This window comes from Pseudaquabacterium rugosum, from assembly GCF_038066575.1.
Classification (GTDB): domain Bacteria; phylum Pseudomonadota; class Gammaproteobacteria; order Burkholderiales; family Burkholderiaceae_C; genus Pseudaquabacterium; species Pseudaquabacterium rugosum.
In genome coordinates this window covers 1-114,702 of the sequence record NZ_JBBUTF010000003.1, presented here as the reverse complement: position 1 = coordinate 114,702, position 114,702 = coordinate 1, and the positions used below count along the sequence as shown (strand labels likewise).

92 protein-coding genes, 4 tRNA genes and 1 pseudogene (1 of these 97 only partly in view) are annotated in these 114,702 nt (G+C 71.4%); 48 read left to right on the top strand and 49 right to left on the bottom strand.

The window, feature by feature from the left end; genetic code table 11:
• From AACH11_RS03085 to phaR, 3 genes are all read left to right on the top strand, one after another.
• A protein-coding gene (locus AACH11_RS03085; protein WP_341372735.1) for a protein adenylyltransferase SelO crosses the window boundary here: on the top strand, positions 1-1,420 show its 3' portion. The gene continues 239 nt to the left of window position 1, outside the view; only the last 1,420 of its 1,659 coding nucleotides appear in the window; its start codon lies off the left edge, out of view; it ends in the stop codon at positions 1,418-1,420.
• 42 nt (positions 1,421-1,462) lie between these two features.
• Complete coding sequence (gene msrB / locus AACH11_RS03080) at positions 1,463-1,933, top strand: peptide-methionine (R)-S-oxide reductase MsrB (protein ID WP_341372734.1); 471 nt, start codon at positions 1,463-1,465, stop codon at positions 1,931-1,933.
• A 183-nt stretch (positions 1,934-2,116) separates the two neighbouring features.
• A complete protein-coding gene (phaR, locus tag AACH11_RS03075) occupies positions 2,117-2,794 on the top strand; it encodes a polyhydroxyalkanoate synthesis repressor PhaR (RefSeq protein ID WP_341372733.1) in 678 nt (225 codons plus the stop codon).
• Between the two features lie 165 nt (positions 2,795-2,959).
• Here phaR and AACH11_RS03070 read toward each other — a convergent pair.
• The 12 genes from AACH11_RS03070 to AACH11_RS03015 form a co-directional block, all read right to left on the bottom strand.
• Positions 2,960-3,035, bottom strand: a tRNA-Asn gene (locus AACH11_RS03070).
• Between the two features lie 105 nt (positions 3,036-3,140).
• A tRNA-Asn gene (locus AACH11_RS03065) sits at positions 3,141-3,216 on the bottom strand.
• 139 nt (positions 3,217-3,355) lie between these two features.
• Positions 3,356-4,432 carry an NAD(P)/FAD-dependent oxidoreductase gene (locus tag AACH11_RS03060; protein WP_341372732.1) on the bottom strand — a complete coding sequence of 359 codons (1,077 nt, stop codon included), beginning with the start codon at positions 4,430-4,432 and terminating at the stop codon, positions 3,356-3,358.
• 20 nt (positions 4,433-4,452) lie between these two features.
• Positions 4,453-4,776, bottom strand: a complete 324-nt coding sequence (gene fdxA / locus AACH11_RS03055; protein WP_341372731.1) for a ferredoxin FdxA — start codon at positions 4,774-4,776, stop codon at positions 4,453-4,455.
• 160 nt (positions 4,777-4,936) lie between these two features.
• Entirely contained in the window at positions 4,937-5,632 is a 696-nt protein-coding gene (locus AACH11_RS03050) for an SAM-dependent methyltransferase (protein WP_423228689.1), read from the bottom strand.
• A gap of 170 nt (positions 5,633-5,802) precedes the next feature.
• Positions 5,803-7,122: a sulfate adenylyltransferase subunit 1 gene (locus AACH11_RS03045; RefSeq protein ID WP_341372729.1), complete on the bottom strand. Its 1,320-nt coding sequence runs from the start codon at positions 7,120-7,122 to the stop codon at positions 5,803-5,805.
• A gap of 2 nt (positions 7,123-7,124) precedes the next feature.
• Positions 7,125-8,120, bottom strand: coding sequence for a sulfate adenylyltransferase subunit CysD (gene cysD, locus AACH11_RS03040; protein WP_341372728.1), 996 nt, complete (start codon positions 8,118-8,120; stop codon positions 7,125-7,127).
• Complete coding sequence (locus AACH11_RS03035) at positions 8,117-8,929, bottom strand: phosphoadenylyl-sulfate reductase (protein WP_341372727.1); 813 nt, start codon at positions 8,927-8,929, stop codon at positions 8,117-8,119. The genes cysD and AACH11_RS03035 overlap by 4 nt, the downstream gene beginning before the upstream one ends.
• 109 nt (positions 8,930-9,038) lie before the next feature.
• Positions 9,039-9,584 carry a DUF934 domain-containing protein gene (locus AACH11_RS03030; protein ID WP_341372726.1) on the bottom strand — a complete coding sequence of 182 codons (546 nt, stop codon included), beginning with the start codon at positions 9,582-9,584 and terminating at the stop codon, positions 9,039-9,041.
• Between the two features lie 36 nt (positions 9,585-9,620).
• A complete protein-coding gene (locus tag AACH11_RS03025) occupies positions 9,621-11,312 on the bottom strand; it encodes a nitrite/sulfite reductase (protein ID WP_341372725.1) in 1,692 nt (563 codons plus the stop codon).
• A gap of 184 nt (positions 11,313-11,496) precedes the next feature.
• Positions 11,497-12,471, bottom strand: coding sequence for a sulfite exporter TauE/SafE family protein (locus tag AACH11_RS03020; RefSeq protein WP_341372724.1), 975 nt, complete (start codon positions 12,469-12,471; stop codon positions 11,497-11,499).
• A 311-nt stretch (positions 12,472-12,782) separates the two neighbouring features.
• Positions 12,783-13,346 (bottom strand): phasin family protein, encoded by a 564-nt coding sequence (locus AACH11_RS03015; RefSeq protein WP_341372723.1) that lies wholly within the window; start codon positions 13,344-13,346, stop codon positions 12,783-12,785.
• Positions 13,347-13,616: 270 nt separating this feature from the next.
• Here AACH11_RS03015 and AACH11_RS03010 point away from each other — a divergent pair, with 270 nt between their 5' ends.
• The 5 genes from AACH11_RS03010 (at position 13,617) to AACH11_RS02990 (ending at position 20,232) form a co-directional block, all read left to right on the top strand.
• Positions 13,617-14,576 (top strand): histone deacetylase family protein, encoded by a 960-nt coding sequence (locus tag AACH11_RS03010; RefSeq protein ID WP_341372722.1) that lies wholly within the window; start codon positions 13,617-13,619, stop codon positions 14,574-14,576.
• 155 nt (positions 14,577-14,731) lie between these two features.
• A complete protein-coding gene (locus AACH11_RS03005) occupies positions 14,732-16,177 on the top strand; it encodes a sodium:proton antiporter (protein WP_341372721.1) in 1,446 nt (481 codons plus the stop codon).
• Between the two features lie 77 nt (positions 16,178-16,254).
• The gene (locus AACH11_RS03000) at positions 16,255-17,298 is read left to right on the top strand and encodes a 2-hydroxyacid dehydrogenase (RefSeq protein WP_341372720.1); all 1,044 of its coding nucleotides are present in this window, start codon (positions 16,255-16,257) and stop codon (positions 17,296-17,298) included.
• A 94-nt stretch (positions 17,299-17,392) separates the two neighbouring features.
• Positions 17,393-19,024 (top strand): DNA recombination protein RmuC, encoded by a 1,632-nt coding sequence (locus AACH11_RS02995; protein ID WP_341372719.1) that lies wholly within the window; start codon positions 17,393-17,395, stop codon positions 19,022-19,024.
• Positions 19,021-20,232, top strand: a complete 1,212-nt coding sequence (locus AACH11_RS02990) for an MFS transporter (RefSeq protein WP_341372718.1) — start codon at positions 19,021-19,023, stop codon at positions 20,230-20,232. The genes AACH11_RS02995 and AACH11_RS02990 overlap by 4 nt, the downstream gene beginning before the upstream one ends.
• 154 nt (positions 20,233-20,386) lie before the next feature.
• Here AACH11_RS02990 and AACH11_RS02985 read toward each other — a convergent pair whose 3' ends face one another.
• The 5 genes from AACH11_RS02985 to AACH11_RS02965 form a co-directional block, all read right to left on the bottom strand.
• Positions 20,387-20,983: a DUF4124 domain-containing protein gene (locus AACH11_RS02985; RefSeq protein WP_341372717.1), complete on the bottom strand. Its 597-nt coding sequence runs from the start codon at positions 20,981-20,983 to the stop codon at positions 20,387-20,389.
• Between the two features lie 267 nt (positions 20,984-21,250).
• Complete coding sequence (locus tag AACH11_RS02980) at positions 21,251-23,341, bottom strand: M3 family metallopeptidase (RefSeq protein ID WP_341372716.1); 2,091 nt, start codon at positions 23,339-23,341, stop codon at positions 21,251-21,253.
• 244 nt (positions 23,342-23,585) lie between these two features.
• Positions 23,586-24,446 carry a bifunctional methylenetetrahydrofolate dehydrogenase/methenyltetrahydrofolate cyclohydrolase FolD gene (gene folD / locus AACH11_RS02975; RefSeq protein WP_341372715.1) on the bottom strand — a complete coding sequence of 287 codons (861 nt, stop codon included), beginning with the start codon at positions 24,444-24,446 and terminating at the stop codon, positions 23,586-23,588.
• A gap of 169 nt (positions 24,447-24,615) precedes the next feature.
• Positions 24,616-25,251, bottom strand: coding sequence for a response regulator transcription factor (locus AACH11_RS02970; protein ID WP_341372714.1), 636 nt, complete (start codon positions 25,249-25,251; stop codon positions 24,616-24,618).
• A gap of 90 nt (positions 25,252-25,341) precedes the next feature.
• Complete coding sequence (locus tag AACH11_RS02965) at positions 25,342-27,933, bottom strand: PAS domain-containing sensor histidine kinase (protein WP_341372713.1); 2,592 nt, start codon at positions 27,931-27,933, stop codon at positions 25,342-25,344.
• 329 nt (positions 27,934-28,262) lie between these two features.
• Here AACH11_RS02965 and aceE point away from each other — a divergent pair, with 329 nt between their 5' ends.
• The 4 genes from aceE to AACH11_RS02945 all read left to right on the top strand — a co-directional run bounded on the left by aceE (position 28,263) and on the right by AACH11_RS02945 (position 37,241).
• Positions 28,263-30,971, top strand: coding sequence for a pyruvate dehydrogenase (acetyl-transferring), homodimeric type (gene aceE / locus AACH11_RS02960; RefSeq protein WP_341372712.1), 2,709 nt, complete (start codon positions 28,263-28,265; stop codon positions 30,969-30,971).
• A 21-nt stretch (positions 30,972-30,992) separates the two neighbouring features.
• Entirely contained in the window at positions 30,993-32,681 is a 1,689-nt protein-coding gene (aceF, locus tag AACH11_RS02955; protein ID WP_341372711.1) for a dihydrolipoyllysine-residue acetyltransferase, read from the top strand.
• Between the two features lie 16 nt (positions 32,682-32,697).
• A complete protein-coding gene (gene lpdA, locus AACH11_RS02950) occupies positions 32,698-34,524 on the top strand; it encodes a dihydrolipoyl dehydrogenase (RefSeq protein WP_341372710.1) in 1,827 nt (608 codons plus the stop codon).
• A 332-nt stretch (positions 34,525-34,856) separates the two neighbouring features.
• Positions 34,857-37,241: an EAL domain-containing protein gene (locus AACH11_RS02945; protein WP_341372709.1), complete on the top strand. Its 2,385-nt coding sequence runs from the start codon at positions 34,857-34,859 to the stop codon at positions 37,239-37,241.
• Positions 37,242-37,244: 3 nt separating this feature from the next.
• Here AACH11_RS02945 and AACH11_RS02940 read toward each other — a convergent pair whose 3' ends face one another.
• The 4 genes from AACH11_RS02940 to lexA all read right to left on the bottom strand — a co-directional run bounded on the left by AACH11_RS02940 (position 37,245) and on the right by lexA (position 40,286).
• Entirely contained in the window at positions 37,245-38,252 is a 1,008-nt protein-coding gene (locus AACH11_RS02940; protein ID WP_341372708.1) for a D-2-hydroxyacid dehydrogenase family protein, read from the bottom strand.
• 138 nt (positions 38,253-38,390) lie between these two features.
• Positions 38,391-38,750 carry a hypothetical protein gene (locus AACH11_RS02935; protein WP_341372707.1) on the bottom strand — a complete coding sequence of 120 codons (360 nt, stop codon included), beginning with the start codon at positions 38,748-38,750 and terminating at the stop codon, positions 38,391-38,393.
• 218 nt (positions 38,751-38,968) lie between these two features.
• Positions 38,969-39,436, bottom strand: a complete 468-nt coding sequence (locus AACH11_RS02930) for a hypothetical protein (protein ID WP_341372706.1) — start codon at positions 39,434-39,436, stop codon at positions 38,969-38,971.
• 139 nt (positions 39,437-39,575) lie between these two features.
• Positions 39,576-40,286, bottom strand: a complete 711-nt coding sequence (lexA, locus tag AACH11_RS02925; protein ID WP_341372705.1) for a transcriptional repressor LexA — start codon at positions 40,284-40,286, stop codon at positions 39,576-39,578.
• A gap of 261 nt (positions 40,287-40,547) precedes the next feature.
• Between lexA and AACH11_RS02920 the strand changes: the two genes are divergently transcribed.
• Positions 40,548-41,555: an asparaginase gene (locus AACH11_RS02920; protein WP_341372704.1), complete on the top strand. Its 1,008-nt coding sequence runs from the start codon at positions 40,548-40,550 to the stop codon at positions 41,553-41,555.
• Here the strand turns inward: AACH11_RS02920 and AACH11_RS02915 are convergent.
• Together AACH11_RS02915 and AACH11_RS02910 are read right to left on the bottom strand one after the other, a co-directional pair.
• Positions 41,536-41,970: an organic hydroperoxide resistance protein gene (locus tag AACH11_RS02915; protein ID WP_341372703.1), complete on the bottom strand. Its 435-nt coding sequence runs from the start codon at positions 41,968-41,970 to the stop codon at positions 41,536-41,538. The two genes, AACH11_RS02920 and AACH11_RS02915, sit on opposite strands and share 20 nt — an antisense overlap.
• Before the next feature lie 85 nt (positions 41,971-42,055).
• Complete coding sequence (locus AACH11_RS02910; protein WP_423228683.1) at positions 42,056-42,703, bottom strand: MarR family winged helix-turn-helix transcriptional regulator; 648 nt, start codon at positions 42,701-42,703, stop codon at positions 42,056-42,058.
• A 298-nt stretch (positions 42,704-43,001) separates the two neighbouring features.
• Between AACH11_RS02910 and AACH11_RS02905 the strand changes: the two genes are divergently transcribed.
• Positions 43,002-43,373, top strand: a complete 372-nt coding sequence (locus AACH11_RS02905; RefSeq protein WP_341372988.1) for a carboxymuconolactone decarboxylase family protein — start codon at positions 43,002-43,004, stop codon at positions 43,371-43,373.
• A 115-nt stretch (positions 43,374-43,488) separates the two neighbouring features.
• Here AACH11_RS02905 and AACH11_RS02900 read toward each other — a convergent pair whose 3' ends face one another.
• The 7 genes from AACH11_RS02900 to AACH11_RS02870 all read right to left on the bottom strand — a co-directional run bounded on the left by AACH11_RS02900 (position 43,489) and on the right by AACH11_RS02870 (position 52,267).
• Positions 43,489-45,549, bottom strand: a complete 2,061-nt coding sequence (locus AACH11_RS02900) for an ABC-F family ATP-binding cassette domain-containing protein (protein ID WP_341372702.1) — start codon at positions 45,547-45,549, stop codon at positions 43,489-43,491.
• Entirely contained in the window at positions 45,546-46,505 is a 960-nt protein-coding gene (prmB, locus tag AACH11_RS02895) for a 50S ribosomal protein L3 N(5)-glutamine methyltransferase (protein ID WP_341372701.1), read from the bottom strand. The genes AACH11_RS02900 and prmB overlap by 4 nt, the downstream gene beginning before the upstream one ends.
• A gap of 11 nt (positions 46,506-46,516) precedes the next feature.
• Positions 46,517-47,674, bottom strand: a complete 1,158-nt coding sequence (dapE, locus tag AACH11_RS02890) for a succinyl-diaminopimelate desuccinylase (protein WP_341372700.1) — start codon at positions 47,672-47,674, stop codon at positions 46,517-46,519.
• Positions 47,675-47,767: 93 nt separating this feature from the next.
• Positions 47,768-48,970 carry a PilT/PilU family type 4a pilus ATPase gene (locus tag AACH11_RS02885; RefSeq protein ID WP_341372699.1) on the bottom strand — a complete coding sequence of 401 codons (1,203 nt, stop codon included), beginning with the start codon at positions 48,968-48,970 and terminating at the stop codon, positions 47,768-47,770.
• 141 nt (positions 48,971-49,111) lie between these two features.
• Positions 49,112-49,945, bottom strand: coding sequence for a 2,3,4,5-tetrahydropyridine-2,6-dicarboxylate N-succinyltransferase (gene dapD / locus AACH11_RS02880; RefSeq protein WP_341372697.1), 834 nt, complete (start codon positions 49,943-49,945; stop codon positions 49,112-49,114).
• A 274-nt stretch (positions 49,946-50,219) separates the two neighbouring features.
• Entirely contained in the window at positions 50,220-51,458 is a 1,239-nt protein-coding gene (dapC, locus tag AACH11_RS02875) for a succinyldiaminopimelate transaminase (protein WP_341372696.1), read from the bottom strand.
• A gap of 104 nt (positions 51,459-51,562) precedes the next feature.
• On the bottom strand, positions 51,563-52,267 hold the full coding sequence (locus AACH11_RS02870; protein ID WP_423228682.1) for an arylesterase: 705 nt from the start codon (positions 52,265-52,267) through the stop codon (positions 51,563-51,565).
• Positions 52,268-52,463: 196 nt separating this feature from the next.
• Between AACH11_RS02870 and AACH11_RS02865 the strand changes: the two genes are divergently transcribed.
• On the top strand, positions 52,464-53,144 hold the full coding sequence (locus AACH11_RS02865; RefSeq protein WP_341372695.1) for an ABC transporter ATP-binding protein: 681 nt from the start codon (positions 52,464-52,466) through the stop codon (positions 53,142-53,144).
• Positions 53,145-53,266: 122 nt separating this feature from the next.
• On the opposite strand, the gene AACH11_RS02860 is transcribed toward AACH11_RS02865, so the two are convergent.
• From AACH11_RS02860 to AACH11_RS02850, 3 genes are all read right to left on the bottom strand, one after another.
• Positions 53,267-54,091: a peptidylprolyl isomerase gene (locus AACH11_RS02860; protein ID WP_341372694.1), complete on the bottom strand. Its 825-nt coding sequence runs from the start codon at positions 54,089-54,091 to the stop codon at positions 53,267-53,269.
• Positions 54,092-54,263: 172 nt separating this feature from the next.
• Positions 54,264-54,557, bottom strand: a complete 294-nt coding sequence (locus tag AACH11_RS02855; protein WP_341372693.1) for a BolA family protein — start codon at positions 54,555-54,557, stop codon at positions 54,264-54,266.
• Positions 54,558-54,614: 57 nt separating this feature from the next.
• The gene (locus AACH11_RS02850; RefSeq protein ID WP_341372692.1) at positions 54,615-55,253 is read right to left on the bottom strand and encodes a septation protein A; all 639 of its coding nucleotides are present in this window, start codon (positions 55,251-55,253) and stop codon (positions 54,615-54,617) included.
• A 145-nt stretch (positions 55,254-55,398) separates the two neighbouring features.
• On the opposite strand from AACH11_RS02850, the gene AACH11_RS02845 reads away from it, so the two are divergent.
• The 16 genes and pseudogenes from AACH11_RS02845 (at position 55,399) to AACH11_RS02770 (ending at position 72,939) form a co-directional block, all read left to right on the top strand.
• Positions 55,399-56,460 (top strand): branched-chain amino acid ABC transporter permease, encoded by a 1,062-nt coding sequence (locus tag AACH11_RS02845; RefSeq protein WP_341372691.1) that lies wholly within the window; start codon positions 55,399-55,401, stop codon positions 56,458-56,460.
• A gap of 32 nt (positions 56,461-56,492) precedes the next feature.
• The gene (locus tag AACH11_RS02840; protein WP_341372690.1) at positions 56,493-58,763 is read left to right on the top strand and encodes a branched-chain amino acid ABC transporter ATP-binding protein/permease; all 2,271 of its coding nucleotides are present in this window, start codon (positions 56,493-56,495) and stop codon (positions 58,761-58,763) included.
• Positions 58,764-58,825: 62 nt separating this feature from the next.
• Positions 58,826-59,545 (top strand): ATP-binding cassette domain-containing protein, encoded by a 720-nt coding sequence (locus AACH11_RS02835; protein WP_341372689.1) that lies wholly within the window; start codon positions 58,826-58,828, stop codon positions 59,543-59,545.
• A gap of 135 nt (positions 59,546-59,680) precedes the next feature.
• The gene (locus AACH11_RS02830) at positions 59,681-59,962 is read left to right on the top strand and encodes a hypothetical protein (protein ID WP_341372688.1); all 282 of its coding nucleotides are present in this window, start codon (positions 59,681-59,683) and stop codon (positions 59,960-59,962) included.
• Between the two features lie 185 nt (positions 59,963-60,147).
• On the top strand, positions 60,148-60,573 hold the full coding sequence (locus AACH11_RS02825; protein WP_341372687.1) for a PaaI family thioesterase: 426 nt from the start codon (positions 60,148-60,150) through the stop codon (positions 60,571-60,573).
• A gap of 81 nt (positions 60,574-60,654) precedes the next feature.
• On the top strand, positions 60,655-63,039 hold the full coding sequence (locus AACH11_RS02820) for a Tex family protein (RefSeq protein ID WP_341372686.1): 2,385 nt from the start codon (positions 60,655-60,657) through the stop codon (positions 63,037-63,039).
• Positions 63,040-63,130: 91 nt separating this feature from the next.
• Positions 63,131-64,240, top strand: coding sequence for a patatin-like phospholipase family protein (locus tag AACH11_RS02815; protein ID WP_341372685.1), 1,110 nt, complete (start codon positions 63,131-63,133; stop codon positions 64,238-64,240).
• A gap of 341 nt (positions 64,241-64,581) precedes the next feature.
• Positions 64,582-66,501 (top strand): threonine--tRNA ligase, encoded by a 1,920-nt coding sequence (gene thrS, locus AACH11_RS02810; protein ID WP_341372684.1) that lies wholly within the window; start codon positions 64,582-64,584, stop codon positions 66,499-66,501.
• 161 nt (positions 66,502-66,662) lie between these two features.
• Positions 66,663-67,187 carry a translation initiation factor IF-3 gene (gene infC, locus AACH11_RS02805; RefSeq protein WP_341372683.1) on the top strand — a complete coding sequence of 175 codons (525 nt, stop codon included), beginning with the start codon at positions 66,663-66,665 and terminating at the stop codon, positions 67,185-67,187.
• A gap of 262 nt (positions 67,188-67,449) precedes the next feature.
• Positions 67,450-67,653, top strand: a complete 204-nt coding sequence (gene rpmI, locus AACH11_RS02800) for a 50S ribosomal protein L35 (RefSeq protein WP_260787931.1) — start codon at positions 67,450-67,452, stop codon at positions 67,651-67,653.
• Between the two features lie 33 nt (positions 67,654-67,686).
• On the top strand, positions 67,687-68,043 hold the full coding sequence (gene rplT / locus AACH11_RS02795; RefSeq protein ID WP_341372682.1) for a 50S ribosomal protein L20: 357 nt from the start codon (positions 67,687-67,689) through the stop codon (positions 68,041-68,043).
• Between the two features lie 122 nt (positions 68,044-68,165).
• Positions 68,166-69,221 (top strand): phenylalanine--tRNA ligase subunit alpha, encoded by a 1,056-nt coding sequence (gene pheS, locus AACH11_RS02790; RefSeq protein ID WP_341372681.1) that lies wholly within the window; start codon positions 68,166-68,168, stop codon positions 69,219-69,221.
• Positions 69,222-69,251: 30 nt separating this feature from the next.
• Positions 69,252-71,681: a phenylalanine--tRNA ligase subunit beta gene (gene pheT, locus AACH11_RS02785; RefSeq protein WP_341372680.1), complete on the top strand. Its 2,430-nt coding sequence runs from the start codon at positions 69,252-69,254 to the stop codon at positions 71,679-71,681.
• Between the two features lie 157 nt (positions 71,682-71,838).
• A complete protein-coding gene (locus tag AACH11_RS02780; RefSeq protein ID WP_341372986.1) occupies positions 71,839-72,156 on the top strand; it encodes an integration host factor subunit alpha in 318 nt (105 codons plus the stop codon).
• Positions 72,157-72,189: 33 nt separating this feature from the next.
• A pseudogene (locus AACH11_RS02775) lies at positions 72,190-72,436 on the top strand (MerR family transcriptional regulator); the annotation flags it as partial.
• A gap of 426 nt (positions 72,437-72,862) precedes the next feature.
• A tRNA-Pro gene (locus AACH11_RS02770) sits at positions 72,863-72,939 on the top strand.
• A 161-nt stretch (positions 72,940-73,100) separates the two neighbouring features.
• Here AACH11_RS02770 and AACH11_RS02765 read toward each other — a convergent pair.
• Positions 73,101-73,191, bottom strand: a tRNA-Ser gene (locus AACH11_RS02765).
• Between the two features lie 252 nt (positions 73,192-73,443).
• Between AACH11_RS02765 and AACH11_RS02760 the strand changes: the two genes are divergently transcribed.
• Complete coding sequence (locus tag AACH11_RS02760) at positions 73,444-75,930, top strand: Orn/Lys/Arg family decarboxylase (RefSeq protein WP_341372679.1); 2,487 nt, start codon at positions 73,444-73,446, stop codon at positions 75,928-75,930.
• 106 nt (positions 75,931-76,036) lie between these two features.
• On the opposite strand, the gene fabI is transcribed toward AACH11_RS02760, so the two are convergent.
• Positions 76,037-76,825: an enoyl-ACP reductase FabI gene (gene fabI, locus AACH11_RS02755; protein WP_341372678.1), complete on the bottom strand. Its 789-nt coding sequence runs from the start codon at positions 76,823-76,825 to the stop codon at positions 76,037-76,039.
• A gap of 374 nt (positions 76,826-77,199) precedes the next feature.
• On the opposite strand from fabI, the gene rimP reads away from it, so the two are divergent.
• The 7 genes from rimP to AACH11_RS02720 all read left to right on the top strand — a co-directional run bounded on the left by rimP (position 77,200) and on the right by AACH11_RS02720 (position 87,019).
• Positions 77,200-77,817, top strand: a complete 618-nt coding sequence (gene rimP / locus AACH11_RS02750; RefSeq protein WP_341372677.1) for a ribosome maturation factor RimP — start codon at positions 77,200-77,202, stop codon at positions 77,815-77,817.
• Positions 77,817-79,307, top strand: coding sequence for a transcription termination factor NusA (gene nusA, locus AACH11_RS02745; protein ID WP_341372676.1), 1,491 nt, complete (start codon positions 77,817-77,819; stop codon positions 79,305-79,307). The genes rimP and nusA overlap by 1 nt, the downstream gene beginning before the upstream one ends.
• A 67-nt stretch (positions 79,308-79,374) precedes the next feature.
• A complete protein-coding gene (gene infB / locus AACH11_RS02740) occupies positions 79,375-82,299 on the top strand; it encodes a translation initiation factor IF-2 (protein ID WP_341372675.1) in 2,925 nt (974 codons plus the stop codon).
• 113 nt (positions 82,300-82,412) lie between these two features.
• A complete protein-coding gene (gene rbfA / locus AACH11_RS02735) occupies positions 82,413-82,778 on the top strand; it encodes a 30S ribosome-binding factor RbfA (protein WP_341372674.1) in 366 nt (121 codons plus the stop codon).
• Between the two features lie 19 nt (positions 82,779-82,797).
• Positions 82,798-83,916: a tRNA pseudouridine(55) synthase TruB gene (gene truB, locus AACH11_RS02730; RefSeq protein WP_341372673.1), complete on the top strand. Its 1,119-nt coding sequence runs from the start codon at positions 82,798-82,800 to the stop codon at positions 83,914-83,916.
• Between the two features lie 156 nt (positions 83,917-84,072).
• Complete coding sequence (typA, locus tag AACH11_RS02725) at positions 84,073-85,902, top strand: translational GTPase TypA (protein WP_341372672.1); 1,830 nt, start codon at positions 84,073-84,075, stop codon at positions 85,900-85,902.
• Between the two features lie 175 nt (positions 85,903-86,077).
• A complete protein-coding gene (locus tag AACH11_RS02720) occupies positions 86,078-87,019 on the top strand; it encodes a DMT family transporter (protein ID WP_341372671.1) in 942 nt (313 codons plus the stop codon).
• An 83-nt stretch (positions 87,020-87,102) separates the two neighbouring features.
• On the opposite strand, the gene AACH11_RS02715 is transcribed toward AACH11_RS02720, so the two are convergent.
• From AACH11_RS02715 to AACH11_RS02700, 4 genes are all read right to left on the bottom strand, one after another.
• On the bottom strand, positions 87,103-87,693 hold the full coding sequence (locus AACH11_RS02715) for a dihydrofolate reductase (RefSeq protein ID WP_341372670.1): 591 nt from the start codon (positions 87,691-87,693) through the stop codon (positions 87,103-87,105).
• Positions 87,693-88,523 carry a thymidylate synthase gene (locus tag AACH11_RS02710; protein ID WP_341372669.1) on the bottom strand — a complete coding sequence of 277 codons (831 nt, stop codon included), beginning with the start codon at positions 88,521-88,523 and terminating at the stop codon, positions 87,693-87,695. Before AACH11_RS02710 ends, AACH11_RS02715 begins: the two co-directional genes overlap by 1 nt.
• A gap of 95 nt (positions 88,524-88,618) precedes the next feature.
• Entirely contained in the window at positions 88,619-88,747 is a 129-nt protein-coding gene (locus AACH11_RS02705; protein WP_341372668.1) for a hypothetical protein, read from the bottom strand.
• Between the two features lie 65 nt (positions 88,748-88,812).
• The gene (locus tag AACH11_RS02700; protein WP_341372667.1) at positions 88,813-90,633 is read right to left on the bottom strand and encodes an ABC transporter transmembrane domain-containing protein; all 1,821 of its coding nucleotides are present in this window, start codon (positions 90,631-90,633) and stop codon (positions 88,813-88,815) included.
• 101 nt (positions 90,634-90,734) lie between these two features.
• On the opposite strand from AACH11_RS02700, the gene AACH11_RS02695 reads away from it, so the two are divergent.
• The 5 genes from AACH11_RS02695 to AACH11_RS02675 all read left to right on the top strand — a co-directional run bounded on the left by AACH11_RS02695 (position 90,735) and on the right by AACH11_RS02675 (position 97,483).
• Positions 90,735-91,322 carry a MarR family winged helix-turn-helix transcriptional regulator gene (locus AACH11_RS02695; protein WP_341372666.1) on the top strand — a complete coding sequence of 196 codons (588 nt, stop codon included), beginning with the start codon at positions 90,735-90,737 and terminating at the stop codon, positions 91,320-91,322.
• A gap of 102 nt (positions 91,323-91,424) precedes the next feature.
• Positions 91,425-93,065 carry an efflux transporter outer membrane subunit gene (locus AACH11_RS02690; protein ID WP_341372665.1) on the top strand — a complete coding sequence of 547 codons (1,641 nt, stop codon included), beginning with the start codon at positions 91,425-91,427 and terminating at the stop codon, positions 93,063-93,065.
• Positions 93,066-93,111: 46 nt separating this feature from the next.
• Complete coding sequence (locus AACH11_RS02685) at positions 93,112-94,692, top strand: HlyD family efflux transporter periplasmic adaptor subunit (RefSeq protein WP_341372664.1); 1,581 nt, start codon at positions 93,112-93,114, stop codon at positions 94,690-94,692.
• Positions 94,693-94,725: 33 nt separating this feature from the next.
• Entirely contained in the window at positions 94,726-96,345 is a 1,620-nt protein-coding gene (locus AACH11_RS02680; RefSeq protein WP_341372663.1) for a DHA2 family efflux MFS transporter permease subunit, read from the top strand.
• A gap of 130 nt (positions 96,346-96,475) precedes the next feature.
• Positions 96,476-97,483 carry a GGDEF domain-containing protein gene (locus AACH11_RS02675; RefSeq protein ID WP_341372662.1) on the top strand — a complete coding sequence of 336 codons (1,008 nt, stop codon included), beginning with the start codon at positions 96,476-96,478 and terminating at the stop codon, positions 97,481-97,483.
• A 37-nt stretch (positions 97,484-97,520) separates the two neighbouring features.
• Here AACH11_RS02675 and AACH11_RS02670 read toward each other — a convergent pair whose 3' ends face one another.
• The 7 genes from AACH11_RS02670 to mutL all read right to left on the bottom strand — a co-directional run bounded on the left by AACH11_RS02670 (position 97,521) and on the right by mutL (position 107,479).
• Positions 97,521-99,065: a lipocalin-like domain-containing protein gene (locus AACH11_RS02670; RefSeq protein ID WP_341372661.1), complete on the bottom strand. Its 1,545-nt coding sequence runs from the start codon at positions 99,063-99,065 to the stop codon at positions 97,521-97,523.
• Positions 99,065-101,881, bottom strand: coding sequence for an ABC transporter permease (locus AACH11_RS02665; RefSeq protein ID WP_341372660.1), 2,817 nt, complete (start codon positions 101,879-101,881; stop codon positions 99,065-99,067). The genes AACH11_RS02670 and AACH11_RS02665 overlap by 1 nt, the downstream gene beginning before the upstream one ends.
• A 49-nt stretch (positions 101,882-101,930) precedes the next feature.
• Complete coding sequence (locus AACH11_RS02660; RefSeq protein ID WP_341372659.1) at positions 101,931-102,656, bottom strand: oxygen-binding di-iron domain-containing protein; 726 nt, start codon at positions 102,654-102,656, stop codon at positions 101,931-101,933.
• A 121-nt stretch (positions 102,657-102,777) separates the two neighbouring features.
• Positions 102,778-103,449: an ABC transporter ATP-binding protein gene (locus AACH11_RS02655; RefSeq protein ID WP_341372658.1), complete on the bottom strand. Its 672-nt coding sequence runs from the start codon at positions 103,447-103,449 to the stop codon at positions 102,778-102,780.
• Positions 103,450-103,484: 35 nt separating this feature from the next.
• Positions 103,485-104,447 (bottom strand): tRNA (adenosine(37)-N6)-dimethylallyltransferase MiaA, encoded by a 963-nt coding sequence (gene miaA, locus AACH11_RS02650; protein ID WP_341372657.1) that lies wholly within the window; start codon positions 104,445-104,447, stop codon positions 103,485-103,487.
• 2 nt (positions 104,448-104,449) lie between these two features.
• Positions 104,450-105,217 (bottom strand): pseudouridine synthase, encoded by a 768-nt coding sequence (locus AACH11_RS02645; RefSeq protein ID WP_341372656.1) that lies wholly within the window; start codon positions 105,215-105,217, stop codon positions 104,450-104,452.
• A gap of 117 nt (positions 105,218-105,334) precedes the next feature.
• Positions 105,335-107,479: a DNA mismatch repair endonuclease MutL gene (mutL, locus tag AACH11_RS02640; protein WP_341372655.1), complete on the bottom strand. Its 2,145-nt coding sequence runs from the start codon at positions 107,477-107,479 to the stop codon at positions 105,335-105,337.
• A 45-nt stretch (positions 107,480-107,524) separates the two neighbouring features.
• On the opposite strand from mutL, the gene AACH11_RS02635 reads away from it, so the two are divergent.
• On the top strand, positions 107,525-108,172 hold the full coding sequence (locus AACH11_RS02635) for a DedA family protein (RefSeq protein WP_341372654.1): 648 nt from the start codon (positions 107,525-107,527) through the stop codon (positions 108,170-108,172).
• A 27-nt stretch (positions 108,173-108,199) separates the two neighbouring features.
• Here AACH11_RS02635 and AACH11_RS02630 read toward each other — a convergent pair whose 3' ends face one another.
• Both AACH11_RS02630 and tsaE read right to left on the bottom strand, forming a co-directional pair.
• Positions 108,200-109,657: an N-acetylmuramoyl-L-alanine amidase gene (locus tag AACH11_RS02630; RefSeq protein WP_423228681.1), complete on the bottom strand. Its 1,458-nt coding sequence runs from the start codon at positions 109,655-109,657 to the stop codon at positions 108,200-108,202.
• Positions 109,658-109,766: 109 nt separating this feature from the next.
• A complete protein-coding gene (tsaE, locus tag AACH11_RS02625) occupies positions 109,767-110,393 on the bottom strand; it encodes a tRNA (adenosine(37)-N6)-threonylcarbamoyltransferase complex ATPase subunit type 1 TsaE (protein WP_423228680.1) in 627 nt (208 codons plus the stop codon).
• Between the two features lie 22 nt (positions 110,394-110,415).
• Here tsaE and queG point away from each other — a divergent pair, with 22 nt between their 5' ends.
• From queG to AACH11_RS02610, 3 genes are all read left to right on the top strand, one after another.
• Positions 110,416-111,564 (top strand): tRNA epoxyqueuosine(34) reductase QueG, encoded by a 1,149-nt coding sequence (gene queG / locus AACH11_RS02620; RefSeq protein WP_341372653.1) that lies wholly within the window; start codon positions 110,416-110,418, stop codon positions 111,562-111,564.
• Between the two features lie 709 nt (positions 111,565-112,273).
• A complete protein-coding gene (locus AACH11_RS02615; protein WP_341372652.1) occupies positions 112,274-112,798 on the top strand; it encodes a DUF2059 domain-containing protein in 525 nt (174 codons plus the stop codon).
• A 315-nt stretch (positions 112,799-113,113) separates the two neighbouring features.
• Positions 113,114-113,839 carry an NYN domain-containing protein gene (locus AACH11_RS02610; RefSeq protein ID WP_341372651.1) on the top strand — a complete coding sequence of 242 codons (726 nt, stop codon included), beginning with the start codon at positions 113,114-113,116 and terminating at the stop codon, positions 113,837-113,839.
• Between the two features lie 641 nt (positions 113,840-114,480).
• On the opposite strand, the gene AACH11_RS02605 is transcribed toward AACH11_RS02610, so the two are convergent.
• Positions 114,481-114,702: hypothetical protein (locus AACH11_RS02605; RefSeq protein ID WP_341372650.1), on the bottom strand; the 222-nt coding region annotated here is incomplete at its 5' end.

Below are 114,702 nucleotides of genomic sequence, written 5' to 3'. Positions count from 1 at the left end.
GGCCGGTGCACGGCCGCTGGCCCAGGCCTATGCAGGCCATCAGTTCGGCGGTTTCTCGCCGCAGCTCGGGGATGGTCGCGCGCTGCTGCTGGGCGAGCGGATCGATGTCCATGGCCAGCGCCGGGATCTGGCCTTCAAGGGCTCCGGTCGCACACCGTTCTCGCGGGGCGGGGATGGCAAGGCCGCCGTCGGCCCGGTGCTGCGGGAGGTGATTTTCGGCGAGGCGCTGCATGCGCTCGGCATCCCGGCCACCCGTGTGCTGGCCGCCGTGGCCACCGGCGAGACGGTGCGCCGTGACCGCCCGTTGCCGGGCGCACTGCTCAGCCGTGTGGCGGCCAGTCATCTGCGGGTGGGCACGTTCCAGTTCTTCGCCGTGCGCGGCCAGACGGCGATGCTGCGCAAGCTGGTGCATCACGCGATCGAGTGCCACGATCCGGCGCTGCGCGGCGATGCGCGACCGGCGCTCGCCCTGTTGCGCGCGGTGCGCGACCGCCAGGCCCGCCTGCTGGCGCAATGGATGGGCGTGGGCTTCATCCACGGCGTGATGAACACCGACAACATGACGATCTCGGGCGAGACGATCGACTTCGGTCCCTGCGCCTTCATGGAGGTCCACGATCCCGATGCCGTCTTCAGCTCGATCGATCATCAAGGCCGTTATGCCTACGGCCGCCAGCCCGAGATCGCGCCGTGGAACCTGGCCCGCCTGGCCGAGGCGCTGCTGCCCTTGATCGCCGAAGAACTGGCGACGCCCACCGCTGCGGCGGCGATCGCGGCAGGCAATGCCGAGGACGCGGCCATCGCCGCCGCCACCGACATCGTCCAGGGTTGGACGGCGGTGTACGCGGCCGAATGGCTGGCCGTGCATCGTGCCAAGGCGGGTCTGATGCCGCCGAGTGTCACGGATGCCGCGGCCGAGGCGGCCGACGCTGTCGACCGTGCCTTGCTGCAGGATCTGGAGCAGCTGCTGACCCGCCACCGTGTCGATCACACGCTCGGCTGGCGCCGCCTGTCGGCGCTGCGCCGCGGTGATGCGCCAGCCTGGTGCGCGCTGTTCAGCGGGTCGGTTGATCCGTCCCGCCTCATCCCGGAGCCGCAGGCGGAGCCCGACGGCCTGCCGTCCGATGTGCGGGCCTGGCTCGTGCGCCTGCGCGTGCGTTGGGCCGATGCCGACGCCGGAACCGAGGCGACGGCCGCCGCCGCGGCCGCGATGGACCGCGTCAACCCGCTCTACATCGCCCGCCACCACCGCGTGGAGCCTGCGCTCGATGCGGCGGTGGAGCGGGCTGATCTGGCACCCTTGCTCGCCCTGTTGGCCGTGCTGCGCGATCCGTACACCGAGCGCGATGGCCTGCAGGACTGGGCCGAGCCGGCGCCGCCGCAGGCCACGGCGATGTACCGCACGTTCTGCGGCACCTGAGTCCGCCAACATCCCCTGATTCCGCCAGGAAGGAAACACACCATGGACGCGACAGGCGACCTCATCGACTGGAGCGAGGTGCTGCGCCTCGCACGTGACGGCAACCGGCCCCCCGCCCGCCGTGACGAGCGCAGCCCCGCCCAGTGGCAGCAGCAGCTCAGCCCGGCCCAGTACCAGGTGACCCGTCGCGCCGGCACCGAGCCGCCGTACAGCTCGCCGATGTGCGAGCGCTTCGAGCCCGGCCGCTACCACTGCGTGTGTTGCGGCAGCCTGCTGTTCGATGCCGACACCAAGTTCGACAGCGGCAGTGGCTGGCCGAGCTTCACCCAGCCGGCCGAGCCTGCGGCCATCGCCTACCACGCCGACCACAGCCACGGCATGGTGCGGGTGGAAACCACCTGCGCCGTCTGCGACGCGCACCTGGGCCATGTCTTTCCTGACGGTCCGCCGCCCAGTCGCCTGCGTTACTGCATCAACGCGCTGGCGCTGCGCAAGGCGCAGTCCACGGACTGAGCGACGGGCTACGGCGGCCTGCTGCGTGCTGCCTGCCTGCCGCCCTCCTGTGCGCCCCTCAGGTCGGCCGTTTCCGCCGGGCTTGACGCGGCGCAGGACGCTCCGTCGTCCGGGGGTTTGCCCGCGACCGTCGGTCCTCGGCCCGCTCCTTAGAATGGTGCTGCATTGCATCAGGAGAAGACCATGCCCAGCCGCCGTCGCGCTGCCCAGACCGATACTGCCAGCGCCAGCGCTGCCCACGACCCCGAACTCGCCGCGGCGCAGGCGCAAGCCGATGCCGAGAATGCCGAAGCGCCTGCTCCCGGCTCGCCCGCTGCCGACGAGGCGCCGGCCGGCGCGCGCGGCCGCGTGATCAAGAAGTATCCGAACCGTCGCCTCTACGACACCCGCACCAGCAGCTACATCACGCTGCAGGACGTCAAGCAGATGGTGCTCGACGGTGAGGTGTTCGAGGTGCGCGACGCCAAGACCACCGAGGACATCACCCGCAGCATCCTGCTGCAGATCATCCTCGAGGAAGAGACCGCCGGCATGCCGATGTTCAGCACCCAGATGCTGGCGCAGATCATCCGCTTCTACGGTCACGCGATGCAGGGCATGGCCGGCTCCTACCTGGAGAAGAACCTGCAGACCTTCGTCGATCTGCAGAACCGCTTCGCCGAGCAGGGCAAGGGCCTGTACGACCCCAAGGCCTACACGCCCGAGGCCTGGGCCCAGTTCATGGGAACCCAGAACCCGCTGATGCAGGGACTGATGGGCAGCTACGTCGAGCAGAGCAAGGCGCTCTTCACGCAGATGCAGGAGCAGTTCCAGAAGGGCGCGTTCTTCCCCGGCATGCCGGGTTTCGGGCCCAAGCGCTGAGGTCGTGAGGGCGGGGCGGCGGCATCGTTCGATCCGCCGCCCTGGCGCACGTCACCCGGAGATGATGTGTCCGCTGCTGCTGGCGGATGCCGTCGTCGGGCGTGCGCAAAACAAAAAGGCCTTGCATCGCTGCAAGGCCTTCGATGCCACCGCGAGGTGGCTGTTTGGCTCCCCGACCTGGGCTCGAACCAGGGACCTACGGATTAACAGTCCGGCGCTCTACCGACTGAGCTATCGGGGAAGGGATCTTGTGCAGATCTTGTATGTCGGACCGGCCATACGGTGGCGACCGGTCGTCTTGATCGCGCATCGCGCACCGTGAGGCGCTGCGTGCGTGTTCTGTTCTTGGCTCCCCGACCTGGGCTCGAACCAGGGACCTACGGATTAACAGTCCGGCGCTCTACCGACTGAGCTATCGGGGAACAGAAGCTAGCAGTATATGCTGGATTCTTCGGGGACGTCAACAGCCGCGGTGAAAAAATTCGACGGTCTGCAAACGGACGGCTTCAGGGGTTTCAGGCGCTTCAGGGATTCGGCGCGAAGCCGGTTCCGCGCCACGGCTCAGGCCTTGTCCGCCGTGACCTGCGGGCGCACGCCCAGCAGCTCGTGCAGACGCGGGCTGGTGGTCGTGTACTGCAGCAGGATGCGCTGGTCGGGCCGCAGGCGCTCGGCGATGGCGAAGGCCGCCAGCGTGGCTTCGTGGAAGCCGCACAGCAGCAGCTTGCGCTTGCCGGGGTAGGTGTTGATGTCGCCCACGGCATGGATGCCGGGATGGGCGGTCTCGTAGCGGGCGGTGTCGACCGGCAGCAGCTTGCGCTGCAGGGCCAGGCCCCAGTCGGCCAAGGGTCCCAGGCGGGGGCTCAGGCCCAGCAGCGGGATCAGGCGTTGGGCCTCCAGGCGGGTTTCCTGGTCATCGGCGTCGATCACCTGCAGGGCTTGCAGTCTGCGGCCGTCGTCGGTGGTGTGCAGGGCCAGTGGCTGGGCCGCGACGAAGTGCAGGCGGCCGGCACCGCGGGCGGCCGCGAGGCGGGCCTGCAGCGCATCGCTGGCGCGGAACTGGTCGCGCCGGTGCAGCAGGGTGACGCGGGCGCAGCGGCCGTCGTCGGCCAGGTCGCAGGCCTGGGTCAGCGCGTCGTCCTCGTCGCCCAGCACGATGACGTGCTGTCCGTCGAGGTCGTCGGGCAGGGGCTGCGGCAGGCGGCGCTGGTGCAACTGGCCAGGAGCCAGGTGCTCGATGCCGGTGAGCCTCAGTTCGCGTGGCAGGAAGGCGCCGGCGCCGGCGGCCAGCACGAGTGCACCTGCATCGAAGCGGGTGCCGGCCGACGTCTCGACATCGAAGCGGCCGTCCTCGCGGGGGCGCACCTGCGTGACCAGCTGGTCCAGGTGCAGCCCGGGCTTGAACGGTGCGCACTGGCGCAGCAGGCGCTGTGTCAGCTCCCGGCCGCTGACCTCGGCCAGGCCGGGAATGTCGTAGATCGGCTTCTCGGGATAGAGCTCGATGCACTGGCCGCCGGCTTGGGGCAGCGCATCGACGACATGGGCCTGCAGCTCCAGCAGGCCCAGCTCGAAGACCTGGAACAGGCCCACGGGGCCGGCGCCGACGATCAGGACATCGGTGGTGATCGGGGCGGGCGCCATCGCCGCGGGCTGCCGTCGGCTTACTTGATCAGCTCGGACAGCTTGCCCGTGCGGTCCTTCCACTCGGCGTGGTCGGGCAGGGGTTCCTTGCGCTTGGTGATGCTGGGCCAACCCTTGGCCAGTTCGGCGTTCAGCGCGATGTAGGCCTGCTGATCGCCGGGCACATCTTCCTCGGGCATGATCGCGTTCACCGGGCACTCGGGGATGCACACCGCGCAGTCGATGCATTCTTCGGGATCGATGGCGAGGAAGTTCGGGCCCTCGCGGAAGCAGTCGACGGGGCAGACGTCGACGCAGTCGGTGTACTTGCAGCGGATGCAGGCTTCGGTGACGACGTGGGTCATGATCGTGTGGTGTTGGGGTACTGGCAGTCTGAGGCCGACGGGCTGACCCTCTGGCGCGGTTGACCGCATCGCAAAGGGTCGGATTTTATGCGGGAGCACTGGGGCGGCTCCCGAGTCCGGTCTTGGGGCAAGGGCTTGCGCTGGCGCAAGCGCGGAAGAATCAGGCGTCCGACGGCGGATCGGTACCGTCGTCTGGCCCATCGACGGGCGCCGCGCACCGGCCGTCGGCCGCCCCGGCGCCGACCGTGACCACGGCCGGACGTCCCGCGTGCAGGCCGGCGGCGGTGGGCAGATCCGCGACCGTCAGCGTCGAGACCCGCGCATCGGGCCAGCCGGCGCGTGAGACGACGAGGGCCGGCGTGGCCGCGGGCCAGCCTGCGGCCAGCAACTGGGCGGCCAGCGCCGGCAACTGGCGCCCGGCCATGTAGAACACCTCGGTGTCGGCGCTGCGTCCGACCTGCAGGCGGCCCAACTGGGTCATGGCCGTGCTCAGGCTGACGCTGCGGCCGTGGCCGCGGCGGGTCAGCGGGCGGGCCGTCTGCGCGGCGGCCGCCTGGGCCGCGCTGATGCCGGGGATGACCTCGACCGCGTGGCCGGCGGCCTGCACCGCCTGCAGCTCTTCTTCGAGGCGGCCGAAGATCGACGGATCGCCGCCCTTGAGCCGCGCCACACGCGGGTGCAGACCGGCCTGTTCGACCAGCAGCGCATTGATCGCCGCCTGGCCGGTGGCATGGGCGAAGCCGCGTTTGCCGACGTCGATCCATTGCGCGTCCGGCGCCAGGGCACGCAGCGCGGGGTCGGTCAGCGCATCGACCAGCACGACCTGCGCACCCGCCAGGCGCTGTGCGCCGCGCATCGTGATCAGGTCGGCCTGACCGGGGCCGGCCCCGATGAAGGCCACGCGGGCCGGCCAGGCCGGCACGTCGGCACGCAGGGTGTCGACCAGCGGGGCGGTCAGCGGGTGATCCGGAGTGGCCGGAGCCGGGGGGGTGTGCGACGTCATCCTGAGGGGCTTCAGCCGGCCGGTCAGGCGGGGTCGGCCGGTGCGCGCACCAGCAGGGCGCCGCTGGTGCGGTTGCTGGCGGCATCGACCAGGATCATCGCGCCGGCCACGCGGTTGTCCGCATAGGCCTCCAGCGGCAGCGGCTGCTGCAGCTCGATGACGACCTCGCCGATGTCGTTGACCTGCAGCGATTCGGCCTCGGCCGGCACCAGGGTGTGGATGTCGAGCCGGTGGCGGATCTGCGCGATGCGGGCCTGCACCCAGCGGTGGCCGTGGCGCACCCAGTACTTGCGGCCGGGCACGGCGGGCTCGGTGTCCAGCCAGCACAGTGTGGCGCTGAAGCGCGGGTGCACGCCCAGGCTGGCCGGGCTGGCGATCCAGTCGCCGCGCGAGATGTCGAGTTGGCGGTCCAGCACGATGCCGGCGGATTCCCCGGCCTGCGCGCTGTCGACCTCGCGGCCGGCGCGCCGCAGCCCGGCGACGACCGCGCCCTGGCCGCTCGGGAACACCTGCACCGCCTGGCCGATCTGCACCGTGCCGTGGGCGATGCGGCCCCAGAACACGCGGGCCTGGTGGCCGGAGCCCTTGATGCCGGCGTCGCCGTCCTCGGCCTCGTCGCGGGTCACGTACTGCACCGGCTGCAGCAGCGCGCCGTCGGTGCGTTCCTGCGTGGTCGGCAGGTGCTCCAGCAGTTCCAGCAGCGAGGGGCCGTCGTACCAGGCGGCGTCCAGCCGGCGCGTCACGTTGTCGCCGCGCAGCGCGCTGACCGGCACCACGGCGGCCACGGCGATGCCGGCCTCCTGGGCGAACGCCCGCAGCGCCTGCTCGACGGCCGCGTAGGCGGCGCCGGCATCGTCACCGACGGCGTCGAGCTTGTTGACGGCGAAGACGATCGACGGCACGCGCAGCAGATGGGCCAGCAGCGCGTGGCGGCGGGTCTGCGGCAGCAGGGCCACCGGCGGGCGGCGCCAGTCCAGCTTGGTGATGTCGACCAGGACCACGGCGGCGTCGCTGCCGGCCGCGGCCGTCACCATGTTGCGGGTGTACTGCTCGTGGCCCGGGGCGTCGGCGATGATGAACTTGCGCCGGCGGGTGGCGAAGTAGCGGTAGGCGACGTCGATGGTGATGCCCTGCTCGCGCTCGGCCTCCAGGCCGTCGGTCAGCAGGCTGAGGTCGATCGCCTCGCCGGCGGCGCGCTGCTCCAGGTTCTCCAGCTGGTCGGCCAGGATGGCGCGGCTGTCGTAGAGCAGACGGCCGATCAGCGTGCTCTTGCCGTCGTCGACGCTGCCGGCCGTCAGGAAGCGCAGGGCGCGGTGGTCGGTGGTGGGCGCGGTGTCGCTCATGATCAGAAGTAGCCTTCCTTCTTGCGGCGTTCCATCGACGCGTCGCTGGTGCGGTCGTCCATGCGGGTGGCGCCGCGTTCGCTGACGGTCACCGTCAGCGTCTCGGCCACGATGTCGGCGGCGCTGGCGGCCGTGCTCTCGACCGGGCAGGTGCAGGTCATGTCGCCGACGGTGCGGAAGCGCACGGTGGCCGTCTCGACCGTCTCACCGGCCTCCGGTGGCGTGACGTCGGTCAGCGGCACCAGCAGGCCCTTGCGGCGGATGACCGGGCGCTCGTGGCGGTAGTACAGGCCGGGCAGCGGGATGTTCTCGCGGGCGATGTAGAGCCAGACGTCGAGTTCGGTCCAGTTGCTGATCGGGAAGGCGCGGAAGTGCTCGCCCGGGCGGATGCGGGTGTTGAACAGCGTCCACAGCTCGGGCCGCTGCTCCTTGGGCTGCCATTGGCCGAAGCTGTCGCGGTGGCTGAAGATGCGCTCCTTGGCGCGCGCCTTCTCCTCGTCGCGGCGGGCGCCACCGATCAGGCAGTCGAAGCGGTTCGCCTCGATGGTCTCCAGCAGCGTGACCGTCTGGTGGCCGTTGCGCGATTCCAGCGGATGGGCCAGGCGCACCGTGCCCTGGCGGATCGAGTCCTCCAGATGGCCGATCACCAGGCGCTCACCGATCTCCTCGACGCGCTGGTCGCGGAAGGCGATGACCTCGGGGAAGTTGTGGCCGGTGTCCACGTGCACCAGCGGGAAGGGCAGCTTGCCGGAGAACCGGGGCCGTTCACCGCGGGCGTTCAGCTGGCGCTTGAAGGCCTTCTCGGCCAGATGCAGCACGACGCAGCTGTCCTTGCCGCTGGAAAACAGCAGGCCCGGCCGCTCGAAGGAGGCCGCGACCTCGCGCAGGATGAAGATCGCCTCTTCCTCCAGCCAGTCGAGGTGGCGGTGGTCCAGCTCGGGCAGCAGGCGGTCGAGGTCGACCGGCGTGCTGACGGTCGGGCTGAGGTGCTGGCTCACGGACGGCCTCCGATCGGCGAGACGGCGCCGGCCGGCGGCAGCATCGAGACCTCGCCCGCGGCCTGGCTGTCGTCCGCTTCGTCGTCGGCCTTCACGTGCAGGCCGCATTCCTTGGCGCCGTCCTGCTCCCACCACCAGCGGCCCGAGCGGAAGTCCTCGCCGACGGCGATCGCCCGCGTGCACGGCGCGCAGCCGATCGAGGGCATGAACTGGTCGTGCAGCGGGTTGTAGGGCACCTGGTGGCGCTGGACGTAGGTCCAGACGTCGGCCCAGCTCCAGTCGGCCAGCGGGTTGAGCTTCTCGCGGCGGCTGCCGTCGGCCAGGGTCTCGGGCTCGACGAAGGGCACCTCACCCCGGGCGTTGCTCTGCTCGCGGCGCAGACCGGTCACCCAGGCGGTGCGGCCGGCCAGCATGCGGCCCAGCGGCTCCATCTTGCGCACGCCGCAGCAGGCCTTGCGCAGCTCCAGGCTGCGGTACATCGCGTCGGCGCCGTTGGCCTGCACGAAGGCCACCACCTGCTCCTGCACCGGGCGGAACACCTCGACCGGCAGGCCGTAGTGGGCGGTGATGCGGCCGATCAGCGCGACCGTCTCGTCGTGCAGTGCACCGGTCTCCAGCGTGGCCAGCGGGATGGCCAGGCCGTGGCGCGCGATCAGGTCGGTGATGACCATGTCCTCGACGCCCAGGCTGGTCGATTGCAGCGCGGTGCCGGGATGGCGGGCGGCGCCTTCGCGCAGCACGTTCAGGGCGTTGGCCACCCGGTCGTCGAAACCGGGGGTGGCACGGGCGTAGAGGTCGATCGCGCTCATGGGTGGGCTCCTCAGCGGATAACGGTGGAATTCAGGTGTCTCTGGCGGCGACGGACCGGGCCCGCCACCGCGCGCGGCACCCGGTGCGGTGCCGCGCGCGGTGCTGGCCTCAGATGCCCTGGCCGGCGGCCGCGTCGGCCGCGGCCTGGCGCTGGGCGGTCAGCTCGGCACCCAGATCGCGCGAGAAGGCGGGCCTGGGCTGGTTCACGTCGCCCTGGTAGTGGCCGGGGAAGAAGCCCAGCGCCCGCTCGGCGCTCTCGCGCTTCTGGTCGTGGCGCAGCACGACGGCGTCGAAGCCGGTGCGCTGCAGCAGCGGCATCATGTCGACCAGCACGTCGCCGGTGGCGCGGATCTCGCCGGCAAAGCGCCAGCGGGCGCGCAGCAGCCGGGCCTGGCTGTAGGCGCGGCCGTCGACCCACTTCGGGAACTGCAGCACCAGCAGCGACAGGCGCGGCAGATCGGCGGCCAGCGTCTCGATGTCGGTCGTGTTGGGCACGATCACGCCGACGGCCATGCCGGCCGGCCAGGTCTCGCGCACGGCGTGCCACTGCTCCAGCGTCAGCAGCAGGTGGGCGGCGGCCTGCGGATGCGGCTGCGGGCCGTCCTCGCCGAGTGCGGTGTGCCAGGCGTCGTGATGGGTGTCGATGAACTTCATGGGGTGTTCCTCGGGTCCGTTCGGTCCGGTGCCGCCTCAGTGGCGGGCGGTGGTCTGGCGCTGGGCGTCGGCGGCGGCCTTGAAGGGCGCGAGGCCCAGGCGCTTGACGCAGTCGATGAAGCGCTCGGCGCCGCTGTCGCGCTGGGCCCGGTAGGTGTCGATGATGGCTTCGACCGCGTCACCGACCTCGTCGGCCGCGAACGACGGGCCGATCACCTTGCCCGGAACGGCGTCGCCGCTCTGGGCCGAGCCGTCGGAGCCGCCGAGGGTGATCTGGTACCACTCGCTGCCGTCCTTGTCGACGCCGAGGATGCCGATGTGGCCGCTGTGGTGGTGGCCGCAGCTGTTGATGCAGCCGCTGATGTGCAGATCGATGTCGCCGATGTCGAAGGCCTCGTCGATCTCGGCGAAGCGCTCGGTCAGGTCGGCGGCGATCGGGATCGAGCGGGCGTTGGCCAGCGCGCAGAAGTCGCCGCCCGGGCAGTTGATCATGTCGGTGATCAGGCCGATGTTGGGCGTGGCGAAACCGCCGGCCTTGGCGGCTTCGTGGAGCGCCGGCAGGTCGGCCTGCTTCACGTAGGGCAGCACCAGGTTCTGGTCGTGGCTGACGCGCAGTTCGCCGCAGCTGAACTGCTCGGACAGCGCGGCCGCGCCGTCCATCTGCTCGGCGGTGACGTCGCCCGGCGCCTGGCCGGCGCGCTTGAGGCTGAGCTGGACGCCGACGTAACCGGGCACCTGATGCGCCATCACGTTGCGCTGCAGCCAGCGCTGGTAGGCGGGCGAGGCGTCGGCCGGCGCGGCCACGGCGGCGCAGGGCTGCACCGCGGCCGGGCGGGCGAAGCAGGCGGCGATGCGGTCGAATTCGGCCTGCGGGATCAGTTGCAGGCCGGCGCCGACGTCTTCCTTCAGGATGCGCTGGAACTCGGCCTCGACCTGGTCGAAGTACTTCTGGCCCTCGGCCTTGACCAGGATCTTGATGCGCGCCTTGTAGGCGTTGTCCCGGCGGCCGTAGCGGTTGTAGACCCGCACGATGGCTTCCAGGAAGCACAGGATCTGGTCCCAGGGCAGGAACTCGCGGATCACCGAGCCGGTGATCGGCGTGCGGCCCATGCCGCCGCCGACCAGCACCTTGAAGCCGACCTCGCCGGCCGCGTTCTTCAGCAGCTGCAGGCCGACGTCATGCCAGGCGATGGCCGCGCGGTCCTCGACGGCGCCGGAGACGGCGATCTTGAACTTGCGTGGCAGGAAGGCGAACTCGGGGTGCAGCGTGCTCCACTGGCGCATCACCTCGCAGTAGGGGCGCGGGTCGACGATCTCGTCGGCGGCCACGCCGGCCATTGCATCGGTGGTGATGTTGCGGATGCAGTTGCCGCTGGTCTGGATGCCGTGCATGTCGACCTCGGCCAGCAGGTCCATGGCGTCGGCGGCCTTGGGCAGCGGGATCCAGTTGTACTGCAGGTTCTGGCGCGTGGTGAAGTGGCCCCAGCCCTGGTCCAGCTCGCGGGCGATCTTCGCCAGCTGGCGCAGCTGGAAGGCGCCGAGCGCGCCGTAGGGCACGGCCACGCGCAGCATCGGGGCATGGCGCTGGATGTACCAGCCGTTCTGCAGGCGCAGCGGACGGAACTCCTCGTCGCCGAGCTCCCCGCTGAGGTTGCGCTGCAGCTGGTCGCGGAACTGGGCGGCGCGGGCGCGCACGAACTGGCGGTCGAAGTCGGTGTACTGGTACATACGCGGAGGCGAGGTTCGGTGGCGGGCTCGCGACCGGTCGCCTGAAGGGTCAGGCGGGCCGGTCAGCGGTCGCTGGCGTCGCGGGCCGCGACGGGCGCGGCCGTCGGCGGATCACAAGGGGCGAAATTATCGGCCATGCGCGGGCGCCGGCCTGGGGGGATGAGCGTGCGGACGTGCAGGTGTCTCAGGCCAGCGCGCGCCACAGGTTCCAGCAGCTGATGCCGGTGATCACCGTGCCGACCAGCACCAGCAGCACGCGGGTGTGCAGATGGCGGGTCAGCAGGGCGGCCAGCGGGGCGGCGAACAGCCCGCCGACGACCAGTCCGGCGACGGTGGGCCAGGGCGTCTCCTCGACCAGCAGCGTGAACACGCCGGCCGAGACGAAGGTCAGGAAGAACTCGGCCAGGTTGACCGAGCCGATGGTCGTGCGCGGGTCATGGCCGGTGCCCACCAGGGTGGTGGTCACGACCGGGCCCCAGCCGCCGCCGCCCACCGCGTCGACGAAGCCGCCGAACAGGCCGAGCTTGGCCACGTGGCGCGGCTCGCCGCGGTGCGGGCGGATCTTGCGGAAGACCTTGCTGATCACGTAGAGGCCCATCAGCGCCAGATAGGCCGAGATCCAGGGCTTGATCAGCGCCGCGTCGACCCAGGAGACGACCATCGCGCCGGTGATGGCGCCGGCCATGCCCGGCAGCAGCAGGCGCAGGAAGATCTGGCGGTTGACGTTGCCCAGCTTGATGTGGGAGATGCCCGAGACGCCGGTGGTGAAGACCTCGGCGATGTGCACGCTGGCCGAGGCCACGGCCGGGCTGGAGCCGGTGGCCAGCAGGAAGCTGGTGCTGGTGATGCCGTAGGCCATGCCGAGCGCGCCGTCGACGGTCTGGGCCAGCAGGCCGACGGCCACGGCCGACCAGAACACCCGGCTGTCCAGCGTCTCGCGGATCAGCGTCCAGCCGCTGGCACCGTCATCGCGGTTGAACAGCTGCAGGCCCAGCGTCAGGACGGCGCCGGCCACCAGCACCACCACCGCCCACATCGCGACGCGCAGCACCGGGTGGCGGGCGGCCTCGATCAGCTCATGTTCGACCGGCGGCAGACCGAGGCTGGCGTGCTCGGCATTGACGGCCGTGGGGGTGTGGTCGAGGTCGCGGATCTTCACGGCAGGGCTTCTTCGGGTCAGGCGCGCTGGACGGCGTCCGGCGCAGGCGCGACTGTAGTCAGCTCTTCTTAGACTTGGAACGAATCATTCATTGGATATCAATTCCATATGGTTATGAAAAGGACTGATCCCGCGAATGGCCGCCGGAAAAAAGAAAAAGCCCGATGGCGGAACCATCGGGCTCAAGGTACCCAGAGGGCGGTACCGAGGAGACAACCTGACACACACGACCGTCGCCGCCCGCGGGCCGGCACCGGTCAGGGTGATGGAGCGGGTGCGGTCCCCGGAGGTTCCGCGCCCGCGCCGGCCGATCAGGCCGCGCGCTTGGTCGCGGTCTTGCTGGCGGCCTGGCTGGCCTTGACCGCGGTGGTGGTCACGGCGTTGAAGTTGGCCTCGGCGATCTCGGCGGCCTGCTTGGCGGCCTTGTTGACGCTCTCGTAGGCGTTGTTGGCGGCGGTGATGGCCGACTTGACCAGGGTGACCGCGTTCTCGGTGCCGGCCGGGGCGTTCTTCAGCGCGCCGTCGACGGCCGAGACGAAGCTCTTCTGCAGCTCGGTCAGCTGGGCTTCGGCGGTCTTGGTGAATTCAGCGGACGTGGTCGAGGCGATGTCGTAGACATGGCGGCTGTAGGCGGCGGCCTTCTCGGCCGACGGCTGCAGCAGGCTGGCCTGGAGGGCCATCAGCTCTTGCGCATCCTTGACGGCCAGCATGGCCTTGGCGTTCTCGGCGCTCTCGCTGAGGGCGGCCTTGGCGACCTGCATGTTCAGCTCGACCAGCTTCTCCACGCCTTCGAAGGCCTTGCCGGTCAGGCCGACGAGGGTCTCGAGGTTGGCCTTGGCTGCAGCGCTCAGTTGCTCGGGGGTCAGATAGGACATGCTTTGCTCCTTGAATCAGTGGGGGGACCGGTGGGGTGCAAGGCGGCTCCGAGGGGACTGCTCCTGATCTTTCGACCAGCTCGTGCTGCACTGCAACATGGTCCCCAGTATACGGCCGCCGCGGCAGCTTGCAAGTGTTTTTGTTGCGCTGCAACAAAGACGTGTTGCCGGCCTGCCGCACCGATCGGGTGCCACACGCTGGCGCGCGCCCGTGCCGCGGTCCGGCACACCACGGCGACCGCCAGCATGGGCCCGCACAATGTCCGTGCGATGAAGATCTACAGCAACAGCCGCTGGTCGCTGGACCTGCCGGCCGGCCACCGCTTCCCGATGCCCAAGTACGAGCGCCTGCGCGAGCGGGTCGAGGCGCGGTGGCCGCAGTGGCCGGTCATCGAGGCGCCGCCGGCCAGCGACGGCGAGCTGGCCCTGGTCCACACGCCGGCCTACATCGCCCGCGTGCGCGACGGCACGCTGAGCGCGGCCGAGCAGCGCGAGATCGGCTTTCCCTGGAGCCCGCGCATGGTCGAGCGCAGCCGCCGCTCGGTGGGCGCGACCATCGCCGCCGCGCGGGCGGCGCTGGCCGAGGGCGTGGCCGTGCACCTGGCCGGCGGCACCCACCATGCCTCGGCCGACAAGGGCTCCGGCTACTGCGTCTTCAACGACTGTGCGGTGGCGGCGCGCCTGATGCAGGCCGAGCACGCGCGGCGCCGGCGCGATGCGCTGCGCATCTGGGTGATCGACCTCGACGTGCACCAGGGCAACGGCACGGCCGAGATCTTCCAGGGCGATCCGACGGTGCACACGCTGTCCCTGCACGGCGCGCGCAACTTCCCGTTCCGCAAGGTGGCCGGCGATGTGGACGTGGACCTGCCCGACGGCACCGGCGACGCCGACTACCTGGCCGCGCTCGATGCTGCGCTGCTGCAGTCCTGGGCGGCGCAGGCGCAGCAGGGGGCGCCCGGGCTGGCCTTCTACCTCGCCGGCGCCGATCCGCACGAGGGCGATCGCCTGGGCCGACTGAAGCTCAGCGCCGAGGGTCTGGCCGAGCGCGATCGCCGGGTGTTCGCCGCGCTGCAGGCCTGGCGGGTGCCGGTGGCCGTGACCATGGCCGGTGGCTACGGCCACGACATCGATGTCACCGTCGAGCTGCAGGTGGGCACCGTCGGCCTGGCGCTGACGGCCTGGTGGGGCGGGTCCGACCGGGCCGCGCACGTGCAGACCGGCCCCTAGAATCCGCCGCCGCCCGGGGATGCCACGCCGGCCGGCCGCGCCCGCGCGGCGCCGCTCCGGTCCTGCCCGGTCCTGTCCCGGGGTCGGGGTGCACCGGTCGCCGATGTGGGCGTCCCGCACGCCTTTCCGTGGTCCGCCTCCCGCCGTCGTCCGCCATGCCCCTGTCCGCCTCTTCCTCCGCCCGCCCGGGCCGCCGGCTGCGCCCGGCCCACCTGTGTGCCGTGCTCGGCCTGCTGCCGGTCTGGGCGCGGGCCGCCGAGATCGACGGCGCCGCCCTCGGCGTGGCCTGGGCCGTGCCCTTCATCGGCATGCTGCTGTCGATCGCGCTGATGCCCTTGCTGCTGCCCAAGGTCTGGCACCACCACTACGGCAAGATCGCCGCCGGCTGGGCGGCGGCCTTCGTGCTGCCGTATCTGCTGCAGGCCGGGCCCGCGTCCACCGCCGGCGTGCTCTGGCACATGGTGCTGGGCGAGTACCTGCCCTTCATCGTGCTGCTGACGGCGCTGTTCACCGTCTCCGGCGGCATCCTGCTGCGCGGCAATCTGCACGGCAGCCCGGGGCTGAACACCGGCATCCTGGCGCTCGGCGCCGTGCTGGCCAGCCTGATGGGCACCACCGGCGCGTCGATGCTGCTGATCCGCCCGCTGCTGCGGGCCAACGACGACCGGCGCCACACCACCCATGTCTGGGTCTTCTTCATCTTCATCGTCAGCAACATCGGCGGCTCGCTGACGCCGCTGGGTGATCCGCCGCTGTTCCTGGGCTTCCTGCAGGGCGTGCACTTCGGCTGGACCTTCAGCCACCTGCTGCCCGAGACCGGCTTCATGCTGGTCGTGCTGCTGGCGCTGTTCTGGCTGATCGACCGCCACTGGTACGCGAAGGAAGGTGTGCTGCCGGTCGATCCGACCCCGGACAGCCCGCAGGGCCTGTCGATCGAGGGCCGGCTGAACTTCCTGCTGCTCGGCGCCATCGTCGGCCTGGTGCTGATGTCGGGCACCTGGAAGCCGGGCATCGAGGTGACGCTGGGCGGCGTCGCGGTGGCGCTGCCCAGCCTGCTGCGCGATGCCGGACTGGTGGCCGTGACCCTCGCCTCGCTGGTGCTGACGTCGCGTGCCGTGCGCGAGGACAACCAGTTCGGCTGGGCGCCGATGCAGGAGGTGGCCAAGCTGTTCGTCGGCATCTTCGTGACCATGCTGCCGGTGCTGGCCATGCTCAAGGCGGGCGAGGCCGGGGCCTTCGGTGCGGTGGTGCGTGCCGTCACCGGGCCCGACGGCCAGCCGCTGCCCTGGGCCTATTTCTGGGCGTCGGGCCTGCTGTCGTCCTTCCTCGACAACGCGCCGACCTACCTGGTGTTCTTCAACCTGGCCGGTGGCGATCCGGTGCAGCTGATGGGCCCGCTGGCCTCGACGCTGGCGGCGATCTCGGCCGGCTCGGTCTTCATGGGCGCCAACAGCTACATCGGCAACGCCCCCAACTTCATGGTCAAGGCCATCGTCGAGGACCGCGGTCAGACCATGCCCAGCTTCTTCGGCTACATGGCCTGGTCCTTCGGCATCCTGGTGCCGCTGTTCGCGCTCGTGACCTGGATCTGGATGCGCTGAGGCGCACCGCCGGACCCGGACCCGGACCCGGATCCGGGTCTGCCCCTGATCGTTCCCGTCATTCCGAGGAGCTTCCGATGACCGTCGCCCCCGCGGCCTGTACCACCCGCAGCCAGCGTCCCCGCATCTTCGTCGGCGTGCCGATCTTCGCCGAGGTGCTGCAGGCGCTGGCGGCGGACTTCGAGGTCGTCGCGCCCTGCGGCACCGACACGCCGGCCGACTGGAGCGGCCCGGCGCTGGCCGCCGCGATGGCCGGCTGCGACGGCGCCTTCGTCGCCGGCACGGTGCCGGTCGATGCCGCGCTGATCGCCGCCTGCCCGACGCTGCGCGCCGTCTGCACGATGGCGGTGGGCTACAACAACATCGACGTGGCGGCCTGCACGGCCGCCGGCGTGCTGGTCAGCAACGCGCCCGACGTGCTGACCGAGACCACCGCCGACTTCGGCTTCGCGCTGATGATGGCCGCCGCGCGCCGCATCGCCGAGGGCGAGCACTACCTGCGCGCCGGCCGCTGGAAGCACTGGCGCTACGACCTGCTGGCCGGTGCCGACGTGCACGGCGCCACGCTCGGCATCCTGGGCATGGGCCGCATCGGCCAGGCGATCGCCCGGCGCGGGGCGGCCGGCTTCGGCATGCCGGTGGTCTATCACAACCGCAGCCGCCTGCCCGAGGCCACCGAGGCCGCGCTCGGTGCGCGCTGGGTCGACAAGGACACGCTGCTGCGCACGGCCGACCACCTGGTCATCGTCGTGCCCTACAGCGCGTCCAGCCATCACCTGATCGGCGCGGCCGAGCTGGCCTGCATGAAGCCCACCGCTACGCTGACCAATGTCGCGCGCGGCGGCGTGGTCGACGATGCGGCGCTGGCCGATGCACTGGCACGCGGCGTGATCGCCTCGGCCGGGCTCGACGTGTTCGAGGGCGAGCCGGCCGTCCATCCGGCGCTGCTGCAGGTGCCCAATGTCGTGCTGACGCCGCACATCGCCAGCGCCAGCCTGCGCACGCGGCGCGCGATGGCCGATCTGGCCGTGCGCAACCTGCGCGCGGTCTTCGGCCTCGGCGAGGAGGCCGGCCGGCCTCCGACGGCCCTCAATCCCGAGGTGCTGGCGCGCGTCGGCTGAGGGCGTCCGCGGCCCCGGGGCTGCGGACGCGGACGTCCGGGCGTATCGGCCCACGGCCGTGCGGCACCGGCGTGGCCCGCGTGACAATGCGCCGATGCCCGACTCCGTCCTCTCGACGCTGGCGGTGGCACTGCTGATCGGCGTGCTGCTGCTGCTGGCGCTCCTCATCTTTCTCGTCTGGCGGCTGGCGGAGCGTCCGGCCGCCGGCATCGATGCCGCCGCGCTGCAGGCGCTCGCCGCCGCCCAGCGCCAGGAGCTGGTGCGGCTGCAGCAGGCGCAGACCCAGGCCCAGGCCGAGGCCGAACGCGCCACGCGCCAGGAGCTGCAGGCCACGCTCGGCCTGTTCCAGCGCGCGCTGCAGGCCCAGTACGGCGACCAGGCGCGCACGCTCAACGACCAGATCGACAGCCTGCGCACCCAGCAGGCGCTGCTGCAGCAGCAGCTCGACCACGGCCAGCAGCAGGCCCTGGCCCAGCAGCTGCAGCAGTCGCGCGAGGCTCGCGAGGCGCAGGACGGCGCCAGCCGCCTGCTGGCCCAGGCCCAGGCCGAGGCCCTGCAGCGCTTCGGCCAGCTGCTGGGCAGCCAGTTGCAGGCGCTCAGCGAGGGCCAGGCCCAGCGCGCGACCGAGCTGCGCACCGAGCTGCAGACCCAGCTGGGCCAGATCCGCGGCGGCCTGGCCAGCGCGCTCGACGGCCTGCGCCAGGACAACACGCGCCAGCTCGAGCAGATGCGCGCGACGGTCGACGAGAAGCTGCAGGCCACGCTGGAGGCGCGGCTGGGCGAGAGCTTCCGTCAGGTCGCCGAGCGGCTGGAGCAGGTGCACCGCGGGCTCGGCGAGATGCAGCTGCTGGCGCGCGACGTCGGCGCGCTGCAGCGCGTGCTCAGCAACGTCAAGACGCGCGGCGTCTTCGGCGAGGTGCAGCTGGCCGCCCTGCTGGAGCAGGTGCTGACGCCGCAGCAGTACGGCGTCAATGTCGAGACCGTGCCGGGCAGCGGCGCGCGGGTCGAGTTCGCGATCCGGCTGCCGGGGCGCGGCGGTGCCGAGGCCGCGGGGGCCGGTGCCGCGGCCGGAGCGCCGGCCGCCGACGGCGCGCTGTGGCTGCCGATCGACGCCAAGTTCCCGCGCGAGGACCACGAGCGCCTGCTCGATGCCCGCGAGCGCGGCGACACGCCGGCCATCGAGGTCGCCGCCCGCGCGCTGGAGCAGCGCCTGCGCCAGGAGGCGCGGCGCATCCGCGACAAGTATCTGGCGGCGCCCTGGACCACCGACTTCGCCATCCTCTTCCTGCCGACCGAGGGCCTGTATGCCGAGGCGCTGCAGCGCCCGGGCCTGGGCGAGGCCCTGCAGCGCGAGCACCGTGTGCTGCTGGCCGGCCCGACCACGCTGCTGGCCCTGCTCAACAGCCTGCAGATGGGCTTTCGCACGCTGGCGCTCGAGCAGCGCAGCGCCGAGGTCTGGGAGGTGCTGGGCGCCGTCAAGACCGAGTTCGCCAAGTTCGGCGACGTGCTGGCGCGCACCCGCCGCAAGCTGGAGGAGGCGGGCAACAGCATCGGCGCGGCCGAGGTGCGCACGCGGGCGATGGCGCGCCGGCTGCGGGCGGTCGAGGCGCTACCGGAGGCGCGCGTGGCCCAGTTGCTGCCCCCTGACGAGGCCGCGGCCGACGCGCTGCCGGCCCCGGCCGGGCCGCTGTCGGCGGGGACCGACGGATCGGGTGCCGGCGCGTGAGGTCGCCCGGCCATGCCGGCCCGGCCCTGGGCGCGGTCGTCGTCTGGATGATCGCGGCCCAGGTCGCGCTGCATGCGCAGATGGCCGGCGTGCGCCTGCTGCTGCCGCTGCAGGTGCTCGACGACGGGGGCGGCGCGCTGGGGGCCGGTCTGCTGCAGGGCTTGTTCGCGGTGCTGCCGGTGCTGCTGGCCCTGCCGGCCGGGCGCCTGGCCGATCGCCACGGCTACCACCGGCCGCAGCGGGCGGCGATCGCGTGCGCGCTGCTGGGCTCGGCCTGCGCCTGGGCGGCCACCGTCTGGGCCGAGGCGCGCGCCCCGCTGCAGGCGCTGGCCGCGCTGGCCAGCGGTGCCGGCGCCAACATCGGCCTGATCGCGCTGATGCGCAGCGCCGGCCGCCTGAGCGACGATCCGGCGCGCCGGCTGCGCCTGTTCGGCTGGGTCGGCGTGGCGCCGGCGCTGGCCAATGTGCTGGGACCGGTCGGCATCGGTCAGCTGATCGACCATGCCGGCTGGGCCTGGGCCGCGGCCAGCACGCTGGCGCTGCCGGTGCTGGCCGCGCTGGTGGTGACCCGGGTGCCGCCCGAGCCGCGGCCGGCGCCGCCCGCCTGTCCGGCCGCGCGAGATCCGGCCGGCGGCCGTTTCGCGCTGCTGCGCCGGCCCGGCATGCCGGCCTTGCTGGCGGTCAACGCGCTGCTGTCGGCGACCTGGGACGTCCACACTTTCGCCGTGCCGCTGCTCGGCCATGCGCGGGGGCTGTCGGCCGGCACCATCGGCCTGGTGCTGGGCTGCTTCACCGCGACGGTGACGCTGGTGCGGCCGGTCGCGCCGCTGCTGGCCGACCATGTGCGGCCGCTGACGGTGCTGCGCACGGCGATGGTGGCCGCCGGTGGCGTGTGCCTGGTCTATCCGTGGAGCCAGGGCGCGCTGTCGATGGCGGCCTGCGCGATGGCGCTCGGGCTGGCCCTGGGCGCGGTGCAGCCGATGGTGATGGCCACGCTGCACCAGCTGACGCCGGCCGCGCGCCATGGCGAGGCGATCGCGCTGCGCTCGATGACGATCAATGCCTCGGCCGCCGTGCTGCCCTTGATCTTCGGCCTGGCCGGGGCCGGCTTCGGCGTCGGCATGCTGTTCTCGATCATGGGGCTGGCGGTGGGGGCGGGCAGCCAGATCGTGCCGCGGCTGGTGCGGGTGCTGGCGGCGCGGTCCTGAGGCGCGGTCCTGCCGAGGCGCTCTGCACGGACGTGGCGCGGGCGCGCGGTGCCGGGCGTGACAGCGAGCGGGGTGCGGTGTCGGGGTGCGCCTCGGGTGCCGTCGTGGGGGCCGTCGTGGAGCTTGCCGCTGACGCTCCGGCGCCGGCCGCCGCTCAGCGCAGCAGCGGGCCCAGCGTGGATTCGGGCAGATCGACGCGGCTGGGGGGCCGCGCGGCGGGCGGCGCCTCGGTGTCCGGCGCCAGGCCGCTGGACAGGGGCAGGGGGCTGGCCGGCGTCCAGCGCGCGCTCAGCCGCGACTGCCGCGGGTAGCCGGCCTGGTCCAGCAGCCGCTGCCAGTCCTCGGCCAGCCAGCCCAGCTGCCACAGCTGGCCGACCCGCAGCACCGGCAGGTCGGTGGCCGCGGTCAGCTGCTCCAGGCGCTGCACGTCCTCCTGGTAGAGCACCAGGCGCTCGGCATAGGGAATGCCGCGGGCCTGCAGCAGCCGGCGACCGGCGTCGCAGGGCTGGCAGTCGGGGGCGGTGATCAGCAGGACCGGATGGCTGAGCGCCAGCGGCTGAAGCTCGGCGGGCAGCGCCTGGCGGTCGTGGATCTCGACCCGATCGCGGCGGGTCTGGCCGGGCCTGGGCTGGGCGCCCAGCGGCGGCAGATCGCCATAGCTGATGCGCCCGTTCTCGTCGACCTGCTTGTACTGCGCGTCGGCCGGCAGCGCCGTGCCGGCCAGCGCGAGGGTGCACAGCAGCGCGGCCACCGATGTCCGGCGGGACGGCCGGACCTGGGCGGCCGGACGCGTCGACGGGGCAGGGGGGGCGCACCGGCCCGTCAGGCCGTGCCGCGGACAGGGTGGACGGGGCGGGCGCAGCGGAGGGCGGGGCAGACAGCGGTGGGCGTGGAACACGGGGCAGCTCGGCACGGGCGCGCGGATGACGCCTGCACTCTAGCGCCTGCCGTGCAGGGGCGCCGCGGGCCGCCGCGGGCCGCGTGAGCCTTTGCTCACGGAGCGGACCGCCCCCCGGTCTCAGCCGGCCATGCCCTGGTGGCGCAGCAGCGCGTCGATGCGGGGCTCGCGGCCGCGGAAGGCCTTGAAGTTGTCCAGCGCCGGGCGGCTGGCGCCGGCCTCCAGGATCTCGCGCCGGAAGCGTTCGCCGACGGCCGGGTTGAACACGCCTTCCTCCTCGAAGGCGGCATAGGCGTCGGCCGACAGCACCTCGGCCCACTTGTAGCTGTAGTAGCCGGCCGAGTAGCCGCCGGCGAAGATGTGGCCGAAGCTGTGGGCGAAGCGGTTGTAGGCCGGCGGGCGCACGACGGAGACCTCGGCACGCACCTCGTCCATCACCGCCAGGATGCGACCGGCGGCGTCGGCCTCGCTGTGGATGCGCATGTCGAACAGCGCGAACTCGATCTGGCGCAGCGTCTGCAGCCCGCTCTGGAAGTTCTTGGCCGCCAGCATGCGCTCGTAGAGGGCGCGCGGCAGCGGCTCACCGGTGTCGACATGGGCGGTCATGCGCGACAGCACCTCCCACTCCCAGCAGAAGTTCTCCATGAACTGGCTGGGCAGCTCGACCGCGTCCCATTCCACGCCCGAGATGCCGGCCACCGACAGCTCGTCGACCTGGGTCAGCATGTGGTGCAGACCGTGGCCGAACTCGTGGAACATCGTGATCACGTCGTCATGGCTGAGCAGCGGCGGCTTGCCGTCGCCCGGGCCCGCGAAGTTGCACACCAGATGGGCGACCGGCGTCTGCAGCGTGCCGTCCGGGCGACGCCAGCGGCCGACCACGTCGGCCATCCAGGCACCCGAGCGCTTGCCCGGCCGTGCCGCCAGATCGAGGTAGAAGCGGCCGACCAACTGCGGCGCGCCGTCGCCCTGGGTGCCCGGGGCGGCATCGCGCTCGATGCGCCACAGTTGCACCGACTCGTGCCAGACCGAGGCGCCGGTTTCCTGGCGGATGCGCACGCCGAACAGCGTCTCGACGATGCCGAACAGCCCCTGCAGCACGCGCGGCTGGGTGAAGTACTGGCGCACCTCCTGCTCGCTGAACGCGTAGCGCGCCTCCTTGAGCTTCTCCGACACCCAGGCCTGGTCCCAGGACTGCAGGTCGTCCAGGCCCAGCGTGCGGGCGTGGGCCTTGAGCTCGTCCAGATCGCGCTCGGCGTGCGGGCGGGCGCGGGTGGCCAGGTCCCGCAGGAAACCCGTCACCTGCGCGGGCGAGTCGGCCATCTTGGGCAGCAGCGACAGCGTCGCGTAGTCGCCCAGGCCCAGCAGCACGGCCTCCTCGGTGCGCAGGGCCAGCAGTTCGCCCATCAGCGCGCTGTTGTCGCGTTCGGCGGGGCCGAACTCGCTGGCGCGGGTGACGTAGGCGCGGTAGAGCTCCTCGCGCAGCGCACGGTCGTCGGCGTACTGCATGACCGGCAGATAGACCGGCATGTGCAGGGTCAGCTTGTGGCCGGCCTTGCCCTCGGCCTCGGCGGCGGCGCGGGTGGACTGGCGCACGTCATCGGGGACGCCGGCCAGCCGCTCGCCTTCGACGTACAGCGCATAGCCATCGGTGGCGTCCAGCACGTGCTCGGAGAACTGCTGGGCCAGCTCGGCGTGGCGCTCCTGGATCTGCGCGAAGCGGGTCTTGGCCTCGCCCTGCAGTTCGGCGCCGGACAGGCGGAAGTCGCGCAGCGCCAGCGTCAGGGCCTGGCGGCGCGGCGCGGCGAGCGCGGCCGCGGAGGGCGTGGCCGCCAGCGCCTTGTAGCGGGCGTACAGGCGCTCGTCGGCGCCCAGCCGGGTGTGGAACTCGGTGATGCGGCCGAGGTTGGCGTTGTAGGCATCGCGCAGCTCGGGCGTGTTGGCGACGGCGTTGAGGTGACCGACGGCGTTCCAGGCGCGGTTCAGCCGCTCCAGCGGCACGTCGAGCACGGCCGACAGCCGCTCGTAGTCGGCCTGCGCATCGTCGCTGGCCGCTGCGGCACCGGCGCCGACGGCCTGCTCGAGCGCGGCCTCGGCGGCCGGCAGCAGCACGTCGAGAGCCGGGCCCACGTGCTCGGGCCGGATGGCGGCGAAGTCCGGCAGGTCGGTCGGCGAGGCGGTGCTGTCGAGCAGGGGGTTGGCGGTGCGCATGGGCGAGGAGGGCTCCCGGGTTGAGGTGACGGCGCGCGAATCGCGCCCGACGCTGCAGTGTGCGTCAGGCGCCATCGGTGCGCATCATCGTGCCGAGGATGCGCGCGGCGCGTTCAGGGGATATCGGGCGGTTTCCGCGGTCTGCAAGAGCCGCCGGAGTCGACCGCCGCACGCCATGCCCGAGCCGTCGGGCCCGGATCGCCCGCCCCTGACTCCGTCCGTCAGGTGGCGGGTCCGGGGCCGGTCAGGCCGCCGTGCCGGCGGCGCGTTCGGCCGCTTCCAGCGTGTTGACGAGCAGCATCGCGCGCGTCATCGGGCCGACGCCGCCGGGCACCGGGGTGATCCAGCCGGCGACCTCGCTGACACCGTCGAAATCGACGTCGCCGCACAGCCGGCCCTGCTCGTCGCGGTTCATGCCGACGTCGATGACGATGGCGCCGGGCTTGACCATGTCGGCCGTCAGCACCTTGCGCTTGCCGACGGCGGCGACCACCACGTCGGCCTGGCGCGTCATCGCGGCCAGGTCGGGCGTCGCGCTGTGGCAGACGGTGACGGTGGCGTTGGCCGCCAGCAGCAGCAGGGCCATCGGCTTGCCGACGATGTTGCTGCGGCCGATCACCACCGCGTGCTTGCCCTTGAGGTCGTAGCCGATCGACTCCAGCATCTTCATGCAGCCATAGGGCGTGCAGGCCTTGAAGCCGGGGCGGCCGATCAGCAGCGCGCCGGCCGAGGCGACGTGGAAGCCGTCGACGTCCTTGGCCGGGTCGATGGTCTCGATGACCTTCTGCGCGTCGATGTGGCGCGGCAGCGGCAGCTGCACCAGGATGCCGTGGATGGCCGGATCGGCATTCAGCGCACGGATGCGCGCCAGCAGCGCGTCCTCGGCCAGATCCGCCGGGTGGCGCTCCAGCAGGCTCTTCATGCCCACGCCCTCGCAGTCGGCGACCTTGTGCTTGACGTAGACCTGCGAGGCCGGATCCTCCCCGACCAGCAGCACGGCCAGGCCGGGCTGGCAGCCCTGGGCGGCGAGCTCGGCGACGCGGGCGGCCACGCGCTCGCGGGTCTGGCGGGCCAGGGCGTTGCCGTCGATCAGTTGTGCGGTCATGAGGGGTCTCGTGTTGTCGTGAAAGCACACAGGCCGCTGGTTCACAGCGGCCTGCTCGGGAGAGGGGCGTCAGCGGCCGGTACGGCGCGGGCCTGCGTGAGCAGGGCCGGCGGCGTCCGTCCGGAACGCTGGGGGGACGCGAAGGATGCGCGTTGGGGGCGATCCCTGGTCAGGCCTTGGCGGCGCCGGTGGAGTTCGCACCGAGTGCGATCTTCAGCAGGTCGGCCACCGTGTTGGCATTGAGCTTTTCCATGATGTTGGCGCGGTGCGCCTCCACCGTCTTGATGCTGATGCCCAGGTCGTCGGCGATCTGCTTGTTCAGCCGGCCGGCGACGATGCGCTCGAGCACCTGGGCCTCACGCGTGGTCAGGCGCGACAGCAGCGCGTCGCGGCTGGCCTGTTCCTGGTGGTGGCTGAAGGCGCTGCGGGCCTGGTCGAGCATGCGCTCGACGAGGGCGATCAGCTCGTCTTCCTTGAACGGCTTCTCGATGAAGTCCATCGCGCCCTTCTTCATCGTCGTCACCGCCATCGGCACGTCGCCGTGGCCGGTGATGAAGACGATGGGCAGCGGGCTCTTGCGCTCCATCAGGCGGTCCTGCAGGTCGAGGCCGCTCATTCCGTCCATGCGGATGTCGGCGATCAGGCAGGCCACCTCACGCGGGTCGAAGCGGGACAGGAAGCTCTCGGCCGAGTCGAAGCACTTGACGCGGTAATCCTTGCCTTCGAGCAGCCACTGCAGGGAGTCGCGAACGGCCTCGTCGTCATCGACGACGTAGACCGTGCCTTTCTTGGGAATCAGGCTCATGAGGAAGGTCGGTGCGTGATGGACGCGGCGCGTGAAGACGGCACGTGCGCCGCCGGGCCTGGTCGACTCCGGTCGGCAGCGTCTGTCTCCTCATGCCGTTGGAGAGTTTCCGACCGGCAGCGTGAAGGTGAACTGGCAGCCGGAAACCTGGTCGCCATTGTAGAGGTTCCGTGCCCGGATGCGCCCCTGGTGCGACTCGATGATGGAGCGGCACAGCGACAGCCCGATGCCCATGCCCTCGGCCTTGGTCGAGAAGAAGGCCTCGTAGAGCCGGTTGATCACGTCCTCGGCGATGCCGGGGCCCTTGTCGGTGACCGAGAACTCGATGACGTTGCCGTCCTCGGAGTCCGGCCGCGGCACCACGCGCAGCTCGATCTGGCGGCGCGGCGGCGGCATCTGGCCGGTGTCGATCGCCTCGGCCGCGTTCTTCAGCAGGTTCATCAGCACCTGCTCGATCAGGATCGGGTCGCAGCGCAGCATCGGCAGTCGCTGGGCGACGTAGGTCTGGATCTGCACGCTGCGCCGGCGCAGCTCGATCGAGGCCAGTTCGACCGCGTCCTCGACGATGTCGGCGGCCTGGGCGTCCTGGCGCTGCGGCTCGCTCTTCTTCACGAAGTTGCGGATGCGGTGGATGATCTGGCCGGCCCGCTGGGCCTGCTTGGAGGTCTTCTCGAGGGCGGCGATCAGGCCGTCGTTGTCGATCGTGCCCGCCTGCACGCGCGAGACCATGCCGTTGCAGTAGTTGCTGATGGCCGTCAGCGGCTGGTTGAGCTCGTGGGCCACGCTGGAGGCCATCTCGCCCATGGTGATCAGGCGGCTGGAGACCTGGGCCTTCTCGGCCTGCTGGGCGGCCTGCTCCTCGGCGCGGCGGCGGGCCGTCACGTCTGTGGCGATCAGCATCTGGGCCAGGCGGCCGTCGGTCCACTGCAGGTAGCGGCTGCGCACGTCGAACCACTTGTCGAGCGACTCGACGTAGACCTCGCGCGGATTGGCGCCCAGGTTGGCCAGCTCCTGCGTCGGCAGGCCGCCATAACCGTCGACATCATCCGCCTCGCCGGCCATCGCGAGGTTGGGCTGGCTGCCGGTGGCCAGCTGTCCGTGGCCGCGGGCATCCGCGCCGAACCACAGCCGGTAGCTGCGGTTGGCGAACAGCAGCTCGCCCTGCTGCACGCTGAGCACCGAGACCGCCGCGTCCAGGCCTTCGAGCACGGTGGTGAAGCGCTCGTGGCTGGCCGAGAGCTGGTCGCGGATGCGCTTGGCCTCGGTGATGTTGGTCATCGAGGTCATCCAGCCGGTCTGCTGGCCCTTGGCATCGACCAGCGGCGAGACGTACATGCGGGCGTCGAAGATCGAGCCGTTCTTGCGCTGGACCTTGACCTCGATGCCGCCGGCCGGGCTGCGGCCCTGCAGCTCCTGCTGGAACAGGCGCGAGTTCTCCTCGATGCGGTCGGCCGGCCAGTAGGGGAAGGGCGGCAGGCCGCCGATCATCTCGTGCTCGCCGTAGCCGGTCATCGCGCAGAAGGCCGGGTTGACGTAGGTGACGCGGCCTTCCATGTCCATCGCGCGCATGCCGGTGAGCATGGAGTTCTCCATGGCGCGGCGGAAGTTGGTCTCCTGCACCAGCGCGCCCTGGATCTGGCTGCGGCGGCGCAGATGGCGCCAGCTGCCCAGCAGCGTCCAGACCGTCAGGCCGGACAGCGCGACCACCATCCAGAACAGCGTGTTGCCGACCAGACCGACCGAGCTGCGCCAGCCGGTGCCGCGCAGCACCAGGCCGTTGGCCGTGGGCGCCAGCGGCACCTCGTGCAGGATCTGCGGCGGCGTGCGCACCTGGCCGGGCAGGCTCAGCAGGGCGCCGGCCAGCGTGCGGCCCTCGGCATCGAGCACCAGCACCGGGTGGCGCTGCATGACCTCGGTCGGCACGACATGGCGCACCAGGGCGTCGACGCCGTAGGTGACCGTCAGCGCGCCCGCGTACAGCCCGCGGGCGAGCAGCGGCACCTGCAGCTGGAAGGACCACCCGCCCTGCGGCGTCTGCCAGGCCTCGGTGTAGACCGGCTGACGCAGGTCGCGCAGGCTGCGCAGGCCGCGCCGCACCGCCTCCGGCGGCGGGCTGTCGGGGAGCGCGGCGACGACCCCGTGCGAGGCGCCGGCCGCCGGCGAGGCGGCGGCACCGGGCTGCGCCGCGGCCGGGGTCAGGGCGTTGGAGGCGGTGCTGGATGCGGCACTGGAGGGCGCGCCGGCCGGTCGGCTGGCGGCCGGGCCGGGCGCGCTTGCCGCGCCGTCCTCGCGGGACTCCAGCGGGGGCTGCTGGGCCCGTGCCCGGCCCCGGCCGTCCAGCCAGGCCAGGGCCTGCACCTCGGGCCGGCGGCGCAGGAAGTCGGCGGCCAGCGTGTCGAATTCCTGCGCGCTGACCTCGCGCGCGGCCAGTTCCTGCGCCAGACGCACCAGCTGCTCCTGGTGCTCGATCAGGCGCAGGCGGATCTGCTGCTGGGCGATCTCGGTGTCGCGCTGCACCGATTCGCTGGCGCGCTCGATCTCCTCGTTCCGCAGGTACCAGAAGGCCGTGATGATGGCCGCCAGGAACAGCAGCACCGAGGCCAGCGGGGCCAGGGTGACGAAGCGGTCCTGACGTGCCGGCGACTGCTGGCGCCACCAGCGGCCGAACGGCCGGCGGCGCATGGGGGGTGGCGCCGATGGGTGCGCGGCGGGTCCGGGAGCGGGGGCGATCATCCGCTGATTATCCCGACACCTAGGGGGGGCACGCTGCAGTCTCGCCGTGCGCGATGGCAGGGCCGCGCAGGGGGCCGACGGGCCGGCCGCTGTGATGCCTTGTTATGGGGCGTGAATCCCCGGAAATAAAGGGTAAACCCTGGTCTTGCACTGCTGCGGCGCACCAATATTCCATATTGCAAAATCAAGTCGCGCCATTTGGAAAATGCCCGGTTCCGTGTCACACTGCGCGCCGCAAACATCGCCCCACACCCGTTCTGGAACGAGGAGACCCCTGCATGTCCGCCAAGCCCGAATCGGCCCCGGGTCAGCTGCCCGCCGACATCGATGCCCAGGAAACCCGCGAATGGATCGACGCGCTCGAAGCCGTCATCGCCAAGGAAGGTCCTGAGCGCGCGCACTACCTGCTCGAGCAACTGCTGGCCGAGGCGCGCCAGCACAGCGTCGACATGCCGTTCTCGGCGAACACGGCCTACGTGAACACGATCGAGCCGGACCAGGAAGCCCGCTGCCCCGGCAACATCGAGATCGAGGAGCGTCTGCGCGCCTACATGCGCTGGAACGCGATGGCGATGGTCGTCAAGGCCAACCGCCACAACCCCGAGGATGGCGGTGATCTGGGCGGCCACATCGGCTCCTTCGCCTCGCTGGCCCACATGTTCGGCGCCGGCTTCAACCACTTCTGGCACGCCGAGGGCGAGAACCATGGTGGCGACTGCGTGTACTTCCAGGGCCATGTGTCGCCCGGGGTCTACGCCCGCGCCTACCTGGAAGGCCGCCTGACCGAGGAACAGCTGCTGCACTTCCGCCAGGAAGTCGATGGCAAGGGCCTGTCCAGCTACCCGCATCCGAAGCTGATGCCCGGCTTCTGGCAGTTCCCGACCGTCTCGATGGGCCTGGGCCCCTTGATGGCGATCTACCAGGCGCGCTTCCTGAAGTACCTGCATGCCCGTGGCATCGCCGACACCAGCAACCGCAAGGTCTGGGTGTTCTGCGGCGACGGCGAGATGGACGAGCCGGAATCGCTGGGCGCGATCGGCCTGGCCGCGCGTGAAGGTCTGGACAACCTGATCTTCGTCATCAACTGCAATCTGCAGCGTCTGGACGGCCCGGTGCGCGGCAACGGCAAGATCGTCCAGGAACTCGAAGGCGAGTTCCGCGGCGCCGGCTGGAACGTCATCAAGCTGCTGTGGGGCAGCGAGTGGGACAAGCTGCTGGCCCGCGACAAGGACGGTGCGCTGCGCAAGCTGATGATGGACACCGTCGACGGCGACTACCAGGCCTTCAAGGCCAACGACGGCGCCTACGTCCGCAAGCACTTCTTCGGCAAGGATCCGCGCACGCTCGAGATGGTCGCCCACATGAGCGACGACGAGATCTGGGCGCTCAAGCGTGGCGGCCATGACCCGCAGAAGGTCTACGCGGCCTACGACAAGGCGGTCCACCACAAGGGCCAGCCGACGCTGCTGCTGATCAAGACCGTCAAGGGCTTCGGCATGGGCAAGGTCGGTGAGGGCAAGAACACCGTCCACCAGACCAAGAAGCTGACGGACGACGACATCCGCGCCTTCCGCGACCGCTTCAACATCCCCGTCTCGGACGCCGATCTGCCCAGGATCCCGTTCTACAAGCCGGCCGACGACACGCCGGAGATGAAGTACCTGCACGAGCGCCGCAAGGCCCTCGGCGGCTACCTGCCGCATCGCCGCACCAAGGCCGAGGAGAGCTTCACCGTCCCGTCGCTGGAGACCTTCAAGGCCGTGCTCGAGCCGACCGCCGAAGGCCGTGAGATCTCGACCACCCAGGCCTACGTGCGCTTCCTGACGCAGCTGCTGCGTGACCAGGCGCTGGGCCCGCGCGTCGTGCCCATCCTGGTCGACGAGGCCCGCACCTTCGGCATGGAAGGCCTGTTCCGCCAGGTCGGCATCTACAACCCGCTGGGTCAGCAGTACACGCCGGTCGACAAGGACCAGGTCATGTACTACCGCGAGGACAAGGCCGGCCAGATCCTGCAGGAAGGCATCAACGAGGCCGGCGGCATGAGCAGCTGGATCGCGGCAGCCACGAGCTACAGCACGTCGAACCGGATCATGATCCCGTTCTACGTCTACTACTCGATGTTCGGCTTCCAGCGCATCGGTGACCTGGCCTGGGCGGCCGGCGACATGCAGGCCCGCGGCTTCCTGCTGGGCGGCACGTCCGGCCGGACCACGCTGAACGGCGAAGGCCTGCAGCACGAGGACGGCCACAGCCACATCCTGGCCGGCACGATCCCCAACTGCATCAGCTACGACCCGACCTTCGCCCATGAAGTGGCGGTGATCATGCAGGCGGGCTTGAAGCGCATGGTGGAGAAGCAGGAGAACGTCTTCTACTACATCACCCTGCTCAACGAGAACTACGCCATGCCGGGCCTGAAGGCCGGCACCGAGGAGCAGATCCTCAAGGGCATGTACCTGCTGGAAGAGGCCGCGGCCGGCGCCGGCCCGCGCGTCAACCTGCTGGGCTCGGGCACCATCCTGCGCGAGAGCATGGCCGCCCGCCAGCTGCTGGCGGCCGACTGGGGTGTCTCGGCCAACGTCTGGAGCTGCCCGAGCTTCAACGAGCTGGCCCGCGACGGCCAGGACTGCGAGCGCTTCAACCTGCTGCACCCGACCGAGGCGCCCCGCACCTCGTTCATCGCGCAGCAGCTGGCCGGCCACGCCGGTCCGGTCATCGCCTCGACCGACTACATGAAGAGCTACGCCGACCAGGTGCGCGCCTTCATCCCCAAGGACCGCACCTTCAAGGTGCTGGGCACCGACGGCTTCGGTCGCAGCGACTTCCGCAAGAAGCTGCGCGAGCACTTCGAGATCAACCGTCACTACATCGTCGTGGCCGCGCTCAAGGCGCTGGCCGATGACGGCGTGGTGCCGGTGGCCACGGTGGCCGAGGCCATCGCCAAGTACGGCCTGAACGTCGACAAGATCAACCCGCTGTACGCCTGACGACGCACGGAGACACGATCCATGGCACTGGTTGAAGTGAAGGTCCCTGACATCGGGGACTTCAAGGAAGTGGCGATCATCGAGGTCCTGGTCAAGCCGGGCGACACCATCAAGGCCGAGCAGAGCCTGATCACCGTCGAGTCCGACAAGGCCTCGATGGAGATCCCCTCGTCGCATGCCGGCGTGGTCAAGGAGCTCAAGGTCGGCCTGGGTGACAAGATCAGCGAAGGCACCCTGCTGCTGGTGCTGGAGGTCGCGGGTGCGGCCGCCGCAGCGCCGGCTCCGGCGCCTGCCGCCGCGGTGCCGGCCCCGGCACCGGCTGCCGCCGCCGTCGCGGCGCCGGCCCCGGTGGCCGCCGCTGCGCCGGTCGCGGCGGCCGGGCCGCTGACCATCGTCGTGCCCGACATCGGGGACTTCGATGCGGTGGCGGTCATCGAGCTGCTGGTCAAGCCGGGCGACACCGTCAAGGCCGACCAGAGCCTGATCACGGTCGAGTCGGACAAGGCGTCGATGGAGATCCCGTCGTCGCATGCCGGCGTGATCGAGACGCTGCTGGTCAAGCTGGGCGACAAGGTCAGCAAGGGCACGCCGCTGGCGGTGCTGCAGGGCGCTGCCGGCGCCGTGGCGGCCCCGGCCCCGGTCGCTGCTGCGCCGGTGGCCGCTGCCGCCGCACCGGTCGCCGCGGCTGCGGCCCCGGTGGCCGCGGCTGCCGCACCGGTGGCGGCCGCAGCCGCCGTGCCGGCCCACCAGCCGGGCACGCCGACGCCGGGTCTGCCGCACGCCTCGCCGTCGATCCGCAAGTTCGCCCGCGAACTCGGCGTGCCGCTGGCCGAGGTGCCGGGTTCCGGCGCCAAGGGCCGCATCACGCAGGCCGACATCGAGACCTTCGTCAAGGCCGTGATGGCCGGTGCGACCCAGACCGTGGCCCAGAAGGCCAAGGCTCCGGCCGCCGCCCCCGCGGCCGCCGGTGGCGCCTTCCCGGGTCTGCTGCCCTGGCCGCAGGTCGACTTCGCCAAGTTCGGCCCGGTCGAGCGCAAGGACCTGTCGCGCATCAAGAAGATCAGCGGCGCCAACCTGCACCGCAACTGGGTCGTCATCCCCCACGTCACCAACCATGACGAGGCGGACATCACCGACCTGGAGGCCTTCCGCGTCGCCCTGAACAAGGAAAACGAGAAGTCCGGCGTCAAGGTCACGATGCTGGCCTTCATGATCAAGGCCGCCGTGGCCGCGCTCAGGAAGTTCCCGGAGTTCAACGCGTCGCTGGATGGCGACACGCTGGTGCTGAAGAACTACTTCCACATCGGCTTCGCCGCCGACACGCCCAACGGCCTGGTCGTGCCGGTGATCAAGGATGCCGACAAGAAGGGCATCCTGCAGATCAGCCAGGAGATGAGCGAGCTGGCCAAGAAGGCGCGCGACGGCAAGCTGGGCCCGGCCGACATGAGCGGTGGCTGCTTCTCGATCTCGTCGCTGGGCGGCATCGGTGGCAAGTACTTCACGCCGATCATCAACGCGCCGGAAGTCGCGATCATGGGCGTGTGCAAGAGCTCGATCGAGCCGAAGTGGGACGGCAAGGCCTTCCAGCCGCGCCTGACGCTGCCGCTGTCGCTGTCGTGGGACCACCGCGTCATCGACGGCGCGGCCGCTGCCCGCTTCAACGTGTACTTCGCGTCGCTGCTGGCGGACTTCCGCCGCATCGCGCTCTGATCGGAGGCCCGCGGAGATGGCAACGATCAATGTGCAGGTGCCCGACATCGGCGACTTCAAGGACGTCGGCATCATCGAGATCCTGGTCAAGCCGGGCGACACCATCAAGGTCGACCAGAGCCTGATCACGGTCGAGTCGGACAAGGCGTCGATGGAGATCCCGTCGACCACGGCCGGCCTCGTCAAGGAGATCAAGGTCGCCCTCGGCGACAAGGTCAACCAGGGCAGCGTGATCCTGGTGGTCGAAGGCGAGGGCGCGGCGGCCACGCCGGCTCCGGCTCCGGCCGCGGCTCCCGCACCGGTGGCGGCTGCGGCCGCTCCCGCCGTGGTGGCGGCCCCGGCCGGCCCGGCCGGCAGCTATGCCGGCGCGGCCGATCTGGAGTGCGACCTGCTGGTGCTGGGCGCGGGCCCCGGCGGCTACTCGGCCGCCTTCCGCGCCGCCGATCTCGGCCTGAAGGTCGTCATCGTCGAGCGTTATGCGGCGCTGGGCGGTGTCTGCCTGAACGTGGGCTGCATCCCGTCGAAGGCGCTGCTGCACGTGGCCGCCGTGATGGACGAGGTCTCGCACCTGGGCGACCTGGGCGTGGACTTCGGTGCGCCGAAGCTCGACATCGACAAGCTGCGTGGCCACAAGGAAAAGGTCATCGGCAAGCTGACCGGCGGCCTGGCGGCGATGGCCAAGATGCGCAAGGTCACGACCGTGCGCGGCTACGGCGCCTTCATCGACCCGTACCACGTGCAGGTCGAGGAGACCACCGGCACGGCGCAGGACAAGACCGGCACCACGAAGGTGGTGAAGTTCAAGCACGCCATCATCGCCGCCGGCTCGCAGGCCGTGCGTCTGCCGTTCTTCCCCGATGACGAGCGCATCGTCGACTCGACCGGCGCGCTGGCGCTCAAGGCCGTGCCGAAGAAGATGCTGATCGTCGGCGGCGGCATCATCGGCCTGGAGATGGGCACCGTCTACTCGACGCTGGGCGCCCGCCTGGACGTGGTCGAGATGATGGACGGCCTGATGCAGGGCGCGGACCGTGATCTGGTCAAGGTGTGGCAGAAGATGAATGCCCACCGCTTCGACAACATCCTGTTGAAGACCAAGACGGTCGGCGCCGAGGCGACCCCGGAAGGCATCAAGGTGCAGTTCGAGGGCCTGGACGGCACGAAGAGCGAAGGCACCTACGACCTGGTGCTGCAGGCGGTGGGCCGCACGCCCAACGGCAGGAAGATCGCCGCCGACAAGGCCGGCGTGGCGGTGACCGACCGCGGCTTCATCCCGGTCGACATCCAGATGCGCACCAACGTCGCGCACATCTTCGCCATCGGCGATCTGGTCGGCCAGCCCATGCTCGCCCACAAGGCGGTGCACGAGGCCCATGTGGCCGCCGAGGTCATCGCAGGAACCCTGCTGGGCGACGACAAGCTGGCGAAGTCGGCCTTCAACGCCCGCGTGATCCCGTCGGTGGCCTACACCGATCCGGAAGTGGCGTGGGTCGGTCTGACCGAGGACCAGGCCAAGGCCCAGGGCATCAAGGTCAAGAAGGGCCTGTTCCCGTGGACCGCCTCGGGCCGCGCGATCGCCAACGGCCGCGACGAGGGCTTCACCAAGCTGCTGTTCGACGATTCGCCCGAGGCCCATGGCCACGGCAGGATCCTGGGCGGCGGCATCGTCGGCACGCATGCCGGCGACATGATCGGCGAGATCGCGCTGGCCATCGAGATGGGTGCCGACGCGGTGGACATCGGCAAGACCATCCACCCGCACCCGACGCTGGGCGAGTCGATCGGCATGGCCGCGGAAGTGGCCCACGGTTCCTGCACGGATCTGCCGCCGCAGAAGAAGTGAGGCATCGAGGCGCCGGAGGGGAGGGCTGAACGGCCATCGCCTCCGCGCCATGCCCGGCGTGCGGTCCGCACGCACGGGCGCCCGCACAGGGCCCGGACCGGCAACGGTCCGGGCCCTTGTCGTTTCCGGACGGCGCCGGGGCCGGGATGGGCTCGGTCGGGGGCGGACATGACGTCCTGTCGGGAGTTGCCCACGGGCGCTGATTCGTGACGTACGACTCAAGTCGGAGCCCGCGGCGGCCGACAACCACAGCACGGACAGGGCGCAGGTCAGGGATCTGCGGCCCGCCGAGCCTGTCCTTGCCTGTCGTCCGTTCCGAGCCTGTCGTCCGCATGTTCCAGCTGCCCTCGTCCGCCACCGAATCGCCGGCCCGCGCCGCCGTCGCCTCCGTGCCCCCCTCCGGGTCGCTGGAGGCCGGTGAGGTGGGGGCCGGTGATGTGGGTGCCGGTCGGGCGACGATCGGCGAGGCGTCGCGTGCGCTGGCCCTGGCCTGTACCGCGCCGCGTCTGGCCTGCGTGGCCGCGGCCGTGCTGCTGGCTCTGCCGTGGGGCGTGGGCCGGCATCTGCTGGCCGAGCAGCAGGCGCTGCGTGACGGCGCCCTGCTGCAGCAGATGGCCTTCGGTCTGGCGGCGGCGCCGGGTGATCTGCCGCAGCGTCTGGCCCTGGCGCCCTTGCTGGCGGGGCCGGGCGCCCGCTGGTGGGTCATCCGCGATGCCGAGGGCACGGTGCTCGCCCAGGGCGGGCAGGAGCAGGTCCCGCGGCTGGCGCCGGCCTGGGTCGCGCACTGGATCGGCCCGTCGTCGTCGTCCGGAACGGTCCTCGGCGCGGCCGCCCTGGCCCGGGCCGAGCCAGGGGACGGTGCCGGTGCTGCCGCGGCCGCGGCCGCCTCCCGCGCCCTCGGCGCGCCGCGGCCATTCCTGTCCGCGGCGCCGGGCTGGTCCGCGGTGCCGGACTGGGCGCTGGCGGCCGCGCGCGGGGTGGGGGACTCGATGAGCGGGGCGCTTTCCGCCGCCCTCGGGCCGGCCACCGGTCAGATGGACGCGGGGCAGACGGTGCCGGCGAACGAGCGCCGCCTGCCCGCGACCGACCGGACCGATCTGCAGCTGGCTGGCGCGCCGGTGCAGCTGCAGGTCCAGGCGGCCAGCCATGACCTGGTCGACCAGTGGTGGAGCCACTGGCTGCTGCTGGCGGTGACCGTGGCCGGTGCCGGCGTCGTCAGCGGCCTGCTGTTGCGCCTGCAGCAGCGGCGTGACCTGGCCGACGCCTCCCGCCAGCGCGCGCAGTTGCTGCAGCGCCAGCAGGAGCTGTTCGATGGTCAGGCGGCCCAGCTGGAGCTGCTGCGCCGTCAGATCCACACCGACGAGGTCACCGGCCTGCCCAACCGGCGCCATTTCGTCGCCGTGCTGCAGGAGCAGCTGCTGGCGCAGGGCGAGGCGGCACAGGCGGGCCTGCTGCTGCTGCGGGTGCGCGATCTGGCCGGGCTGAACCAGCGCATCGGCCATGCGCAGACCGATCAGGCCCTGCAACTGGTCGCACGCACCCTGCAGAGCTACCCGCAGCGCATCCCGCGCTGTGCGGCCGGACGGCTGAACGGCGCGGACTTCGGGCTGCTGCTGCCCGTGGCCGGCCTGGCGGCGGAGACCGCCGACAGCCTGCTGCAGGGCCTGCGTGCCGCGCTGGCGCCCCTCGCGCTGCAGACCCAGGTCGTGATCGGTGCGGTCGAGCTCGAACGCTGCCAGGGGGCGACCGCGGCCCTGGCGGCCGCCGATGCGGCCCTGGCCGAGGCCGAGTTGATGGGCGGTTATGTGCTGGCCTCCAGCCGCGAGCGGCCGGTGATGGGGGAGCTGGTGGGCGAGGTCGCCTGGCAGCGCCGCATCCGCCGCGCGCTGATGCAGGGCCGGGTCGGCCTGGGCGAGTTCCCGGTGTGCACGCCCGATGGGCGCGTGCTGCACCTGGACTGCCCGCTGCGGGTGCAGCTGATGCCGGGCGGTCCGTTCGAGCCGGCCCAGCGCTGGCTGGCGCTGGCCGTGCGCAGCCGCCTGGCCACCGTGGTCGACGACAAGGCCGTGGCGCTGGCGCTGGAGGCCATCGCCCGTGACGGCATCGCCCGCTGCGTGAACATCTCGGCCCAGGCCCTGGCCTTTCCCGAGTTCGTGGCCGGCATCTGTCGCCGCCTGGAGCAGGCCCCGGACGCCGCCTGCCGGCTGTGGCTGGACGTGCCCGAAGCGCTGGCGATGGAGCGCCCGCTGCTGTTGCGCGAGGTCGCCCGGCGCTGGCGGCCGCTGGGGGCCATGCTGGCCCTCGAACATGCCGGTGAGGATCTGGCGCGCATCCCGCGGCTGATGGACCTGGGCCTGGACTGCATCCGCATCGATGCCCGCTTCGTCAACGGCATCGCCGAGCCGCAGGCCGACGACCGGCGCCGCTACCTGCAGGGCCTGGTGCGCCTGGTGCAGAGCGTGGGCCTGCAGATCACCGCCGAGGGCGTGCGCCAGCTGGCCGATCTGGAGCAGCTCTGGGCCCTGGGTTTCGATGCGGCCACCGGCCCGGCGCTGCGTCCTCCGGCCGACGATGCCTTGCCGACCGAGGAGCCGCCGCGGGCTGGGCGGCTGCGTCCCGCGGCCGAGCCCTCGGTGGGCCGGCCGGCCGACGGGCGTGCGCTCACCCCGGCATCGCGCGCGAGCTCGACCGAGGACGAGCCGGTGGCGCTGGCCTGAGGCTCAGCGCATCACGCGCAGGGCCTCGGGGTTGATGATGTTGGCCGGCTCGCCGCGGATGAAGCTCAGCACGTTGTCGAAGGCCGCGCTGAAGTAGTGCTCGTAGCTGTCCTGCTCGACGTAGCCGATGTGCGGCGTGCAGATCGCGTTCTCCAGCCGCAGCAGCGGGTGGCCCTGCAGGATGGGCTCGCTCTCGAACACGTCGACCGCGGCCATGCCGGGGCGGCACTTGTTCAGCGCCGACACCAGCGCGCCGTCCTCGACCAGCTCGGCCCGCGAGGTGTTGACGAACAGCGCCGTCGACTTCATCCGGGACAGGTCCTCCAGCCGCACCAGGCCGTGGTTGGACTCGCACAGGCGCAGGTGCAGGCTGAGCACGTCGGACTGCTCGAACAGGGATTCACGCGAGGGCGCGGCCAGCAGGCCGTCGGCCACCGCACGGCTGCGCGAGGCCTCGCTGCCCCAGACCACCACCTGCATGCCGAAGGCCCGGGCATAGCCGGCCACCAGCGTGCCGATGCGGCCGTAGCCCCAGATGCCCATGGTCTTGCCACGCAGCACCATGCCGAGTCCGAAGTTGGTCGGCATCGCCGCCGCCTTCAGGCCGCTCTGCTGCCAGGCGCCATGCTTGAGGTTGCCGATGTACTGCGGCAGCCGACGCATGGCGGCCATGATGAGGGCCCAGGTCAGTTCGGCCGGTGCCACCGGCGAGCCCACGCCCTCGGCCACCGCGATGCCCAGCCGTGTGCAGGCCTCGACATCGATGTGGCTGCCGACACGGCCGGTCTGCGCGATCAGGCGCAGGCGCGGCAGCTTTTCCAGCAGCGCCCGCGGAAACTGGGTGCGTTCACGGATCAGCACCAGCACTTCGGCATCGCGCAGGCGGACCGACAGCTGGCCGGTGCCCTTGACCGTGTTGGTGTAGACCTTGGCCGCCCAGGGTTCCAGGCGTTGGGCGCAGGCGAGCTTGCGCACCGCGTCCTGATAGTCGTCGAGGATGATGATGTTCATGATCTGCGCCCCGGATTGTGCCGTGCGCTGAGCGGCCTGCCGGAACCGCCTGCCGCCAGGGCGACGCGGACGCTGCCACGGCGGCCGTGCCCGCGCCCGCGCCCGCGGGGGGCGACCTGCCGCCGTGCCGGTGGCGCCTCAGGCCATCGGCGGTGCGTGCTGGGAGACGCTGCGGGCGATGCTGTGTTCGAGCTGCCAGATCGCGCGCTCGGCACAGCTGCCCAGGGCCTGCAGGGGCGGCAACACCGAGCGCCGCAGCAGCCACAGGTCCGCGGGATCGCGGGCCAGATCCACCTGGCGCTGCAGCTGGCGCCGGTAGGGCAGGCCATCGAGCAGGCCGATGGCCTGGCGGAAGGCCTGCTGCAGCTCGATCAGCGCGCGCGCCGCCGCGACCCGGGCCTGGCGGTCCTGGGGCAGGCCGCAGGCCGTCCACGGCGAGGGAGACGTTGCGGACGCCGGATCTGACCGGCCGTCGTGCGGCAGCGCGGAGGGGGGCATCGGCGTCGGCCGCGCCACCAGGGCCTCGTGCAGCGTGGCGGGGGCGTCGGGCCAGGGGTGGATGAGCGGCCCGACCTGCGCCGCCCGTGCCGGGCTTGCCGCGTCTGCCAGGCCTGACAGGCCTGACAGGCCTTGCCGGTCGGATGCGCGGCGCGCCGGGGTCGGCGTCCGGGTCGGCGTGCGCGCCGGGGAGGGGCGCCGGGTGCGCACCGGCACCGTCATCGCGGCGTGTCCTGTCCGGTGCCGCGGGTCGCGCGCACCGGGAAATGAAGGTTCAGCCGCTGCAGTCGCCGCTCGGCCTCGGCCTGGGTGTCCAGGCGCGCGACCATGGCGTAGACCGCGCTGCGCAGGTGCCAGAGCTCGCGCAGCGAGCCGGCGGCCGTCACCCGTCGGCGCAGCGTGGCGGCCGCCGGATCGTCCAGGTCGAACAGCGTGTCGAGGAAGGCCTGGCGCACGCCCGGCAGCCGTTGACGCGGATGGCTGGGCAGTTGCAGCCAGTCGTGGCGGGCGATCAGCCGCTGCCAGCGGCCGCGCCAGCTCAGCGTCGAGGCCCAGCCCTCGGGCGGGCAGACCTCCAGGCGCGAGGCCGCCAAGGTGCTCGGCGCAGCCGGCCACGCCGGCTCCGCATCGCGGCGGGTGAACCAGCGCAACATGCGGTACGGCAGACGGGGCGGCAGGGCGTTCATGGCGGCGGGGCGTCGGTCATGGGCAGCGTTGACCCATTGTTCGCCGAGGCCTCCATGGCCGAAGAGCCGAACAGGCGGCGGGTTGCCGCCCACTCCGGTGCGCGGTGGGCGCCGCGCCGCTGTCGCCGCCCGCGCAGGCTCAGGCGTTGAAATCCTTGCGGATCAGGCCGACGGCGATGCCCTCGAGCGCGAAACCGCTGGACTCGTCGACGGTGATCGGCTCGAAGTCGGGATTGGCGGGCAACAGGCGCAGGCGGCGGCCCTGCTGCTCCCAGCGCTTGACGGTGACCTCCTCGCCGAGCCGGGCCACGACGATCTGGCCGTTGCGGGCGGTCGGCAGCCGGCGCACGGCCAGCAGGTCGCCGTCGAGGATGCCGGCGTCTCGCATGCTCAGGCCGCGCACGCGCAGCAGGTAATCGGGCGTGCCGCTGAACAGGGCCGGGCTGACCGCGTAGTGCTCCTCGATGTGCTGCTCGGCCAGGATCGGATGGCCGGCGGCCACGCGTCCGACCAGCGGCAGGCTCAGCGAGGCGAGCACCGCCGGCGGGGCGGCCGGCAGGGTGCGCGCGGCCGGAGCCGGGCGGGTGCGGGCCTTGGCCTCCCGGGCATCGTTGATGCGCGCGAGGGTCGGCTGCGGCAGGCGGATGCCGCGCGAGGTGCCGCCGACCAGCTCGATCACGCCCTTGCGGGCCAGCGCCTGCAGGTGCTCTTCGGCCGCGTTGGCCGAACGGTAGCCGAGGGTGGCGGCGATCTCGGCGCGGGTCGGCGGGGCGCCGGTGCGCTCGATGGCCTCGCGCACGAGGTCGAGGATCTGCTGCTGGCGAGCGGTGAGCTTGGGCGCGTCGGTCATGTGGGGGCCACGTGCGAGGGGCGTTGGAAGGGACGGGCGGCTGGATCGGCGACCGGATGGACCCTGGACGGCGTCAGGTGCGCCACCCCGGATGGGCGTTGCGGCCCGGGCGGGAGCCCGGGGCGACAATCGGCGCGGCACGCACCGGCCGGTGTCGGTCCGGGGCGGCCGCCGCGGGCGGCGGACCCGTGGCGCCAGGCTGGCGGTCCATCCAGCCTGTTCACGTATCCAGTCACTGTATTTTCATCCAGAGGCTCATCGATGCCAAGCACCGATCCCGTCATCCTGCCGATCCTGGGGACCGGCGGCACCATCGCCGGTGCGTCGACGCAGGCTCTCGACAATGTCGGTTATACGGCCGCGCAGATCAGCGTCGCGCAGCTGCTGGCGGCGGTGCCGGCGCTCGGTGCCGAGCCGGGGGTGGCGTTCGAGGCCGAACAGGTGGCCCAGCTCGACAGCAAGGACATGGACCCGGCGACCTGGCAGGCGCTCGGCCGCAGGGTGGCCGCCCATCTGGCGCGGCCCGAGGTGCCCGGCCTGGTCATCACGCACGGCACCGACACGCTGGAGGAGACCGCGATCTGGCTGCAGGCCGTGTTGGCGCCGACCAAGCCGGTGGTGCTGACCGCGGCGATGCGCCCGGCCACCGCCCTGGCGCCGGACGGCCCGCAGAACCTGCTCGATGCGGTGCGGCTGGCGCGCACACCGGGCGCGTGTGGCGTGCTGGTCGTGGCCGGTGGGCGGGTGATGGCGGCGGCCGACGTGCGCAAGCGCCATCCGTACCGGCTCGATGCGCTGGCCGCCGGTGATGCGGGCGTGCTGGCCTGGATCGAGGAGGGGAACGTCCGCCTGCTGCGGCCCTGGCCGGTGGCCACGGCCCTGCCGGTCGGGCCGTGTGCGGCGGCGCTGCAGGTGCCGGTCACCGACTGGCCCTGGGTCGAGGTGGTGGGCAGCCATGCGGGGGCCGACGCGCGCCAGGTCGATGCGCTGCGGGCTGCCGGCGTGCAGGGGCTGGTCGTGGCCACCACGGGCAACGGCACGGTGCACCGGGCCTTGCAGGCGGCGCTGGAGCGGGCGCAGGCCGGCGGCTGCCCGGTCTGGCTGGCCAGCCGCTGTGGCGATGGCGTGATCGTCGGGCCGGCGGCCGGGCCGGCGGCCGCGTTCTCGCCCTGGCAGGCGCGCGCGCTGCTGCAGCTGTGGCTGCTGCAGCAGCGCGTGGCGGGCCCGCAAGGCCCCGCCGCCGCCGGACTCAGACGACCGTCAGCGTGACGTCGACGTTGCCACGGGTGGCGTTGCTGTACGGGCAGACCTCGTGCGCCTGGGCGACCAGGGCTTCCAGCGCGGCGCGCTCCATGCCCGGCACGCTGATGCGCATCGCCACCGAGATGCCGAAGCAGCCTTCCTTGCCGACCAGCGGGCCGATGCCCACATCGCTGGTGATGCTCACTTCGGCCGGCAGCTGGAGCTTCTGGCGGCCGGCGACGGCCTTCATCGCGCCGATGAAGCAGGCCGAGTAGCCGGCGGCGAACAGCTGCTCGGGATTGGTGCCGGCGCCGTCATCGCCGCCCAGCGCCTTGGGCGTGGACAGGGCGGCCTTCAGGCGGCCGTCGTTCGATTCGATGGTGCCGGCGCGGCCTCCGGTGGCGGTGGCGGTGGCGGTGTAGGCGGTGGGGTGGATGGCCATCAGGGTCTCCTGTGAGGGTGGCGCGGGGGAAGAGGCGGCCGGCGGGCGTGCCGGCCGCAGGGAAGGAAAGCGGTGGGCTCGCGTGTCAGCGGCCGGGGGACGGTGGGGCGGCGCGGCGCACGGAACCACCGGCGCCGCGCGTCGGCGCGCCTCGGGTCGGCGGCGCTGGCGGCGCTGGTGGCTCGGCACCCGCGGCCTGCAGCAGCCGGGCGCGCAGGCCGCCGAGTTCCTGCGTCAGGCGGGACACGGTGTCGATGTCGCAGGCGGTCGCGCACAGCACGGCCTGCGGGATGTCCTGCGCGCGTTGCCGCAGGGCCCGGCCCTCGGCGCTCAGGCGCAGGTTCAGGCGCCGTTCGTCGCCCGTGTCACGGTCGCGCTGCAGCAGGCCCTGGGCCGCCAGGCGCTTGAGCAGCGGTGTCAGCGTGCCGCTGTCCAGGTTCAGCCGGGCGCCGAGCTCGCGCACGCCCAGGCCGTCCTGCTCCCACAGCACCAGCATCACCAGGTACTGCGGATAGGTCAGGCCCAGCGGTGCCAGCAGGGGCTTGTAGACCTTGGTCATCGCCAGCGAGGTCGCGTAGAGCGCGAAGCAGAGCTGGTGATCGAGCTGCAGCCAGCGGGCATCGGCGCCTGGCGCGGGATCGGCCGCCGCGGCGGTGGTGGCCGTGGTGGCCGTGGTGGTCGCCGCGGTTGTGCCCGTGGTGGCGAGGGGAGAGCGTGACGGTCCGCGCGGCATGGCGTGGACTGTCGTCTGCAATTGAATTGCGTGCAATCGGATGACGGGACAGGCCCGCTGACGTCAGGGGCTTGTGGGGCGAGCCGCCGATACTCCGGAGCTCCCATGCACCGCTGGCGCTGGCGTCACCGGTGCCACCCTCCCCAGGCAGGCCCGCTCCATGTCCGATCCGACACCCGCGTTCACGTCCTCGTCCTCGTCCTCGTCCTTGCACGCCGCCACGCCGGCCGCCGCGGGCCCGGAGCGCACCGTGCCGGAGGCCGGCGCCGGCCCGCGCGCCATCGGCCCCGGCGAGCGCATGCGCCGCCAGGTGATGGGCGATGTCTTCGTCGACCGGGCACTCGGCTCGGCCGATGCGTTCAGCCAGCCGCTGCAGGACTGGGTCAACCAGCACGCCTGGGGATCGAGCTGGCAGCGCGACGGGCTGGCGCTCAAGCAGCGCAGCCTGTGCACGGTGGCCATGCTGGCCGCGCTCGGCCGCAGCCAGGAGCTCAAGGGCCATCTGCGGGGCGCGCTCAACAACGGCGCCACGCTGGCCGAGCTGCGCGAGGTGCTGCTGCACGTCGCGCCCTATGCCGGCGCGCCAGCGGCGATCGAGGCCTTCCGTGCCGCGCGCGAGTTCATGGCCGACAACGGCCTGGTGTTCGAGGAGCCCGGGCCGGGCGCCTGAGGGCGGTGGCCGGTGGCCAGGCCGCCCGGCTTGGCCGGGGCCGGCCCGCAGCCGCAGTCGCAGTCGCAGTCGCAGTCGCAGTCGCAGTCGCAGTCGCGGCCGCAGCGCCCGGGCCTCAGCCGCCCGCTTCGGACGTCAGCTGCTCGATCTGCTCGTTGAGCGTCAGCCAGCGCTCCTCCAGCATCTCGATCTCGGCGCAGACATGGTTCAGCCGTCGACCGGCGTCGGCAATCTCGGCGCCCGACAGGCCGGCCGTCGACAACTGGGCTTCGAGCTCGCCCTTCTCGGCGTTGAGCTTGTCCATCCGGCTGTCGATCTGCGCGATCTCGTGGCGCAGCGGACGGGTGCGGTTGGCCAGCTCGGTGCGGGCCTGGGCCGCGCGCTTGCGGTCGTCCTTGGGGTTGGCAGCGGCCGCGGGTGCGGTCGCCGGGGCGGCCGACGGCTTGCCGCCGGCCTTGCCGGTGGCGGTCGCGGCGCTCACCGTCTCGCTGGCCAGCACCGGGCGCGGGGCCGGCGGGGGCGGCAGGCCGCGGGCCTGGGCGCGGCTGACCTCGAGCAGCCACTGCTGGTAGTCGTCGAGGTCGCCGTCGAAGGGCTCGACGCCGCCGGTGGACACCAGCCAGAACTCGTCGCAGGTCTCGCGCAGCAGGGCCCGGTCGTGGCTGACCAGCATCACCGTGCCCTCGAACTCGTTGAGGGCGATCGACAGCGCCTCGCGGGTGGTCAGGTCCAGGTGGTTGGTCGGCTCGTCGAGCAGCAGCAGGTTGGGCCGCTGCCAGACGATGGTGGCCATCACCAGCCGCGCGCGCTCGCCGCCCGACAGCGTGCCCACGCTCTGGTTGACCATGTCGCCGGTGAAGCGGAACTGGCCGAGGAAGTTGCGCAGCTCCTGTTCCCGGGCGTTGGGTGAGACCTCGCGTGCCAGCCGGATCATGCGCTGCAGCGGGGTGTCGTCCTCGCTCAGCAGATCGAGTTCCTGCTGGGCGAAGTAGCCGATGGCCAGACCCTTGCCCTCGATCAGCGTGCCGCCCTGCGGCGCCAGCGCGTGGGCAATGGTCTTGACCAGCGTGGACTTGCCCTGGCCGTTGGCGCCCAGGATGCCGATGCGCTGGCCGGCCAGCACGGTGCGGTTGACATGACGGACGATGACCTTGGCGCCGGGTTCGTCACCGGGCTGGGCCTGCGGATCGCTCTCGCCGGCCGGCAGCGGATAGCCGCAGCGCAGCTCCCGCATCGTCAGCATCGGGTTGGGCAGGCTCACCGGCTCGCGGAAGCTGAAGTCGAAGTCGCTGGCGGTCAGCACCGGGGCGAGCTTCTCCATCCGCGCCAGCGCCTTGACCCGGCTCTGCGCCTGCTTGGCCTTGGTGGCCTGGGCCTTGAAGCGGTCGATGAAGCGCTGCAGGTGGGCGATCTTGTCCTGCTGCTTCGCGAACGCGGCCTGCTGCTGCTCCATGCGCTCGGCGCGCATCATCTCGAAGGTGCTGTAGTTGCCGCCGTAACGCGTCAACTGCGCATCCTCCAGGTGCAGGGTGACGGTGGTGATCGCGTCCAGGAACTCGCGGTCGTGGCTGATCACCAGCAGCGTGCCCGGATAGCGCTTGAGCCAGTTCTCCAGCCAGACGAGCGCGTCGAGGTCCAGGTGGTTGGTCGGCTCGTCGAGCAGCAGCAGGTCCGACGGGCACATCAGCGCGCGCGCCAGCTGCAGGCGCATGCGCCAGCCGCCGGAGAAGCTGTCGACCGGTGCATCGAGCTGCTCGCCGCGGAAGCCCAGGCCCAGCAGCAGCGCCTGCGCACGGGCGCGGGCGTCGAAGGCGCCGGCGTTCTCGAGCGCCACGTGGGCATCGGCCATCGCGTGGCCATCGCCGCTGGCCTCGGCCGCGGCCAGCTGCTCGCGCGCGGCCACCAGGGGCAGATCACCGTCCAGCACGAAGTCGCTGGCCGGCTGCCCGGTCTCGGGCATGTGCTGGGCGACCTCGCCGATGCGCCAGCCCGGCGGGATCTCGACGTCGCCCTGGTCGGCCTGCAGCCGCTCGGTCAGCAGCGCGAACAGGCTGGACTTGCCGGCGCCGTTGCGGCCGATCAGCGAGGCCTTCTCGCCCGGGTTGAGGGTGACGGTGGCGCCTTCGAGCACCACCTTGACGCCGCGGCGCAGCGTGACGTTGCGCAGCGTGATCATCGGGCGTCTCCCTGGGCCGTGGCCGGCACCGCGACATCGACGCCGGCGTCCACCAGCATCGACCGCGTCAGCAGCAGCACCTGGTCATCCCCGGCGCTGGTCGGCAGCCAGACCGGCGCCAGGGCCGGGAAGGCGGCCTCGAAATGCGCGCGCTCGTGGCCGATCTCCAGCACCAGCACCGCCTCGGCGCTCATGCGGCCGGCGGCGGCCTGCAGCAGCGGACGGATGAAGTCCATGCCGTCGTCGGCGCCACCCACGTTGCCGTCGAGGGCCAGTGCCGGTTCGGCGCGGAACTCCGGCGGCAGCGCGTCCATGCCGGCGCGGCAGACATAGGGCGGGTTGCACAGGATGAGGTCGAACGGCGGCTCGCCGTCCACGGCCTGCAGGCCGTCGCCCTGGTGCAGCGTGATGCGTGCGGCCAGGCCGTGGCGCTCGACGTTCAGCCGCGCGACGGCCAGCGCGTCGGCGCTCAGATCGGCCGCGTGCACGGCGACCTCGGGCCAGGCCAGTGCGGCGAGCACGGCCAGGCTGCCGTTGCCGGTGCACAGGTCCAGCACGCGGCGGGTGTGCGCGCCCAGCCAGACGTCGATGGCGCCGTCGGCCAGCGGCTCGGCGATCAGCGAGCGCGGGATGATGACCCGCTCGTCGACGGTGAAGGGCACGCCCTGCAGCCAGGCCTCGCCGGTCAGGTAGGCGGCCGGCCGGCGGCTGGCGATGCGCTCGTCCACCAGGGCATCGATGCGCGCGGTGGCGGCGGCGTCGACCGCGTCGTCGGCATGGTCGTCGAGCGCGTCCAGCGGCAGGCCCAGGCGCCACAGCACCAGCCAGGCGGCCTCGTCGAAGGCGTTGGTCGTGCCATGGCCATAGGCGACGCCGGCGGCGTCCAGGCGCGCGGCGGCGGCCTCGATCAGGGCCAGCACGCAGCCGGGTCGGGCCGGCGAGGGGGTATCGGTCATCGGATGCGGGTTCAGGCCAGCAGCGTGAGCAGCGTGCGGCGGTAGATGGCGGTCAGCGGCACCAGGTCGGCCACACGCACGTGCTCGTCGACCTTGTGGATGCTGGCGTTGCAGGGGCCGAACTCGACCACCTGCGGGCAGATGCGGGCGATGAAGCGGCCGTCGCTGGTGCCGCCGGTGGTCGACAGCTCGGGCGCGGCGCCGGTCTCGGCCTGGATGGCGGCGGCCAGCGCGTCGACCAGGCTGCCGGGGCGGGTCAGGAAGGGCAGGCCGCCCAGCGTCCAGTCGCAGCGGTACTCCAGGCCGTGGCGCTCCAGCAGTTCGGCCACGCGGGCCTTCAGGCCGTCGGGGGTGCTCTCGGTGCTGTAGCGGAAGTTGAAGTCGATGATGACCTCGCCCGGGATCACGTTGGTGGCGCCGGTGCCGCCGTGGATGTTGCTGACCTGGAAGGTGGTCGGCGGGAAGTGGTCGTTGCCGGCGTCCCAGTGGGCCGTGGCCAGCTCGGCCAGCGCCGGGGCGGCCAGGTGGATCGGGTTGCGCGCCAGTTGCGGGTAGGCGACGTGGCCCTGCACGCCCTTGACCGTCAGCTTGCCGCTGAGCGAGCCGCGGCGGCCGTTCTTCACGCAGTCGCCCAGGCGCTGCACCGAGGTCGGCTCGCCGACGATGCAGCAGTCCAGGCGCTCGCCGCGGGCGGCCAGGGCCTCGACCACCCGCACCGTGCCGTCGACCGACGGGCCTTCCTCGTCGCTGGTGATCAGCAGCGCGATGGCGCCGGCGACGTCGGGCTGCGCCTGCAGCAGCTGCTCGACGGCGACGACGAAGGCCGCGATCGACGACTTCATGTCGGCCGCGCCGCGGCCGTACAGCAGGCCGTTGCGGTGGCTGGGCACGAAGGGGTCGCTGGTCCAGGCGGCCAGCGGCCCCGGCGGCACGACATCGGTGTGGCCCGCGAAGACCACCGTCGGCCCCGGCCGCGTGCCACGGCGGATGGCCCACAGATTGCGCACGCGGAAGCTGTCGGGGCCGCAGTCCAGCGTCTCGCACTGGAAGCCCAGCGGCGCCAGGCGGGCGGTGATCAGGTCCTGGCAGCCGGCGTCGTCGGGCGTCACCGAGGGGCGGGCGATCAGCGCCTCGAGCAGGCGCAGGGTGGACAGGTCGTCGGCGGACATCGTCGTCGGAGGAGGGGGGAAGGCAGGGGCGTCGGTCGCGCCGCCGCGGCACGGGCGCACCGTGTGCGGCGGGCCGGCCGGGTGGGCGGCCGATCAGCCGATCGGCGGCAGGTTCAGCATCGAGCGGCTGGTCATGTAGCCGTCGGGCACGACGTCCACGGTGAAGTCGGTGTAGTGGGCCTGGTCGCTGCCCGGGTCCTCGCGCTTGGGCGGTGTGCGTGAGGCCGGCGTGGCCTGGTTCTGCAGCCGCCACACCAGGTTGGTCGGCGAGTCGGCATGGGCCATGCCTTCCTCGCGCGTGACCAGACCGGTGTTGATCATGCGGGCGATGTCTTCCTCGAAGCTGCGCGAGCCCTCGGCCATCGAACGCTCGAGCGCTTCCTTGATGCCGGGGAAGTCGCCCTTCTCGATCAGTTCGGCGACCAGGTTGTTGTTGAACAGCAGCTCGGCGGCCGGCAGCCGGCCGCCGCCCTCGGCGCGCAGCAGGCGCTGCGAGACGATGGCCCGCAGGCCGGCGGCCAGGTCCGACAGCAGCACCGGCCGCGCCTCCGGCGTGTAGAACGACAGGATGCGGCCGAGGGCGTGGTGGCTGTTGTTGGCATGCATCGAGGCCACCACCAGATGGCCCGACAGCGCATAGCTGAGCGCGGCCGTCATCGTCTCGCGGTCGCGGATCTCGCCGATCATGATGCAGTCCGGCGCCTGGCGCAGCGCGTTGCGCAGCGCGACCTGCAGCGACTGCGTGTCACGGCCGATCTCGCGCTGGTTGACCACGCACTTCTTGCTCTGGAACAGGAACTCGATCGGGTCCTCGATCGTCAGGATGTGGCCCGGCAGCGTGCGGTTGCGCAGCTCCAGCATGGCCGCCAGCGTCGTGCTCTTGCCCGAACCGGTGGCGCCGACCATCAGGATCAGGCCGCGTTTTTCCAGCACCAGCTGGGCCAGCGCGTCGGGCAGGTTCAGCGTCTCCAGCGGCGGGATCTGGTGCGGGATGTGGCGGATGACGACCGCGATCGAGCCCCGCTGGCGGAAGGCCGAGATGCGGAAGCTGCCGGTCTTCTCCAGCGCGATGGCCAGGTTCAGCTCGCCGGTGTCGTCGAGCTCTTCGAGCTGGTGCGGCGTCAGCACCTCGGCGATCAGCAGCCGTGGCTGCTGCGGCGTCAGCACCTGGTCCGACAGCTGCAGCATCTGGCCGTGGATCTTGACCAGGATCGGCATCGCCGCCGAGAGGTAGACGTCCGAGGCGTTGCGCTCGGCCATCAGCCGCATGACGCGCTCCATGCGTCCCGTCGTCATCGTGCTCACTCCAACATCAGGGCGGCCGCCGGGGGGGCGGCCGTGGCGCTCGGGGCGTCGCGCCGCGGTCCGCAGGCACGCTCGACTCCGGCGGGCGGACGGGCCGGGACCGCGCTCAGGCGCCGCGTCCCGGCCGGTCCATCACGGACGCAGCAGGTCGTTGATGCTGGTCTTGCTGCGGGTCTGGGCGTCCACGCGCTTGACGATGATGGCCGCGTACATGCTGTAGTCCTGGCCGGCGGCCGTCTTCTTCGGCAGGTTGCCCGAGACCACGACCGAGCCCGAGGGCACGCGGCCGTAGCTGATCTCGCCGGTGGCGCGGTCGAAGATCGGGGTCGACTGGCCGAGGTAGACGCCCATGCCCAGCACCGAGTGCTCCTCGACGATCACGCCCTCGACGACCTCGGAGCGGGCGCCGATGAAGCAGTTGTCCTCGATGATGGTCGGGTTGGCCTGCAGCGGCTCCAGCACGCCGCCGATGCCCACGCCGCCCGACAGGTGCACGTTCTTGCCGATCTGCGCGCAGGAGCCGACGGTGGCCCAGGTGTCGACCATCGCGCCCTCATCGACGTAGGCGCCGATGTTCACGTAGCTGGGCATCAGCACCACGCCCTTGGCCTGGAAGCTGCCGCGACGGGCGACGGCCGGCGGCACGACGCGCACGCCGGTGGCGGCCAGGGCGGCGGCGTCCAGGCCGCTGTACTTGGTCGGCACCTTGTCGAAGAAGGTCAGCGCGCCGGCTTCCTGCGGCACGTTGTCGTTCAGGCGGAAGCTCAGCAGCACCGCCTTCTTCACCCACTGGTTGACCTGCCACTGGCCGACGCCCAGGCGCTCGGCCACGCGCAGGCGGCCGCTGTCCAGTTCGGCGATGACGGTCTCGACGGCCTCGCGCACGGCGGCGTCGGCGGCGGTCGGGCTGAGGGCGGCGCGGTTCTCCCAGGCCTGTTCGATGACGGATTGCAGCTGAGCGGTCATGGTCGTCCTTCGTTCGTGGTGATCGCGGGGCCGGCGCCGCCGGGGCGCCGTGCGGAAAGGGGAGGGTGGATTGTGCGTGAGGGCGGCCTCGGAGCGCTGGCCGGCGGCCGATGGCCGGTCGCGGGGCGCCGCCGAGGGCCGGGTCGGGGGCCGGGGCGGGACCTCCGTCGGCCGCTCAGTCGGCAGCCCGGAGGGCGCAACGCACCGGGCCGGTCCCGGCGAGCCACCGGGTACCGGTGAGCGCCGTCGTCGCGGTCCGGCTCAGCCGGCGCACTCAGGCGCCCGAACGGCCGGCACGCCAGTCGCGCGTGAACGCGGCGATGCGGTGCGCGGCCTCCAGGCATTCGGCGGTCTCGGCCACCAGGGCCATGCGCACGCGGCCGGCGCCCGGGTTCACGCCGTGGGCCGTGCGCGCCAGCAGGCTGCCCGGCAGCACGGCGACGTTGGCCTGCGCCAGCAGCTGCTGGCCGAAGGCGATGTCGTCGCCCGGGCCGGTGCCGCCACCGGCGGCCGGCACCGCCGCCCACAGGTAGAAGCCGGCGTCGGGCAGCGCGACGTCGAGCTCGGTGGCCAGCACCGGTGTGACCTCGGCGAACTTGCGCCGGTAGAGCTCGCGGTTGGCCACCACGTGGTCCTCGTCGGCCCAGGCCGCGACGCTGGCGGCCTGCACCAGCGGGCCCATCGCCGAGCCGTGGTAGGTGCGGTAGAGCAGGAAGGCCTTGATCAGCGCCGCGTCACCGGCGACGAAGCCCGCGCGCAGGCCCGGCACGTTGCTGCGCTTGGACAGCGAGGTGAACATGATCAGGTTGCGGAAATCGCTGCGGCCCAGGCGCATCGCGGCTTCCAGGCCGCCCAGCGGCGCCTCGTCGCGGAAGTAGATCTCCGAATAGCACTCGTCGCTGGCGATGACGAAGCCGTGGCGGTCGCTGAGCGCGAACAGCGCCTCCCACTCCGACAGCGGCATCACCGCGCCCGTCGGGTTGCCCGGCGAGCAGACGTAGAGCAGCTGGGTGCGCGACCAGGTGGCCTCGTCGATCTGGCGCCAGTCGGCGGCGAAGTTGCGCGCCGGATCGCTGTTGGCGTAGACGACCTGGGCGCCGGCCAGCAGCGCCGCACCCTCGTAGATCTGGTAGAACGGATTCGGACAGACGACGGTGGCGCCGGGCCGGCCGGCGTCGATCACGGTCTGCGCGATCGCGAACAGCGCCTCGCGCGAGCCACCGACCGGCAGCACTTGGCGCGCCGGATCGACGCTCACGCCGTAGCGCCGGCGCAGCCAGGCCGCGCAGGTCTCGCGCAGCGCCGGGCTGCCGAGGGTCGGCGGATAGGTGGCCAGACTGCGCGCGGCGATCGAGGTGCGCAGCGCGTCCTCGACCAGGGCTGGCGTCGCGTGACGCGGCTCGCCGATGCCCAGGCTGATCGGGCGCAGGGCCGGATTCGGGGTGATGCCGGCGGTCAGTTCGCGCCAGCGTTCGAACGGATAGGGGTGCAGCTTGCCCAGCAGCGGATTCATGGGGCGCGATTGTCGCCGATCGCCGTCCGGGGGCGCGCGGCCGTCTGCGGGCCCGCGCACCGTCAGGGTGCAGCGGGTGCCGGCGCGGCGGATCGCCGTGCGCGTCAGCCTTTGGTGGCGGCGGTCGGGCGCTCGGCCGGCGCCTTCAACCAGGGGCCCAGCACGCGCCAGATCGTCTCCAGGATGCGCGGATGGGCGCTGGCCAGCGGGTGGATGCGGTCGCTCTGGAAGTTCCGGTCGGCGTCGGGCGTGTCGGCCACACCGGCCAGCATGAAGGGCACCAGCGCGGCCTGCTCCTCGCGCGCGACCTGGGCGAACAGCGCCTGGAAGTCCTGCGCATAGCGTGCCCCGTAGTTCGGCGGGACCTGCATGCCCACCAGCAGCACCCGGGCACCGGCCCCGCGTGCCGCGCGCACCATCGCGCGCAGGTTGTCGCGGCTCATGTCCAGCGGCAGGCCGCGCAGCGCGTCATTGCCGCCGAGCTCGATCACCACGTGCGTGGGCTGGTGCTGGCGCAGCAGCCGCGGCAGGTTGCTGCGCCCGCCGGCCGTGGTCTCGCCGGAGATGCTGGCGTTGACCACCTCGGCCGCGAGGTGCTCGCGTGCCAGGCGCTGCTGCAGCAAGGCTACCCAGCCGCTGTCGCGGGCCAGGCCGTACTCGGCCGACAGGCTGTCGCCGAGCACCAGCAGGCGGCGCGCGGGGCGGCCGCTCGTCGCCGTTGGCGTGGCGTTGGGGGCCGGGGTGCCGGGGGCGCCGGATGCCTGGTTGCCGCTGCCCGCCGGCGCGGCCGATGCCGGCCCCCAGGGCACGGCGAACGCGGCCCCGGCCGCCAGCAGGGAACCGAGCGCCGTGCGTCGGCTCTGCCCAGGCGTGTCGCCCGCGCGCGGCCACCGTGCGGCCGGCCGCACCGGCGCCGCGCTACAGTGGGCCGCAGCCGCAGGGGCCGACCGTGGTCGGTGGTCTGTTTCGGAGGGCGCCGAATCCGCCCGTTTGCCAAGTTCATTCATGCGCAGTGATCCCCTGATCGCCGTCGAGCACGTCAGCCGCGAGGTGACCGACTCCACAGGCACGCTGACGATACTGCACGACATCGATGTCGCCTTGCCGGCCCGTCAATCCACGGCCATCGTCGGGGCCTCGGGCTCGGGCAAGAGCACGCTGCTGGCCATCATCGCCGGCCTCGACCGGCCCACCCGCGGCACGGTGCGTCTGGACGGCGTCGATCTGTTCGCGCTCGACGAGGATGCGCGGGCCGCGGTGCGGGCCCAGCGCCTGGGTTTCGTCTTCCAGAGCTTCCAGCTGCTGGGCCACCTGAGCGCGCTCGAGAACGTGATGCTGCCGCTCGAACTGCTGGGCCGTGGCGATGCGCGTGCCCGCGCCACCGAGATGCTGGGCCGGGTCGGTCTGGGCGCGCGGCTGCACCACCATCCGCGCACGCTGTCGGGCGGCGAGCAGCAGCGCGTGGCGCTGGCGCGGGCCTTCGTCGTCGAGCCGCAGGTGCTGCTGGCCGACGAGCCCACCGGCAGCCTGGACCATGCTACCGGCGAGACGGTGATGGCCCTCATGTTCGAGATGAACCGCGAGGCCGGCACCACGCTGCTGCTCGTCACGCACGACCGCGGCATCGCCGCTCGCTGCGACCGCCAGCTGCACATCGAGGCCGGGCGCCTGAAGCCGGCGGCCTGATCGGCCGGCCCGGCGCCATCGCTGCAGAAAGCACAACGGGGCACCTGAGGGTGCCCCGTTCGGGTCTGCCGGCAGGCGCGCCGGCCGGGCCTGACCCGCCGTCGGGCCGGGTCGGGCCTGGATCAGTGGGCGTGACCGCCGTCGGCGAACTTGTAGTCGGTCTTGGCCGAGGTGCGCAGCTTTTCCTGGTAGTCCTGCAGCTTCTGCTGCTCGATGCGCTGCTTGATCTGGCCCTTGACCTCGGCGAACGGCGGGAACTGCGCCTCGCGGGTGTCGTCGAGCTGGATGATGTGCCAGCCGAACTGGCTCTTGACCGGGGCCTCGGTCAGCTCACCCTTCTTCAGTGCGGTCATCGCCTTGCTGAATTCGGGGACGTAGTTCTCGGCGCGGGCGAAGTCCAGATCGCCGCCGTTCTGGCCCGAGCCCGGATCCTTGCTCTTCTCCTTGGCCAGGTCCTCGAACTTGGCGCCACCCTTGATCTGCGCGATCAGGGCCTTGGCCTCTTCCTCGGACTCGACCAGGATGTGGCGCGCACGGTATTCGGTGCCGCCGTTGGCCGCCTTGACCTTGTCGTACTCGGCCTGGGCATCGGCGTCGGAGACCGGGTTCTTGGTCCGGTAGTCCTCGAACAGCTGGCGGATCAGGATGGACTGGCGGGCCAGTTCCATCTGCGCCTTGTACTCGGCACCGGCGGCCACGCCGCGGCGCTCTGCTTCCTGGGCGAAGATCTCGCGCAGCACGGCCTGCTCACGGGCCTGGCCCTGCATCTCGGGCGTGACCTGCTGGCCGGCGCGCTCGGCCTGCTTGAGCAGCACGTCGACGCGCGACTTCGGCACCGCCTTGCCGTTGACGATGGCGATGTTCTGCGCCTGGGCGGCGATGGGCACGAGCAGTGCGATCACGGCCGAAGCGAGGGCCGCGCGGGCGGCCTGCGAGGTACGGTTCATGGGGGTCGGAAGAGCCGGTTGCGGGCCGTGTGTTGCGCGCCGTGCCGCCGCGGAGCATGCGCCGTGGCGGATGTCTCGGGCGCGCCGGCCCGGGCAGGGTGGAGGACGGTGGAACGTTGCAGGGCGCCGGCCTCGCGGCCGGTGCGGCAGGCGGTGCGGCCGGGCGCGGCGGTCAGCCCGCCTCGTCCGGCGCCCGGGCCTCGATGGCCAGGGCGTGGATCCCCTGGGGGATCACCGAGCGCAGGGCATCATACACAAGGCGATGGCGGCCCACGCGGGACTGCCCGGCCATGCAGCCGGCGACCACCCGCACCCGCCAGTGCGAGCCCTCGCCCGCGCCGGCATGACCGGCATGGTGATGGCTCTCATCGATGACCTCGAGGGCGACCGGGTTCAGGGCCGCGCGCAGCGCGGACTCGATCAGCGCTGGCGTGACAGCCTGGGCAGACGGGGGCAGGGCGGACATCGGCGGACTCCAGGACGGGGGCGGTCGGGTTCGGTCGGGATCGGCACGTGGCGGGATTCAGCGCGGTCCGGCCGCGTCGTCCACGGGTTGGGCGTGGCGGCCGAGGTAGAGCGCCTGGCCGACGACGAAGACCAGCATCAGCCCCAGCGTGCCGAAGGCCTTGAAGTTGACCCAGACGTCGGTGGAGAAGTGGTAGGCCACCCACAGGTTGACCAGCCCCATCACCGCGAAGAACAGGACCCAGGCGGTGTTCAGCCGGCGCCAGATGCCTTCGGGCAGGCTGAGCTGCGCGCCCATCATCGAGCGCAGCAGGTTGCGCCCGGCCAAGTGCTGCGAGCCCCACAGGCCGACGGCCATCAGCCAGTACACGCCGGTGGGCTTCCACTTGATGAAGGTCTCGCTGCGCAACCAGATGGTCAGGCCGCCCAGCACCACGATCAGGCCCAGGCTGATCCACAGCATCAGATCGACCTTGCGTCCGCGCAGCTTGAGAAACAGCACCTGGGCCAGCGTGGCCACGATGACCACCAGCGTCGCCAGCATCATCGGCGCCTCGGTGGTGCCCACCGGGCCGCCTCCGACGAGGACGCCGAAGTGGCGGGAGGCGAAATCGGCCGCCCATTCCTTGTGGCCTTCGGCGTACTTGAAGGTCCCGAAGAACAGGAGGATGGGCAGGAAGTCGAGCAGCATCTTCATGGGGCCGGCAGTGTAGCGGCGAGGGCGGTCGAGGGCGTGGCCCAGAATCATGGCCCTGGCCCGCCCGGCCCGGGGTTCCGGGATCGGCGGGCCGAGGTGCGGCGGCGGGTGCCGTGCGCGCCTGTTTTCTGCTGGGCTGCCGTTCGTGTCCGATCCTCTGCTGATCTCCCTGCTCAACGCCTTGTCCGTCGGTCTGCTGCTGTTCATGCTGGCCGCGGGGCTGAGCCTGATCCTCGGCCTGATGGGGGTGCTCAACATGGCCCACGCCGGCTTCTACCTGCTGGGCGCCTATGCCGGCCATGCGCTGACGGCGCCGCTGGGGTATGTCGGTGCGTTGATGGTGGCGCCGGTGCTGGTCGGCCTGCTGGGCGCCGCCCTGCACGGGCCGCTGCTGCGCCCGCGGCGTGCGGCGGCAGGGCCGCGGGCGCACGCGGCGGACCTGCTGGTGACCTGGGGGCTGGGGCTGCTGCTGGTCGAGGCGGTGCAGCTGATCTGGGGCCGCAGTCCGCTGGCCACGCCCTTGCCCGAGCTGCTGCAGGCGCCGGCGTTCACCCTGCTGCGCGATGCGCCCGGTCATCGCCAGATCTGGGCCGGTGCGGCGCCGGCGGCCGCCTGTGGGGCGGGGGGCTGCATCGCGTTTCCGGCCAGCCGGATCCTCGTGATGGGCGTGGCGCTGACCCTGGCGGCGGCCCTGTGGCTGTTCCTGCGCCACACCCGCAGCGGCCTGATCGTGCAGGCCGCGCTGACCCATCCGCAGATGGTGGCGGCGCTGGGTCATGACGTGACGGCCGTCCAGCGGCGGGTCTTCGGCCTGGGTTGCGCGATGGCCGCGCTGGCCGGGGCGATCAGCGGCAGCCTGTTCACCGTCGAGCCCTCGCTGGCCACCCAGCTCGGTCCGCTGCTGTTCGTGGTGCTGGTCATCGGCGGCAGCGGTTCGCTCGCCGGCGCGCTGCTGGGGTCGTTGCTGGTCGGGGCGCTGCAGACCCTGCCGCTGGCCTTCGACCTGCGCCTGGCCGATCTGCTGGCCTGGCTGCCGGGGATGCCGCCCATCGGTCCGCAGACGCCGCTGTGGTCGGTCTGGCGCCTGGGCCTGCCGCAGCTGGCCGGGGTGATGCCCTATCTGATGATGATCGCGGTGCTGGTCTGGCGGCCCCACGGCCTGCTGGCGGCCACCGGCCTGAAGACCGGCGAGGACGGCACGCGATGAGGGTGGCCCTGCGAGGCCGGTGGCGGGCGGCCGTGGCGCGAAGGATCGGCGCGCGAGGGCCGGGCCTGGGCTGGGCCCTGGTCCTGACCCTGTTGCTGGGCGCGGCACTGCTGCTGGATGGAGACCAGCGCCATCTGCTGGGCCTGGCCTCGCAGTTCGCGGTCGCCCTTCTGGCGTGCGCGGCCTATCAACTGCTGTCGCACGACGGCGGCATGCTCAGTTTCGGGCATGCGATCCATGCGGGCTTCGGTGGCTACGCGGCCGTGCACCTGATGCGGTGGCTGCCGGCGCTCGCGGCATCCGGCTCGCCCGGGCTGGCGACGGCGGCGGTGGCGGTCCTGCCGCTGGCCGGAGGGCTGGCCGGCCTGCTCTGCGCCTGGGGGCCGGGCTGGTTGGCCACCCGGCACGGCGGCACGGCACTGGCCATGATCACCCTGGCCCTGGCCGAACTGATGGCCACGGCCGCGCTGATGCTGCCGGTCTTCTTCGGTGGCGAGTCCGGGCTGGGGGGCGACCGCGTGCCGGCGCCCGGGGGCTGGACCTGGGGTCCGGATCGCGCGGTCCATCTGCTGGTGGTCGTCTGGGCCCTGGCCGGCCTGGCCCTGGTGCTGGCCTGGCGCGGCACGCCCGCCGGGCGCCTGTTGCAGGCCGTGCGCGAGCAGCCGCAGCGCGTGGCGGCGCTCGGTTTCGATCCGGCCGCGCTGCGGTGGCGTGCGCTGTGGGTGGCCGGTCTGTGCAGTGGCATCGCCGGTGCGCTGCTGGCCCTGCTGCACGAGCGGGTGACACCGCAGGCCTTCGGCCTGGAGCGGTCCGGCCAGCTGGTGCTGGCGGCGACCGTGGGCGGCGGCGGTGGGCTGCTGGGCGCGGTCTGTGCCGCGGCGGTCAGCGTGCTGGCGTTCGGGCCGCTGGCGGCCTGGTCGCGGGCCTGGCCGGCCTTGCTGGGGCTGTCCTTCATCGGGGTGGTGTTGTGGGCGCCGGAGGGCCTGGCCGGCGCCTGGCGGCGTGCACCGGGCCGCTGGCGCGCGCTGTGCCAGCGGCCCGCGGCGCAGCGCCGGCACGCGCTGACCGGCGCGCTGCTGCGCATGTCCGGCCTCGCGCTGATGCTGCCGGGCGGGGTGCTGCTGGCCGAGCTGGCCTACCACCACCGGCTCGATGCGGCGCTGGGGCCGTGGATGGTGCGCGGCCCGCTGCGACTGGACAGCGGCGCCGCCTGGAGCTGGATGCTGCTGTGCGCGATGGTGGCCACCGGTCTGCTGCTGTGGCGATGGGGCGGTGTGGGGCGGGGGGCCTTGTGGTGTGGCTCCGATGCGGCTCCTGCCGGACGGGCATGCACCGAGGACCGGCCCGCCGGCCCGGGCTGCGCCGGCTCGATGTCGCGCCTGACGGCGCCCTTGGCGCCTCCTGCGGTGGCGAAGGCGGCAGCGGTGGCGGCGGAGTCCGCGGATTCGGAGCCCCAACCCCAGCCACAGCCCCAGCCACAGCCGGAGCCGGAGCCGGAGGCCGCCGCAGTGGCCGTGCGTTCGCCCGCCGCGCCCGGTCTGGTGCTGGCCGGTGTCGGCCTGCACATCGGCCGCAGCCGCATCCTGGACGGCATCGATCTGGTGCTGCCGGCCGGGCAGTGCCTGGCCCTGATCGGGCCGAACGGGGCCGGCAAGTCCAGTCTGCTGCAGCTGGTCTCGGGGGGGCGGGCCGCCACCGCGGGTTCGGTGCGTTGGGCCGGTCGGCGGCTGGATGGCCGTGGTCCGGTGAGGGCTGCGCGGGCCGGGGTCGCGCGCAGCTTCCAGCGCAGCCAGCTCTGGCCCGCCTTGAGCGTGCGCGACCACCTGCGGTGCGCGTTGCTGCGCCCCTGCGGCGTCGGTGCGTCGATGGTCCGCTCCTTGTCGTCCTGCGACGCGCTCACGCGCGAGACCGATGCCTGGATGCACCGCCTCGGCCTGGCCGAGGACGCGGACACCGCCATCGCGCAGCTCGGCTATGCCCGCCAGCGTCTGGTCGAGCTGGCCCTGGCGGTGGTCGGTGGCCAGCCCCTGGTGTTGCTGGACGAGCCGACCGCCGGCATGAACCTGGACGAGGCGCGCCAGGCCGTGGCGCTGATCCGGCAGCTGACCGCCGGCCGCACCGTGTTGCTGGTCGAGCACGATCTGGGCGTGGTGTTCGAGCTCGCTGACCGCATCGCGGTGCTGGACCAGGGGCGCTTGCTGTGCTGCGATCGGCCCGCCGTCGTGCGCGAGGACCCCGCCGTGCGCGCGGTCTACCCCGGGCTGGACCGCTGGCCGCTGAGCGCCGCGGGGGGCAAGCCGTGACGGCGGGCGGTGTTCGGGGCTCGCCCGGCGCGGGCCGGTCCGATCCGTCCGCGGGGCTGCTGGTGCAGCGCCTGGGGCTGGTCCGCGACGGTGTGCCGGTGCTCGACGACGTGTCGCTGCAGCTCGCGCCCGGAGAGGTGCTGGTGCTGCTCGGTCGCAACGGTGCCGGGCGCAGCAGCCTGTTGCAGGCCTTGGCCGGCTGGCTGCCCGCCGGCGGCCGCTGGTCCTGGCAGGGTCAGGCCTTGCAGGGGTTGCCGACGCACCAGGTGGCGCGGCGCGGCATCGGCTTCGTGCCGCAGACGCGCGACATCTTCCCGCGGCTGACGGTGCGCCAGAACCTGCTGCTCGGCCTGCCGGATCGCGTCCGGCCGGGGGATGGGGCACCGGCCGCGGCCGGCGGCCCCTTGCCCTGGACCGTCGAGCGGGTCTGGGACCGCCTGCCGGCCCTCGCGCGCCGTGCCGATGCGCCCGCGGCCGCCTTGTCCGGTGGCGAACAGCAGTTGCTGGCCCTGATGCGCGCCTTGCTGGGCCGACCCCGTCTGCTGCTGCTCGACGAGCCGACCGAAGGGCTGGCTCCGGCCTGGGTCGAGACCGTCGCCGGCCTGCTCCAGGAGCAGCGCGCGGCGGGTGTGGCCGTGCTGATGGTCGAGCATCTGCGCGGGGGGCTGTGGCCGCTGGCTGACCGTGCGCTGCTGCTCGGACGGGGCCGGGTCATCGTCGAAGGCCGGGCCGCCGAGGTCGCGGCCGAGCACGCACGGCTGGCACGTTGGATGGCCGGCTGAGCGAGCTGCGGGCATCCCCTCCTCAAAGGAAGGGATTGCGCGGTCACGGGGCCAACCGCCGCTGGGCCGTGGCACGCTGACGAGCCAGTCGGGGGCAGGGTCATCGCGCCCCCACCATCCAGGAGGATCGACGTCATGGCGCGTTCCCGCAGCTCGGCCTTGCCGGTACCGATCGAGGACTCCACGTTGTCCACCGGCCCGGCGCCCGATGCCGAGCAGGGGCCCCCGCCCGGCCGCTGGGGCTGGCTGGAGGCGCTGGTGTGGGCGCTGATCTACGCCGGCGGCCTGCTGATGAGCCTGAGCCTCTTCATCGACGCCCCCCACGGGGCCCTGGCGCTGGACCTGCAGTGGATCGGGGCGGTCGGGGTCGGTGCCGGTGTGGGGCTGATCGGCGTGCGCGCCGCGCTGGCCGACTGAGCCGGCCGCTGCGGCGGCGGATGCAGCGGAAGGTGCGGCGGCAGGGCGCGCGCAGCCCGCGGCATCATCCGGGCATGCCTGATGCATCACCTGCCTCATCTGCCGCTTCTGCCGCCGCTTCCGCCGCTTCTGCCGGCGCTTCCTTGCCGGCCCCGGACTGGCCCGTGCCGTGTGTCCCCAGCCCGGTGCCCCGGCCCTGGCCGGTGCCCTTGCCCTGGGCCGAGACGCTCGGGGCGACCCTGCACTTGTGGCAGGACGGCCATGCCGAGGTGCGGCTGGCCCTGCAGGCCGGGCAGCACAACAGCTGGCAGGTCGCCCACGGCGGCGTGCTGATGAGTCTGCTGGACATCGCGATGGCCCAGGCCGCGCGCAGCCGCCATCCGCTCAGCCCGGGGGTGGTCACGCTCGAGATGAAGACCAGTTTCCTGCAGGCGGCTCGCGGGGGGCTGCGGGCCCAGGCACGGGTGCTGCACGCCACGGCCACACTCGATTTCTGCGAGGCCCGTCTGCTCGATGCGGATGGCCGCCTGTGTGCCAGCGCCAGCGGCACCTTCCAGCACCTGCGTGCCCTGCCGCCACGGCGGCAGCGAGCGGGCGATCCCCCGTCCTGAGCGCCACGGGCCCCGATGGCGGTGTGGCACACTCGCGCGTTTTGTCACACCTACCCCCTGAAGCAAGGGGGTCCGAGCCCCTTGGACAAGATCCTGCTGCAGATCGCGGCCGAACTGAAGGTCGCGCCCCGTCAAGTCAATGCCGCCGTCGAACTGCTGGATGGCGGGGCCACGGTCCCGTTCATCGCGCGTTACCGCAAGGAGGCCACCGAGGGCCTGGACGACGTGCAGCTGCGCGAGCTCGACGCCCGGCTGGGCTATCTGCGCGAGCTGGAAGACCGCCGCGTGGCCGTGCTCAAGAGCATCGACGAGCAGGGCAAGCTGACGCCCGCACTGCGCGCCGCGATCGAGGCCGCGCCGACCAAGCAGGAGCTGGAAGACCTCTACCTGCCCTACAAGCCCCGGCGCCGCACCAAGGGCATGATCGCCCGCGAGGCCGGCATCGAGCCGCTGGCCGAGCGGCTGTTCGCCGATCCGGCGCTCGATCCGCTGACCGAGGCCCAGGCCTTCGTCGACGCGTACGAGGGCGGGCTGGCCCGGCTCACCGAGGCCGGATTCGCCGACGCCCATGCGGTGCTCGACGGCGTGCGCGACATCCTGTCCGAGCGCTGGGCCGAGGATGCCGGGCTGGTCGGCGGCCTGCGCGAGTGGCTCTGGGCCGAGGGCCTGTTCGTCAGCAAGCTGGCCGACGGCAAGGACCCGAACCACGCCGACCACGCCAAGTTCCGCGACTACTTCGACTACGACGAGCCGATCCGCACCGTGCCCAGCCACCGCGCGCTGGCCGTCTTCCGCGGCCGCACGCAGGAGATCCTGGACGCCAAGCTGCAGCTCGACGAGGAGGTCGTCACCGGGCAGCCGACGCTGGCCGAGGGCCGCATCGCGCTGCACCTGGGCTGGCGCAACGCCCAGCGACCGGGCGACGCGCTGATCCGCCGCACCATCGCCTGGACCTGGAAGGTCAAGCTCAGCCTGAGCCTGGAGCGCGACCTGTTCACCCGCCTGCGCGAGGCCGCCGAGGCCACCGCGATCAAGGTCTTCGGCGAGAACCTGCGTGACCTGCTGCTGGCCGCGCCGGCCGGCAAGAAGGTCGTCATGGGCCTGGATCCGGGCATCCGCACCGGCGTCAAGGTGGCCGTGGTCAGCGACACCGGCAAGGTGCTGGCCACCTCCACCGTCTACCCGCACGAACCGAAGCGCGACTGGGAAGGCAGCCTGCACACGCTGGGCAGGCTGGTGGCCACGCACGGCGTCAACCTGATCGCCATTGGCAACGGCACGGCCAGCCGCGAGACCGACAAGCTGGCCGCCGACCTGATCCAGCGCGTGCAGCAGCTGGCGCCTGACGTGGCCATCGAGAAGGTGGTCGTCAGCGAGGCCGGCGCCTCGGTCTATTCGGCCAGCGAGTACGCGAGCAAGGAGCTGCCCGAGCTCGACGTCAGCCTGCGCGGCGCCGTCTCGATCGCCCGCCGGCTGCAGGACCCGCTGGCCGAGCTGGTCAAGATCGATCCGAAGTCCATCGGCGTCGGCCAGTACCAGCACGACGTCAACCAGAGCGAGCTGGCCCGCACGCTGGATGCCGTGGTCGAGGACTGCGTGAACAAGATCGGCGTCGATCTGAACACCGCGTCCGCGCCGCTGCTGACCCGGGTTTCGGGTCTGAGCGCCGGGCAGGCCGCGTCCATCGTGCGCTGGCGCGACGCCCACGGCGCCTTCCGCAACCGCCAGCAGCTGCTGGACGTGAGCGGCCTCGGCCCCAAGACCTTCGAGCAGGCCGCGGGCTTCCTGCGCATCCGCGACGGCGACAACCCGCTGGACCTGACCGGCGTGCACCCCGAGACCTATCCGGTGGTGCAGCGCGTGCTGGAGCGGCTGGCACGTCCGGTGGTCGAGGTGATGGGCAAGAGCGACGTCATCCGCGCGCTCAAGCCCGAGGCCTTCGCCGACGAGCGTTTCGGCGCCATCACGGTCAAGGACATCTTCACCGAGCTGGAGAAGCCCGGCCGTGACCCGCGACCGGACTTCAAGGTCGCCCGCTTCAACGACGGTGTCGAGGACATCAAGGACCTGCAGGAAGGCATGGTGCTGGAGGGCACGGTCTCCAACGTCGCGCAGTTCGGTGCCTTCGTCGATCTGGGCGTGCACCAGGACGGGCTGGTCCACGTCAGCCAGCTGGCCAACAAGTTCGTCAACGATGCGCGCGAGGTGGTCAAGACCGGCGACATCGTCAAGGTGCGGGTGCTGGAGGTCGATCTGGCCCGCGGCCGCATCAGCCTGACGATGAAGCTCGATGCGAAGCCGGCCGGTGGCACGGGCGGCGCACGCGATGCCCGCGGCGACAACCGCTACACGCCGCCGGCGCGTGACCAGCGCGCGGCCGGCGCGCGCGGTGGTGCCCGTGCACCGGCGGCGGCCGCGCCGCAGGGCGCGATGGCCGCGGCCTTCGCCAAGCTCAAGGGCGGTTGAGGCGGCCGATGGTGGCGTCTGCCATCGTGGCCGGCCGCCGGTGCGCGCCTCGGGTGGGGTTCCGCTCAGGGCGTCGGGCGCGGCCATCGTCATGTCACCGGCTGCCCAGGGCATGAGCCGCGATGTGCTGGTGCTGCGCGCCGGGCCCCGCGCCCGGGCCGTGCTGCGCGAACGCGGCCTGCGGTCGCAGGACGTGCGGGTGATCCCCGCGGCCGCCGGCGGCCCCAAGGGCTTGGTGCTGATGCCGCTGGACCGTTTCCTGTTCGGTCACTGGCTGCCCTCCGCCGGGCCGCAGGCCGCGCCGGTGCATCTGGTGGGCGCCAGCATCGGCGCCTGGCGCCTGATCAACGGCGCGATGGCCGATCCGCTGGCCGCGCTCGACCGCCTGGCCGATGACTACATCCACCAGAGCTACGACGTGCCGCCGGGCGACTGGCCGACGCCGGCCGAGGTCAGCCGCGTGTTCCGCCAGTTGCTGGGTGCGCAGATCGCTGGCCACGAGGCGGCCCTGCTGCAGCACCCCCGCTGGCGCCTGCACCTGGTGACCAGCCGCGGCATCGGCCCGGGGCTGGGCGGGCGCGACGACAGTCCGGCCTGCAAGGCGGGGCTGGGCCTGGCCTGGGCCGCGAATGCGCTGAGCCGCCGGGCGCTGGGGCGCTGTCTGCAGCGGGTGCTGTTCTCGGATCCACGCACGCCGCTGCCGCTGGCTTTCGACGACCTGTCGACCGCCCGTGTGCCCTTGCGGCCGGACAACCTGGCCGACGCGGCGGTGGCCAGCGGCTCGATCCCGCTGGTGCTGCAGGCCGTGACCGACATCGCCGGTGCGCCACCGGGCCTCTACTGGGACGGCGGGCTCACCGACTACCACCTGCACTGGCCCTGGTCGCAGATCGATGACGGGCTGGTGCTGTATCCGCATTTCCAGCGTGCGGTGGTTCCCGGCTGGTTCGACAAGCCCTGGGCCTCGCGCAGCCGGCCCGGTCCGGGGCTGGACAACCTGGTGCTGCTGCACCCGCATCCGGACTGGGTGGCGCGGCTGCCCGGCGGCCAACTGCCCGATCGTCGGGATTTCCGTCGCTTCGGTGCCGACGTGGCCGCGCGGCAACGCGGCTGGCGCGAAGCCCTGGCCGCCAGCCAGGCGCTGGCCGAGGCCTTCGCGCAGCTGTGCACACGCTCCAGCCTGGACGCCCTGCCGCTGTGAGCAGGGCGCGGGTGCGGCCTGTCCTACAATGCGCGCCATCATGCACCCAGGCAAGAGCGAGAAAGGCAATCCGGTTGTGACACCGCGAACTACGACGTTCGCCGTGCTGCCCGGGGTCGCCGCGTCGTTCGCCCCCGGGGGCCGGATGCCGCGTTGACGCGCGACGCGATCCGCCCCCCGAACCCGATCGAAGCGCGGCTCCCCCCCGCGCTTTTTTCTTGCCCGTCATCCGTTCAACCCCCGGGCCGGCCGCTGGCGATGTCCAGCACCGCGTCCCGCCCGTCTCCGGCCCGAGTGCCGGAACGCCAGCGCCGCCGAACCGGCGGCCGGAGTCTCCACCGATGGTCACGATCACGCTTCCCGACGGTTCGAAACGCGAATATCCCCAGCCGGTCACCGTGGCCGAGGTGGCCGCCTCCATCGGCACCGGTCTGGCCAAGGCCGCCCTCGGCGGCAAGGTGGGCACGGGTGAGGCCGCGCGTCTGGTCGACACCAGCCACCTGATCGAGCACGACGAGTCGCTGGCCATCATCACCGACAAGCAGGCCGAAGGTCTGGAGCTGATCCGCCACTCGACCGCCCACCTGCTGGCCTATGCGGTCAAGACGCTGTTCCCGGAGGCCCAGGTCACCATCGGCCCGGTGATCGAACACGGCTTCTATTACGACTTCAGCTACAAGCGCCCGTTCACTCCCGACGACCTGGCGGCCATCGAGAAGAAGATGGTCGAGCTGGCCAAGAAGGACGAGCCCGTCGTGCGCCGGGTGTTGCCGCGCGACGAGGCCGTCGCCCACTTCAAGTCCATCGGCGAGGCCTACAAGGCCGAGATCATCGGCTCGATTCCGGCCGGCGAGGACGTCAGCCTGTACCGCGAAGGCGGCTTCGAGGACCTGTGCCGCGGCCCGCACGTGCCGTCCACCGGCAAGCTCAAGCACTTCAAGCTGATGAAGGTGGCCGGTGCCTACTGGCGCGGCGACCACCGCAACGAGATGCTGCAGCGCGTCTACGGCACCGCCTGGGCGACCAAGGAGGATCTGCAGCAGTACCTGACCATGCTGGAGGAGGCCGAGAAGCGCGACCACCGCAGGCTCGGCCGTGAGCTGGATCTGTTCCACATCGACGAGCACTCGCCCGGCACCGTGTTCTGGCACCCGAAGGGCTGGACCGTGTGGCAGGAGGTCGAGCAGTACATGCGCCGCGTCTACCGCGACAACGGCTACCTCGAGGTCAAGGGCCCGCAGATCCTGGACCAGGGCCTGTGGGAGAAGACCGGCCACTGGGACAAGTACCGCGAGAACATGTTCGTGACCGAGTCGGAGAAGCGCGACTACGCGCTCAAGCCGATGAACTGCCCCGGCCACATCCTGATCTACAAGCAGGGCATCAAGAGCTACCGCGACCTGCCGCTGCGCTACGGCGAGTTCGGCCAGTGCCATCGCAACGAGCCCACCGGTGGCCTGCACGGCATCATGCGCGTGCGCGGATTCACCCAGGACGACGGCCACATCTTCTGCACCGAGGACATGATCCAGGTCGAGGTGCAGGCCTTCACCACGCTGCTGCAGAAGGTCTACCGCGACTTCGGCTTCACCGACATCATCTACAAGCTGTCGACCCGGCCCGAGAAGCGCATCGGCACCGAGGAGAGCTGGGACAAGGCCGAAGCCGCGCTGGCCGAGGGCCTGAAGGCCTCCGGTTGCGACTTCGAGTACCTGCCGGGCGAGGGCGCCTTCTACGGCCCGAAGATCGAGTACACGCTCAAGGACGCGCTGGGTCGCCCCTGGCAGTGCGGCACGATCCAGGTCGATCCGAACCTGCCGGGCCGGCTCGACGCCGAGTTCGTCGGTGAGGACGGTGCCCGCCATCGGCCGATCATGCTGCATCGCGCGATCGTGGGCAGCCTGGAGCGTTTCATCGGCATCCTGATCGAGCAGCACGCCGGCGCGCTGCCCGCCTGGCTGGCGCCGGTGCAGGTCGTCGTGGCCTCGATCACCGACGCTCAGGCCGATTACGTCCAGGACGTCGTGAAATCGCTGCAAAAACAAGGGCTTAGGGTCCAGGCAGATTTGCGCAACGAGAAAATCACGTATAAAATCCGCGAGCATTCATTGCAGAAGGTCCCGTACATCCTTGTCGCAGGCGACAAGGAGAAGGCAAGCGGGGCCGTTGCCGTGCGCGCACGAGGCAATCAGGATCTGGGCGTGATGCCGCTGCAGAGCTTCATCGAGAAGCTGCAGGGCGACATCGCGGACAAGCGCTGAGGCTGTCGTGCCGTTGTCGGCCGGTCGTCCTGACGGACGTTTCCGGCCGTCGCTGTCACGGCGTCCTCCGGACACATCCGCCCGTTGCTTGCCTTGGGGCCATTGACCTTCAACACAGGTCGTAAGGGGTTTGCACCATCGCTACTTATCTTGATCGCCGGATGCCCAATGTCGAGCGCAAGCATCGGCTCAACCGCGAGATCCAGGCGCCCATGGTGCGTCTGAACGGCGTCGAAAACGAGCCGCTGGGCATCGTCAGCATCCAGGATGCACTGCGCCTTTCGGGCGAGCACGATGTTGACCTGGTCGAGATCGCGCCCACCGCCGATCCGCCGGTGTGCCGCCTGATGGACTACGGCAAGTTCAAGTACCAGGAGCAGAAGAAGGCCGCCGAGGCCAAGTCGAAGCAGAAGATCATCGAGGTCAAGGAAGTCAAGTTCCGTCCCGGCACCGATGACAACGACTACGACATCAAGCTGCGCAACCTGCGCCGCTTCATCGGCGAGGATGGCGACAAGGGCAAGATCACGCTGCGCTTTCGCGGTCGCGAGATCACCCACCAGGAACTCGGCATGCGCATGCTCGAGCGCATCCGCGAGGAACTGGCCGACATCGCTGTCGTCGAGCACATGCCCAAGCTCGAAGGCCGTCAGATGATCATGGTCCTGGCCCCCAGGAAAAAATGATGCTGCGTCCGCCCCGCACCACGTGCGCATCGCACGTGACGCACCGGGGCGGAATCGGCGACAATCGTGGGCTGTCCTGACCTCGTCCAACCCCACGTCACCGCGTTTCGCGGGGCCGTGCAGGGAAGGTGATGTCAGGGCGGACGACGACAGCCCCGCACCGGTCGGTCACCGGTGCATCCGGGGCTCAGCTGTTGCAGGCCATACAAGCACCACCGCTTCCCGGGTGGTGCGCCTGCAAGGCAACTTATAAGGAGCTCTCATGCCCAAGATGAAGACCAAGAGCAGCGCCAAGAAGCGCTTCCGCGTCCGTCCGGGTGGTACCGTCAAGCGCGGTCAGGCGTTCAAGCGCCACATCCTCACGAAGAAGTCCACCACGCGCAAGCGCCAGCTCCGCGGCGCCGTGAACGTGCACGAGACCAACATGGGCCACATGGCACAGATGCTCCCGTTCGCGGGCCTGTGATCCTGTAGCTGACGGACAGAAAGGAAAAACAGCATGCCTCGCGTCAAACGTGGTGTTACCGCCCGCGCGCGTCACAAGAAGGTCCTGGCTCTGGCCAAGGGCTTCCGTGGCCGCCGCAAGAACGTCTTCCGCATCGCCAAGCAGGCGGTGATGAAGGCGGGCCAGTACGCCTACCGTGACCGCCGCACCCGCAAGCGGGTGTTCCGCCAGCTGTGGATCGCCCGTATCAACGCCGCTTCGCGTGGTCTGGGTCTGACCTACAGCAAGTTCATGGCTGGCCTGAAGAAGGCCTCGATCGACATCGACCGCAAGGTCCTGGCCGATCTGGCAGTGAACGATCCGGCGGCCTTTGGCAGCATCGTTGCCAAGGTGAAGGCCCAGCTCGCCTGATTGGATTCGTCGCATGGCCGGCCCGCGTGCCGGCTCTCGCGAGTCCCAGCTTTGAAGGCCGTCACCCGTGGACGGCCTTTTTCATTTCCCGTCCGCCCGCCTGATCCCGGGCGACCTCCGCGATGAACGATCTCGACTCCCTGGTGGCTGAGGCCGAAGGTGCCTTCGCTGGTGCCGCGACGCCGGCTGCGCTCGAAGACGCCAAGGCCCGCTACACCGGCAAGGCTGGCCGCCTGACCGAACTCCTCAAGGGCCTGGGCGCCCTGTCGCACGAGGAGAAGAAGACCCGCGGGGCCGAGATCAACCAGGCCAAGCAGCGCATCGAGGCGCTGCTGGCCGCGCGCCGTGCCGCGCTGGCCGAGGCCGAACTCGCCGCGCAACTCAAGGCCGAGGCGCTCGACGTGACGCTGCCCGGCCGGCGCCGTGGCGCCGGTGCGCTGCACCCGGTGTCGCGCACGCAGGAGCGCATCGAGGCCATCTTCGGCTCCATGGGCTTCGATGTCGCCCAGGGTCCGGAGATCGAGACCGACTGGATGAGCTTCACCGCGCTGAACAACCCGGAGAACCATCCGGCGCGTTCGATGCAGGACACCTTCTACGTCGACATGAAGGACGAGGGTGGTCGCTGGTACAACCTGCGCCCGCACACCAGCCCGATGCAGGTGCGCTATGCCCGTGCCCATGCCGAGAGGCATGCCGCGCAGATCGCCGCCGGCGAGCCGGTGCCCGAGATCCGCGTCATCGCCCCGGGCCGCACCTACCGTGTCGACAGCGACGCGACGCATTCGCCGATGTTCCACCAGTGCGAAGGCCTGTGGATCGGCGAGAACGTCAGCTTCAAGGATCTGAAGGTCGTCTTCACCGACTTCTGCCGTCGATTCTTCGAGAGCGACGACCTGGTGCTGCGCTTCCGCCCCAGCTTCTTCCCCTTCACCGAGCCTTCGGCCGAGATCGACATCGCCTTCGCCAGCGGGCCGCTGAAGGGACGTTGGCTGGAGGTGGGCGGTTCAGGCCAGGTGCATCCGAACGTGGTGCGCAACTACGGGCTGGATCCGGAACGCTTCCTTGGCTTCGCCTTCGGCATGGGCATGGATCGCCTGACCATGCTGCGCTACGGCGTCAACGACCTGCGCCAGTTCTTTGACGGCGATCTGCGCTTTCTCGCGCAGTTCGAGTGATTCCGGCCGACTCCTGCATCCCCCATCGTCATGCAATTCCCTGAATCCTGGTTGCGCAGCTTCTGCAACCCGTCGATCAGCACCGCCGAACTGGCCGATGTGCTGACCATGGCCGGTCTCGAGGTCGAGGAGACCCGTCCGGCCGCGCCGTCGTTCTCCGGCATCGTCATCGGCGAGATCGTCGAGGCCGAACAACATCCCGATGCCGACCGCCTGCGCATCTGCCGCGTCGAGGCCGGCGCCCACAGCAAGGACGGTCCGCTGCAGATCGTCTGCGGCGCGCCCAATGCCCGCGTGGGCATCAAGGTGCCGCTGGCCACCGTCGGCGCCGAACTGCCGCCGGGCGAGGACGGCAAGCCTTTCCTGATCAAGATCGGCAAGCTGCGCGGCGTGGCCAGCCACGGCATGCTGTGCTCGGCCCGTGAGCTCAAGCTCAGCGAGGATCACGGCGGCCTGCTGGAGCTGCCGGCCGACGCGCCCGTCGGCCAGGACATCCGCCAGTACCTGGACCTCGACGACACGCTGTTCACGCTGAAGCTGACGCCCAATCTGGCGCACTGCCTGAGCGTGCACGGCATCGCGCGCGAGGTCTCGGCGCTGACCGGCTCGCCCCTGCTGACGCCGGCCATCGAGCCGGTGCGTCCCGCCCTCGATGACCGTCTGCCGGTGCAGGTGCAGGCGCCTGACCTGTGCGGCCGCTTCTCCGGCCGCATCATCCGCCACGTGAACACCCGTGCGCGGACGCCGGCGTGGATGGTCGAGCGCCTGGCGCGCTGCGGCCAGCGTCCGGTCAGCCCGCTGGTCGACATCTCGAACTACGTGATGTTCGAGTACGGCCGGCCGTCGCACATCTTCGACCTCGACAAGATCCACGGTGCGCTGCAGGTGCGCTGGGGCCGCGAGGGCGAGCAGCTCAAGCTGCTCAACGGCAACACCATCACCGTCGACGCGCAGGTCGGCGTGATCGCCGATGACCAGGGCCTGGAATCGCTGGCCGGCATCATGGGCGGTGACGCCACCGCCGTCAGCGACGACACCCGGCACGTCTACGTCGAGGCCGCCTTCTGGTGGCCCGAGGCTGTCGCCGGCCGTTCGCGCCGCTACGCGTTCTCGACCGATGCCGGTCACCGCTTCGAGCGCGGCGTCGATCCGGCGCTGACCGTCGAGCACATCGAGCGCATCAGCCAGCTGATCATCGAGATCTGCGGCACGCCCGAGACGGTGTGCGGCCCGGTCGATGACCAGGTGCTGGGCCTGCCCGAGCGCGCCCCGGTCACGCTGCGCGTGGCCCGCGCGGCCAAGGTGATCGGCATGCCGCTGAGCCAGGCGCAGTGCGCGGATGTCTTCCGCCGTCTGGGCCTGCAGTTCAGTGAAGGCGAGGGCGTGCTGCACGTCACCCCGCCGAGCTGGCGCTTCGACATCGCGATCGAGGAGGACCTGATCGAGGAGGTCGCCCGCATCATCGGCTACGAGAACCTGCCTGATGAGCTGCCGCTGGCCCCGGTCAGCCCGCGCGTGCGGGTCGAGGCGCAGCGCGGTGGTTTCGCCGTGCGCCATGCGTTGGCCGCGCTCGGCTACTTCGAGACCATCAACTTCAGCTTCGTCGAGCAGCGCTGGGAGTCCGAGCTGCACGGCAACGACGACCCGATCCGGGTGCTGAACCCGATCGCCGCGCCGCTGTCGGTGATGCGCTCCAGCCTCATCGGCAGCCTGGTGCAGGTGCTGCGCCACAACCTGTCGCGCAAGACCACGCGCGTGCGGGTGGCCGAGCTGGGTCGCGTCTCGCGGCGCGATGCGGGCGTCGGCCACAGCCACACCAGCGTGGCGGGCATCTGCCAGACGCTGCGCGTCGCCGGTCTGGCCTACGGCCCGGCCGAGGCGCTGCAGTGGGGCGAGCGTGAGCGTGCGGTCGACTTCCACGACGTCAAGGGCGATGTCGAGGCCTTGCTGGCACCGCGCACCGTGCGCTTCGAAGCGGCCGAGCATCCGGCCCTGCATCCGGGCCGCAGCGCCCGCGTGATCGTCGATGGTCAGGACATCGGCGTCATCGGCGAGCTGCATCCGCGCTGGCGCCAGGGCTACGAGCTGCCGCAGGCGCCGGTGCTCTTCGAGCTGGATCTGGAGGCGGTGCAGGCCCGTCCGGTCCCGGTTGCCCAGCCGCTGCCGCGCCACCAGTCCAGCGTCCGGGATCTGGCGCTGGTGCTGCCGGAGGGCGTCGCCGCGCAGGCGCTGCTCGATGCCCTGAGGGCCGATGCGTCGGGCCTCGTGCGCGATGTCCTGCTGTTCGACGTCTACAAGCCGCAGGCCGCCAACGGCGACATGGCCACAGGCGAGCGCAGTCTGGCCGTGCGCCTGGAGCTGCTCGACCCGGCCGCGACCTTGACGGAAGATCGCATCGACGCGACGGTGCAGGCCGCGATCGAGCGGGCCCGGGCCGTCGGTGCCCGTCTGCGCGCCTGAGATGCCGTTGTCGGACACCGTGGCGCGGGTCGTCGCGGTGTCCCGTCCCGAACCCTGAAGACCCACAAGGACACGGATGAACCAGACCGTCATCAAGCCGGGCGAGCCGGTGCCGGAAGACGATGAGCGCGTCGGCGGCCGCGCGGTGCTCAGCGCGATGGAGACCCCGACGCTGACCAAGGCCGAGCTCTCCGAGCTGCTGTTCGAGCGCCTGGGCCTGAACAAGCGCGAGTCCAAGGACATGGTCGAGGCCTTCTTCGACATCGTCCACGGCACGCTGGTCAGCGGGGAGGACGTCAAGCTCTCGGGCTTCGGCAACTTCAACATCCGTCGCAAGGCGCCGCGTCCGGGCCGCAACCCGCGCACCGGCGAGTCGATCCCGATCAAGGCGCGCAACGTCGTCACCTTCCACGCCAGCCACAAGCTCAAGGCGCTCGTGCAGGGCGAGCCGGGTGACGAGGAGGACATCGGGTAAAGTCCCGCGCACCCCAGCTCGCCCCTCGAGATCATGGAGAAGACGCTGCCGCCCATCCCAGCCAAGCGCTACTTCACGATCGGCGAGGTCTCCGAGCTGTGCCAGGTCAAGCCCTATGTGTTGCGCTACTGGGAGCAGGAGTTCTCCCAGCTGCGCCCGATGAAGCGACGCGGCAACCGCCGCTATTACCAGCATCACGAGGTGTTGCTGGTGCGCCGCATCCGTGAGCTGCTCTATGACCAGGGCTTCACCATCAGCGGCGCTCGCAACCAGCTCGGCGACGCGGGGATCGCGCCGTCGGCTTCCGATGCCGGCGTGGCCGCGGCCGAGCGGGCTCTGCTGGGCGGGGGCTGGGCCCAGGGAGGGCCTGGCCGGGAGGACGCCTCGCCCGTGTCGGACGTCCGGTCTGCCGCGGTCGTCCCCGCAAGTCGGCCGTCGGTGCGGTCCGCGGACGAGACCGATGCAGCCGTCGGCGGCCGTTCGTCGGCCGTGGGGTCCGGATCCGGCGACCTTGGTGTCATGGCTGCGACCCACGAGGCGGGCCATCTGCTTCAGCAAGCCGCTGCATGGCCGCCGTCAGCTGTGCCGGAAGGGCTGTTTCTGCCCGATGGCCACGTGGATCGCGTGCTGCTTCTGCGGGAGTTGATCTCCATTCGAGAAATGCTTGCGGACTTCTGAAGAACTGGTATATACTTCTAGCTTCAGTCGGGGTGTAGCGCAGCCTGGTAGCGCACTTGCATGGGGTGCAAGGGGTCGCGAGTTCGAATCCCGCCACCCCGACCAAAAAAGCTGAGCCCGGTGTCCACAAGACACCGGGCTTTTTGCTTTTCTGGCGTTTCACGCCGGAGGCGTCAGGGCGGCGATGGTGGGGCAGCGCTCAGGACCTTGAGCGTGCCGGCCAAAGAAAAACCCCAGCTGCCTGACGGCAGCTGGGGTTTTCGGTTTGGCGGAGAGAGCGGGATTCGAACCCGCGGTGGGCTGTTAACCCACACACGCTTTCCAGGCGTGCGACTTAAACCACTCATCCATCTCTCCTGAGGTGGAAGCCTATGAGTATAGCCTGAATTCAGCTGTTGTCACTTGCAGGCTGCGTGATGGATGCGCGAGCGGTCATCACGAAGACGTGTAGCGGCCCTACACTTCGGCCCTCGCGTCGACTGCCGGCGGCCTGTGGGCCGGGCACCGGACGACGCGCAGCCACCGCTGACGCCTGGCGTCCAGCCGGATTCCTCGACCCCACCCGCGCACCCCGGACACCACCGCCCGCGGGGCATCCGCACGCCGTCGATGCAACATTTCCGCTTCCCCATCGTCATCATCGACGAGGACTACCGCTCGGACAACACCTCCGGTCTGGGCATCCGTGCGCTGGCCCAGGCCATCGAGCACGAGGGCTTCGAGGTGCTGGGTGTCACCAGCTACGGCGATCTGAGCCAGTTCGCGCAGCAGCAAAGCCGCGCCAGTGCCTTCATCCTGTCGATCGACGACGAGGAATTCACCCCCGGCCCCGAGCTGGATCCGGCGGTGCTGAACCTGCGCAAGTTCATCGAGGAGATCCGGTTCAAGAACCGCGACATCCCGATCTACCTGTACGGCGAGACGCGCACCTCGCAGCACATCCCGAACGACATCCTGCGCGAGCTGCACGGCTTCATCCACATGTTCGAGGACACGCCCGAGTTCGTGGCGCGTCACATCATCCGCGAGGCCAAGAGCTATCTGGACGGCGTCGCGCCGCCGTTCTTCAAGGCGCTGATCGACTACGCGCAGGACGGCAGCTATTCCTGGCACTGTCCGGGGCACTCCGGCGGCGTGGCGTTCCTGAAGAGCCCGGTCGGCCAGATGTTCCACCAGTTCTTCGGTGAGAACATGCTGCGCGCCGACGTCTGCAACGCGGTGGAGGAGCTGGGTCAGCTGCTGGACCACACCGGCCCGGTGGCCGAGAGCGAGAAGAACGCGGCGCGCATCTTCAACGCCGACCACTGCTTCTTCGTCACCAACGGCACGTCGACGTCGAACAAGATGGTGTGGCACCACACGGTGGCGCCGGGCGACGTGGTGGTGGTGGACCGCAACTGCCACAAGTCCATCCTGCACTCGATCATCATGACCGGCGCGGTGCCGGTCTTCATGACGCCGACGCGCAACCACTACGGCATCATCGGTCCGATCCCGCAGAGCGAGTTCAGCCGCGAGGCCATCGAGCGCAAGATCGCGAAGAACCCGCTGCTGGCTGGCGTCGATCCGAAGACCACGCGCCCGCGCATCATGACGCTGACGCAGAGCACCTACGACGGCGTGCTCTACAACACCGAGACCATCAAGGGCATGGTCGACGGCTACATCGACAACCTGCATTTCGACGAGGCCTGGCTGCCGCACGCGGCCTTCCACCCGTTCTACGGCAGCTACCACGCGATGGGCAAGAACCGCCCGCGACCGAAGCAGGCGGTGGTCTATGCCACGCAGTCCACGCACAAGCTGCTGGCCGGCCTGAGCCAGGCCAGCCAGGTGCTGGTGCAGGACAGCCAGACGGTGCCGCTGGACCGCAACCTCTTCAACGAGGCCTACCTGATGCACACCAGCACCTCGCCGCAGTACGCGATCATCGCGTCCTGCGACGTGGCGGCGGCCATGATGGAGCCGCCCGGCGGCACCGCGCTGGTCGAGGAAAGCATCAACGAGGCGCTGGAGTTCCGCCGTGCGATGCGCAAGGTCGAAGCCGACTTCGGTGCCGACTGGTGGTTCAAGGTCTGGGGCCCGGACGCGCTGGTCGACGAGGGCATCGGCCAGAGCAAGGAGTGGATGCTCAAGGCGAAGGCCAAGTGGCATGGCTTCGGTGATCTGGCCACGGGCTTCAACATGCTCGACCCGATCAAGAGCACGATCATCACCCCGGGGCTGGATGTCTCCGGCAAGTTCGCCAAGGCCGGCATTCCGGCGGCCATCGTCACCAAGTTCCTGGCCGAGCACGGCGTGGTGGTCGAGAAGACGGGCCTGTACTCGTTCTTCATCATGTTCACCATCGGCATCACCAAGGGCCGCTGGAACACGCTGGTCACCGCGCTGCAGCAGTTCAAGGACGACTACGACAAGAACGCGCCGATGTGGCGCATCCTGCCGGAGTTCTGCCGCGCCCATCCGCGCTACGAGCGCATGGGCCTGCGCGACCTCTGCCAGGCCATGCACGAGGCCTACGCCAAGGGCGACATCGCGCGTCTGACGACCGAGATGTACCTGAGCGACCTGCAGCCGGCGATGAAGCCCAGCGATGCCTACGCGCAGATCGCCCGCCGCGCGACCGAGCGGGTGGACATCGACGCGCTGGAGGGCCGCATCACGACCAGCCTGCTGACGCCGTATCCGCCGGGCATTCCGCTGCTGATCCCGGGCGAGCGCTTCAACGCCAAGATCGTCCAGTACCTGAAGTTCACGCGCTCGTTCAACACGCAGTTCCCGGGCTTCGCCACCGACGTGCACGGGCTGGTGGAGGAGGGCGACAGCGTGGGTGGTTCGCGCTACTACGTCGACTGCGTGCGTGAGGCGGTGGATGTCGGGGTCGCCGATGCTGCTGGCGTCGCTGCCGTGAAGGCCGGGCGGCCGGCACGCAGGACGGGTGCGAAGACGGCGGCGGCGTCGGGTCCGGTGCAGAAGGCGCCGAAAGCGCGGACTGCAAAGGCGGCACAGACGGCACAGACCGCAGAAATGGCGCAGACGGCGGCCGCCCCGGCGGCTCCCAAGTCGGCCGGCAAGCGCGCCCGCAAGACGGCGTGAAAAAGGCCGGCAGCCGCTGACGCGTCGATGACGCGCAGCCGCTGCCGGCCCGTGAGGTCCGGCGGCCGCCCATGCCGACAGGCGCGGGCGGCCCGAACGGAGTCGATCAGCCCGCGCTGGAGTCGACCATCGCCGTGTGGCTGAAGCCACCGTCGACGTACATGATCTCGGCACTGACGCCGCCCGCCAGGTCCGACAGCAGGAAGGCTGCGGCATTGCCGACGTCGTCGATGGTGATCGTGCGGCGGATCGGCGTGGTCGCGGCGAACTCGGTCAGCAGCTTGCCGAAGTCCTTGATGCCCGAGGCCGCCAGCGTCTTGATCGGGCCGGCCGAGATGCCGTTGACGCGCACGCCCTTGGCGCCGAGGCTCTGCGCCAGGAAGCGCACCGAGGCTTCCAGCGAGGCCTTGGCCAGGCCCATCGTGTTGTAGTTCGGCACGTAGCGCACCGCGCCGAGGTAGCTCAGCGTCAGCAGCGCGGCGCCCGGACGCAGCATCGTCAGCGCGGCCTTGGCCATCGCCGGGAAGCTGTAGGCCGAGATGTCGTGCGCGATGCGGAAGCTCTCGCGATCCAGGCCGTCGAGGAAGTCGCCGGCGATCGCCTCGCGCGGTGCGAAGGCGATGGCGTGGACGAAGCCGTCGAAGCTGTCCCAGTGCTGGCCCAGATCGGCGAACAGGCGTGCGATCTGCGCGTCGTCGGCGACGTCGCATTCGAACACCAGTTTCGAGCCGAACTCGGCGGCGAACTCGGTGATGCGGTCCTTGAAGCGCTCGCCCTGGTAGCTGAAGGCCAGCTCGGCGCCTTCACGGTGGCAGGCGCGGGCAATGCCGTAGGCGATCGAACGGTTGTTCAGCACGCCCGTGATGAGCAGGCGCTTGCCGGCGAGAAAACCCATGGAGGAATCCTGTGGTTGCGGGGTTCGTGGGAAAGTCCAGTCCACGATTCTCGCATGGGACATCTGTCTCACCTCACCGGGACTTGTCGGCATGGTGCTTGCAGCATACAATGCGTGCTTTCGCGCTGTCGAGCAATGTGGGCGGATCAATTCCTGCCCATTTTTTTTGCTTGGCGCGCGGCACCCCTGACCGGTGGTTGATCACGCCCGGAACGGGGCCGTGCCTTGCGGCGCGTGGCCTGTGGCAAGCAGTCTTTTCCGTCCACCGACGGGAGTCGCTACGGGACCTCGCGTGACGCCTGCAGGCTGCGGTCCTGGCCGCAGCTGGATCGGCGGCTGCCGGTCCGGCAGACGGCAAGGACGAAACAGGCACGATGAGTTGGCAGACGGCGCTTGAGCGCACAGTGACAGGCATGGGCTACGACCTGGTGGACGTGGAGCGATCCGCCGGCGGACTGCTGCGCGTCACGATCGATCGTCTGCCCGAGCGGGCCTACCCGACCGGCCCTGGCGAGGCCGTGCTGGTCGAGGATTGCGAGCTGGTCACGCGCCAGTTGCAGTTCCTGCTGGAGGTCGAGCAGGTCGATTACCTGCGGCTGGAGGTTTCGTCGCCGGGCCTGGATCGCCCGCTGCGCAAGCCTGCCGACTGGCAGCGCTTCGTCGGCTTCGAGATCGAGCTGACCCTTCACGAGCTCTTCATGGGCCGCAAGAAGTGGCGCGGCGTGCTCGCGGCCGGTGAAGGCGAGCAGGCGTGGCGCCTGGTGCTGCCGCCGCAGTTGCCGCAGCCGGCCAAGAAGGGCGGCCGGGTGTCGGCCAAGGCGCTGGCCGAGGCGGTTGCCCAACCCGAGCAGGTGTTGGACTTTTCCTTGGATGAAGTACGCGAGGCCTGCCTCGTTCCGGTGGTCGACTTCAAGGGTCGACGCGGTGTCGCGCCGCAATCCGGTCCGGGTGCGGATGCCCGGGATGAGCAGGAAGACGGAGGTCAAGACTGATGAACCGCGAAATGTTGTTGCTGGTGGATGCGATCTCGCGCGAGAAGAACGTCGATCGTGACGTCGTCTTCGGTGCGGTCGAGGCCGCGCTGGCCCAGGCCACCAAGAAGCTGCAGGGCGGCGAGGTCGACATCCGCGTGGCCGTCGACCGCGAGACCGGCGACTACGAGACCTTCCGTCGCTGGCTGGTCGTGCCCGACGAGGCCGGCCTGCAGAACCCGGACGCCGAGGAGATGCTGAGCGACGCCGTCGACCGCATCGCCGAGATCGAGGTCGGTGACTACATCGAGGAGCCGATCGCCTCGGTGCCCATCGGCCGCATCGGCGCGATGGCGGCCAAGCAGGTCATCCTGCAGAAGATCCGTGACGCCGAGCGCGAGACGCTGCTCAACGACTTCCTGTCGCGTGGCGACAAGATCTTCGTCGGCTCGGTCAAGCGCCTGGACAAGGGCGACATCGTCGTCGAGTCCGGTCGTGTCGAGGGTCGCCTCAAGCGCAGCGAGATGATCCCGAAGGAGAACCTGCGCGTGGGCGACCGCGTGCGGGCGGTGATCACCGGCGTCGATCCGACGGCCCGTGGCCCGCAGATCCTGCTGTCGCGTTCGGCGCCGGCCTACATGGTCGAGCTGTTCGCGCTGGAAGTGCCGGAGATGGAGCAGGGCCTGCTCGAGATCAAGAGCTGTGCCCGCGACTCGGGCAGCCGCGCCAAGATCGCCGTCGTCTCGCACGACAAGCGGGTCGATCCGATCGGCACCTGTGTCGGCGTGCGGGGATCCCGCGTCAACGCGGTGACCAACGAGCTGGCCGGTGAGCGCGTGGACATCGTGCTGTGGTCCGAGGATCCGGCCCAGTTCGTCATCGGCGCGCTGGCGCCGGCCAACGTCGTCTCCATCGTCGTCGACGAGGAGAAGCACGCGATGGACGTGGTGGTCGACGAGGAGAACCTCGCGATCGCCATCGGCCGTGGCGGCCAGAACGTGCGTCTGGCCTCCGAGTTGACCGGCTGGCGCATCAACATCATGACGGCCGAGGAGAGCCAGGCCAAGCAGGCCCAGGAATCCGAGTCCGTGCGCAAGCTCTTCGTCGAGAAGCTCGACGTCGACGTCGAAGTCGCCGACATCCTGATCGAAGAGGGTTTCAACAGCCTCGAGGAAGTGGCCTACGTGCCGCTGCAGGAGATGCTGGAGATCCAGTCCTTCGACGAGGACACCGTCAACGAGCTGCGCAACCGTGCGAAGGACGCGCTGCTGACGATGGAGATCGCCAAGGAAGAACAGGTCGAAGAGGTCTCCCAGGACCTGCGCGATCTGGAATTCGAAGGCACCCGTCTGTCGCCCGAGCTCATCGCCAAGCTCGCCGAAGGCGGCATCCACAGCCGCGACGACCTGGCCGATCTGGCGGTCGACGAGCTCACGGGCATGACCCAGCTCGACGAGGCCGCCGCCAAGGCGCTGATCATGAAGGCGCGGGAGCACTGGTTCACGGCGTGATTCCGATCCGGACCGCCGCCCCGACACCAACGCCCCCACGCACCGCAGTTACCGAGGAAATCCACCCATGGCCGTGACCACCGTCGCCCAGTTCGCCGCCGAGCTGAACCGTCCCGCAGGGACGCTGCTCGAGCAGCTGCAATCTGCCGGTGTCGCGAAGAAGTCGCCCGATGACGCGCTGACCGAATCCGACAAGGAGCGCCTGCTCGACTACCTGCGCAATGCGCATGGCACGGCCGGCTCCGCACGCAACAAGATCTCCATCACGCGCAAGAGCACGAGCGAGATCAAGCAGGCCGATGCTTCCGGCAAGGCCCGCACCATCCAGGTCGAAGTGCGCAAGAAGCGCACCTTCGTCAAGCGTGACGATCTGGCGCCGGGTGCGCCCCAGCCGTCGCCCGAGGAAGAGGAAGCCGCCGCCCAGGCCGAACTGCAGCGCCGCGAGGAAGAAGCCCGCGCCGAGGCTGAAGCCCTGCGTCAGCAGCAGGAGCAGATGGCCCGCGAGAAGGCCGAGCGCGAAGCGCGTGAGAAGGCCGAGCGCGAAGCCGCCGAGGCGCGTGCCCGCGCCGAGGCCGAGGCCCGCGCGGCCGCGGAAGCCAAGGCCCGTGCGGAAGCCGAGGCTGCGGCCAAGGCCGCTGCCGCCGCTGCACTGCAGAAGGCCGCGGCCAAGACCCCCGTCAGCGCCGGTGCCTCCGCGGCGCCCGCGCCTGCGGCCCAGGTGCCGGCCCCGGCCGCTCCTGCCGCACCGGTCGAGCCGCCCAAGCCCCAGCTGCGCGTGGTCAAGGCCTCCGAGACCGAGGCCGCCGAGAAGCAGCGCGCCGCTGAACTCGAGCGCCGCCGCAAGGCTGCCGAGGCCGAGGCCGCCGCCATCCGCGCGATGATGGCCACCCGTCGTGGCGTGCTCACGGCAAAGAAGCCGGAAGAGCCGAAGCCTGCTGCCGCGCCCGTGGCGGCCGACAAGGCGCCGATCACCGGCACCATCCACAAGCCGAAGGCGGCGCCGGGCGCCGCTGCGCCGGCCGCCGGTGCGGCTGCGGCCAAGCCGGGTGACAAGAAGTCGGTCAAGAGCGAAAAGCTCTCGTCGAGCTGGGCCGATGACGCCGCCAAGAAGCGCGCGGCAGCCGGCAAGGGCCGTGGTGGTGATGCGGGCCGTGCCGGCTGGCGTGTGCCGCGGGGCGGCTCGCGCCGTGGCGGCGACCGTGATGGCGGCAGCTTCGTGCCGCCGGCCGAGTTCATCCAGCAGGAAGTCCACGTCCCCGAGACCATCAGCGTGGCCGATCTGGCCCACAAGATGAGCGTCAAGGCGGCCGAGGTCATCAAGCAGCTGATGAAGCTGGGCCAGATGGTCACCATCAACCAGCAGCTGGACCAGGAAACCGCCATGATCGTGGTGGAGGAAATGGGCCACAAGGCGATGACCGCCAAGCTGGACGATCCGGACGCCTTCCTCGAAGAGGAACACGAAGCCGCGGCCGGCGAGCAGCTGCCGCGCGCGCCGGTGGTCACCATCATGGGTCACGTCGACCACGGCAAGACCTCGCTGCTGGACTACATCCGTCGCACCCGTGTGGCGGCAGGTGAGGCCGGCGGCATCACGCAGCACATCGGCGCTTACCACGTCGAGACCCCGCGTGGCGTCATCACCTTCCTCGACACCCCGGGTCACGCGGCCTTCACGGCCATGCGAGCCCGTGGTGCGACGGCCACCGACATCGTCATCCTGGTGGTTGCGGCGGACGACGGCGTGATGCCGCAGACCAAGGAAGCCATCAGCCATGCCAAGGCCGCGGGCGTGCCGATCGTGGTCGCGATGACCAAGATCGACAAGCCGGACTCGAATCTCGAGCGCGTCAAGAGCGAGCTGGTGGCCGAGCAGGTCGTGCCGGAAGAGTTCGGTGGCGAGAGCCCCTTCGTCGGCGTGTCGTCGAAGAGCGGCCAGGGCATCGACGATCTGCTGGAGCAGGTGCTGCTGCAGGCCGAAGTGCTGGAACTCAAGGCGCCGGTGGAAGCCAACGCCAAGGGTCTGGTCATCGAAGCCAAGCTGGACAAGGGCCGTGGCCCGGTCGCCACCGTGCTGGTGCAGAGCGGCACCCTGAAGAAGGGCGACGTGGTGCTGGCCGGTTCGAGCTATGGCCGCGTGCGGGCCATGATCGACGAGGACGGCCACACGACCGAGAGCGCCGGTCCGTCGATCCCGGTCGAGATCCAGGGCTTGTCGGACGTGCCGCAGGCCGGCGACGAGTTCATGGTGCTGACCGACGAGCGTCGTGCCCGTGAGATCGCCACCTTCCGTCAGGGCAAGTACCGCGAAGTCACGCTGAACCGCCGTCAGGCCGCCAAGCTCGAGAACATCTTCGAGAACGTCGGCGAAGGCGCCGCCCAGCTGCTGCCGCTGATCATCAAGGCCGACGTCCAGGGCTCGCAGGAAGCGCTGGGCCAGTCGCTGCTCAAGCTGTCGACCAGCGAGGTCAAGGTGCAGCTGGTGCACTCGGCCGTCGGTGGCATCAGCGAGTCGGACGTCAACCTGGCGATCGCCTCGAAGGCCATCATCATCGGCTTCAACGTCCGCGCCGACTCGAACGCCCGCAAGGTGGCCGAGCACAACGACGTCGACCTGCGCTACTACAACATCATCTACGACGCCGTGGATGAGGTGAAGGCAGCGATGGCCGGCATGCTGGCACCGGAGCAGAAGGAAGAGGTCATCGGCATGGCCGAGATCCGGACCGTCTTCGTGGCGACGAAGATCGGTACGGTCGCGGGTTGCATGGTCACCTCCGGCATGGTCAAGCGCGATTGCCGCTTCCGCCTGCTGCGCGACAACGTGGTGATCTACACCGGCGAGCTCGAGAGCCTGAAGCGCATGAAGGACGATGTCCGCGAAGTCAAGGAAGGCTTCGAGTGCGGTATCAAGCTCAAGAACTACAACGACATCGCCGAGGGCGATCAACTCGAGCTGTTCGAGATCAAGGAGATCGCGCGCACGCTGTAAAGCGACGCCGCTCCTGCGCGAGACCCCGCCTGCCCGCGCAGGCGGGGTTTCCCGTTTGAGGAGCCATGTCGCCACCGCCGACTTCCGCGCGTTCTCTCCAGGACATCCCACCCATGCGCCACAAGCGTTCGATACCCAACCGCGGCCTGCGCGTGGCCGACCAGATCCAGCGCGATCTGTCCGAGCTCATCCGTGACCTCAAGGATCCGCGCATCGGTCTGCTGACGATCAACAGCGTCGCGGTCACGCCCGACTACGCGCACGCCAAGGTCTACTTCTCGCTGCTCGTCGGCAACCCGGCCGAGTGCCAGGAAGGCCTCAACGAGTCGGCCGGCTGGCTGCGCAACGCGCTGTTCAAGCGCCTGCAGATCCACACCGTGCCCACGCTGCACTTCCATTTCGACCGCACGACTGAACGTGCGGCCGAGATGAACGCGCTGATCCGCCAGGCCAACGCCAGCCGCGCGAAGGAAGACTGAGCCTTTCCGCCCCTCTGTCATGGCCCCGTTCTCCGACCCCGATCACGCCAGCGCCGACGCGCTGCCGGCCGCGCCCGATTCCGGCGAGGCCATCGATACCCGCACCGGACCTGGCGTGCTGCAACGCGATGCGCAGGCCTCCGCCGCGCGGCCGCGCGTGCGCGTCCAGCGCCGCCCGGTGCATGGCGTGCTGCTGCTGGACAAGCCGCTGGGCTGGTCCAGCAACGACGCGCTGCAGAAGGCCAAATGGCTGCTGCGTGCCGAGAAGGCCGGCCACACCGGCACGCTCGATCCGCTGGCCACCGGTCTGCTGCCGCTGTGCTTCGGCGCGGCCACCAAGTTCAGCCAGGTCAGCCTGGACGCCGACAAGGCCTACCGCGCCACGCTGGTGCTGGGCGCGCGCAGCACCACCGGCGACCGCGAGGGCGAGATCACGCCCGGCGCCACGCCGGCCTTCGACGCCCGCCGCCTGCTGGAGGTGCTGGCCGGCCTGCAGGGCCGCATCAGCCAGCTGCCGCCGATGCATTCGGCGCTCAAGAAGGACGGCAAGGCGCTCTACGAGTACGCGCGGGCCGGCATCGAGGTCGAACGCACGCCGCGCGAGGTCACCATCCACGGGATCGACATCGTCTCGTGGCAGGATGCCGAGCTCGTGATCGACGTGCGCTGCAGCAAGGGCACCTACGTGCGCACGCTGGCCGCCGACATCGGTGACCAGCTCGGCTGCGGTGCCTACCTCGGTGCGTTGAAGCGCACCGGTGTGGGTGCACTGCGCGTCGATCAGGCGATCCCGCTGGATGCCCTGGAGGCGATGGACGAGGCCGCACGCGACGCGTTGCTGCTGGCGCCCGACAGCCTGCTCGGCGAGTGGCCCGCCCTGTGCTTGCCGGCTGCCGATGCCGGTCGTTTCCTGTCGGGCAACCGGCGTCGGGTCACGCATCCGGATGCCGACGCGCTGCGGGTCTACGGCCCGTCGCCGACCGGTGGCGGCCGCGGCGACGTCGCCTTCCTGGGCAGTGGCCATGTGCGCGCCGGCGAGCTGATCGCCGATCGCCTGCTGGCCCCGGCCGAGGTGGCCTCGACCTGCCGGCTGGCCAGCGGCCCGACGAAGCGACCCGAGGTCGCCACGCCGGACTGACCACCGAGCGGCCCCACCGCCGCCCCGACCTCCCGGGCCCCGGATGGCAGCGCAAGCCGCCGCTGGAGCCCGCCCGAACCGCCTGCCCGCCGGGCACCGGACGCCGATCCCGGCCCGGAACCCGCGCTCCCTGAATCTCCAACGTCCACCGCGACCATGAGCCAACAGATCCGCAACATCGCCATCATCGCGCACGTCGACCATGGCAAGACCACCATGGTCGACCAGCTGCTGCGCCAGAGCGGCACCTTCGCCGACCACGAGAAGGTCGTCGACACCGTGATGGACAGCAACGCCATCGAACGCGAGCGCGGCATCACCATCCTGGCCAAGAACTGCGCGGTCAGCTGGGAAGGCACCCACATCAACATCGTCGACACCCCGGGACACGCGGACTTCGGCGGTGAGGTCGAGCGTGCGCTGAGCATGGTCGACGGCGTGGTGCTGCTGATCGACGCCCAGGAAGGCCCGATGCCGCAGACCCGCTTCGTCACGAAGAAGGCGCTGGCCCTCGGCCTGCGCCCGATCGTCGTGGTCAACAAGGTCGACAAGCCGGGTGCCAAGCCCGATGCCGTCATCAACGCCGCCTTCGACCTGTTCGACAAGCTGGGCGCGACCGACGAGCAGCTGGACTTCCCCGTGGTCTACGCCTCGGGCATCAACGGCTGGACGAGCCTGGAAGAGGGCACGCCCGGTGAGCAGTGGGGCCCCGACATGTCGGCCCTGTTCAACACCATCCTGAAGCACGTGCCGTCGCACCAGGGTGACCCGGCCGCGCCGCTGCAGCTGCAGATCTCGGCGCTGGACTACTCGACCTTCGTCGGCCGCATCGGCGTGGGCCGCGTCACGCAGGGCACCATCAAGCCGGGCATGGCGGTGGTGGTCGCCGAAGGCCCGGGCGGCAAGGCCGTCAACGGCCGTGTCAACCAGGTGCTGACCTTCCAGGGCCTGGATCGCGTGCAGGTCACGTCCGCCGGCCCGGGCGACATCGTGCTGATCAACGGCCTCGAGGACATCGGCATCGGCGTGACCGTGACCGATCCGCTCACCCCGTCGCCGCTGCCGATGCTGAAGGTCGACGAGCCGACGCTGACGATGAACTTCTGCGTCAACACCAGCCCGCTGGCCGGTCGTGAAGGCAAGTACGTCACCAGCCGCCAGATCTGGGACCGCCTGCAGAAGGAACTGCAGAGCAACGTCGCGCTGCGCGTCAAGGAAACCGACGAGGACGGCATCTTCGAGGTCTGCGGCCGCGGCGAACTGCACCTGACCATCCTGCTGGAGAACATGCGCCGTGAAGGCTACGAGCTGGCCGTCTCCAAGCCGCGCGTGATGTTCCACGACGTCAACGGCGAGAAGCACGAGCCGATGGAGCTGGTCACCGCCGACGTCGAGGAAACCCACCAGGGCGGCGTGATGCAGGCCCTCGGCCTGCGCAAGGGCGAGATGATCAACATGGAGCCGGACGGCAACGGCCGCGTGCGCCTGGAGTACCGCATCCCGGCCCGTGGCCTGATCGGTTTCTCCAACGAGTTCATGAACCTGACCCGCGGTTCGGGCCTGATCTCGTCGATCTTCGACGGCTACGAGGCCCACAAGGGCGAGATCGGCGGCCGCAAGAACGGCGTGCTGATCTCCATGGACGACGGCGAGATCTTCACCTACGCGCTCGGCAAGCTGGACGACCGCGGCCGCATGTTCGTCAAGCCGAACGACCCGGTCTACGAGGGCATGATCGTCGGCATCCACAGCCGCGACAACGACCTCGTCGTCAACGCCACCCGCACCAAGCAGCTGACCAACTTCCGCGTCAGCGGCAAGGAAGACGCGATCAAGATCACGCCGCCGATCGACCTGACGCTGGAGTACGGCGTCGACTTCATCGACGACGACGAGCTGGTCGAGATCACCCCGAAGAGCGTGCGTCTGCGCAAGCGCTTCCTGAGCGAGCACGAGCGCAAGCGCGCGTCGCGCGAAGGCGTGTGATGCTTGCAGCCCCGCGCCGTGTGCGCGGGGTGTGCCGATCCGCGTGACCGATCGACCGCCTGATCACCCGGCGGAGGGTTCGGTCCACATGGATACGGACCACGACCGGGGCCGCATGTGCGGCCCCGTCGCATTTCTTCCCGTTTTCCTCTTCACGTCGCCGGGGGTCGCGCAGATGCGCCTGGGTCATGGTCGCGCAGTGGCGCTGATGGTGCTGGTCACCTTCCTGTGGAGCATCGCCGGTGTGGTTTCCCGGCATCTGGAATCGGCCGCGAGCTTCGAGGTGACCTTCTGGCGCAGCGCGTTCAACGCGCTGGCCGTGGGCGGCGTGCTGGTGTGGCAGCGCGGTGCACGCGCCTTGCTGGACGACATCCGCCGCGGCGGATGGCCGCTGTGGGCGTCCGCCCTGTGCTGGACGGTCATGTACACCAACTTCATGGTGGCCATGATGCTGACCACGGTGGCCACCGTGCTGGTGACGCTGGCCATGGCGCCGCTGGTCTCGGCCCTGCTGGCGCGGCTGCTGCTGCGCCAGCCCCTGCCCGGACGCACCTGGGCGGCGATCGCGGTGGCGGGGGCCGGCATCGGCTGGATGTTCGGCGAGCAGGCGCTCGGCGGTGGCGGCGGATCGCTGACCGGCGCGCTGGTGGCGCTGGCCGTGCCGTTCGCCGGTGCGGCCAACTGGGTGCTGCTGCAGCACCTGCACGCCCGCCACGCGGCCGATCCCTCGGTGGTCGAGCCCGACATGCTGCCGGCCGTGCTGCTGGGGGCCACCGCCTCGGCCCTGGTGACCTTGCCCTGGGCGATGCCCTTCCAGGCGACCGGACATGACCTGGGCCTGCTGGCCATGCTGGGCGTGGTGCAGCTGGCCGTGCCGTGCATCCTGGTGATCCGGGTGGCCCGCGCGCTGCCGGCGCCCGAGGTCTCGCTGATCGGCCTGCTGGAGGTGATCTTCGGTGTGCTGCTGGCCTGGGTGGGGGCGGGCGAGGTGCCGGCGTCGACCACGCTGACCGGCGGGGCGCTGGTGATCAGCGCGCTGGCGGCCAACGAGCTGGCCGGCTGGCGCCAGCGCCGCCAGGCCGCCGGTGACGGGCCGGTGCTGGTGGCCGGGGACTGAGACGGTTCCGACGCCGAGGCTGGCAACGGGGCCTGCCGGCGCAAGCGCCGCCGGTCCAGCGCCCTGGCTTCAGCCGCGCCCGCTCAGATCACGCGCCGGTAGCGCGCGAAGCGGAAGGCCGGCGTCGTCGGCGTGGCCTCGGCGCCGGGCAGCACCTCCGCCAGCGTCCAGTCGGCCGGCGACCAGGCCGGGAACCAGGCATCGCCGTCGATGTCGGCGTCGATCTCGGTCAACAGCAGCGCGTCGGCCAGCGGCAGCGCCTGCGCGTACAGCTCGGCGCCGCCCATCACGTAGACGCACGTGGCCGGCGTGCCGGCGGCCCGCGCACGGGCCCGGGCCAGCGCCTCGGGCAGGCCGTGGGCGACCGACGTGTCCACCACCTCGCCCGCCGACCAGCCCGCCTGCCGCGTCACCACCACGTTGGGCCGGCCCGGCAGCGGGCGGAAGCGCGCCGGCAGCGAATCCCAGGTCTTGCGGCCCATGATGACCGGGCAGCCCATCGTCTGCTGGCGGAACCAGCGCTTGTCGGCCGGCTCGTCCCAGACCAGCTCGTTGCCGCGGCCGATCGTGCGGTTGCGCGCGACCGAGGCGATCAGCACCAGCGGCAGGGTGGTGGCGCCCTGCGCCCCATTGGCGGGCACGGCGCCCGCCGCCATCGATCCCGGCGCGGCCATCAGACCGCCACCGGTGCCTTGATCACCGGATGGTGCTGGTAGTCGATGAACTCGAAGTCCTCCAGCGCGTAGTCCAGGATCGAATCGGGCCGGCGCGCGATGCGCAGCGTCGGGAACGGATGGGGCTCACGCGAGAGCTGCGTGCGCACCTGCTCGACGTGGTTGTCGTAGATGTGGCAGTCGCCGCCCGTCCAGATGAACTCGCCCACGTCCAGATCGCACTGCTGGGCCAGCATGTGCGTCAGCAGCGCGTAGCTGGCGATGTTGAAGGGCACGCCGAGAAAGATGTCCGCGCTGCGCTGGTAGAGCTGGCAGCTGAGCTTGCGCCGGCCGTTGGGCCCCAGCTCCGGCGAGACCCAGAACTGGAAGAAGGCGTGGCAGGGCTGCAGCGCCATCGCGTCCAGATCGGCCACGTTCCAGGCGCTGACGATGATGCGCCGGCTGTCGGGGTTGGACATCAGCTGCTGCACCACCTGCGCGATCTGGTCGATGTGGCCGCCGCCCGGCGTCGGCCAGCTGCGCCACTGCACGCCGTAGACCGGCCCCAGCGAGCCATCCTCGCGCGCCCATTCGTCCCAGATGGTGCAGCCACGCTCCTGCAGCCAGTGCACGTTGCTGTCGCCGCGCAGGAACCACAGCAGCTCCAGCACCACCGCCTTGGTGAACACCTTCTTGGTGGTGACCAGCGGAAAGCCCTCGGCCAGATCGAAGCGCATCTGGTGCCCGAACACGCTGCGTGTGCCGGTGCCCGTGCGGTCGCCTTTGGCCACCCCGTGCTCGAACACGTGGCGCATGAAGTCTTCGTAGGTGGAGCGGGTGGGGCGGGTCATGGGGCGGGGCGGTGCCTGGGGCCGCTGCGAGGCAGGGCGCGCGTTCGGGCTCAGCGAGGGTGGAGGGGGCGCATTATCGAGGCTGGCCCCGGCGCTCACTTCTTCCTGTTCTTGCCCTGGTCGTGATGCCACTTGATCGCGAAGAACATCCCCACGCCCAGCACGATGATCTTGAAGGTGAACAAGCCGATCGGGATCCATTCCATCATCTTCTCCGTTTGCATTGACGAATCTCTCGGCGGGTGAAGCGGCCCGCCGCTCCACTCGGGCGTCAGGCCCCAGGCCTGCATCACGCCGCCTTCCGCCCCTCGTCGCCGAACTGCATCTGCGCCAGCCGCGCATACAGCCCGCCGCGGGCCACCAGCTCCTCGTGGCGGCCGATGTCGACGATGCGGCCGGCGTCCAGCACCACGATGCGGTCGGCCTGCAGCACGGTGGCCAGGCGGTGGGCGATCACGAGGGTGGTGCGGCCGGCCATCGCGCGCTCGAGCGCGGCCTGCACCATGCGCTCGCTTTCGGCATCCAGCGCGCTGGTGGCCTCGTCCAACAGCAGCAGGGGCGGATTCTTCAGCATCGCGCGGGCGATGCTGATGCGCTGGCGCTGGCCGCCGGACAGGCGCACGCCGCGCTCGCCGAGGAAGCTGTGATAGCCGTCGGGCAGGGCGGTGATGAAGTCGTGGGCGTAGGCGGCGCGGGCGGCGGCCATCACCTCCTCGTCGCTGGCCTCGGGGCGGCCGTAGCGGATGTTCTCCAGCGCGCTGGTCGAGAAGATCACCGAGTCCTGCGGCACGATGCCGATGCGCCCGCGCAGGTCGGCCAGCGCGGCATCGCGCACGTCCACGCCGTCCACGCACACGCGGCCGCTGCCGGTGTCGTAGGCGCGCAGCAGCAGTTGCAGCACGGTGGACTTGCCGGCGCCCGAGGGGCCCACCAGGGCCACGGTCTCGCCCGGCTGGATGTGCAGATCCAGATCGGCCAGGGCGGCGGTGTCGGGGCGCGACGGGTAGTGGAAGCCGACGTGCTCGAAGCGCACGGCCGAGCCGCCGCGCACCGGGGGCAGGGCCTGCGGTGTGTTCGGCTCGGCCACCGGTGAGCGGCTGTCCAGCAGCTCCATCAGGCGCTCGGTGGCGCCGGCCGCGCGCAGCAGGTCGCCCCAGACCTCGCTCAGCACGGCCACGCTGCCCACCAGCAGGATCACGTAGACGACGGTCTGGCCCAGGTGGCCGGCGCTGATGCGGCCGGCGATGACGGCCTGGGTGCCCTGGTACAGGCCCCACAGCAGGGCGCTGAAGGTGGCACCGATGATGAAGGCGACCAGGCCGGCGCGCACCTTGGTGCGGCGGCGGGCGGTGTCGAAGGCGGCTTCGGTGGAGGCGCGGAAGCGCTCGGCCTCGCGGCCCTCCTGCACGTAGCTCTGCACCACGGGCACGGCGTTGAGCACCTCGGCGGCGATGGCGCTGGAATCGGCCACGCGGTCCTGGCTGGCGCGCGACAGGCGCCGCACGCGGCGGCCGAAGTACAGCGACGGCGCCACCACCAGCACCAGGATGCCCAGCACCTGGGCCATCACGGCGGGGTTGGTCCACACCAGCATGATCAGGGCGCCGAGGCCCATCACCGTGTTGCGCAGGCCCAGGCTGAGCGAGGAGCCGACGACGGTCTGCACCAGCGTGGTGTCGGTGGTCAGGCGGCTGAGCACCTCGCCGGTGGCGGTGGTCTCGAAGAACTCGGGGCTCTGGCGCACGACGTGGGCATAGACGGCGTTGCGCAGATCGGCCGTCACGCGCTCGCCCAGCCAGGTCACCGCGTAGAAGCGCAGCGCCGAGAACAGGCCGAGGGCCACGCCCACGCCGGCCAGCTCCATGAAGTGGCCACGCAGGGCCAGCAGGCGCTCGCCGGTGGCCTCGGGCGAGGCGTTGCGGTCCATGCCGGCGTCGATCAGCCCGCGCAGGGCGGCCGGGAACACCAGCGTGGTGACCGCCGCGGCGATCAGGAACAGCACGGCCAGCGCGATGCGGCCACGGTAGGGCCGCAGGAAGGGCAGCAGGCCGGACAGGGAGCGGGCACTGCGGCCCTTGGGGCGGTCGGGGGTGTCGGAGGAGCGGGCCATGGCGGGCAAGTGTAGGGGCCCGGCGGCAAAGACCCACGCTGGAACCAGGACTATTCAATGACTGTGCAGGCATTCATTGCATAGGCAATAAACTGGCGTACATGTCTGAATCCAAGCCCGTCACCCCCGTTCACGAGCCGGCTCCGGCGGACTTCTACACGCCCGAGGTCCTGGCCCAGGGCAACAGCCTGGGCTATCTGGTCAAGCGGGTGATGAATTCCTTCCTGCTGCAGACCGACCGCCGCCTGCTGCCGCTGGACCTGACGCACGCGCAGTGGCTGCCGCTGTACGCGCTGGCCAAGGGCCGCTGCCAGACCACGGCCGCGCTGGCGCGCGAGCTGGCGTTGGACCCCGGCGCGATGACCCGCGCGCTCGACCGCCTGGAAGCCAAGGGCCTGATCGTGCGCGAGCGCTCGGCCCAGGACCGCCGCGTGGTCGACCTGCAGCTGACCGACAGCGGCCGCGTGCTGGCCGCCCAGGTGCCGCCGGTGCTGTGCGAGGTGCTCAACGCCCACCTGTCGGGCTTCAGCGAGGCCGAGTGGCAGCAGCTGATCGGCCTGCTGATGCGCCTGGTGGCCAACGCCGACCGCCTGCGCGAGGACGTGCGCGAGGACGGCGGCCCGGTGCCGCCGGTGGTGGCCGACGTGGCCTGCATGTCGCCCACTGCGGACCGGTTGCCCGAGACCTGAACCCGGGGCCGGACCCCCGGTGCCCATGCCCCGGTGCCCACCACCCGCCGTTCACCACCCGCAGCCCGCCCTGAACCCGCCCCCGCATCCCCGATGCCCGCCATGACCGCCCCTGATTCCTCCGTCCTGTCCGCTCTGGCCGCTGCCGGCCGGGCCTCTGCACCGCCGGCCGCCGGCTGGTCGCTGACGCTGGGCACCGCCGCCACCGCGATCGCCGCGGCGGCGCTGCTGCTGCTGGGCGGCTGCGCCAGCCCGGGCCCGGCGTCCACCTTGCTGGCGCCGCGTGATGCGCAGGCCCTGGGTCTGGGCCCGGGCCTGAGCGAGGCGGCGACCGCGGCCCCCGGCGATGCCGCGCGGGCCACCGCCTTTCCGTCCGAGCGCTGGTGGACGGCCTTGGGCGATCCGGCCCTCGACCGCCTGATCGACCAGGCGCTCGCCGGCCAGCCGCAACTGGCCCAGTTGCAGGCGCGCGCCGAGCGGGCCGCGGCCTCGGCCGAGATCGTGCAGGCCGGCCAGGGCGTACAGGTCGATGCCAGCGGCAGCCTCACCCGCGAGCGCTACACCGAGAACGGCCTGGTGCCGGCGCCGGTGGCCGGCAGCACCCGCACCAGCGGTCTGCTGCGCATCGGCGGCACGGTCGAGCTGGACTTCTTCGGCCGCCACGCGGCGGCCCTCGGTGCGGCCCTCGGCCAGCGCCGCGCCGCGGCGGCCGATGCCCAGGCCGCGCGCGTGCTGCTGTCGGCCCAGCTGGGCCGCGGCTGGGTGCAGCTGGCCCGCCTGATCGAGCAGCACGCGGTGGCCGAGCAGCAGCTGGTGCAGCGCCAGTCGCTGCTGGATCTGACCCGCCAGCGCGTGGCCGCCGGCCTCGACACTGCGCTGGAGCAGCGCAACGCCGAGGCCACCGTGCCCGACGCCCGCCAGCAGATCGAGGCGCTCGACGAGCAGATCGTGCTGCAGCGCCACCAGCTGGCCGTGCTGGCCGGCCTGGCCCCGCAGGCGCTCGACGGGGTGCGCCCGGCGCTGGCCGCCGGCACCGATCTGCGCCCGCCGGCCCGCCTGGGCGCCGATCTGCTGGCCCACCGTGCCGACATCAGCGCCGCGCGCTGGCGCGTCGAGGCCGCCACGCAGGACGTGGCCGTCGCCCGCAAGGCCTTCTATCCCGACATCAACCTGTCGGCCGGCGCGGCGCTGAGCGCGCTGTCGCTGGACAAGCTGCTGGAGGTCGGCAGCCGGGACCTGACGGTGACGCCGGCCATCCACCTGCCGATCTTCGACGGCGGGCGGCTGAAGGCCAGCCTGAGCGGCCGCGAGGCCGACGCCCGCGCCGCCATCGCCGCCTACGACGGCGTGGTGCTGGACGCCCTGCGCGAGGCGCGCGACGCGGTGGCCAGCCTGCAGTCGATCGAGCGCCAGCAGCGCGCCCAGGGCGAGGCGCTGCAGGCCGCCGAATCGGCCTGGGACATCGCCCGCCAGCGCTACCGCGCCGGCCTGGCCACCCAGCTGCAGGTGCTGGGCGCCGAGACCGCGGTGCTGGCCCAGCGCCGCGCGGCCGTCGATCTGCGCGCCCGCCGCCTGGACGGCCAGGTGCAGCTGGTGCGCGCACTGGGCGGCGGCTGGCAGGACGCCGACGCGCCGGCCGCCCCCGCTGCGGCCGCCGGCACGGCGCCGATGCCGTCCGCGGCTGCGGATGCCAGACAGGCCCCCGACCCGGCCGTGGCGCTCGCCCGGCCCACCCGCGGCTGAGCCCCGCCGCGCTCCCCGAACACTTCACCGGATCTCCGCAGACACCATGAGCGACACCCCGCAATCGTCCACCGCCGCGGCCAACACGGCGGCCAACGCCCCCGCCACCGGACCGGCGCCCGCCGGCGCATCGGCCACCCCGGCCGTCCCGGCTGTCACCGCCAACCCCGCCGGCGGCCGCCGCCGCACCGCGCTGGCCGCCGTGGCCGCCGCCGTGCTGCTGGTCGGCGGTGGCTGGGGCGCCTGGTACGCGCTGGTCGGCCGTCACCACGAGGCCACCGACAACGCCTACGTGCAGGGCAATCTGGTGCAGATCACCCCGCTGGTCAGCGGCAGCGTGGTCGCCATCCAGGCCGATGACAACGACCGCGTGCGCGCCGGCATGCCGCTGCTCAAGCTTGATCCGGCCGACGCCCGTCTGGCGCTGTCGCAGGCCGAGGCCCAGCTGGCGCAGACGGTGCGTCAGGTGCGCTCGCTGTACGCCAACAACGGCTCGCTCGACGCCCAGGTCAGCCTGCGCGAGGCCGAGGCCGCCCGCGCCGACAACCAGACGGCCAGCGCCCGCGCCGATGTCGCCCGTGCCCAGGCCGAGGTGGCCCGCCTGCAGGACGATCTGGCCCGTCGCCAGCCGCTGCTGGCCAGCGGTGCCGTCGGCCGCGAGGAGGTCGCCCACGTCCAGGCCCAGCTCGGCACCGCGCGCGAGGCGCTGCAGGCCGCGCAGTCGGCGGCCCAGGCCGCCCAGGCCGGCGCCAGTGCCGCGCGCCAGGCCATCAATGCCGCGCGCGAGCAGCAGGGCGCCGGCCGCACCCAGACCGACGGCCTGCAGCTGGCCGACCATCCGGCCGTGGCCAAGGCCGCGGCCGATGTGCGCCAGGCCTGGCTGGCGCTCAAGCGCACCGAGCTGCCGGCGCCGATCGACGGCATCGTCGCCAAGCGCGCGGTGCAGATCGGCCAGCGGGTGCAGCCGGGCACGCCGGTGATGTCGGTGGTCGCGCTCGACCAGCTCTGGGTCGACGCCAACTTCAAGGAAAGCCAGTTGCGCAGCCTGCGCATCGGCCAGCCGGCCACCCTGGTGGCCGACGTCTACGGCAAGTCGGTCCGCTATTCGGGCCACATCATCGGGCTGGGTGCGGGCACCGGCTCGGCCTTCGCGCTGCTGCCGGCGCAGAACGCCACCGGCAACTGGATCAAGGTGGTGCAGCGCGTGCCGGTGCGCATCGCGCTCGATCCGGTCCAGCTGCGCGAGCACCCGCTGCGCCTGGGCCTGTCGATGACGGTCGATGTCGACGTCAGCGACGCGTCCGGTGCGCTGCTGGCCGAGGCACCGCGCAGCCAGCCGGTGGCCAGCACCACCGTCTTCGACCCGCTGCTGGCCGAGGCCGATGGCGAGGTGGCGCGCGTGATCGCGGCCAATGCCGGCCGCGGGGCGACGCTGGCGCGGGCGGCCGCGCCGGCCGGCGGCCTGTCCGGCCAGGCGCGTGCGGAGCCCGACACGGGGGCCGTGGCGGGTCGCCACGCCAGCGGGCCTGGCAGCCACGCCAGCGTGCCGGGTAGCCACGCCAGCGTGGCGGGCAGCCACGCACGCGTGGCGCCGCAGGCCGTCGCCGTGGCGCTTCCGGGCCGCTGATCCGATGCGCCGATCCCGCCAGGAGTCCCTGCCATGAGTGCCACTGCGTCGGCCGCGCCGGCATCCGCCCCCGCTCCGGCCCGTCCTGCCGGCCCGCCCGCCGGCCCCGCGCCGCTCGAAGGCTCGGCCCGGCTCTGGGGCACGATCGCGCTGTCGCTGGCCACGTTCATGAACGTGCTGGACTCGTCGATCGCCAACGTCTCGATCCCCGCCATCGCCGGTGACCTGGGCGTCAGCCCGGGGCAGGGCACCTGGGTCATCACCAGCTTCGGCGTGGCCAACGCGATCAGCGTGCCGCTGACCGGCTTCCTGACCCAGCGCTTCGGCGCGGTGCGGCTGTTCACCGCCAGCGTGCTGCTGTTCGTGATCGCGTCCTGGCTGTGCGGTCTGGCGCCGTCGCTGGAGCTGCTGGTGGCCTTCCGCGTGCTGCAGGGCCTGGTGGCCGGGCCGATGATCCCGCTGTCGCAGACGCTGCTGATGGCCAGTTATCCGCGCAGCCAGACCGGCAAGGCGCTGGCCTTCTGGGGCGTCACCACGCTGGTGGCGCCGGTGGTCGGGCCGCTGCTGGGCGGCTGGATCACCGACCACATCAGCTGGCCCTGGATCTTCTACATCAACGTGCCGGTCGGCCTGCTGGCCGCCGCCGTGACCTGGGGCATCTACCGCCACCGCGAGACGCCCACGCGCCGGCTGCCGATCGACGGCGTGGGCCTGGCCCTGCTGGTGCTGTGGGTGGGCGCGCTGCAGCTGATGCTCGACAAGGGCAAGGAGCTGGACTGGTTCGCCTCCGGCGAGATCGTCGCGCTGGCCGTCCTGGCGGCCGTCGGCTTCGTCGTCTTCGTCATCTGGGAGCTCACGGACAAGCACCCGGTGGTCGATCTGCGGCTGTTCGGCGGGCGCAACTTCACCTTCGGCGTGCTGGCCATCTCGGTGGGCTACGGCCTGTTCTTCGGCAACGTGGTGCTGATGCCGCTGTGGCTGCAGCAGTGGATGGGCTACACCGCGACCTCGGCCGGCATGGCGCTGGCGCCGGTGGGGCTGATGGCCATCGTGCTGACGCCGCTGGTGGGCAAGAAGGTGTCGGTGTGGGATCCGCGCTGGATGGCCACGGTGGCCTTCCTGGTCTTCGGCCTCGTGCTGTGGATGCGCTCGGGCTTCAGCACCGACACCACCTTCGGCCAGGTGATGGTGCCCACGCTGATCCAGGGCATCGGCATGGCGCTGTTCTTCATCCCGCTGACGACCATCGTGATGTCGGGCCAGCCGCCCGAACGCATCGCCTCGGCCGCCGGCCTGAGCAACTTCGTGCGCATCACGGCCGGGGCGATGGGCACCTCGATCGCCACCACGCTGTGGGACGACCGCGCCGCGATGCACCACGCCCACCTGACCGAGCAGCTGCCGGCGCTGGCCGCGCAGGCCACGGGCACGCCCTTCGGCCAGGCGATGTCGGGCCTGTCGGCGGCCGGGCTGCCGCAGGCCGGCGCCTGGGCGCAGATCAACCGCCTGATCGACCAGCAGGCCTACACCCGCGCGGCCGACGACATCTTCCTCGGCTCGGCCGTGCTGTTCGTCGCGCTGATCGGGCTGATCTGGCTCACGCGCCGGCCCGGCCGTGCGGCGGGCGCCGTCGATGCGGGGGGCGCCCACTGAGCCACGGGCAGGCACGGACCGCCCCGGCCCCGTGGACGCAGGGCGCAATCGGGAACTTTGTCCTCTGTGCGGCAGACGCTTTGTGATGCAATCTCGTCCATAGCAGCACTGCTCTCCTGCCGTCGACGCGATGAACCCTGTCCAGATCCCCGTGCGCTCCGACGCCCCCCCTGAGACCCCGGTGGCCTGGGGCCCGCTGCTGGCCGGCACGGCCACCGCCGGCCTGCTCGCCGCCGGACTCGGCTACGGGCTGCAGCACAGCCTGCCCGGCGGCGCGAGCTGGGCCGGTGCGGCCATCGGCGCCTCGGTGGCGCTGGTCAGCACGCCGCTGCTCTTGCTGTGGCGCGCCCGCCCGGGCGGCCCGGCGAGCACCCCGGGTGCGCCGGCCAGCGCGCGCGGCACGGCCGCTCCGGCGGTCGAGCAGCGCCAGCGTCAGGCCACGGCCGACGTGCTGCGCTGGAGCCTGGGCCAGGATCGTCGTGGCCGCAGCGCCGAGACCGCGGCCGGTGCGGCCACGGCGCAGCCGGTGCCGCCGTCCGGCGCGGCGCGGGCGCCCGTGGCGGCCCAGACGCTGAGCGAGGCCCTGCACGCCGACGCGGTGCGCGACGCCCTGACCGGCGCCTACACCCAGCAGCACTTCATCGCCGCCACCGACCGGGAGTGGTCGCGCCTGCGCCGCCACCAGGAAGACGCCGCGCTGCTGATGGTCGACACCGACCATTTCCGCATGCTCAACGAGCGCTGGGGCCAGGCCTGCGGCGACGCGATGCTGGTCGAGACCACGCGCCAGATCGCCGCCATGCTGCGCCAGTACGACCTGCTGGCGCGCTTCGGGGGCGGCGTGCTGGTGATCTACCTGCCGCACACCGATCCGCTGGGCGCACTCGACGTGGCCGAGCGCATCCGCGAGCGCGTGGCCGGCATCCGCCTGAGCTGGAACGGCGAGACGGTGCGCGCCACCGTCAGCGTCGGCGTGGCCGGCATCGGGGCCGCCCATGCCGCGCTCGACGACGCGATCGCCGACGCCGGCACCGCGCTGCGCGCGGCCAAGTCCGCCGGCCGCAACTGCGTGCGCGCCGCACCGATCCCGCCGCGCCGCGGCGCGGATTCGGTCTCGGTCGACCGTCGCTCGGTCTGAGCCCGCGCCCCGCGCCGGGCCGGGCTGCGTCGACGGTTCAGCCGCCGACGGAGCCTCCGAGCATCAGCCGCTCGCCGCGGCCGGTCATCTCCAGATAGCCCAGGCCCAGGCGCTGGCGGCTGCCGCCGGCGCACAGCTCGACGAGGCCCTCCCAGTAGATCGCGCCGGTGCTGGCGCGGCTGTCGAGCTCCTGCGCGTCGAGCAGCGCGTGGACCTCGACATCGAGCCGGCCGTCGGCGGTCCAGGCCGCGGGACCGTCGCCGCGGGCGGCCGTCCGGGCCGCGGCCATCGGCGCGCGGCTGCGCACCCGCCAGGCCACCGGATAGCGGATGCCGGTGTGCGGGCTGCGCCAGACCCGCAGCGGCTGCCAGTCCAGCGCATCGTGGGCGAACGGCTGCATCGGCCGGCCCGGGCTGCGCCAGCTGCCGCCGCCCCAGACCGGGTGGTCATCCGGGCGGCGCAGGCGGAAGGCGGTCAGCGCGCTGCCATCGGCCAGGTTGATGCCGATCCAGTCCCAGCCGCTGGCCTGCGGGTCGAGCAGGCTGTCGCTCCACTCGTGATCCAGCCAGGCCCGGCCCTGCACGGCCTGTTCGCGGCCGTCACGCCAGATGCGGCCGCTGACCTGCAGCTGCGGCTCGGTCAGGTAGCAGCTGGCCTGCTGCGGCTGCGGCCCCTTGCGTGACCAGCCCTGATCGCCCTGCAGCAGCAGCGGCTGGCTGGCGCGCAGGTCGAGCGCGAGGCCGAAGCCTTCGGCCGGCGCCATCAGCCGCGCCTGGTAGAGGCTGGGCGTGCCCGGGCCACCGGGTTCGCGGCGCTGCAGCTGCCAGGGGCCGATGCGCAGCCGGGTGTCGTCGAGCGCGGCATGGGCCTCGGGCAGGGTGGGGTCGCCGTTCCAGCGCATCACGCGCTGGGCGTGGCGGTGGGCGCCGGCGGTGTCCGGGCGGTGTGGATCGCCGGCCGCCGCGGGGTTGCGGGTGTCGTGGGTGGTGCCGGCGGCGCGGCCGGCGGGTGGCAGCGTGGTCAGTGCGGCATGGGCGAACAGCAGCTGGCGCGGTGCCCAGCGGCCGCGCCCCGCCAGCCCGGTGCGGCTGCGGAAGAAGGTGATCTGGAAGCCGTGGGCGGGCGTGGGCAGGGCGGATGGCGAGGCCGGCGGTGCCGCCGTGCCGGACAGCGGCCGGGTGGCCGTCACGGTGTCCGCGGACAGGCCGGTGGATGGACCCGTGGATGTGCCGGGCGAGGCGGCGGGGCTCAGCCAGCCGGTGACGTACCACCACTCGATGGCGGTCGACGGATGTGCGCCGTGGTCGCGCGGCCAGCTCCAGGTGCGCTGCGGGGCGACGCGGTCCTCGGCGCGGGTGTCCCGCGGCTGCGCGGGCTGCGGCGTGGTCGGCGTGGTGGGTGGCGTGGCGGGCGCGGCATCCTGCCGTGCCGCCTGCGGCGCCTGCACTGTCTCGGCCCGGACGCCGGCCGCGGACAGGCCGCCGGCGCCCGCCAGCGGCAGGCCCGGGCCCAGACCAAGACGGGGTCCGAGCGGCGCGGCCAGGCTCAGGCCCAGCGCTTCGGTCAGTCGTCGGCGGCGCATCACCAGTCCTCCTTCACCGAGCGCACCAGATCGCCGGCCAGTGCCCGGCGGGCGGCCCAGGCGCTGGCCGCGAGGCCCGCGGCCAGCACCGCCGCCACCAGCGCGGCCAGCGTCGGTGCCGGCCAGTGCAGCGGCATGGTCCAGTGGAAGCTCTGCGGGTTGACGACGGCCACCAGCACCCAGGCCATGGCCGCGCCCAGCCCCAGGCCGACCAGCGCGCCGGCCAGCAGCCAGCAGCCCGTCTCCAGCGTCACCAGCGCCAGCACCTGGCGGCGGGTGAAGCCCAGGTGGCGCAGCAGGCCGAACTCCTTGCGCCGGGCCAGCACCTGGGCCGACAGGCTGGCGGCCACGCCGACCAGCCCGACGCCGACGGCCACCGCCTGCAGCCAGCGCGTGACGGCGAAGCTGCGGTCGAACAGCGCCAGCGACTGCCGCCGCAGCGCACCGGTGGAGGCCAGCTCCAGCGGATGCTGCGCTCCGGCGGCCGCGCGCAGGGCCTCGGCCAGTGCCGGGCTGTCACCGGCCGTGCCCGGGCGCAGCCACAGCGCGATCTCGTTGAGGCCGCGGTCGCCGCTGGTCCGCTGCCAGGCGTCCAGATCGACCACCACGGCGCCGTGCTGGCGCGCGTAGTCGCGCCACAGGCCGGCCACCTGCCAGCGCGTGGCGCGGGCCAGGCCGGCGACCGGCGGCAGGTGCACGGTCTGGCCCGGTTGCCAGCCGTAGAGCGCGGCCATGGCCTCGCTGATCCAGATCGGCGGCAGTGGCGCGGCAGCGCCGGAGGATCCGGATGCGGCGGCAGACAGCGCGGACGAGGAGGACGAGGCGCTGGATGGCCTCGACGGCGCCGGCGAGCCGGGTGACGCCGGTGGCGACACGGATTCCGAAGACGCCGAAGACCTGGCGTGTCCGGAGGTTCCGGCCGTCGCGGCCGGCCCGGCGCGCACCGTCTCGTCGAGCAGCGGCAGGCTGGCCCCCGGATCCGGCCCCAGCCGGCGCGCCAGCAGCTGCACCGGCGGCAGGTCCGGCCGCAGGTTCAGCATCAGGCTGCGGCCGCTCTGCAGCCGATCGATGCCGGGCACGGCGGCGATGCGCGTCAGCAGCGTGTCGGGCCAGGGCGTCTGGGCGGCGGTCGTGCTGCCACCGGCCGCGCGCAGGTAGACATCGGCCGGCAGCAGCCGGGTCAGCCAGTCGTCGACGGCCTGGCGGAAGCTGCCGACCATCACCGTCAGCGCCACCGACAGCGCCAGGCTGGCCACCAGGCCGCCCATCGCGGCCGACGAGGTCTGGCGCGCGTGCACCGCCCGGCGCAGGGCCAGCAGCGGCAGCACGCCGCCGGGGTGCGGCCAGGGGCGGGTCAGCGTCTGCACCAGCGCGGGCACGGCGCGCACGCCGGCGGCCAGCAGCACGGCCACGCTGGCATAGGCGGCCCAGGCGATGCCGTCGATCGGCGGGCAGGCGGCCAGCGCGGCGGCCAGCAGCAGCGCCAGCAGGGGCGTGCGCCAGCCCGGCGCGGCGCCGTCCAGCGTGCCCAGGCCCTTGAGCACCAGCGCCGGGGCGATGCGCGCGGCGCGCTGCGCCGGCCACCAGGCACCGGCCACGGCCGCCGCGATGCCGGCGCCCACGCAGCCGGCCAGTTCGGCCACCGGCCAGACCAGCGGCGGCGAGCCCCCGCTGAAGTAGCCGCCGCCCAGATCCCCGCCCAGCAGGCGCAGCGCCGCCCAGGCCAGCGCGGCACCGACGGCCAGGCCGCCCACGCTGCCGACCGTGCCCAGCAGCGCCTGCTCGGCCAGCAACCAGCGGCGGCGCGTGGCGGCGTCCATGCCCAGCACGCCCAGCAGCGCCAGCTGCGGCAGCCGTTGCGCGACCGACAGCGCCACCACCGCATAGACCAGAAAGCCGCCGACCAGCAGCGCCACCAGCGCCAGCACGCTGAGGTTGACGCGGTAGGCGCGCGACAGCCGGTCGGTGCGCTGCGCCGATTCCTCGGCCTCGACCCAGCGCTGGCCGGCGGCCGGCGGATGTGCCGCGCGCCAGGCCTGCGCATCGACACCCGGCTGCAGCTTCAGATCGAGCCGGCTGAGGCGACCGGCCGCGCCGTGCGCATCCTGCACGGCGGCGATGTCGGCCAGCGCCAGCGGCGCCCCGCCGGTCGCCAGCGTGCCGACCAGGCGCACCGTGCGCCAGCCCTCGGGCGTGCGCAGCTGCAGCTGGCGGTCACCGGTGCCCAGGCCCAGCCGGGCGCGGGCGGCCGCGTTCAGCGACACGGTGTCGCCAGCCAGCAGGCGGGTCAGGCCGCCGCCGGCGTCCCGCCGATCGTTCGTCGGGCCCTCTGACCGGGCATCCGACGGGTCATCCGTCAACGGCCGCGGCAGCAGGCCCGGCTGCACCTGGGCCAGGGCCAGCACGTCCGCGCCCAGCAGGCGCAGCGTCACCGGTGGCGTGGTCGCATCGCGCCGGGCCAGCGTGTCGAGCTCGATCACCGGGGAGACGGCCTGCACGCCGTCCTGCAGCGCGCGCGTGCCGGCCTCGGCCTCGGGCAGCGCATCGGACACGGCGGGGTCGGGCCGCAGCGCGAGGTCGGGCGTGCCCTCGCTGGCGCGCACCGCCTGGCTGAACTCGCTGAGCGCCGAGCGGTTGATGATCTGCACCGCGCAGGCCAGGGCGACGCCGAGCGCCACCGCCAGCACGGTGGCCAGATGCCGACCGCGGTGATGTCGCCATTCGGCCGCGCTCAGCGGCCACAGCAGCCCGATCGACCGCCAGGCCTGCATCGTCCGCCGCGGCCACCCGTCGCGCGGGCGCGGTGCGGCGCTCACCGCCGGCCTCCGGCCACCGGGCGGCGCCGGCGCCTCCGCAGGCGCGGGCTCAGGGCGGCAGGCGGTACTGCTCGGGCCCCATCAGGTCGATGCCGCAGGGCAGGTGGCGCACCCACTCGATGAACTCGCCGATCGCCGGTCCGACCAGCGGTGCACCGTGCTGCGGCACGATCATGTCGATCTGCAGCGTGCTGACCATGTCGGCCCACAGCCGCAGCACCTTGTTCGACACCATGTAGCGGCGGTGGAAGCGCTCCATGAACGGCAGCTGGTGGGCCAGCGAGCGCACCGGCTGCGCCGCCTCGCGGCCGCTGACGATCGAGACCCCCAGATCGCCCGAGAACAGGATGCGCGAGATCGGGTCGTAGAACTGGAAGTTGCCCTCCGCGTGCAGGAAGTGCGCGGGCAGCGCGATCAGCTCGCTGCGGCCGATGCGGATGCGCATGCCCTCGTCCGGGATGCCGATGATGCGACCGCCGGTCTTGCCGGGCTTGCAGAAGTGCGGGATGAAGCGCTCCCACACCGTCGAGATGTAGATCGGCGCGCTGGTGGCCGTGGTCCAGCGGTCGAGCGAGGCGATGATGTCCGGATCCGCGTGCGAGGCGATGATGGCCGACAGCTGCCGCGCCGGGCAGTGCCGCACCAGCGCCATGTACAGGTCGTTGTAGGCCAGGTTGCCGCCGGGATCGATGATCGCGCCGGCTTCGCCGTCGACGATCAGGAACTGGTTGGCCTGCACCGCCTCGCCGCCATCGTCGCAGAGGTCGCTGAACATCAAGCAGCGGTGGCCGGAGTTCTCGAAAAGGGTCGTCGACGCCATAAGCCGGCAAATGTAACGGGTTGCTGTTCGTGTGCATCACGTCACGGATGAGCGGGCATCGCGCACTTGATCCTGGTCAAGCCGGATGGATGCCGTCGAGCCGCAGCCGCAGCACACGGTCGGCCCGTTCGGCCGCGGCCTGGGCGTGGGTGACCAGCAGGCAGGCGGTGCCGTGGGCGCGCACCTGGTCCTGCATCAGATCCAGCATGCGCGCGGCGGTCTCGGGGTCGAGGTTGCCGGTGGGCTCGTCGGCCAGCAGCAGGGCCGGGCGGTGCACCAGCGCACGGGCCAGCGCCACGCGCTGCAGCTGGCCGCCGGACAGCCGCGCCGGCTCGCGCCCGGCCAGCGCCTCCAGGCCGACGGCCTGCAGCATCCGGCGTGCGGCGTCGGCGGCCTCGGTGCCGCGGCCCAGCAGGCGCAGCGGCAGCTCGACGTTCTCCTGCACGCTGAGCTGCGGCAGCACGTGGAAGGCCTGGAAGACGAAGCCCAGGTGCTGGCGGCGCAGCGCGGCGCGGGCCGGCTCGTCGAGCACCGCCAGATCCTGGCCGGCGATGCGGATGCGGCCGGCGTCGGGCTCGTCCAGGCCGGCGATGCAGTTCAGCAGCGTGCTCTTGCCGACGCCGGATTCGCCCAGCAGGGCGACGAACTCACCCGGTGCCAGCCGCAGCGTCACGTCTCGGAAGACGGCCTGCTCGCCGTAGCGCCGGCCCAGGCCCTCGATGTCCAGCAGTGCGGGTGCGTCAGGCATGCGCGGTGTGTGTCCGTCGGTCGGTCGTGGGGGGCTCACGGCCCCAGGTGGCGCTCCAGCAGCGGTCCGGCGCGGCCGGCCAGATCGGGCGCGTCGCAGCGCAGCACCTCGCGGTCCATGCCGCGCAGCCAGGTCAGCTGGCGCTTGGCCAGCTGGCGGGTGGCGGCGATGCCGCGTTCGCGCAGCAGGGCCAGCGCACCGGCGTCGAGCGTGCCGTCGCGGGCGGCGTCCAGCAGCTCCCAGGCCTGGCGGTAGCCGACGCAGCGCATCGACGGCAGGCCGGGGTCGAGATCCCCCCGCGCACGCAGCGCGCGCACCTCGTCGACGAAGCCGGCGGCCAGCATCTGGTCGAAGCGCTCGGCCACCCGCTGGTGCAGCCAGGCGCGTTCCTGCGGCTCCAGCGAGACCATCGGCAGGTCCAGGCCGGGCAGCGTGCCCTCGCCGGCGCGGCCGTGGAAGGCCGAGATCGGCTCACCGCTGAGCTGCCAGACCTCGAGCGCGCGCTGGATGCGCTGGGCGTCGTGCGGCGGCAGCCGGGCGGCGGTGACCGGGTCGACCCGCGCCAGCTCGGCATGCAGCGCCGGCCATCCCTCGACCGCGGCGCGGGCGTCGAGCGCGGCGCGCACGGCCGGGTCGGCCGCCGGCAGCGCGTCGAGCCCGTCGCGCAGCGCCTTCACGTAGAGCATGGTGCCGCCGACCAGCAGCGCGTGCCGGCCGCGGGCGTGGATCTGCGGGATCAGCGCGCGGGCCTGCTGGCAGAACCAGGCCGCCGAGCAGGCCTGGGTCGGCTCGACGACGTCGATCAGGTGGTGCGGGGCGATCGCCTGCTCGGCCGGCGTGGGCTTGGCGGTGCCGATGTCCATGCCGCGGTAGACCAGCGCCGAGTCGACGCTGATGATCTCCACCGGCCAGCGCGCGGCGGCGGCCAGCGCCAGCGCGCTCTTGCCGCTGGCCGTCGGTCCGGCGATGACCAGCGTGCGCCAGGGCCCGCCGCTCATGGTCAGAAGCGCTCCTCGGGGCGCAGGTAGCGCCACTGGCCGGGCGGCAGCTTGCCCAGCACCACGCTGCCGATGCGCACGCGCTTCAAGCCCAGCACGTCGAGCCCGACCAGATCGCACATGCGGCGGATCTGGCGCTTGCGGCCTTCCTTCAGCACGAAGCGCAGCTGGTCCTCGTTGGCCCAGCTGACCTTGGCCGGGCGCAGCCAGACGCCGTCCAGGCTCAGGCCGTGGCGCAGCAGGTCCAGCTGCTCGGGCGGCAGCGGGCCCGGGCGGCGGTGCTGCACGCGCACCAGGTATTCCTTCTCGACGGTGCTGTTCTCGCCGATCAGGTGGCGCGCGATGCGGCCGTCCTGGGTCAGCACCAGCAGGCCGGTGGAGTCGATGTCGAGCCGGCCGGAGACGGCCAGGTTGCGCAGGTGGGCGCGGTTCCACTTCAGCGGCAGGCGGTCCTCGGCCCAGCGGTGGTCGGGCGTGACCAGCACGCTGGCCGGCTCGTAGCCGTCCTCGGCCTGGCCGGAGACGTAGCCCATCGGCTTGTGGATCAGCACGGTGACGCGCTGGGCCTGCTGCTGGCGCGCGGCCGGATCGATCTCGATGACGGCATCGGGCCGGGCGCGCTGGCCGAGCACGGCGACCTGGCCGTCGACGCGCACCCAGCCGGCGTCGATCCATTCATCGGCCTCACGGCGCGAGGCCATGCCGCGCTCGTTCATCAGCTTGGAAACGCGCAGGCCTTCGGCGGGTGCGGGAGCGGCGGAGTCGGACACGGTGGGCAGGCGCCGTCGCGGCAGCGGGCGCGGAATCAGGGGGTTCAGGGACGGTGGCGGCCCGCGGGGGGCGGCCGGGACGTGATTGGACCACGGGCGGCGCGCGGGCCGTGCGCCTCAGCGCCCGCGCAGGAACAGCGCGTCGAGGTCCTTCATCGTCAGCTGGCGCCAGGTCGGGCGGCCGTGGTTGCACTGGTCGGCGCGCTCGGTGCGCTCCATGTCGCGCAGCAGGGCGTTCATCTCGGGCACGCTGAGCTGGCGGCTGGCGCGCACCGCGCCGTGGCAGGCCATGGTGGCCAGCAGCTCGTCGCGGGCGCGCTGCACGACGTGGCTGGCCTCGTGCTCGGCCAGATCGGCCAGCACCGCGCGGGCCAGCTGCACCACGTCGGCCTCGGGCAGGGCGGCCGGGCGGGCGCGCACGGCCAGCACGCCGGGCGACAGCGGCGCCACGTCCAGACCCAGGCGCTGCAGCGTGTCGGCATGGGCCTCGGCCGCGGCGACCTCGGTCGGCGAGGCGCCGAAGGTGACCGGGATCAGCAGCGGCTGGGCCGGCAGCTCGGCGCGGTCCCAGGCCGCCTTCAGCCGCTCGTAGACGATGCGCTCGTGGGCGGCGTGCATGTCCACGATGATCAGCCCCTGCCGGTTCTGCGCCAGGATGTAGACGCCCGCGAGCTGGGCGAGGGCGCGGCCCAGCGGCCATTGGGCCGCGTCGTCGTCGGTGGCGGGCAGGGCGGCGCTGTCGTCGTCCCGTTCGACGGGGACGACCGTGTGGGTGGGTGTGACGGCCGCCGCGACCTCGGCGCTGGGCGGCCGCGCGGTCTGAGCCGCCTCAGCCAGCGGCCCGTTGCGCCCGGGTTCGACCGCCAGGTCTGCCGCTTCGACCGCGACGGACCGCTCGCCCGCCGTCAACGCCCAGGGGTCGGGCACGGGGGCGTAGAGCTGGCCCAGCTCGTCGAGCGACAGCGGTCGCTGCGCGCGGGTGGACAGCGGCAGCGGCGTGCGGGCAGCGCCCGCGTATCCGCCGGCGGCGCCCGAGGGCTCGGGCGAGTGGGGTCGCGTCCGTGTGGGGTCGGCCTGCGGCGGCGCCGTCACGGCGGGCGCGCCCGCCGTCGCGTCGCGCCCCATCGCCACGTCCGAGGGCTGCGCCCGGTCGGCGGGCCCGTCTTCGCCGCCGACCGCTGTCCCCGTCCCCGTCTCCGCTTCCGGCAGCACCGGCGCGCGCGAGACGGCCAGCGCCGCGATCACCGCGCGTCGCACCGCCTGGTGCACCTCGCGCCCGTCGCGGAAGCGCACCTCGATCTTGGTCGGGTGCACGTTGACGTCCACCCGCAGCGGGTCGATCTCGATCATCAGCACGTAGGCCGGCTGGCGGTTGCCGTGCAGCACGTCGTCGTAGGCGCTGCGTGCGCCGTGCGCCACCTGGCGGTCCCGCACGTAGCGGCCGTTGACGTAGACGTACTGCTGGTCGCCGCGGGCCCGCGCCAGATCCGGCAGGCCGACGCGGCCGACCAGGCGCAGCGGCCCGGCCTCGGCGGCCAGCGGCCGGCTGCCCTCGATGAAGTCCTCGCCCAGCACGTCGGCGATGCGCTGCTGCGGGCTCGCGCGCTTCCACTGCGCGGCCAGCCGGCCCTCGTGCCAGATGGCGAAGCCCACGTCCGGGCGCACCAGCGCGTGGCGGCGCACGCTCTCGACGCAGTGGGCCAGCTCGGTGGCGTCGCTCTTGAGGAACTTGCGGCGGGCCGGCGTGCTGAAGAACAGCTCGCGCACCTCGATGCTGGTGCCGCGGGCGCGGGCGCTGGGGCTCAACTCGCCGGTGCGCGCGTCCAGCCGGTGGCCGTGGGCCGCGCCCTCGCAGCGGCTGGCGATGCTCAGATCGGAGACCGAGGCGATGGCCGCCAGTGCCTCGCCACGGAAGCCCATGGTGGCCACCGATTCCAGCTCGTGCAGGTCGCGGATCTTGCTGGTGGCGTGGCGGCGCAGCGCCAGCGGCAGCTCCTCGGGCGGGATGCCGCAGCCGTCGTCCTCGACCAGGATGGAGCGCACGCCGCCGGCCAGCAGGCGCACGGTGATCTGCCCGGCGCCGGCGTCCAGCGCGTTGTCGACCAGCTCGCGCACGACCGAGGCCGGCCGTTCGACCACCTCGCCGGCCGCGATCTGGCTGACCAGCTCGTCGGGCAGCTCGCGGATCGCGCGGCGGCCCGCGGCGGCCGGCTCGCCATCCGGGCGGGCTTCATCTCGGGGGGGCAGCGGCAGATCGTCCATCGGGCGCGATTATCCGGTCATGCTGCATCGCGATAATCCGCCGCCATGGAGCTGCTGCCCACCCTCATCGATTTCATCCTCCACGTCGACCGCCACCTGCGCGTCTTCGTCGAGACCTATGGCGCATGGGTGTATGCGCTGCTGTTCCTGATCGTCTTCGTCGAGACGGGGCTGGTCGTCATGCCCTTCCTGCCGGGCGACTCGCTGCTGTTCATCACCGGCGCGCTGGCGGGCGCGGGGCTGATGAACTACCCGCTGGTGATGGCGCTGCTGGTGATCGCGGCGGTGGCCGGCGACCAGCTCAACTACAGCATCGGGCGCGTCGTCGGGCCCAAGGTCTTCGCCTGGCCGGACAGCCGCTGGTTCAACCGCCGCGCCTTCGAGCAGGCCCACGCCTTCTACGAGCGCCACGGCGGCATCACGCTGGTGCTGGCGCGCTTCATGCCGTTCGTGCGCACCTTCGTGCCCTTCGTCGCCGGCGTGGCCGAGATGGACCGGGCCCGCTTCAGCGCCTACAACATCGCCGGCGGCCTGCTGTGGGTGGTCGGGCTGGTGACGGCCGGCTACCTGTTCGGCAACACGCCCTGGGTGCAGGCCAACCTCAGCAAGATCATCTGGGCGCTGATCCTGGTGCCGGCGGCCATCGCCGCCTGGGGCGCGTGGAAGGCGCGCAACGAGCCCAAGCCGGCCTGAGTCCGGCGGCCCGGGCGCCGCGGGCGCTCAGACCGTGCGGCGGCGCGCCAGCGGCGGGTTGCGCGCCAGCCAGCGGCGGATGCCGCCGTGCAGCGCCTCCACCAGGTGCTGCTGGTAGTCCTCGTCGCGCAGCCGAGCCTCTTCCTGCGGGTTCGAGATGAAGGCCGTCTCGACCAGGATGCTGGGGATGTCGGGCGCCTTGAGCACGGCGAAGCCCGCCTGCTCGACCTCGCGCTTGTGCAGATTGCCGATGCGCCCCAGGTTGGCCAGCACCTCGCGGCCCACGCGCAGGCTGTCCTTGATCTGGGCGGCGGTGCTCATGTCGAGCAGCGCGCGCAGCACCTGCGCGTCCTTGATCGCGCTGCCGGCCAGATCCAGACCGCCGACGGCGTCCGACGCGTTCTCCTTGGCCGCGATCCAGCGCGCGGCCGCGCTGCTGGCGCCCCGCTCCGACAGCGCGAAGACCGAGGCCCCACGCGCCTGCGGCGTCATGAAGGCATCGGCGTGGATGGAGACGAACAGGTCCGCCTGCACCCGCTGGGCCTTGCGCACCCGCTCGTGCAGCGGCACGAAGTAGTCGCCGTCGCGCGTGAGCATCGCGCGCAGGCCGGGCACGCTGTTCAGCCGCTCGCGCAGGCGCAGGCCGATCTGCAGCACGACGTCCTTCTCGCGCAGGCCGGTGGGGCCGATGGCGCCGGGGTCCTCGCCGCCGTGGCCGGGGTCGAGGGCGACGACGACCAGGCGGTCGGCGCGCTGTTGCAGTGCGGGGTCGGTGCGGCGTGGCGGGCGCGGGGTGTCGGCCGCGGGTGCGGCTGCCGGGCCGGCCTGAGGGGCGACTTGAGGGGCGACTTGAGGGGCGGCCGGCGGCGCCACGGTGGCCTGTCGCGGCCCGCCGCCCGGCGCATCGAGCCGGCCCAGCAGATCGCCCAAGGCATCGTCCACCGCCTGGCCGGCGGCGCGGGCGCTGCGTTCGTGGTCCTGCAGCAGGCTCAGCAGCGGGTCGACCTCGCGCTCGGGCCGCAGATCGAACACCAGGCGGTGGCGGTAGGCGGCCACCGGCTCCAGCGCGAACTGCTGCGGCCGCACCGGCTGCTTGAGGTCCAGCACCAGGCGCACCACGTCGCGCTCGTACTGGCCGATGCGCACGGCGGCGATGTAGGGGTCGTCCGGGCGCAGCTGCTCGACCAGCGCGCGCAGCGCGGCGCCGGCCTGCTGGCCCTGCAGATCGATCACCAGCCGGGTCGGGCCGTCGATCGTCAGGAAGTGGCGGGCCTGCAGCGGCGCGTCGGATTCCAGCGTCAGCCGGGTGTAGTCCTTGGCCGGCCACAGGCGCACGCCGACGATGCGCGCGCCCGCGGCCTGCACGGCCGCCAGCACGGCACCGGGCAGCGCCGCACCGGCGGCGGCCAGCGAGGCCAGGCTCAGCACGCGACGGCGCGGCGTCGCGGGACAGGACGGAGGGGAGCGGAAGGGCACAGGGGGCACGCGGCTCACATCAGGTGGGTCGGCAGGCGGGTTGGCAGGCAGATCGACAGGCAGTTCGGCAGACGGATCGACAGGCGTTGCGAAGAGACGGGCGGGGCGCAACGGGGCGTCAGGCACGGGGCCCGGGCACCTGCGGGGCGGCACCCGGGCCTGCCGCCGGACCGTCCGGCTCGGCCGATCCCGCTGCTTCGGCCGATCCCGCCGATCCCGCCGGCTGCGCCGCCTTCAGCGCCGCCAGCAAGCCCGCACCGCGGGCGGTGCCGGCCTGCGCCGACAGCTGCCGGCTGCCGTCGTCGGCGATCTCCAGCGTCAGCGCCAGATCCTCCGGCGGCAGCACGCCGGCGGCCTGCTGCGGCCATTCGGCCAGCTTCAGCCCCGGCTGCTCGAAGACCTCGCGGAAGCCGGCGTCCAGCCATTCCCGCGGATCGTTGAAACGGTAGAAATCGAAGTGCGAGACGGCCTGACCCGTCGGCAGCGCGTGCGGTTCCATCACCGTGTAGGTCGGGCTCTTGATGCGGCCCTGCACACCGAGTGCGCGCAGCAGATGGCGCACCAGCGTGGTCTTGCCCGCGCCCAGCGGGCCTTCGAGCGTCAGGAACGCATCGCAGGCCGGCGCCAGCGCCTGCAGCGCCGCGGCCAGCGCCGCGCACCACTGCGCGCAGGCGCTCTCGTCGGGCCAGTGCCAGGCGGCTTGGGCGCTGGCGTGGGCGTCTCGCGGCAGGGGCGACACGGACATGGGCTTTCCTAGAATCTCGGGGATGGATCGAACACGCACGGGCTGCGACCTGACCGACCCGGTGGCCGCGCCTGCGGTGGACGCGGCGACCCTCGAACGCCTGGCCGATGCCTTGCCGGGCTGGGCCGCGGATCAGGGATTTTCCCAGATCGGCATCACGGGCATCGATCTGACAACGGCCGAAGCCGGACTGCTGGCCTGGCTGGAGGCCGGCTTCCATGGCCAGATGCACTACATGGCCGCCCACGGCCTGAAGCGCGCCCGACCGGCCGAGCTGCACCCCGGCACCGTGCGCGTGATCAGCGCCCGCATGGACTACCTGCCCGCCGACACCCCCGCCGACTGGCGTGCCCGCAGCTGGCAGACCCTGCGCGCCGCCCCGGATCAGGCCGTGCTGTCGCACTACGCCCGTGGCCGGGATTACCACAAGGTGCTGCGCCAGCGCCTGCAGCGCCTGGCCGACCGCATCGCCGCCGAGATCGGCCCCTACGGCCACCGCGTGTTCACCGACTCGGCCCCGGTGCTGGAGGTGGAACTGGCCACCCGCGCCGGCCTGGGCTGGCGCGGCAAGCACACGCTGACGCTGCAGCGCGACGCCGGCTCGATGTTCTTCCTGGGCGAGATCTTCATCGACCTGCCGCTGCCCCTGCGCGGCGCGCCCGAGCCCGCCGGCGCCCACTGCGGCAGCTGCAGCGCCTGCATCGACGCCTGCCCGACCGCGGCCATCGTCGCCCCCTACCGCGTGGACGCCCGCCGCTGCATCAGCTACCTGACCATCGAGCAGGACGGCCCCATCCCCGAGTCCCTGCGCCGCGCCATCGGCAACCGCATCTACGGCTGCGACGACTGCCAGCTGGCCTGCCCCTGGAACAAGTACGCCCGCACCAGCCCGCTGCCCGACTTCGCCGCCCGCCCCGAACTGGCCAGCCCCGACCTGCTGACCCTGTGGACCTGGGACGAGCCCACCTTCCTGCGCCGCACCGAGGGCAGCGCCATCCGCCGCATCGGCTGGCGCCGCTGGCGGCGCAACCTGATCGTGGCGATGGGCAACGCGTGGGCGGCGCTGGGGGACGTGCGGCACGCGCAGGTCTTGCGGGAGGCGCGGGACGGGGAGGGCGATCCGATGCTGGCGGAGCACCTGGAATGGGCGCTGGGGCAGCGGGTGGGGTGAGGCTGGACCGTTGGTCGGGCGGCTTGGCAAGGGCGGGGGCCTAGACCAGAATGCACGCGGCCAGGGCCGGGTTTGCGGCTGGGGGGATGCTGGACGGAGATCTGGCTGAAAGGGAAGGATGCAGGTTGCGAAAAAGGGCTGCGGCTGGGTGCTTGGGCCGTGTGATGCGGCGGCAATGCTCTGCAGCGGAAGTCTGCAGTCAACTCGCCGGGCTGCCAAATGAAGAAGCGTTGGCTCATCGCGCCGGTTATTGCTGCGCCATTGGTCATCACCTCGCCCGTGACGTGCAGTTGTGAGCCTGATTCATCCACTTTGGCGGGCCAAATGAGTATCTATCATTTGCCCTCAGAAAAACCAACAACTGCGCGACGCAGCGAGGAGCTTGCTCGCACAGCTTTCCTGGGAAAGCCATTGAGTCAGCTGACGCAGAGCGGCTCAATTGATCCTGAGTGTCGCCGTGAAAGCCCGACGCTGTTGCAATGCGACTACTGGACTGATGAATCCGTGCTCTACAGCACGGGGCGACGCGTAAAAATTGAGCTGGATGGGGCGGGAAGGGTTCTGCACACATCGGTCAGGCAGACTCGAAGAATAGTGATTTTCCCCGTCTCCCTCGGTGGATAATTTGTATCCATGGGTGTATATTTATTTGCAGGCACGTAAATCTTCATTCGTTATAAATATTCAGATTTCAACATCGCTCATGCCAATGAATAAACTGCTCGTAGCTCTCTTTGCCATCTTTCTCGCATCCGCCCCAGCCTTGGCTCAGGATGCCAGGACCGTACGTGTTGAGCGCATTGCGCGTGCACTCGGATTCGAGCAGTACCTGACTGATATACAAGCCGCCCACTTGGCTTCGATAAAAGGCCAAACATCGGATCTTTTTTTGAGCTTGAAGAACATGGGGCTGCCAGATGACTATCTGAAAGCAATGGAATTCAAGAGCGAGCAGATTTTTTTGAAGGCTACCAAGGCATGGGATCCTAAAGAGGCCAGTCGCATCTACGCGGAGGGCCTCCTGGATATCCTTTCCGACGAGGACTTGGTTGAGGCCGAGAAGTTTGTGCAATCGCCGGAGGGTAAGCGGATCCACCGCGCCATTGCCAATAGTGAAGCGAACATGGTCAGCTACATTCAGGCCAAGATGGATGGTGTGTTGAAAGTGGAGTTTGATGCGTTATTGCAGGAGATGAAAGCCTCCGCTCAGCGCTCTGCAAGGGTGTTCCCGTAATCGAGGGATGAATATCTCCCCTGACTGTTGCCCGGCGATCAAATCGGTGAGCTGATCGCGCCGGACTTGCGGTCGAAAAAGGCATGGCTTGCCGTCGGCATCCGCGCCAGGCAGCACGAAGCCAATCTTGGCCAGATCGATTCCGAGAAACACCACCGTCATGGTCATCTCCTTGCGGCGTCCGGCCGCGGGTTGAACTTCTGCCATTCCATGGTGCGCGCTGGTCGGGCGCACCGGCTATCGACAGAATCCTGCGCATCGGGGGCGGTGCGAGGGGATGGCCCTTTCATTCGTTAGGCCTCAAGCCACTCAACCATGGCATCACCAACATCCGACAAGCTTGCGGTCCTGATTGACGCGGACAACGCTCAAGCTGCAGTTGCTTCAGAACTCTTGGTCGAGGTGGCCCGGTACGGGACAGCGACCGTCAAGCGTGCATACGGTGATTGGACAACGACCAATCTGTCCGGCTGGAAGGACACGCTCCACAACCTCGCAATCCAGCCAGTTCAGCAGTTCCGATTCACGGTGGGCAAGAACGCCACTGATTCGGCGCTGATCATCGATGCGATGGATCTTCTTCATGGCGGCAGCGTTGATGGCTTCTGCCTCGTGTCTTCAGATAGTGATTTCACCCGCTTGGCAACTCGCATCCGCGAAGCCGGCCTTTCTGTGTACGGGTTCGGAGAGAAGAAGACACCAAAGCCGTTCGTCGCAGCTTGCGATAAGTTCATATACACCGAGATTCTTCGGCCACAGCCCAAGGACGCACCCGCGCCCGCGCTGCCTTCACCCGCAGAGCCGCTGCAGCCTGCGCTCTTTCAAGCTGTCGCGGCCGCGGGTCGGGAGGATGGCTGGGCTGCCCTGTCTGCCGTTGGATCGTTGGTGATGAAGGCCAGCCCGTCTTTCGATCCGCGCAATTACGGATTCCAGAAGCTCGGTGAGCTTGTCAAAGCACAGTCGTATCTAGAGGTGAAGTCGGTCCCTGTCGGAGATGGCTCGCCGAATGTTCATCTCTTCGTGCGCCGCCGTGAGGCCTAACCCCTGCTGCAGCCGACCCGCTGCGGTGAGGCGCCATTCGCGCCAGGCGGTGGCCTGCGGCCATTTTCCGCCGGCCGCTTCCGGCCCCGCGTCTCCGCGGGCGACTGAGCAACGTTAAGCCCTCGCTGAAAGCCGCTTCACAATTCGTGAAGCCTGTATTAAGTACGGAAATGGAAGAGTGTCTAATCTCAGCCCTTCGCGATAAAATTTTGGGCACTCCGCAGGACGGTCAACTTGCGTATCTCGCCCTTACTTCAAAATTAGAGCACCCATTCCGAGACCGCTTGGCTTGGCAAATTCAGGAATCAATAGGCAGATGTGGCGCAGTTGCCGCGCGGGAGTGGAAGAAGAGAGTGGATCTTGCTGTGCTAAATGCTGACTTGTCGCCAAGCCTCCTTATCGAACTCAAATCTCTCCATTCCTTCGATCTAGTAAAAGACGCTCAGAGAGCCCACTTTCGAAGAGCGGTAGAGGACGACGCACGCAAGCTAGCACAGCTAAAAGCGGACTATCAGTTTGAATGCGCGACCTGCTATGTTCTTGTTCTTATTACCGGCTGCGAAGTCAAGCCAGACGATGCATTCAATGGGGTGATCAAGTACCAAAGAAGCATACGAGACTGTGGGCCACTTTCGAATGAATCAATTCGCGGCCATATTGACTCCTGCTTCGGGTCGAATCACATATTGATCGAGAAGGTATGCGCCGGCACCGCCTTTAATGTTCCTGTCCACATTCATTGCGCGGGCGGTCTCAAGTCCGAAATGCAACACCTCGCCATCCGGTAAGGTGTGGAGATGACGAGACGATTCCAGCAGATGCAGCCCGAAGAGCGCGTGACGTTGGCGGCGCTGCGGCAACAA

Excerpts from the sequence above, each read along its gene's own strand:
- AACH11_RS02865 (WP_341372695.1), top strand. The coding sequence starts at position 52,464 with ATGCGCAGTGATCCCCTGATCGCCGTCGAGCACGTCAGCCGCGAGGTG.
- AACH11_RS02920 (WP_341372704.1), top strand. The coding sequence starts at position 40,548 with ATGCCAAGCACCGATCCCGTCATCCTGCCGATCCTGGGGACCGGCGGC.
- AACH11_RS02980 (WP_341372716.1), bottom strand. The coding sequence starts at position 23,341 with ATGCGCACCGCCAACCCCCTGCTCGACAGCACCGCCTCGCCGACCGAC.
- rimP (WP_341372677.1), top strand. The coding sequence starts at position 77,200 with ATGAGTTGGCAGACGGCGCTTGAGCGCACAGTGACAGGCATGGGCTAC.
- lpdA (WP_341372710.1), top strand. The coding sequence starts at position 32,698 with ATGGCAACGATCAATGTGCAGGTGCCCGACATCGGCGACTTCAAGGAC.
- folD (WP_341372715.1), bottom strand. The coding sequence starts at position 24,446 with ATGACCGCACAACTGATCGACGGCAACGCCCTGGCCCGCCAGACCCGC.
- rpmI (WP_260787931.1), top strand. The coding sequence starts at position 67,450 with ATGCCCAAGATGAAGACCAAGAGCAGCGCCAAGAAGCGCTTCCGCGTC.
- dapE (WP_341372700.1), bottom strand. The coding sequence starts at position 47,674 with ATGTCCGCCGACGACCTGTCCACCCTGCGCCTGCTCGAGGCGCTGATC.
- AACH11_RS02680 (WP_341372663.1), top strand. The coding sequence starts at position 94,726 with ATGAGTGCCACTGCGTCGGCCGCGCCGGCATCCGCCCCCGCTCCGGCC.
- miaA (WP_341372657.1), bottom strand. The coding sequence starts at position 104,447 with ATGAGCGGCGGGCCCTGGCGCACGCTGGTCATCGCCGGACCGACGGCC.
- truB (WP_341372673.1), top strand. The coding sequence starts at position 82,798 with ATGGCCCCGTTCTCCGACCCCGATCACGCCAGCGCCGACGCGCTGCCG.
- AACH11_RS02675 (WP_341372662.1), top strand. The coding sequence starts at position 96,476 with ATGAACCCTGTCCAGATCCCCGTGCGCTCCGACGCCCCCCCTGAGACC.
- aceF (WP_341372711.1), top strand. The coding sequence starts at position 30,993 with ATGGCACTGGTTGAAGTGAAGGTCCCTGACATCGGGGACTTCAAGGAA.
- AACH11_RS03035 (WP_341372727.1), bottom strand. The coding sequence starts at position 8,929 with ATGAGCGCGATCGACCTCTACGCCCGTGCCACCCCCGGTTTCGACGAC.
- AACH11_RS02885 (WP_341372699.1), bottom strand. The coding sequence starts at position 48,970 with ATGACGACGGGACGCATGGAGCGCGTCATGCGGCTGATGGCCGAGCGC.
- AACH11_RS03010 (WP_341372722.1), top strand. The coding sequence starts at position 13,617 with ATGAAGATCTACAGCAACAGCCGCTGGTCGCTGGACCTGCCGGCCGGC.
- AACH11_RS02705 (WP_341372668.1), bottom strand. The coding sequence starts at position 88,747 with ATGCAAACGGAGAAGATGATGGAATGGATCCCGATCGGCTTGTTCACC.
- AACH11_RS02780 (WP_341372986.1), top strand. The coding sequence starts at position 71,839 with ATGGAGACCCCGACGCTGACCAAGGCCGAGCTCTCCGAGCTGCTGTTC.
- AACH11_RS03060 (WP_341372732.1), bottom strand. The coding sequence starts at position 4,432 with ATGGCGCCCGCCCCGATCACCACCGATGTCCTGATCGTCGGCGCCGGC.
- AACH11_RS03050 (WP_423228689.1), bottom strand. The coding sequence starts at position 5,632 with ATGCGCGGCGCACAGCGCCTGGCGGGTGCGCAGGTCGTGCTGGTCGAT.
- AACH11_RS02945 (WP_341372709.1), top strand. The coding sequence starts at position 34,857 with ATGTTCCAGCTGCCCTCGTCCGCCACCGAATCGCCGGCCCGCGCCGCC.
- pheS (WP_341372681.1), top strand. The coding sequence starts at position 68,166 with ATGAACGATCTCGACTCCCTGGTGGCTGAGGCCGAAGGTGCCTTCGCT.
- fabI (WP_341372678.1), bottom strand. The coding sequence starts at position 76,825 with ATGGGTTTTCTCGCCGGCAAGCGCCTGCTCATCACGGGCGTGCTGAAC.
- AACH11_RS02905 (WP_341372988.1), top strand. The coding sequence starts at position 43,002 with ATGCGCCGCCAGGTGATGGGCGATGTCTTCGTCGACCGGGCACTCGGC.
- AACH11_RS03015 (WP_341372723.1), bottom strand. The coding sequence starts at position 13,346 with ATGTCCTATCTGACCCCCGAGCAACTGAGCGCTGCAGCCAAGGCCAAC.
- thrS (WP_341372684.1), top strand. The coding sequence starts at position 64,582 with ATGGTCACGATCACGCTTCCCGACGGTTCGAAACGCGAATATCCCCAG.
- AACH11_RS02635 (WP_341372654.1), top strand. The coding sequence starts at position 107,525 with ATGGAGCTGCTGCCCACCCTCATCGATTTCATCCTCCACGTCGACCGC.
- AACH11_RS02970 (WP_341372714.1), bottom strand. The coding sequence starts at position 25,251 with ATGAGCCTGATTCCCAAGAAAGGCACGGTCTACGTCGTCGATGACGAC.
- AACH11_RS02850 (WP_341372692.1), bottom strand. The coding sequence starts at position 55,253 with ATGAAGATGCTGCTCGACTTCCTGCCCATCCTCCTGTTCTTCGGGACC.
- fdxA (WP_341372731.1), bottom strand. The coding sequence starts at position 4,776 with ATGACCCACGTCGTCACCGAAGCCTGCATCCGCTGCAAGTACACCGAC.
- typA (WP_341372672.1), top strand. The coding sequence starts at position 84,073 with ATGAGCCAACAGATCCGCAACATCGCCATCATCGCGCACGTCGACCAT.
- AACH11_RS02685 (WP_341372664.1), top strand. The coding sequence starts at position 93,112 with ATGAGCGACACCCCGCAATCGTCCACCGCCGCGGCCAACACGGCGGCC.
- infC (WP_341372683.1), top strand. The coding sequence starts at position 66,663 with ATGCCCAATGTCGAGCGCAAGCATCGGCTCAACCGCGAGATCCAGGCG.
- aceE (WP_341372712.1), top strand. The coding sequence starts at position 28,263 with ATGTCCGCCAAGCCCGAATCGGCCCCGGGTCAGCTGCCCGCCGACATC.
- AACH11_RS03025 (WP_341372725.1), bottom strand. The coding sequence starts at position 11,312 with ATGTACCAGTACACCGACTTCGACCGCCAGTTCGTGCGCGCCCGCGCC.
- AACH11_RS03045 (WP_341372729.1), bottom strand. The coding sequence starts at position 7,122 with ATGAGCGACACCGCGCCCACCACCGACCACCGCGCCCTGCGCTTCCTG.
- AACH11_RS02700 (WP_341372667.1), bottom strand. The coding sequence starts at position 90,633 with ATGGCCCGCTCCTCCGACACCCCCGACCGCCCCAAGGGCCGCAGTGCC.
- AACH11_RS02695 (WP_341372666.1), top strand. The coding sequence starts at position 90,735 with ATGTCTGAATCCAAGCCCGTCACCCCCGTTCACGAGCCGGCTCCGGCG.
- AACH11_RS02940 (WP_341372708.1), bottom strand. The coding sequence starts at position 38,252 with ATGAACATCATCATCCTCGACGACTATCAGGACGCGGTGCGCAAGCTC.
- AACH11_RS02615 (WP_341372652.1), top strand. The coding sequence starts at position 112,274 with ATGAATAAACTGCTCGTAGCTCTCTTTGCCATCTTTCTCGCATCCGCC.
- tsaE (WP_423228680.1), bottom strand. The coding sequence starts at position 110,393 with ATGTCCGTGTCGCCCCTGCCGCGAGACGCCCACGCCAGCGCCCAAGCC.
- AACH11_RS02660 (WP_341372659.1), bottom strand. The coding sequence starts at position 102,656 with ATGTTCAGCGACCTCTGCGACGATGGCGGCGAGGCGGTGCAGGCCAAC.
- AACH11_RS02670 (WP_341372661.1), bottom strand. The coding sequence starts at position 99,065 with ATGCGCCGCCGACGACTGACCGAAGCGCTGGGCCTGAGCCTGGCCGCG.
- AACH11_RS02860 (WP_341372694.1), bottom strand. The coding sequence starts at position 54,091 with ATGAACCGTACCTCGCAGGCCGCCCGCGCGGCCCTCGCTTCGGCCGTG.
- AACH11_RS03005 (WP_341372721.1), top strand. The coding sequence starts at position 14,732 with ATGCCCCTGTCCGCCTCTTCCTCCGCCCGCCCGGGCCGCCGGCTGCGC.
- AACH11_RS02815 (WP_341372685.1), top strand. The coding sequence starts at position 63,131 with ATGTCACCGGCTGCCCAGGGCATGAGCCGCGATGTGCTGGTGCTGCGC.
- AACH11_RS02900 (WP_341372702.1), bottom strand. The coding sequence starts at position 45,549 with ATGATCACGCTGCGCAACGTCACGCTGCGCCGCGGCGTCAAGGTGGTG.
- lexA (WP_341372705.1), bottom strand. The coding sequence starts at position 40,286 with ATGACCGACGCGCCCAAGCTCACCGCTCGCCAGCAGCAGATCCTCGAC.
- AACH11_RS02655 (WP_341372658.1), bottom strand. The coding sequence starts at position 103,449 with ATGCCTGACGCACCCGCACTGCTGGACATCGAGGGCCTGGGCCGGCGC.
- AACH11_RS02720 (WP_341372671.1), top strand. The coding sequence starts at position 86,078 with ATGCGCCTGGGTCATGGTCGCGCAGTGGCGCTGATGGTGCTGGTCACC.
- AACH11_RS02715 (WP_341372670.1), bottom strand. The coding sequence starts at position 87,693 with ATGGCCGCGCCGGGATCGATGGCGGCGGGCGCCGTGCCCGCCAATGGG.
- AACH11_RS02965 (WP_341372713.1), bottom strand. The coding sequence starts at position 27,933 with ATGCGCCGCCGGCCGTTCGGCCGCTGGTGGCGCCAGCAGTCGCCGGCA.
- AACH11_RS02995 (WP_341372719.1), top strand. The coding sequence starts at position 17,393 with ATGCCCGACTCCGTCCTCTCGACGCTGGCGGTGGCACTGCTGATCGGC.
- pheT (WP_341372680.1), top strand. The coding sequence starts at position 69,252 with ATGCAATTCCCTGAATCCTGGTTGCGCAGCTTCTGCAACCCGTCGATC.
- AACH11_RS02690 (WP_341372665.1), top strand. The coding sequence starts at position 91,425 with ATGACCGCCCCTGATTCCTCCGTCCTGTCCGCTCTGGCCGCTGCCGGC.
- AACH11_RS02930 (WP_341372706.1), bottom strand. The coding sequence starts at position 39,436 with ATGAACGCCCTGCCGCCCCGTCTGCCGTACCGCATGTTGCGCTGGTTC.
- AACH11_RS03030 (WP_341372726.1), bottom strand. The coding sequence starts at position 9,584 with ATGAAGTTCATCGACACCCATCACGACGCCTGGCACACCGCACTCGGC.
- nusA (WP_341372676.1), top strand. The coding sequence starts at position 77,817 with ATGAACCGCGAAATGTTGTTGCTGGTGGATGCGATCTCGCGCGAGAAG.
- rplT (WP_341372682.1), top strand. The coding sequence starts at position 67,687 with ATGCCTCGCGTCAAACGTGGTGTTACCGCCCGCGCGCGTCACAAGAAG.
- AACH11_RS02935 (WP_341372707.1), bottom strand. The coding sequence starts at position 38,750 with ATGCCCCCCTCCGCGCTGCCGCACGACGGCCGGTCAGATCCGGCGTCC.
- AACH11_RS02610 (WP_341372651.1), top strand. The coding sequence starts at position 113,114 with ATGGCATCACCAACATCCGACAAGCTTGCGGTCCTGATTGACGCGGAC.
- AACH11_RS02915 (WP_341372703.1), bottom strand. The coding sequence starts at position 41,970 with ATGGCCATCCACCCCACCGCCTACACCGCCACCGCCACCGCCACCGGA.
- queG (WP_341372653.1), top strand. The coding sequence starts at position 110,416 with ATGGATCGAACACGCACGGGCTGCGACCTGACCGACCCGGTGGCCGCG.
- AACH11_RS02760 (WP_341372679.1), top strand. The coding sequence starts at position 73,444 with ATGCAACATTTCCGCTTCCCCATCGTCATCATCGACGAGGACTACCGC.
- dapD (WP_341372697.1), bottom strand. The coding sequence starts at position 49,945 with ATGACCGCTCAGCTGCAATCCGTCATCGAACAGGCCTGGGAGAACCGC.
- AACH11_RS02910 (WP_423228683.1), bottom strand. The coding sequence starts at position 42,703 with ATGCCGCGCGGACCGTCACGCTCTCCCCTCGCCACCACGGGCACAACC.
- AACH11_RS02830 (WP_341372688.1), top strand. The coding sequence starts at position 59,681 with ATGGCGCGTTCCCGCAGCTCGGCCTTGCCGGTACCGATCGAGGACTCC.
- AACH11_RS03000 (WP_341372720.1), top strand. The coding sequence starts at position 16,255 with ATGACCGTCGCCCCCGCGGCCTGTACCACCCGCAGCCAGCGTCCCCGC.
- dapC (WP_341372696.1), bottom strand. The coding sequence starts at position 51,458 with ATGAATCCGCTGCTGGGCAAGCTGCACCCCTATCCGTTCGAACGCTGG.
- mutL (WP_341372655.1), bottom strand. The coding sequence starts at position 107,479 with ATGGACGATCTGCCGCTGCCCCCCCGAGATGAAGCCCGCCCGGATGGC.
- rbfA (WP_341372674.1), top strand. The coding sequence starts at position 82,413 with ATGCGCCACAAGCGTTCGATACCCAACCGCGGCCTGCGCGTGGCCGAC.
- AACH11_RS02710 (WP_341372669.1), bottom strand. The coding sequence starts at position 88,523 with ATGACCCGCCCCACCCGCTCCACCTACGAAGACTTCATGCGCCACGTG.
- msrB (WP_341372734.1), top strand. The coding sequence starts at position 1,463 with ATGGACGCGACAGGCGACCTCATCGACTGGAGCGAGGTGCTGCGCCTC.
- phaR (WP_341372733.1), top strand. The coding sequence starts at position 2,117 with ATGCCCAGCCGCCGTCGCGCTGCCCAGACCGATACTGCCAGCGCCAGC.
- AACH11_RS02855 (WP_341372693.1), bottom strand. The coding sequence starts at position 54,557 with ATGTCCGCCCTGCCCCCGTCTGCCCAGGCTGTCACGCCAGCGCTGATC.
- prmB (WP_341372701.1), bottom strand. The coding sequence starts at position 46,505 with ATGACCGATACCCCCTCGCCGGCCCGACCCGGCTGCGTGCTGGCCCTG.
- infB (WP_341372675.1), top strand. The coding sequence starts at position 79,375 with ATGGCCGTGACCACCGTCGCCCAGTTCGCCGCCGAGCTGAACCGTCCC.